Source organism: Methylobacterium sp. 1A (genome assembly GCF_058072805.1).
Genome location: NZ_JBYQVE010000002.1, coordinates 492,814 through 601,570, shown reverse-complemented (window position 1 = coordinate 601,570; position 108,757 = coordinate 492,814). Strand labels below are relative to the sequence as shown.

The following is a 108,757-nucleotide window of genomic DNA, read 5'->3' as shown; positions in this document are numbered from 1 at the left end:
ACCACGCTGTCGGTCGTCCAGAGGTCGAAATGGCCGACCCAGAGCTGCTCGTTGATCAGCGCGATCAGGCGCATCACCTCGGTGCGCTGCCGCTCCGGCACCTTGAGGTCGAAGGCGCAGGCGACGTGGAGCGCCTCGACGTCCTCGATCCACGTGAAGGCGACGTTGTAGTCGGTCCAGCGACCGGGGCTCGTGACCGACATCTCGTCGGTCTCGGCCCGGTCGAAGATCCAGTCGCGCAGGGAGGCCAGCCGCTCGACGACGTCGAGCGGATGCTCATTCCGGTCCGGGTCGTGGAAGTCGACGTTGAGAAGCGGCATGACGATCCAAAAGGACGACCCGGACGAGATCCGGCCCGACGTGGCGGTGACGCGAAACCGGAGCGCGAGAACACTCCGAGAACTGGAACGACCGGCAGATCTAGGCCGGCGGTGACGCGATCGACTGTCGAAGCTCTGCGGACATCGCCCCGCAGCCCCCGAATCACCCTATGCCCGACTATAGACCGGCCGTGACTCGCGACACAAAGTGCAGGTCACATTCAGTGAACAGGAAACCGGATCGTCGACGCCGCTTCCTGTGTAAAAGCCCGCGGCGTTGCCGCGGAGACTCAGACCACCTCGCTCAGGCCCGCGGCGCCCGCTCCGGCGCTCCCGGATCGTGCCTCCAGGGCCGCCACGCGGGCCGTCAGGGCCTCGTTCTGCGCCTGGAGCTGGGTCACGAGGTCGCGGAGCACGTCGAGCTCTTCGCGGGAGGCGATGTCGAGGTCGCGGACGACGCGCTCGAGCTGCGCCCGGACCACGGTCTCGGCCTCGCGGCGGACGCCCTGGGCGGCGCCGGCGGCGTCCGTCATGAGGCGGGCGAGGTCGTCGAACAGTCGATTGGAGGGGGGCATCGGGGTCTCCCGGATCGGCCGGCTGCCGCGGCGGCCGCCTGACGGCGCGATTCGAGACGACGAGATAGGAATCTTCGGAACGGGGAGCAACGCCCGGTTCCGGCCGGGCGAGCGGAGTGGGGCCGGAAGACCCCACTCCGCCGTTCAATCACATGCGGTGCATGCGGCGGTGCATGCGGTGATGCATCATCCGGCGCTCCATGCGGCGGTGCATCATGCGCCGCTCCATGCGGCGGTGCATCATGCGCCGCTCCATGGGAGTCATCCGGACATGCGTCACCGCGTCGGGCGCCGACACGGCGCCGGGCATCGCGGGCGCGGCCGAGGCCGGCTGGACGAGGGCGGCGCCACCGAGCGAGGCCAGCACGGCGAAGGCGAAGGTCAGTTTCCTCACGAGGAGACTCCAGTTCTCTGAAGGCCGGGCTCGGCGCCCGGTTCATCCTCCCGAATGGGAGGTGCGGAGAGTCGTCTCGTGCCGGGGGACGGCACGGCGGGTCTGCGAGGACCCGCCGCCATCAACTTCCGATTTAGAGATTCGTTTCCTCGAACGCCTTCACCCACTCGGCGCAGATGCCGGAGCGGACGATGTCGTTGCGGGTGAACTCCACCACGGGGATCGGCATCATCCGGCTCTTGACCATGTGCATGACGGTGCGCAGGCCCGAGGTCTCGCGGAGGTCCGTCTGCGAGACGTCGCCGTTGATGATGACCTGGCAATCGTCGCCGATCCGGGTCAGGAACATCTTGATCTCGTTGATCGTCGTGTTCTGCGCCTCGTCGAGGATCACGAGGCAGTTCTTGAAGGTTCGGCCGCGCATCACCTCGAAGGGGACGATCTCGATGTCGCCGGTCTTCAGGGCGATCTCGAAGGCGGCGGCGCCCATGCGCTCCTTCATGGCCTCGGTGAGGGGGGCGACCCAGGGGGCGATCTTCTCTTCCAGGGTGCCGGGGAAGTAGCCGAGGGACCGGCCCGAGGGCACGTTCGGGCGGGTGATGACCACCTTGGCGATGCGGCGCTGGCGGAGCTGGTCCGCCGCGCGGGTGCCGGCGATGAAGGTCTTGCCGGTGCCGGCGGGCCCCAGGACGATGACCTGCGGCGAGCGGGCGAGGGCGTCGAGGTACTCGGCTTGGCGTTCGGTGAGCGGCTGGATGGGAGCGAGATTGCGTTCTTCGTCGAAGCGTGTGCGATGAATGCGGGACGTGCGGTCTTCAACCAGTTCAAGTCGTGCGCGGCGTCTCTTCATGGATGTACACTCCAACGGGACTTGCCAACCTGGATCTGTCTCTGAACTGCCGTTTACCTGCTTGCTCCCGGTTCTACTCGCTTGCGGAACTTAATACCGGCCCAAGGCCGAAGGTTCCGCCCCGCGCTCGTCCGCCTGTGGAGAGCGTCACGACGTTCCGTGCGCGGCCGAATACGCGATGCAACTGGCGCACCAGTGCGATTCGCGCCCGACGATTGCGCGCCGGGTGTGACTAAGGGGTGACGGTCGGTGAAGGGGCTTCGAAAAAGCCGCGCGGCTGGCGCGGATGCATCAGGTTCGGGACGGTGGTGTCGCGGTAACGCGGCATCCGGCACGGTCGCGATCCTCCCCGCCCGCGCGGGCGAAGCCGGCCGACCCTGCCGCCCTGACACGTCCGGGCTTGGTCGGCGGGACTAGCTCGATCCGGCCTGGACGAAGCTGTCGAGGACCATCTTCCGGCCGGCCTTGTCGAAGTCAACGGTCAGCTTGTTGCCGTCGACTGCCGCGACCGTTCCGGGGCCGAACTTGGTGTGGAAGACCCGCTGGCCGCCCTGGAAGGCCGAGGGCGCGCCCGTCGACTTAGCGATCAACTCGCCCTCGATCTGGCGGGGACCGCCGGACTGGCCCCCGGACCGGCCGCCCGGGCCCGCCGAGCGGAAGCCGCCTCCGGACCCCGATCCGAACCCGGACCGGCCGCCCGGCGCGGTGTTGGCCTGCGCGCGCTGCCAGCCCGGCGTGCCGTAGCTCGATCCGAACGGCGTCGGGTTGCGGTCGAACCGCGAGGCGCCGGCGGAGAAGTGCGCCGGGGCTTCGACCACGTCGACCGCCGTCTCGGGCAACTCGTCGATGAACCGGGACGGGATGGTCGAGGACCAGAGCCCGTGGATGCGCCGGTTGACCGCGAAGGACAGCTTCGCGCGCTTGCGCGCCCGGGTTAGCCCGACATGGGCGAGGCGCCGCTCCTCCTCCAGGCCGGCCCGGCCGCTCTCGTCGAGCGCCCGCTGGTTCGGGAACAGGCCGTCCTCCCAGCCGGGCAGGAACACGGTGTCGAACTCGAGCCCCTTGGCGGCGTGGAGCGTCATCAGCGAGACCCGCTCGGCGCCCTCGGCCTCCGAGGCCTCCATCACCAGGGAGACGTGCTCCAGGAAGGCCGCGAGGTCGGGGAACTCCTCCATGGAGCGGACGAATTCCTTCAGGTTCTCCAGCCGGCCGGCGGCGTCGGCGGAGCGGTCCTTCTGCCACATCTCGGTGTAGCCGGATTCCTCCAGGATGGTCTGCGCGACCTCGCTGTGCGGCTGCGACTCCGCGAGCCGCGCCCAGCGGGAGAAGCTCTCGGTCAGCGCCCGCAGGGTCGAGCGGACCCGGGGCTTCAGCTCGTCGGTCTCGCACAGGCGCGCGGCGGCGATGCGCAGAGGCAGCCGGTTGGCGCGGCCGTAGGTGTGGAGCTGCTGCAGAGTGGCGTCGCCCAGGCCGCGCTTGGGCGTGTTCACGATCCGCTCGAAGGCGAGGTCGTCGCTGACGTTCACAGTGGCGCGCAGGTAGGCCAGCGCATCGCGGATCTCGGCGCGCTCGTAGAAGCGCGGGCCGCCGATGACCCGGTAGGGCAGCCCGAGCTGGACGAACCGGTCCTCGATCTCGCGCATCTGCGCCGAGATCCGCACCAGCACGGCGATCTCCGACAGGGGATGCTGCTTGGACTGGAGGGACTCGATCGACTCGGCGAGCATCCGCGCCTCCTCTTCCGAATCCCACGCGCCCGTCACGGTGACGCGCTCGCCCGGCTCGTCGTCGGTGCGCAGAGTCTTGCCGAGGCGGCTCTCGTTCCTGGCGATCAGCCCCGAGGCGGCGGCCAGGATGTGGCCCGTGGAGCGGTAGTTGCGCTCCAGCCGCACCACCACCGCGCCCGGGAAATCGTGCTCGAAGCGCAGGATGTTGTCGACCTCGGCGCCGCGCCAGCCGTAGATCGACTGGTCGTCGTCGCCCACGCAGGCGATGTTCTTCCGGGACTGCGCCAGCAGGCGCAGCCACAGGTACTGGGCGACGTTGGTGTCCTGGTACTCGTCGACCAGGATGTAGCGGAACCGGTCCTGGTAATTGGCCAGGACGTCGGGGTTCTCCCGCCAGAGCTTGAGGCAGAGCAGCAGGAGATCGCCGAAATCGACGGCGTTCAGCGTCGCGAGCCGGGCCTGGTAGGCGGTGTAGAGGGCGCCGCCCTTGCCGAACGCGAAGGCCGAGGCCTCGCCCGGGGGCACCTGCTCGGGGCCGAGGCCGCGGTTCTTCCAGCCGTCGATGGCGTGGGATAGGGCCCGGGCCGGCCAGCGCTTCTCGTCGACGTTCTGGTCGGCGATGACCTGCTTCATCAGCCGGAGCTGGTCGTCGGTGCCGAGGATGGTGAAGTCGGATTTCAGCCCGACCAGCTCGGCGTGGCGGCGCAGGATCTTGGTGCCGATGGCGTGGAAGGTGCCGAGCCACGGCATGCCCTCTCCGGCCGGCCCGATCAGCGCGCCGATCCGGTGCTTCATCTCCCGGGCGGCCTTGTTGGTGAAGGTCACCGCCAGGATGTCGAAGGGGCGCGCCCGGTTGGTGGCGATCAGGTGGGCGATGCGGGTGGTCAGCACCCGGGTCTTGCCGGTGCCGGCCCCGGCCAGCACCAGGACCGGGCCCTCCGTGGTCTCGACGGCGCGGCGCTGCTCGGGGTTGAGCCCCTCGAGGTAGCCGGCCGCGTCGCGCCGGAGGGCGCCCATGGCGCGGGCGGCGATGGACGTGGCGGGCGCGCCGTCCCCGGTGGGTTGCGGATGCGGGCGGTTCTGCATCCCGCTTCCCTGGACCAAATCGCGAACGGCGTCGAGGCCGTTCGCGCCGCGGCGGGGGCGCGGAGCCATGAAGCGCGGCTGTCCGCGCCGGGGTGATCCGCGTCCTCCGGGCGCGTCGCGCTCCGCGGCCGGCCGCGCGATCCGGAGGCCGCGGGCCCGGGCTGCCCGAGGAACCTCGCGCGTGCCCCGACCGCCGCTCGGGACCGTGGCATCGCCGCTGGCGCCCCCGGCGGCTTATCGTGCTATGGCCGTGGCGACTGACTCGCGGGGGCACGCGGGGCACGGCGGCCCGGTGAGGTCGCGGCCTCGCGCAGAGATGGTGCGGAACGGGACCATTGCGTGATCTTCTGACCGCGCTGGCGTGCGCCGTCATCCTGGTTCTCGTGGCGGCGCTCGCGGTCCCGCCCTTCGTCGACTGGCAGGCCCATCGCGGGCTCGTCGAGCGGGCGCTCGCCCGGTCCCTGGGCGTTCCGGTCCGGACCGACGGCCGGATCGAGGTCCGCCTGCTGCCGTCGCCGCGGCTGCGAGTCGACCGCCTCCACCTCGGCGCCGATCCGGACCGCCCGAGCCTGGATGCTCGGTTCGTCAAGGCCGAGATCGCCCTGGCGCCGCTCCTCAAGGGCGAGTTCCGCTTCACCGAGACCCGGATCGGCCGGGCCGAGATCAAGCTCCCGGTCGCCGGCCCGGACACGCTGAAGCTGCCGCCCGATTTCGGCGGGGCCCTGCGCGACCGCGACCTCGCCATCGAGAACCTGCACATCCAGCAGTTCCTCGTCACCACGCAGGTCCCCGCCACCGGGCGGACCGACCAGCTCTACGTCCAGGACCTGCGCCTGCAGGCGCCGGCCCTGGTCGGGCCCTGGCGGATCGAGGGGACGAGCGGCGGCGTCCCGTTCCGGGCGGTCAGCGGCACGCCGGGACCGGACGGGCGCCTCGCCGCCAAGATCTCCGGCGGCGGCGACGCGACGCCGCGCTTCGAGGCGGACGCGCGGTTCGGCCTCGTCCCCGCCGAATCCGGTGGCGCCCAGGTCGAGGCCGAGGGCTCCGCCCGCCTCGTCGTCGGGCCGCCGACCCAGGTGGCCGGCGCCTACCTGCCGTTCTCGCTGGCCGGCACCTTCAAGGCCCGGGGCACGCAGGTGCGCTTCGAGGCCGTCGACCTCGCCATCGACCCCGGCGGCCGGGCCCTGCGGCTCGGCGGCACCGGACGGCTCGACCTGCGCCAGTGGCGCGCCGGCCTGACCCTGGACGCCCGCCGCCTCGACCTCGACGCCTTCCTGGCCTCGGCGGAGGGGCAGAACCTGATCGCCCGCGGCCTGCCGCGCTCGACGGGCAGCCTGCCGGCGATGCTCGACCTCGACCTCACGGTGGGCAGCGCCGTGCTGGGCGGCGAGGAATGGTCGAACCTCGCCCTCACCGGCACCCTGGAGCGGGCCGGCGGCCTGTTGCTGCGCCGCTTCGCGGTGACCGGCCCGGCCGAGTCCACCGTCACGGCGAGCGGGCAGGTCGAGACGGCGCCGCTGCGCTTCTCCGGCCCGGTGGCGCTCGCCGCCCCCGACTCGGAGGCGCTCGGCCGCTACCTGCGCCGCCTCGGCGCCGAGGGGCCACTCGTCGCGCTGCTCGACGGGCGGAAGATCGAGGCCGCCGCCGACCTGTCGGCCGCCGGGACCGGCCTATCCCTGCGCAACATGCGCCTCGGCCTCGGGCCGGCGCGGATCACCGGGAACGCCCGCTACACCGCCGCCGAGGGCGCCGAGCGCGGGCGGTTCGAGGCCCAGATCCGCGCCACCGGCCTCGACATCGCCGGCCTGCCGCCCCTCGGGACGACCCTCGGCACCCTGCGCGACACCGACCTCGCCCTGACGCTCGAGGCGAAGGACGTCCGGTTCGGCACCGCGGGCTCCGGCACCGGCACGATCGCGGCGCGGATCCAGTCGGACGGCGCCGGCCTGACGGTCGACAGCCTCGACGTCACCGACCTCGCCGGCGCCAGCGCCCGGCTGTCCGGGCAGATCGGCGCGGACGGGACCGGCCGCGTCTCCGGGCGCCTCAAGGCGCCGGCGGCGGCGCCGCTGCTCGGCCTGCTCGAGCGGGTCTGGGTGGGCGAGATCCGCCTGCTGCCCGCCTTCCTGCGGGACGCGCCCCTCGACCTCGCCGTCACCCTCGACCGGGAGGGCGGCGCGGCCGCGGCCCTGCGGACCCAGGCCCGGGGCAGTGCCGGCGGCGGCACCCTCGACCTGACGCTCGCGAGCCGCGGCACGCGGATCGAGGGCGGCACCGCCACCCTCACGGCGCCGCGGGCGGGGGCGTGGTTCGGCCGCACCGACCTCGCCGGCCTGCAGCAACCTGCCGAGCTGCGCCTGACAGCCGAGCGGCCGGAGGGCCAGACCCTCGCCCTGACGGCGAACGGCACGGTCGCGGGCCTGCGCCTCGCCACGGGCCGCCCGATCCTGGTCGGTCCCGACTTCGTCCCCACCGGCGGCACGCTCCGCGCCGAGACGGCCGATCTGGCGCCGTTCCTGACGCTGGCCGGCGCCGCGACCCTGGCACCGGGGGCGTGGCCGGCCGACCTCACCGTCACGCTGTCGCGGCAGCAGGGCGAGGCCGCTGCCGCGCTCGCCGGCACGGTTGCGGGCGCGGGGGTGAACGGGACGCTGCTGCGGGCGGCAGGCGGTGCCCTGCACGGCCGCCTCGCCCTCGACCGGCTGTCGATCCCGCAGCTCGCGGCCGCCCTGGTGATCCCGCCGGGGGCGAACGGCGCGTTCGGCCCGCCGACCGCCCACCCGGCCCTGTCCCTCGACGCCCGCGTGGCCAGCCTGGATCTCGGCCGCGGCCTCGTCGCCACCGACGCGACCGCTGCCCTCGGCCTCGCCGACGCGGGCCTGACCCTGCGCGACCTGACCGGCAAGCTCGCCGGCGGCCGCCTCGCGGGCTCGGTGACGATCGCCCGGCTCGGGGCCGGCGCCTCGGTCTCGGGCTCGGGCAGCCTCGACGGCGCGGCGCTCCCCACCCTGGCCGGCGGCCCGTTCGGCGGCCGCCTGAGCGCCGACCTGCGCTTCGCCGCCACGGCCGAGACCCTGCCGGGCCTCGCCGACAGCCTCTCGGGCAGCGGCGCGCTCACCCTGACGGACCTGAGCCTGCCCGCGGCCGATCCCGCGGCGCTCGGCCGCGCTCTCGCCCGCGCGGCCGAGATGGACGACCCGCTCCGCGAGGGTCGGCTCCAGGCGCTCGTCACCGAGGAACTCGCCCGGGGCGGCGCGCAGGCGCGCGGATCCGCCCGGGCCGCCGCCACGATCGTGGGGGGCGTGCTGCGGGCCGGGCCGTTCGACCTCGATCTCGGGCCGGCCCGCTGGGTCGGCACCGTCGGCTACGACCTGCGCGCCGGGCGCCTCGACGCCCGCGGCACGCTCGCGGGCGGCCCGGTGCCCCGCGGCTGGAATGCCGGGCCGCCCGCGGTCCAGTTCGGCCTGACCGGACCGCTCGGCGCGCCCGAGCGGGTGCTCGACGTCGGCACCCTGTCGAACGGCCTCGCGGCCTTCGTGCTGCAGCGCGAGCTGGAGACGATCGAGCTGACCGAGGCCGACCAGGTGGAGCGGCAGCGCCGCCGCGCCCGGATCGAGATGGATCGGGCCCGCGCGGCGGCCCTCAAGGCCGCGGCGGACAGGACTGCCGCCGACAAGGCCGCCGAGGAGGCGGCGAGGCGGCCGCGCAACCCGGAGGAGGGTGCTGCCCAGCCACCGGCGCCGGCCGAGGCCCGGCCGTGAGGCCGGCCGCGTCCTGAGGGCGGGGGTGGGGCTGGCCAGCGTGACGGCCTCAGGCGCAGCACCCCGTGGAGCGCCGCGCCCGCACGGGCGGCGGCTCTACGCCTTCCCCACCGCCATCAGCGCGAAGGCGTAGATCAGCGCCACCTCCTCCAGCCGGTCGAACCGGCCGGCGGCGCCGCCGTGGCCGGCCTCCATGTTGATCCGCAGGAGCACCGGCCCGCCGCCCGTCATGGTGGCGCGCAGCCGCGCGACCCACTTGGCCGGCTCCCAGTAGGTCACCCGCGGGTCGGTGAGGCCGCCGAGGGCCAGGATCGCCGGGTAGTCCTTGGCGGCGACGTTGTCGTAGGGCGAGTACGACAGGATCGTCCGGAAGGCGGCCTCGCTCTCGCCCGGGTTGCCCCATTCGGGCCATTCCGGCGGGGTCAGCGGCAGCTCCGCGTCCAGCATGGTGTTGAGCACGTCGACGAAGGGCACGTCGGCGACGATGCCGGCGAACAGTTCCGGGGCGAGGTTGGCCACCGCCCCCATCAGCATCCCGCCCGCCGACCCGCCATGGGCGACGATGCGCTTCTCGGACGTGTAGCGCGCGTCGATCAGAGCGCGGGCGCAGGCGATGAAGTCCGTGAAGGTGTTGGGCTTCTTCTCGCGCTTGCCGTCGAGGTACCAGCGCCAGCCCTTCTCGGTGCCGCCGCGGATATGGGCGATCGCGTAGACGAAGCCGCGGTCGACTAGGCTCAGGAGGTTCGTGCGGAACGCCGCCGGCATCAGCGTGCCGTAGGAGCCGTAGCCGTAGAGCAGCAGCGGCGCGCCGCCGTCGAGGGCGAGGTCCCGGCGGTGCAGCAGCGAGATCGGCACCTGCTCGCCGTCCGGCGCGGTGGCGAAGAGCCGCCGGGTCACGTAGGCGGCCGGGTCGTGGCCGCTCGGCACCGCCTGCCGCTTGCGCAGGAGCCGGGTTCGGGTTGCGCAGTCGTAGTCCCAGGTCTCCGACGGGGTCGTCATCGACGAGTAGACGAAGCGGATCGTGGCCGTGTCGAAGGCGAGCCCGGCCCGCAGTCCGAGGGAGTAGGCCTCCTCGGCGAAGGCGACGACGTGCTCGGTGCCGTCGGCGAGGTCGCGCACCACGATCCGCGGCTTGGCGTTCTCGATCTCCAGCCGGACCAGGTGGCCGGCCAGCAGGTGCAGGTAGCGGATCATCACCCCGGGCCGGTGCGGCACGAGGTCGGTCCAGTTGGCGCGGCCCGGATCGTCGAGCGGCGCGGTGACGATCTTGAAGTCCTCGGCGCCGTCCGCGTTGGTGCGGATGAACAGGCGGTCGCCGCGGTGCTCGACGCCGTAGATCAGCAGCGGCGTGCGCGGCTCGACGAGGCGCAGGGGGGCGTCCTCCGCGTGGCGGTCGAGCAGCCGGACCTCGGAGGTCTCGTGGTCGCTCACCGTCACGTCGAGGAAGGCGCCGGACTGCGTCTTGCCGATGTGGACGAAGTAGCCGGCATCGGCCTCCGTGTAGACGGTCTCGTCCTCGCTCTGCCCCGTGCCGACGCGGTGGCGCATCACCTTGGCGGGGCGGTGGTTGGCGTCCACCGCCACGTACCAGAAGCTCGCGCCGTCCGCGGCCCAGACCGCCTCGCCGGAGGTCGCCTCGACCCGGTCGTCGAGATCGAGGCCGGTGGCGACGTCGCGCACCCGGATCGTGTAGAGTTCCGAGCCCTTGGTGTCGGCGCTCCAGGCGAGCCGGGCGTGGTCGTCGGAATGCACCGCGGCGGCGATCTCGAAGAACGGCAGGCCCTCACCCTCGCGGTCGCCGTCGATGAGGATCGTCTCGTCCGGGTCCAAGCCCGACTCGGGCACGTCGGGTGATGTGGCCGGCCGCCGGCAGATCAGCGGGTGCTGCCCGCCCTCGCGGTGGCGGGTGTAGTAGGCGAAGGGCCCGTCCGGCTCGGGGACGCCGCTCTCGTCCTCCTGGATCCGCCCGCGCATCTCGGCGACGAGCTGCCGCCGGAGCTCCGCGCTCCCGGCGAGCGCCGCCTCGGCGAAGGCGTTCTCGGCGTTCAGGTAGGCGGCGATGTCCTTCGGCAGCGCGGCCGGGTCCTTCAGGACCGTCTGCCAGTTCTCGGCCTTCAGCCACGCGTAGTCGTCGGTGATCTCCTGCCCGTGGACGCTGAAGCGTCGCGGCCGGGCCTCGGCCACCGGCGCGCCGGTCCTGTGAGCGAGCAAGCCGTGGCCGATCTCCGTCATCGTCTCTCCCGTCGGGTCCCGTCGCGCGCGGGTGTCGCGTCCGGGTGAGGGGATGTGTCCCGCCGGGCGCGCGGATGCAAGGCGTCCGGGGGCGCGGCCGGGGCGGGCGGCGCGTATCGCCGGCCGGGACGGCGCGGTCGCGGGACCGGGGCCGATCCGTTGCTTTCCGGCATCGGTGGCGCGGGAAACGGTCCGGCCGACGACGCGATCCGCCGGCGCGGTCCCGCGCCGGGGCCGCGTCGGGAGCCGCGCCGGGGCGGCCCGATCGTGCGGACTCGGCGAAGGCCCCGAACCCGCCAGGGACTTGGCGCAGCGGCCGATTTCGGCCTCAACGCGGCACCGGAACGCCGCGGGTGCGCCACAGATCCTGACAAGTCGAGCCGAGCACAGGCCCGAGAAAATCGCTCTGGGATTATCCGGCTCCGCGATCCGTCCGACATGAAGGGGGACTTGCGGATGGTGGAATGGCCGATTCGATGCATGTTGTGTGTGCTGAGTACCGGAAACATCGTGCGAAGCGGGGGACAACGGGCGTACTGGCGGGTGTTGCGGGGTTGCTGAGTCTGCCGGCGGAGGCGGCGGAACTTCCCGATCGGCAAAAATCGCAGCTCATCGAGCACGTGCGGATCTGCTCGGCCTACGGCCAGGCCTTCTTCTTCATCCCCGGCACCGATACCTGCCTGCGCCTCTCCGGCCGCGCGCGCTACGAGTACGCCTACCAGCCTTCCTACAGCCGTTCGGGGAGCGCGACCGCCACCCCAGGGGATTACAGCGGCTACCAGGGCCGCCTCCGGATCAACCTCGACGCCCGGTCCCAGACGTCCTACGGCACCCTGCGCGCCTTCCTCCGCCTCGACGCCGGGAGCCGGATCGGTTTCGCCACCATGCATGCCGGCGCGCTGAACCGGATCGGCGGCGCCTTCCCGGCCCTGGGCGTCGATCAGTTCGGGCGGGCCCAGCAGCAGTTCAACGTCGACAAGGCTTTCATCCAGTTCGCCGGCATCACCGCCGGCCGCGCCTCCTCGTTCTTCGATTTCTACGCTCACGACTTCGAGTTCATCGTCGCCTCCATCGGCTCGGACAATCCCTCGACCAACCTCGCTGCCTACACGGCGACGCTGGGCAAGGGCCTGTCCGCATCGCTGTCGATGGAGGACCCGGTATTCCGCCGCACGCCGGTCTACGCGTCCCAGAACGCCGCGGCCTCGGCGTTCCCGAATCCCGGCGCGATCCTCTCGCCCGGGAACCCCGTCGCCCCGGTCTTCGTCGGCTACGACGCCGCCGGCCGCCCGACAGGGGTGGGCTTCGTGGACACGGTCCAGCGCAGCCGCATGCCCGACATCGTCGGCGTCCTGCGCTCCGACCAGTCCTGGGGCTCCGCGCAGCTCTCGGGGGCCGTGCACGAGGTCAACCACGGCCTGCTCAGCAGCGTCTCGTTCGCCGGCACCAACTTGGGGGCGCCCGTCTCGTTGGGCAACAACCGCACCCCGGGCGGCGCGGCCTCCGCCCTCGGCTGGGCCGTTCAGGGGGGCGTGAAGATCAACCTGCCAGCGATAGCGACCGGCGACACGCTCTACCTGCAGGGCGCCTACGGGGAGGGCACCGCCCTGTATACCGGCCTGCCGGCCTATAACGGCCCCTGGGCGCAATCGGCCACCGCGGTGCAGGGGGCGGCCTTCTCCCAGTTCTTCAGCGACGGCGTGATCAACCCCTTCACCCAGCGCCTGGAGCTGTCGACGAGCTACTCGTTCACGGCGGCGATGCTGCACTACTGGACGCCCGCGGTCCGCTCCGCCTTCTTCGGCTCCTACGGCGCCCTGAGCTTCGCCCGCGGCGCCCGCGCGGCGCAGGGCGCCTATTTCGGCGTGACCGGGACCGGGCCGGGCACCCCCGGCACGCGGTTCTTCGACCTGAGCCAGGTCCTGCGGGACAGCTACCGCTTCGTGGTCGGTGGCAACCTGATCTGGTCGCCGGTGAAGGAGTTCGATATCGGCGTCGAGGCGATCTACACGCGCTACGGGCCGCAGAGCGGCCGCATCCTCGACCTGGGCCGGTATCCCAACCAGAACGCGGCCTACGTCAACAACCTCGCCAACCCGGTCTCGACCGCCCGCCACGTCGACGTCATCCAGGTTCGCGCGCGCGTGCAGCGGGACTTCTGAGGGCGGCTGCGGATCCGGGGTGATCCAAGAGGGCTGGCGGCGATGCCGGCTCGGCCGGGAGCCGGTTCCGGCCTGGGGCGTTGAACCGCGGGCCGTGGCGTCGACCACGGTCACCGGTTCGATCCCGAGGTGCCGACATGGACGCGATCCCCGATCCGCAGCCGGATCCGCAGGACGATCACCCCGCCGCGGACCTGGAGCGGGTGAACGACATCCTCGCCGCTTGGGCGGCCCGCTCCGCCACCGAGAGCGCCGCGCTGATCGACCGGTTCGAGGCGATGGGCTACGAGGTCCGCGGCAAGTCGGAGGGCGAGATCGCCGACATCCTGCACCGGCCGCCGACGCGCGCGGCCGTCGCTAGATAGCTGTGGGTTGTAGGTAAAAAAGCCTTGACCTTCTGATTTTTCCTGAGAGACTGGAGGCTTCGCACGTCCGTCGTAGCACACACGGAACAAAACATGAACATGCGAGTGAAGGGCGGCCGTTCCGCCTCCGCGGGGACGCGTCACCGCGGCGCCGCTCCGGGGGATCTCCCGGCGGAGGCGGTGCGCCTGCTGGCGCGGCTCGGGGAGCCCGGCGCCTACGCGCGGCCCGACCCCCTGGTCGAGGACGCGCTGGTCGCCCGGCGCGGCGGCGACGGGATCTCGGTGGGGAGCGGCCGCTTCGCGGCCGCCTCCGGGCGCGCCCTGGCGGCGGCCGATCTGGCGACGTGGAACGCGGCCGGCACACGCCTGACGATCAGCGAGGCCGGGCGGGCGCGCCTGCGCCGGGAGGCCCGGCCGGGCGACCTCGCCTTCGCGAACCAGCACCGCGATCTCGCCGTCGTGGAGGGCGGCGCCGGGCCGACCCTGCGCAACGCCGCCGAGAACCCCCTGGCCTGGATGGTGCGCCGGCGCGACCGGGACGGCGCGCCGCTCATCGACGCGGCCGCCTTCGAGGCCGGGGAGCGGCTGCGGCGGGACATGACCACCGCCGCGCTGCTGCCGCGGATGGGCGCGGATCTCGGGGCGCCCCGGATCGACGGCGGCGGCCCGCGCGACCCGGCCTCCGCGGCCGACCACGTGATCGCGGCCCGGCAGCGGGTGCGCGGCGCCCTCGACGCGGTCGGGAGCGACCTCTCGGGCCTGCTGATCGACCTCTGCGGATTCCTGAAGGGCCTGGAGCGGATCGAGGCCGAGCGCCGCTGGCCGGCCCGCTCCGCCAAGGTCGTGGCCCGCATCGCCCTGGGGCGGCTCGCCGAGCATTACGGGCTGGAACGGGAGGCGACCGGTCCGGACCGGGCCCGCCTGCGCCTCTGGCGGGGGTGAGGCCGCTCAGGCCTCGGCGGCGAGCCGGACCGCGTCGCGGTGGATACGCTCCGCCATCGCCCGGACGCCGTTGGAGCGCTTCGACGTGACGTGGGCGCCGAAGCGGAGCTGCCGGAACAGGTCGAGGCCGTCGGTCTCGGCGGCCTCCTGGGGCGTCTTGCCGGTGTAGAGCGCGATCATCAGCGCCACGAAGCCGCGGACGATGAACGAGTCGCTGAAGCCGTGCAGGACGAGGCGCGGCGTGCCGTCCGCCGGCTCCGCCCGCGTGTCGATCCAGACCTGGCTCTCGCAGCCGTGGACGCGGTTCGCCTCGGTCCGCTCCGCCTCGGGCATGGGCGGCAGGGCGCGGCCGAGCTCGATCAGGTATTCGAGCCGCATGTCGTCGTCTTCGACGATCTCGAAATTCTCGATGATGGTGTCGATGGGAGGGAGCATGCTCGGCCGGGTCCGGAAAGGTCTGGGCCGCTATAGGCCGGCCGCGCCGTTGTGGCGACGGGGTCCGGCGCCGCGGGCGCTCATTGCGGGCCGGGGCGCGCCGCCGGCAGGGTCAGCCACAGGGGGGCGCCCGGGCTGGCATCGCCCGCGACGCTGATCTCCGCCTGGGCCGCGTAGGCGGCGATGAGGCGGGGGCCGAGCTTCGGGACGTTCGGTCGGCCCGACTCGGCCGTGTCGCTCACCTTCGAGACGATCGAGAGGCGCAGCGGCGCGGCGGCCTCGATGTCGATGGCGATGGCGCAGGCGACGTGCTCGGCGGTGGCGTCCAGGCACTCGGCCACGATCTCCGCGACGATCATGCCCAGGGCGTTGGCGGTGCGCGGCTCCACGAGACCGTTCCCCGAGCCGCCGACCTGGACGCCGATCCGCCCGGCCCGCCGGAGCTGCCCGAGCCCGGAGGCGAGGCGGTGCAGGTAGTCCTTGAGGTCGATCGACGCGATGTGCGGCGCCTCGTGCAGGTGCTGCTGCACCAGCGCGATCGCCCGGACCCGCTGGCCCAGCGCCTCGAAGCTGCCGCGGCAGGGGTCGGGGGCCGCCCGCCCGTAGAGGCCGATCAGGCTGACCATCACCTGGAGGTTGTTGCGGACCCGGTGGTAGACCTCGGCCAGCAGCGCCTCCTTCTCGGCCAGCGCGTGCTCGATGTGCTCCTCCGCGTGCTTGCGGTCGGTGATGTCGAAGCAGGAGCCGAGATAGCCCTGGAACCGGCCGTCCTCCACGAGGGGGCGGGCGGTGTCGAGCAGCCAGCGGTACTCGCCGTCGTGCCGCCGGAGGCGGAACTCGACGGTGAAGGGTGCCCGCGCCTCGAAGGCCTCGGCGACGATCCGGGCGTGCCGCTCGAAATCCTCGGGATGCAGCCCGCTGCGCCAGCCCAGGCCGAGCTCCGCCTCCAGGGGGCGCCCGGTGAATTCCAGCCAGCACTCGTTGTGGTGGATCGCCTGACCGGCCTCGTCTGAGCGCCACATCATCAGCGGCACCACGTCGGCGAATCGCCTGAAGCTGTCGCTGAGGGCGGCGGCTTCCGCGGTGCCCTGCGCCGGGCCCCGACCAGGATCCCCCGCGGGGCCGTTGCCCAGCGGGTCTTCCGCGCCGGACCCTGGTGGCTCACCGACCATTCTGTACCCGATTCACTCTGACGAACTGCGTGAAAGGCGACGCCTGCGTGCGGATGGCGCCGGTCAACGTGTCGACCGGACGGCCGTTCCGGTCCTGAACCGCGTTCAGATCTGCCATTCACCGGGACATTAGCGGCAATACCTTTCGAGCCCGTTCAGCATCCCGCCGACGTGCGGGGCCGCACCGGGCGCGCGGACGCGGCGGAGAGCCGGTCGGGCGACCCCGGCCGAGGTCCGGCCCGCGCGCAGCCCGTGACCCGCGCACACAACCTGTAGCTGGCTTCTGGATAACCACAGATAGTTCGTGACGCCCCGACCCGGTTGTGTCTCTTGGCAGATGATACAACCTTGAGGGTGCCGTGCTGCCTGTCCCGACCGCGACGAACGCCGCCCGCTGGCCGGTGCTCGCCGGCCTCGTCCTCCTCGGCCTGTCGGGCGGCGCCGTCGCCCGGCCGTTCTCGGAGCCCGACGACCGGAACCTCGACCGCCACGGCCACTACCGCAGCCGGGACGGGTCCGACGTCCACCGGCCGGCCAAGAGCCTCGACGGCAGGAAGCCCGCGGGCGCCACGGCCAAGTGCCGGGACGGCACGTGGAGCTTCAGCCACACCCGTTGAGGCACCTGCTCGGGTCACGGCGGCGTGGCGCACTGGGCGGGCTGAGACCGAACGATGCCTTAAGTCCTATATCAGCCGAGAAATAGGAATTAACGCTTGACACCGGCGCGCTGCCGGGGTATCAACCAGGCACGGTCGAGACGTGTGCGGAGAGACCCCGATGTGGCCACCCCCTCCCAGCAGGGCGGACAGCCGCGCCGAGGCCCTGACGCTCCTGCGCGAGACCGACCTGACGTGCGACGCGATCGCGGCCCGTCTCGGCGTGCACCCGAAGACCGTGCACACCTGGAACGCCCGGGCCGGCTGGCCGAGGCCGCGGCAGCACCGGCCGCGGCTCCTGACGGGGCGCTGGCCGGCGGCGCGCCGGGCCGCCCTGATCCGCCTGCTGTGCACGCCTGGCGCCGATCCCGGCGACGTCACCGAGATCCTCGGTCTCGGCCGGCTCGACCCGGCGATGATGGCCACGGCCTTCGGGGCTGACCTGCCGCCGGCGGTCACCGGGCGCGGCGACCCCGCGGCCGACCCGGCGACCCTGCGGGCGCGTCTGCGCGCCCACATCGCCCGGCAGATCGCCGCCTTCGACGCGGCTCTGAGCGGGGCGGGGGCGGGCGCGAGCGACTCCGCCCGAATCCTGCGCGACCTCGGCGGCCTCAAGCGGCTCCTCGACACGGTGGATGCGGAGGGCGCGCGCGGCGCCGCGGGGGAGGGGGGCGATGGCAACGGACGCGACACCGGACCCGGCACCGAGCCCGACCTGCCCGCGGAGATCGCGCGACGCGTTGCTGGCTTTGTCGGCGGCCGGGCGGCTGCCTGACTTCCTCGAGACGCTGCCGCCGGACCTCCTCCGGGCGCTCGCGGGCGACTGGCTGCACCAGGCCCGGCCGGACCAGCTGCCGCCGCCCGACGCGGCGCCCTGGACCACCTGGGCGGTGATCGGCGGCCGCGGCAGCGGCAAGACCCGCACCGGGGCCGAGTGGGTCGACGCCCTCGCGCGCGGCGACCCGGCCTTCGCGGGCGCGCCGGTCGGGCGGATCGCCCTGGTGGGCGAGACCCATCTCGACGTGCGCGACGTGATGGTCGAGGGGCCCTCCGGCCTCCTCGGCCTGCCGGCGCGGGGACGGGCCCGGCCCACCTGGTCGCCGAGCCGCCGCCGGGTGGAGTGGAGCAACGGCGCCGTCGCGCTCGCCTTCTCGGCGGAGGAGCCCGACGCGCTGCGCGGCCCGCAATTCGGCGCCGCGTGGTGCGACGAGGCCGCCAAGTGGCGCCGGCCCGAGGCGGCCTTCGACATGCTGCAGTTCGGCCTGCGCCTCGGCGCCCGGCCGCGCAACCTCGTGACGACGACGCCCCGGCCGGTGCCGCTGATCCGCCGCCTGCTCGCCGACCCGCGCACGGTGGTGAGCCGTGCCCGGACCCACGACAACGCCGCGCATCTCGCACCCGACTTCCTCCAGCAGGTGGTCGGGCGCTACGCCGGCACGCGGCTCGGCCGGCAGGAACTCGACGGCGAGCTCATCGCCGACCGGGACGACGGCCTGTGGACGCGCGCGGCCCTGGAGGCCGGCCGCCTCGCCGCGGCGCCCGATCTCGGGCGGATCGTCGTGGCGGTGGATCCCCCCGCCGCCTCGGGCGCGCGCTCGGACGCCTGCGGGATCGTGGCGGCCGGGCGCGCGGGCGGGCACGCCTACGTGCTGGCCGACGCGAGCCTCGCCCGCGCCACCCCGCAGGCCTGGGCGGCCGCGGCGCTGGCGCTCTACCACCGGCTCCGGGCCGACGCCCTCGTGGTCGAGGTCAACCAGGGCGGCGAGATGGCCGCCGCCGTGCTGGGCCAGTGCGACCCCGCCGTGCCGGTGACCCGGGTCCACGCCATGCGGGGCAAGTACCTGCGCGCCGAGCCGGTCTCGCTGCTCTACGCCCGCGGGCTGGTCCACCACGTCGGCGCCTTCCCGGCGCTGGAGGACGAGCTGTGCGATTTCGGCCCGGACGGCCTGTCCGGCGGGACCTCGCCCGACCGTCTCGATGCCCTGGTCTGGGCGCTCACGCACCTGATGCTGGAGCCCCGGGCTGCGCCCCGGATCCGGCGGTTGTGACAGCGGTCGCCGGAAACAATTCGGCGCGCTTCGGGTGAAGCGCGCCGGAGTCGGTTCGTGGTCTCTGGAACGAACTGCATGCTGTATACACAATGTCGTGCGCCAAATCTGTAGCGATCAGGCCACGGCACGCGGTCCTGAGCTGGGAATCTCCACCGTAATTCTCCGTATTGCGCGCCGACGGCGGGCGGATTGAGCGGCGCATCTGTCGGGTTGATCCCCGCCGTCCTTCCCGGGCGCCGCGGCCCGGCTGCGATTCCCGAACCGTCGTCGCTGCCCGACCCCGGCACATCGGCGTGCCGGGTTCCTGGGCGTGCCGGGTTCCTGGGCGTGCCGGGCTCTTGGACGCCCGAGCGGTCGCTCAATCGCCGCCGCCACCGCCATCACCGCCGCCGCCGTCGCCGCAGCTGCCGCCGTCGCTGCCGTGGCAGCCGCCATCGCCGAAGATCGCGCCGCCGTCGCCGCCGGAGCCCGAATCGTAGCTGAGGGAGCCGGAGCGGCGGGGCCCCCGGGAGCGCGTCGCGGAGGGCATGAGGCAGCGGAGGAAGGGGACGAGCGCGATGACGAAGATCGCGAGTTCGAGGGCCTGCTTTCTGTCCATCGGAACCTCCATCGGTTCGTCGGTCCGGACAGTCTAGCACAGGTCGGCGCCGGGCCGGTCAGGGCGGCGTGGTCAGGCTCCGAAGGGCGGCCCGGACGTCGGCGAGGGTGCCGACCAGGGCGTAGCAGGCGAAATCGTGCGCGCCGGCGGCGGCGTTCGCCAGCCGGAAGCGGCAGCTCAGGCGGTTCGCCCCGGCCTCGGGCGCGACCGCGAAGCCGGGCCGCGGCGCGTCGGGCTCCTGCTCCGGCGGACCCGGGGCCCAGACCGCGAGGGCGTGCGAGCCCTCCGGCGTCGCCAGGATCACCGGGTCCGGCCGCTCCCCCGCTCCGGGGCCGAGGGGCGCGAGCCCGCCGGTCGACGGGTCGAAGCGCCAGGCCGCGGAGAACTCCGCCGGCACCGCGGCGGCGAGGGGTTCGAGACGCAGCGCCGCCGCGGGCTCGGTCAGGTTGAAGCTCGCCTGCACCTCCACGGCGTTGCCGAGGCCCGGCAGGCCGAGGGCGACCCGCTTGCGCAGGAGCGGGGCCGGGGGCGGGGCCGGGATCGCGGGGCTCGCGGAGGCGGTCGGGCAGTCCGCGGGCGGCTCGTCGGCCGGGTCGGCGGGGCCGTCCCAGGCCATGCGGGTCTCGGTCTCGGCCCAGCTCCGGCCGGCGCGCAGGGCGCGGAGCCGCCGGGCCGCGGGCGCGCCGGACCCGTCCTGCGGGGTGCCGGCCTCGCTCGCCCGGCGGCAGGCGGCGCCGGAGCCGATCTCCGCCCGCGCCTGCAGGGCATCGCCGGGCTCGGTGTCGGCGAGGAAGGTGACGCCGTCCCAGGTCAGCGTGTCCACCGCCCCGGCGACCCGCCGGGACAGGCGCAGGCTGATCTCGGACCGGCCGAAGGGGCGCGCCAGGATCAGGGTCCCGTCGGGCTCCGGCCACAGGGGTGCGGGTGCGGGCGCATCCGCGGCCCGGGCCGGCGCGGCCGGGGGCGCGGCCAGTGGCCCGGACAGGGGCCCGGCCAGAGGCCCGGACAGAGGCCCGGCGACGAGCGCTGGGACCAGAGCCGCGACCCGCGCCGCGACGCGGGTCCCCGCCCGGACCCGTCCCCCGAACCGCGCCTGGGGCCGCGCCTGGGGCCGTGTGGGGATCCGGGGCTGCATCGCGTGACCATAGCTCAGGAACGGACCGGCATGTCGACCCTCCTCGAACGCCTGGCGCGGGTCGCGCGCCGCGCCGCCGGCGGCCCGGCCCTCGCCACCAAGGCCGCCGCGGCCCCGGCCTTCGCCCTCTACGCCGAGGGACGGGCCAGCTGGACGCCCCGCGATCCGGCGGCGCTTGCCCGGGCCGGCTACCAGGCCAACCCGGTCGTCCACCGGGCAGTGCGGCTCGTCGCCGAGAGCGCCGCCGGCCTGCCGCTGATCGCCACCGGCCCCGGCGCCGAGCGCGCGGGCGACCTGCTCGCCCTGCTGGCGCGGCCGAACCCCCGGGAGAGCGGGCCGCACCTCCTGGAAACGCTCTACGCCGACCTCCTCCTCACCGGCACGGCCTACCTGGAGGCGGTGAGCCTCGACGGGCGGGTCGCCGCGCTCCAGGTCCTGCGTCCCGGACGGATGCGGGTGCTGCCGGGCCCGGACGGCTGGCCGGCGGCCTATCTCTACACCGCGGGCGGGCGCAGCCGCCGGTTCGACCTGCCCGAGCCGGGGATCGCCGTGGCGCCGATCCTGGCGCTGACGCTGTTCCACCCGGAGGACGAGGCCGGCGGGCTCGCCCCGATCGCGGCCGCCGCCGCCGCCCTCGACATCCACAACGCCGCGAGCGCCTGGAACAAGGCGCTGCTCGATAACGCCGCCCGGCCGTCCGGCGCCCTGGTCTTCGCCGGGGCGACGTTGTCCGAGCCGCAATTCGACCGGCTGAAGGCGGAGCTGGAGGCGAACTACCAGGGTTCCGCCAATGCCGGCCGGCCGCTGCTGCTGGAGGGCGGCCTCGACTGGAAGCCGCTCGCGCTCTCGCCGCGCGACATGGATTTCGTGGCGGCCAAGGACGCGGCCGCCCGGGAGATCGCCCTGGCCTTCGGCGTGCCGCCGCTGCTGCTCGGCCTCCCCGGCGACAACACCCACGCCAACTACGCCGAGGCCAACCGCGCCCTCTACCGCCAGACCCTGATCCCCCTCGCGGCCCGCACCGCCCGGGCGCTGGCCGGCTGGCTGGAACCCGCCTTCGGGGCGATCGACCTGGAGCCCGACCTCGACCGGATCGAGGCGCTGGCCGGGGAGCGGGAATCCCTGTGGCGCCGGGTCCAGGCCGCGGACTTCCTGTCGGTGGCGGAGAAGCGGGAGGCCGTGGGCTACCCGCCCGCGATGCCGGGGGCGCCGGGCACACCCTGAGGCGCGGGGCGCGCCCTCACTGTCCCATCCGAGGATCCCCCCATGGACGGCCACTTCTCCGGCTATGCCAGCCTGTTCGGCGTGCCCGATCTCGGCCGCGACGTGGTGGTGCCGGGCGCCTTCGCGGCGAGCCTCGCCCGCCGCGGGGCCGCGGGCGTGCGGCTCCTGTTCCAGCACGATCCGGCCGAGCCGATCGGCCGCTGGCTCGCCCTGCGCGAGGACGGCCGCGGCCTGTTCGCGGAGGGCGCGCTCAACCTCGCGGTGCAGCGCGCCCGCGAGGTCGACGCCCTGATGCGCGGCGGCGGCCTCGACGGGCTCTCGATCGGCTTCCGCACGCTGCGCGCCCGGAAGGGCGCCGGCGGCGAGCGCCGGCTCCAGCAGGTCGATCTCTGGGAGATCTCGCTCGTGACCTTCCCGCTGCAGCCGGGGGCCAGGGCGAGCCCCGCGTCGATCCCGGCTCCGGACCCGGAGGCCGACGCGATCCGCGGCCTCGCCGGCCTGATCGCGCCGCCGGGCGCCCTCGGACCCGCCGCGAGACCCGCCGCGAGACCTGCCGCGAGACCTGCCGCTTGGCCGCTGCCGGCCGCGCGGTCCTGACTTCCACCCCCGACGAGGCCCATCATGGACGCCCAGACCCCGCTCGCCGATCCCGCCCCGCTGGGCGGCCTGCCGCCGCTGGAGAACAAGGCCGCCCATTCCGACGGCGGCCCGGTCCGCTCCGCCCTGGACGAGCTCGCCGCCGCCTTCGCGGCCTTCAAGGAGACGAACGACGCGCGGATCGACCGGATCGAGGGCCGCCTCGGCGTCGACGTGCTCACCGAGGAGAAGCTCGCCCGGATCGACGCGGCCCTCGACGCCGCCCGCACCCGGCTCGACCGGATCGCCCTGGAGCGGGCCCGGCCGCCCCTCGGCCAGCCGGACGTCCGGGAGACGGGGGCCGCGCACGAGCACAAGGCCGCCTTCGACCTCTACGTCCGGGCGGGCGAGAGCGCCGGGCTCAAGCGCCTGGAGGCCAAGGCGCTCTCGGCCGGCTCCGGGCCGGACGGCGGCTACCTCGTCCCCGACACGATCGAGCGGACCGTGCTCGCGCGCCTCGGCCAGGTCTCGCCGATCCGGTCGATCGCCAGCGTGCAGCCGATCTCGGGCGCCCAGTACAAGCGCGCCGTCTCGGTGGGCGCGCCGGTCACCGGCTGGGCCGCCGAGACCGCGCCGCGCCCCGAGACCGCCGCGCCGGCCCTGTCGGAGATCGCGTTCCCCGCGATGGAGCTCTACGCGATGCCGGCCGCCACCCAGACGCTCCTCGACGATTCCGTGGTCGATCTCGACGCGTGGCTCTCGGCCGAGGTGGAGACGGCCTTCGCCGAGCAGGAGGGCGTCGCCTTCGTGTCCGGCAACGGCGCGAGCCGCCCGCGGGGCTTCCTGAGCTACGACACGGTCGCCAACGCCGCCTGGGTGCCGGGCAAGATCGGCACGGTCGCCACCGGGACGGCCGGGGCCTTCCCGTCGGCGAGCCCGGGGGACGCGCTGTTCGACCTGATCTACGGGCTGCGGGCGGCCTACCGGCAGAATGCCGGCTTCGTCATGAACCGGCGCACCTAGAGCACGATCCGCAAGTTCAAGGATTCGGAGGGCAACTATCTCTGGCAGCCGCCCCTCGCCGCCGGCCGGTCCGCGACGCTGGTCGGCTTCCCGGTCACCGAGGCCGAGGCGATGCCGGACCTCGCCAAGGACAGCCTGTCGGTGGCCTTCGGCGACTTCCGCCGGGGCTACCTCGTGGTCGACCGGACCGGGATGCGGGTGCTGCGCGACCCGTACTCGGCCAAGCCCTACGTGCTGTTCTACACCACCAAGCGCGTCGGCGGCGGGGTGCAGGATTTCGACGCGCTCAAGCTCCTGAAGTTCTCCTGACGCGCGGCGGCAACCCTAGCTGGGGCAGCCCGCGCGGTCGCCGCAGCCCGCGAGCCGCCCGGCCTGCTGCTTGGCCCGCTCGAGATTGGTGCGGGCGGTGACCAGCCGCTCGCTGGCCTCCCGGCGGATCCGCACCGAGGTGCCGGGCTTCGCCTCGCGGACGTCCACGGCCTCCCAGTAGGCCATCGCGGCCTGCAGCTCGGCCTGCGCCTCCTTGAGGGTCGGAACCGGCGGCTGCGGCATCTCGGGCATCTCGGTGAGGCGGCCCTCCAGCACGGCCCGCGCCACGGCGATCTCGAACCGCCGGTCGACGCCGAACTGCGCCATCCGCTCCAGGTTCGGCTCGATCATCTCGAGGAGCGCCAGGGTCGGGACGACCAGCGCGTGCGCGTCCCCGCCCCAGCCCGGATCGCATTTCTCGCCGTTGACCGCCCAGAAGATCCCGCGCGCGGTGGCGATGCGGCCGTTCCGCACCTCGCGGACGCGCAGGAAGAAGAAGCGCTCGCCGTAGATCGGGTCGAGCGAGCGAATACAGGCCAGACTGCCGGTTATGGCCGCCTGATAATATGTCTCAAGATCGATTTCCACTGACGTCTCACAATTTCAAGGGCTGCATGACGCGGATCCGCTCGGGCGGACGCGCGGAAATCATGGAAACGCTGAAACAGTACGCGGACGACTCGGGCGTGGGACGGGATGAAACGAAGCGCTGCGCATGGGCGGCTCGCCTAGGGCCGATCGGCCGTGCCGGTCGACCCGATGGGGTGAGAGGGGGCCGAGACCCCGGCGCCGCCTCTCGATACCGAGCAGTCCGGGTCCGGTCCCGTCGGCAGACGTCCGTCGCTGCGGGGCCCGCGCACCGCCCGGCGCGGCGCCATCCTGCAGGGCGATCGGATCCGCGTCCGAGCCGGCCCGTGAGGGCTCGACGGCCGAATACCCCTTCGTTTCCGGTAGATCAATACGATCTGTCAGGGAAGTACAGTGTTTCTGATAGAAACATAGTCTGTTAGTACGCTTTCCAGCCGAAACGCTCGTGCTGTGTCTGTTTCCGTCGGACAAACAAGATCATTTTTATGTGGCCGCGCGGCCACCGAATACATCGGCACGGGTGGCCGTTCCGATTTGGGATTGATGGCTGCGGCCATTTGCGGGAACTTATTCGAACAAGAGCTCGAAAGAACCAGAGCTCATCGGCAAGACGAATCAATTCGGCCGAAACAAATAATAGCAGCGCGGCCTGCGTGGCTGAATGCTGTCTCCAATATGGGTCTCGACGTTTTGGGGAAATCGATGAGGATCTTGAAGCACACGCTCCTCTGTTCCGCCGCGGCTCTGTCCGCGGCGAGCGCAGCGCAGGCGGCTGATCTGCCGGTCAAGAAGGCTGTCCCGATCGAGTACGTCCGCGTCTGCGGCGCGTACGGCGCCGGCTTCTTCTACATCCCCGGCACCGACACCTGCCTGCGTCTCTCCGGCCGCGCCCGGTTCGAGGGCGGCTACATGACCAGCTACTCGCGGCAGAACGGCTCGAACGTCGGTGATACGTCGGGCTACCAGGGCCGGATGCGCATCAACCTCGATGCCCGCACCCAGACCGCCTACGGCACCCTGCGCGCCTTCGTGCGCCTCGATGCCGGATCCCGCACCGGCTATTCCGGCGTCGGCCAGTCGGGCACCCAGCAGCGCATCGGCCAGGCCTTCCCGGCTCTCGGCATCGACCAGTTCGGTCGCGCCTCGCAGTTCGTGAACGTCGACAAGGCCTTCATCCAGTTCGCCGGCATGACCGCCGGTCGCGCCTCGTCGTTCTTCGACTTCTACGCCCACGACTTCGAGTTCGCCGGCGCCACGCTCGGCTCCGACATCGCCTCGACCAACCTGCTCGCCTACACGGCCACGCTCGGCAACGGCCTGTCCGCCACGATCTCGGCCGAAGACCCGGTCTTCCGCCGCAGCCCGATCTTCTCGCAGACCAACAATCCGGCCGGCGTGACGAACAACTCCAACATCGTCAATTTCGCTCAGACGAACGCTCCGGCCGAGGTGTTCATCGGCTACACCAACGGCGTGCCGACCCGGTACAGCTTCGTCGACGTGATCCAGCGCTCGCGCATGCCCGACGTCGTCGGCGCCCTGCGCCTCGACCAGGCCTGGGGTTCGGCGCAGCTGTCGGCGGCCGTCCACGAGCTGAACGTCGGCAACGTGGCCAACGGCGCCGGCACCGGCACCGGCTCGAACATCAGCATCCCCCACACCAGCAACTCGTACGGCTGGGCGGTGCAGGGCGGCCTGAAGATCAACACGCCGTTCATCGCGCCGGGCGACGCCCTCTACCTGCAGGGCGCCTACGGCTCCGGCTCGCAGATGTACACCGGCTACTGCGCGTTCAGCGGCTGCTACTCGCAGAACCCGACGACCATCCAGGGCCAGAAGTTCGCGCAGTACTTCAACGACGCCACGGTGAACCCGTTCACGGGCCAGATGGAGCAGTCGACCAGCTTCACCGCGACGGCCTCGTACCTCCACTACTGGACGCCGGAGTGGCGCTCGGCCTTCTTCGGGTCGTACGGTGAGATGAACTACAGCAGCGGCGCCCGTCTGGCCCAGGGCGCGGCCTTCGCGCTGTCCAACCCGGCCGGTGCCAACTCCTTCGGCGTGAACGCCGTCGGCGTGCCGGGCACCCGGTTCTACCAGCTCAGCGAGGCGCTGCGCGACACCTACCAGTTCGTGGCGGGCGGCAGCATCATCTGGTCGCCGGTCAAGGACCTCGATATCGGTGTCGAGGGCTTCTACACCCAGATCGGCGTCAAGAACGGTCGCGTGATCGACCGCGACAAGAGCCCGACGGCCTACGCGAACGTCGCCGGCATCAACAACGGCACCTTCGTGCCGCGGACCACGACGGCGGACAGCGTGTCCACCTTCCGCTTCCGCGTCCAGCGCGACTTCTGATCCCCGATCGGGACCGGTTCGCCCTCCAAAGCTTCCCGGTCCTGATGTCCCCGTGCAAAGGGACCCCACTGAGCCCGGCCTCGCGGCCGGGCATTTTCGTATCCCCGATCGCGTCGAGTCGCGCCCCGCCCGAAGGCGGGGCGCCGCGATCCTCAGCGGCCCGCGTTGCCGTCGCGCAGGGTGCCGGTCGGCTCCTGCACGTGCGCCTCGAGGAACCAGAGGTGCTTGTCGACCGCCCGCGAGATCTCGGTGAACAGGTCGGCCGTGTCGGGGTCGCCCGCCTCGTCGGTCTCGTCGATGTTCTGCCGGACCGCGTTGGCGTAGGCGGCGTAGCTGTCGATCAGCGCGGCGATGTGGTCGGCGATGGCGTAGATGCCGGTCGGGTAGGCCGGCAGCTTGGTGCGCTCGGCGACCGCCTGGGTCGAGCCGAAGGCCGTGGCGCCGAGCTGGACCGCGCGCTCGGCGACGCTGTCGTTCAGCTCATCGAGCTGGGTGCGGAACCCGTCGAGCATCTCGTGGACGCCGATGAACTGCGGCCCCTTGAGGTTCCAGTGGGCCTGCTTGATCGCCAGCGCGAGGTCGATGCCGTCCGCGAGCCGGGCGTTGAGCGCCTCGATCGAGACCTTCTTGGCGTTCGAGTCGGTGTTGTTGCGGGTCTTGTGCGTCCGCGGGGTGTTGCTGGTGCCGGTGTCGGCCATGCTCTCGCTCCGTGAGCCGGGAAGGTTCGGATGCGAAAAGTGCCGATCGGCCCCCGGGTTCCCGCAGGCGCGAAGGATCCGGGGGCGGGCAGCGGCTTTGCGGCGGTCAGGCCGCAGCCCGACTGCGGTGAGGCCCCTCAGCGGCGGCGGCCCGGACGGGCCATCCAGTCGGACCGGTTGCCGCGGGGCAGGGCGTCGCCGACCTGGATGCGCGACAGCTCCGCCGTGCGCGCGGCGATCCAGCCGGCATGCTCGGCCACCGGGGTCACGGCGGTGAAGCCGCCGCAGGCGGTCCGGCGCGCGCCCTGCTGCAGGGCGCCGCTCGACCAGCTCACCACGCCGACGATCCGGTAGCCGCCGGGGCCGCCGGTCAGGATCGGGCCGCCGGAATCGCCCAGGCAGGCGCCGGCGCCCGAGGTCTCGGCCATGCGCCGCCGGTCGGTGACGACGGTCACCCGGTTGGCGACCTGGAGCGAGCCGATCGACACGAGGTGGGCGAGCCGCAGGATGCGCGCCGAGTTCCGCCGGTTCTCGGCCACCACGCCGAAGCCCGCGATGTCCACGGGCTGCCCGTCGGTGATCGAGCCCGCGCCCCGGGGATCGAGGGGCGCGTAGTCGTTGCCGAGCGGGCGCTCGAGCTTGAGCAGTGCCAGGTCGACGCCGGGCTGGTCCTCGGGGGTCGTCCCGGGCACGAAGTCCGGGTGCATGGAGGCGGTGATCACCGCGGTCCGGTGCTGGCGGAAGTTCCGGTCGACGCTGATCACCGTGTAGCCGGCCGGCCGCATCACGCAGTGGGCCGCGCTCAGCACGAGGTCCGGGGCGATCAGGGTGCCCGAGCAGATCTCGCCCTCGGTGCTCTCGATCCGCACCACGAAGCTCCGCGCCCCGTTCGGGTCCCGCGTCGTCGTGCCGTTGATCACCGCCGCGGCGGGCGTGGGCAGCAGGCCGCCGAGGGCGCCGAGCAGCGACAGGCCCAGGAACCCGCCCCACAGGCCGCCGCGCAGGCTGCGCTCGCGGGGGCCGGCCTTTCGGATCGGGCGAGGGGACATCGGGAACTCCGGGCGCGCGCAGGCGCGGGTGGGGGACGCCGGAGGCGGCGCCGAGGGAGCCTGGGGCGAGGGGCCCCAGATCGAGTGAGCCTAGAGCAAGGCAATAGCCCGGCCAAGCTGAGGTTCCCTGCGCACGCGGCGCCGCGCCGCTACTGCGCCCAGCGCGCCGTCCGGTCCCAGCCGTCGAGCACGCGGTCGATCCAGCCCCGCTGCGGCCCCACCAGGACGCCCTGGGTGAGGCCGCCGCAGGCGCCCCCGATCCAGGCCGACAGGGCCAGCACCGCCCCGTCCGGTCCCGCGATCGGGCCGCCGGAATCGCCCTGGCAGGCGCCGCCGCCCGCGCCCTTCAGCCAGACCAGGATGCGGCTCGGCCCGTAGGGCTCGATCACCGGCAGGCCGAGGCTGCGGTAGGTGCCGGTGGAGCGCGGGTCGCCGGGCTTGGCCGCGCCGTAGCCCGACAGGGTCAGGGTCTCGCCCGCCCGCGCCGGGGCGGCGCTCAGGGTCACGGGCGCGAAGCGCGGCGGCAGCGGCGTCTCGGTGCGCAGCAGCGCGAGATCGACGGAGCGCCGCCGGGAAGCGGCCGCGCCGGCGTCGTAGCCCGGATGGACCGCCTGGGCGGTGACGTCGACGAGCACCGGCGCCCCGGCGGCGTCGCGGAAATGGACGCGGTGCTCCTTGGCGTCGGCGAGGCAGTGGCCGGCGGTCAGCACCGTGTCGGGGGCGAGCACCACGCCGGTGCAGACACCGCCCTTCGACGACAGGACCATCACGGCCCCGCCGGCCGGCGCCTCGGTGCCGCCGACGATCGCCCGCGCCGGGACGGCCGCGAGCGCCGGGATCGCCATCAGGATCGCGGTGACGGTCGCTACCCGCGCGGCGCGGACCGCCGGGCGGCACTTCGGGATCGGCATCGGACCACCTGCAGAGAGACGCGCGATGATCCCGTTACGCATCGCCGCCGCCGCCGTCGAGCCGGTGGGCGTGCCCGACCTGCGCGCCTACCTGCGCGTCGACTCCGACGCGGGCGCCGACGAGGACGGCCTGCTCCAGGCCCTGATCGCGGCGGCCCGCGCGAGCCTGGAGATCGAGACCCGGCGGATCCTGGTCCCGGGCCGGTACCGGATCGCCCTGACGGCCTGGCCGCCGGACGGGCAGGTGCCGCTGCCCCTGAGCCCGCTGGTCGCGATCCTCCGCGCCGGCCTCGCGGACCCGTCCGGAGGCGTCACCGACCTCGACGCCGGGCTGGTGCGCCTCGGCCCCGACCCGGACGGGGCGCCGTCGCTGCAGGTGGATCCGGCCGCGCCGGATCCCGCCGGCCGCACCATCCTGATCGAGGTCGCGGCCGGGTACGGCGGCGACGGGCCGCCGCTCCCCGAGCCCCTGCGCCTCGCGATCCTGCGCCTCGCCGCCGCCCGCTACGAGCGTCGCGGCGACGAGCCCGACGCCGCCCGCACCGACGCCGCCGCGCTCGGCGCGCCGTTCCGGCGCCTGCGGCTGTGATCCTCCCACCCGGAGCTTCCCCGATGGCGACCTCGTTCCAACGCCCGCCCCTCGGCGCGCGGCGGCGCCGCTTCGTGCTCGAGCGGCCCCTGGAGGAGCCCGACGGGTTCGGGGGCGTGCTGCGCCGTTACGTGGCCGGCCCGGTCCTGTGGGGCGCGATCGCCCCGGCGGGACTCGCCGACCGAACGGCCGGCGGCCGCACCGACACGCGGCCCGCCTACCGCGTCACCCTGCGGAGCCGGGCCGCGCTCGACCCGACCATGCGGCTCGCCGCCGGGCCGCGCCGCTTCGCGATCCGCGCCGTCGCCGAGCCCGACGCGCGGGGCCGCGACCTGGTCTGCCACGTCGAGGAGCTGCCCGGGGAGGGGCGGTCGTGAGCGATCCGGGCCCGCTCCTGGCGCTCCGCGCCGGCCTGATCGCCCGCTTCGCCGCCGACGCCGCCCTGGCCGCGCTGCTGGGCGGCCGCGTCCGGCTCTACGACGAGCCGCCGCGGGGCACGCTCCCGGTCTACGCGCTGTTCGGCGACGCCGAGATCGCGGACGAATCCGTCGACGGCGCCGAGCGCCATTGGCACAGCCACGCGATCGCGGTGATCGCCCAGGCGGGCTCGGTGCGCACCGCCCTCGACGCCGCTTCGCGCATGGCGGCGCTCCTCCGGGACGCCCCGACGCCCCTCGTCCTGCCGCTGGCCGGCTGCCGGCTCGTGACCCTCCGGGTGCGGGCCGTCCGCGCCCGGCGCGACGCCCGGACCGGCGAGGCCAGGGCGACCCTGACGGTCGAGGCCGTCACCGAGAACCTGTGAGGAGGGTGCCGATGGGCGCGCAGAAGGGCAAGGACCTGCTGATCCGGGCCGGCGACGGTGCGGGCGGCTTCGCGGCGGTGGCGGGCCTGCGCAGCCGCCAGATCACCCTCAACGCCGAGACCGTCGACGTCACCAACGCCGATTCCGCCGGGCGCTGGCGCGAGCTGCTCGCCGGGGCCGGGGTGCGGCGGGCCGCGATCGCCGGCTCGGGCGTGTTCCGCGACCAGGCCTCGGACGCGCGCCTGCGCCTGCTGTTCTTCGGGGGCGCGGTCGAGGTGTTCCAGATCGTGATCCCGGCCTTCGGGATCCTGGAGGGGCCGTTCCAGATCGCGAGCCTGGAGTACCGGGGCGACCATGCCGGTGAGGTCACCTTCGACATGAGCCTCGAATCCGGCGGCGCGCTCGCCTTCGCGGCGGTCTGAGCGCCGTGGCCAACCGGATCCGCGGCGAGGTGCCGCTCACCCTCGGCGGGCGGCGCTACACGCTCTGCCTCACCCTCGGCGCGCTCGCCGAGCTGGAGACCGCGCTCCAGGCCGGCGACCTCGCGGGCCTCGCCGCGCGCTTCGCCGGCGGGCGCGTCTCGGCCCGCGACCTGATCGCCCTCCTGGGCGTCGCCCTGCGGGGCGGCGGCCACGACCTCGACGACGCGGCGGTGGCGCGGCTTCCGCTGGCGGGCGGGCTCGACGCCGTCTCGGCCGCCCTGGGCGACGTCCTGGCGGCGGCCTTCGGGGAAGCGCCGGGCGGGGAGGCGGCGGGTGGGGAGGCGCCGGGCCCGGCAAACCCTCCCTAGGGCCGGACGCGGACAAGCCGCCGCGTCCGGCCCCGGGCCGCTTCCCCTGGGACGACGCCCTCTCCCTCGGCCTCGGCGCGCTGGGTTGGCGGCCCCGCGATTTCTGGTCGGCGACCCCGCGGGAGTTCGCCGCGGCGCTCGGCCGGCGCGCCGGCCCGGAGCCCCTGTCCCGCGCCGCCTTCGCGCGGCTCCTCGCCGCCCATCCCGACCCACCGTGAGGCACCGCCATGGCCGAGACCGACCCGCAGGCCGACCCGCTGTCCGACGACCGGATCCGGCAGCTCGAGACCCTGGACCGGCTGGCGCAGAGCTTCGGCCGCAGCCTCGACACCGCCCTGACCCGCGGGGCCGCGTCCGGCCGCAGCCTCGACGGCGTGCTCGGCACCATCGGGGCGCGCCTCGCCGGCGTGGCGGCGCGGGCTACGGCCGGGCCGATCCAGTCGGGCCTCACGGGCCTGATCGGCGCGATGCTGGGCTCCGGCGCGGAGACGGGCTTCGCCCGCGGGGGCGTGTTCCGGGGCGGCCGCGTCCAGCCCTTCGCCGCCGGCGGCGTCGTGGCCGCGCCGACCTACTTCCCCATGGCGGGCGGCGCCGGCCTCATGGGCGAGGCCGGCCCGGAGGCGATCCTCCCCCTCGGCCGCGGGCCGGACGGTCGCCTCGGCGTGGCCGCGGGCGGCGCCGCGGCGCGGCCGGTCTCCGTGACGGTCAACATCGCGACCCCCGATCCGGGCGCCTTCCGCCGCTCCGAGGCGCAGGTGACCGCGAGCCTCGCCCGGGCGGTGGCGCGCGGCCAGCGGGCGACGTGACGGCGGCCGGCACGGCCGACGCGCGGCGGCCCGTCGAGGGTCACGCCGCCCTGCGCGCCTCCGTCTCCCGCGCCCGGCTGGTGCGGCCGTCGACGCTCACCGGCGCGACGCCCTGGATCGTCACGCGTCGGACCACGCGGGGCGCCTCGCCGTAATCGTCCACCGCCCGGTGGACCGTGGCGCGGTTGTCCCAGATCGCCACGTCGCCCGTCCGCCACGACCAGCGCACCGTGTTCTCGGGCCGGGTCGCGTGGTCGTGGAAGATCGCCAGCAGGTGCTGCGAATCCGCGGTGGTCAGGCCCAGGATCCGCTGGATGAAGTGGCCGACGATCAGCGAGCGCTCCCCGGTCTCCGGGTGGACGTGGACCAGCGGGTGCTCGGTCTCGAACACGGTCCTGGTGAACACCTCGTCGTAGCGCCGCCGCCCGGCCTCCGACACGTTCACCCGGCCGCCGACATAGTCGTAGACGTTCGAGTGCAGCGCCCAGAGCTTGTCGGCGAGGTCGCGCAGGGGCTCGGGCAGGTCCGCGTAGGCCGCCGCCGTGTTGGCCCAGAGCGTGTCGCCGCCGTGGGGCGGCAGCGTCACGGCCCGCAGGATCGAGAGCGCCGGGTAGGCCGGCACGAAGGTCACGTCGGTGTGCCAGGAACTCGCCCGCTCGCCCCGGCTGCCGTCGATGTCGAGGATGCCCGCCGTGCCGGCGAGGGAGGGCACGGTCGGATGCGGGACGAGGTCGCCGAGGCGCCGGCCGAACGCCTCCTGCCCGGCCTCGTCGAGGTCCTGGTCGCGGAAGAACACCACCTTGTGGGTGTTCAGCGCCTGCCGGATCGCCGCGACCGTCCCGTCGTCCAAGTCTCCCGAGAGGGCGACGCCGCGGATCTCCGCGCCGATGCGGCCGGCGACGCGGCGGATGTCGAGGGCGGGGGCGGATGCGTGCAGGGGCTGGGGGATGGCGCTCATCGGAAGGTTTCCCTGGCAGAACGGCGCCGCGTCGTGCGGATCGCGCGGTGAACCGAGATGTGCGGATTGAGAGGACTTCGGAGAACATCCGCTTCGGTGCGGCGATCTTCGATCACCTGCCGTCCCGTGTCGATGAACGGCGCTTTTGATTTTCCGGCGTCTCTCGGAAGACTTTTTTCAGCTGCTCCGATCCGGCAGCGATACCGTTCCCCGGGCGCCGCGCGGGATCTGCGGCCCGGCCTCCGTCCTCGCGGGCGGAGCGAAGCGATCCCGGAGCGCCACGGTCACGGATGTCGCGCTGCCCTGGGTCGCGTCGCTGCGCTCGCGATGACGGTGACGCCCCGGAAGACCGGCGCGGCCCTGTCGCCACCCGAACCGGAGAGGCCCGTCATGGCCGACGACTTCCACGAGGTGCTGTTCCCCCTCGACGTTTCCCTGCGCGCCGGCGGGGGTCCGCAGCGGCTCACCGAGATCGTGACCCTGGCCTCGGGCCGGGAGCACCGGAACGGCCGCTGGGCCGATTCCCGCCGCCGCTACGAGGCCGGCTTCGGGATGCGCGGCCTCGACGCGCTGCACGCCGTGCTGGCCTTCTTCGAGGAGCGGCGCGGGCGGCTCTACGGATTCCGGTTCCGCGACCGGGTCGACGACCGCTCCGGGCCGCCCGGCCGGCCGACCGATCCCCTCGACCAGCCGCTCGGCACCGGCGACGGGGTCACCGCCACCTTTCCGCTGGTGAAGACCTACGGCGTCGGCTTCGCGCCCTACCGCCGCCGGATCGCCAAGCCGGTAGCCGGCAGCGTCCGTGTGGCGGTGGCGGGCCGGGAGGTCGAGTCCGGCGCCTTCGCGTGCGACCCGACGACCGGCCTCGTCACCTTCGCGGCGGGCCGCGTCCCGCCGCCCGGCGCCGCCGTGACGGCGGGCTTCGCCTTCGACGTGCCGGTCCGGTTCGACACCGACGCGCTGACCATCGACCTCGCCGCCTTCACGGCCGGGGAGATCCCGAAGGTGCCGCTCGTCGAGATCGTGCCCTGAGGAGGCGTGACGCCATGCGCGACATCCCGGAGGCCTTCGCGGCCCATCTCGCGGGGGGCGTGACCACCCTGTGCCGCTGCTGGTCCCTGCGGCGGCGGGACGGGGCGACCCTCGGTTTCACCGACCACGATCGCGACCTCACCGTCGCGGGCCTCGTCCACGCCGCCCGGACCGGGCTGGAGGCGGCCGAGGCCAGTGCCGAGCTCGGCTTCGCGGTCTCGGGCGGCGACGTGGCGGGAGCGCTCAGCGGCCTCGGGCTCACCGAGGCCGACATCGCCGGCGGCCTCTACGACGGTGCCGCCGTGGAGACCTGGCTGGTCGACTGGAGCAGCCCCGAGACCCGGCTCCTCCTCGACGTCGCCACGATCGGCGAGGTGCGCCGGGACGGCGACGCCTTCGTGGCGGAGCTGCGCGGCCTCGCGCACCGGCTCGGCGCCGAGCGGGGCCGCACCTACCGGGCGACCTGCGGCGCCGATCTCGGCGATGCCCGATGCCGGGTGGACCGCGCCGCGTGGACGACGGCCGGCCGGGTGAGCGGCGTCCCGGAGCCGGCCACGCTCGCGGCGGCGCTCGCCGGGTCCTTCGCGGACGGCCTGTTCACCGGCGGGCGCCTGACCTGGACGACGGGCGCCAATGCCGGGCTCGCGGCGGACGTGCGCCTCCAGCTCGGGCCGCTGATCGAGCTCTGGACGGTGCCGCCCCGGCCGGTCGCCGCCGGCGACGGGTTCAGCCTGACGGCCGGGTGCGACAAGCGCCTCGCCACCTGCCGCGACCGCTTCGCCAACGCGGTCAATTTCCAGGGCTTCCCGCACATGCCCGGCAACGACTCGGTCATGCGGGCGGTCCCCGGCTCGGACCCCATCCTCGACGGCGGGAGTCTCTACCGATGAGCGCGCTGCGGCGCGAGATCGGCCGAGAGATCGGTGTTGCGGCGCTCGGCGAGGCGCGGCTCTGGCTGGGCACGCCCTACCGCCACCAGGCGTCGCTGCGCGGCGTGGGCTGCGACTGCCTGGGCCTGCTGCGCGGGATCTGGCGCGGGCTCTACGGCGCCGAGCCGGAGGTGCCGCCGCCCTATTCCGGCACCTGGGCGGAATCGGCCGCGCCCGGGACCGACCCGCTCACCGAGGCGGCCGCCCGCCACCTCGTGCCGGTGCCCGGACCCCTGGCGGACCTGGCGCCGCGGCCGGGCGACGTCCTGCTCTTCGCCTTCCGCCGCCACCTGCCGGCCCGCCACTGCGCCATCGCCACCGGCGCCGGCGCGATGATCCACGCCCACGACGGGGCCGCCGTCACCGAGGTCGCGCTCACCGGATGGTGGCGGCGGCACGCGACGGGGGTGTTCCGGTTTCCGGCGCGCTGCGGCGCCTACGAGGAACGCGTCGATACGGTGAGCTTGACGCCGAGCACGTCCATGATCTTGCGGACCGTCTCGTAGCGGAGCTTCGAGCCCGGCGTCAGCGCCTTGTAGAGGCTCTCCCGACCGACACCCGCTTCCCGGGCGATCTGCGCCATGCCGCGTGCCTTCGCGACATCGCCCAGGGCCGCGATGAACAGGTCGGGGTCGGGGTCGTCGAGCGCCGCCGCCAGGTATTCGGCAATCGCCTCCTCACTGTCGAGGAATTCCGAGGCGTCGAACGGTGTGAAACGCATCGGGTGATTCCGTCGAGAGAGGAGGCCATGGATTTGGTCCTCTGAATGTCCCGGGTCTGGCTGGACTTATCGCCGCCGCACAGGAGCAGGTACGTTACCTCGCCGCGTCGGACATAGTACACGCGAAAGCCCGGGCCATACGGGATCCGCATCTCGAACACACCTGCCCCGACCGGTTCGGCATCCCCGAAATTGCCGAGCCCCGCGCTGCGGATACGTGCCGCGATGCGCGCCCTGGCGCGGTGATCCTTCAGGCCCGTGAGCCAAGTCCGGACGGTGTCGGACAGCAGGATCGTCGTCACCGGTCGAACGTATCCGATCGGATACGGACCGGCAACCCGTCCACGCGATACCGCCATCAGATCCGGAGCCCGCCATGGCGACGCTGATCCTGTCCTCGGCCGGCGCGGCGGTCGGCACCGCCCTCGGAGGCCCGATCGGCGGCCTGGTCGGGCGCGCGCTCGGCTCCGTCGCGGGCGCGGCCCTCGGCGGCGCCCTGTCGGGGTCCGGGCGGCACGCGCGCTTCGTCGAGGGGCCGCGGCTCGCCGACGTGGCCGGGGTCACCTCCACCGAGGGCGATCCGATCCCGCGGGTCTACGGGCGGGCGCGGATCGGCGGCACCCTGATCTGGGCGACCCGACCGCTGGAGGTCGCCAACACCACCGTCGCCCGCGCGGCCGCGCCCGCCAAGGGCCTGGGCGGGCTCGCGGGCGGCCCGAGGACCGTCACCACCCGCTACAGCTACTTCGCCAACCTCGCGGTCGGGCTGTGCGAGGGCGAGATCGCCTGCGTCCGCCGGATCTGGGCGGACGGGCGGGAGATCGACCAGGCCGGCCTGACCCTGCGGGTCCATACCGGCGGCCCCGGCCAGGAGCCGGACCCGCTGATCGTCGCCAAGGAGGGCGCGGAGAACGCGCCCGCCTATCGCGGCCTCGCCTACGCGGTGTTCGAGAACCTCGCCCTCGCGGCCTTCGGCAACCGCGTCCCGCAATTCGCCTTCGAGGTGATCCGCCCGGTCAACGGCCTGTTCGACCGCGTGCGCGCCGTCGACCTGATCCCCGGCGCCAGCGAGTTCGGCCTCGATCCGGACCGCGTCACGGTCGATCTCGGGCTCGGCCGCACCGAGGCCGCCAACCGGCACCAGCTCCAGCGCGGCACCGACGTGATCGCCTCCCTCGACGCGCTCCAGGCGCTGTGCCCGAATCTGCGCCGGGTTGCCGTGGTGGCGACGTGGTTCGGCACCGACCTGCGGGCGGGATCCTGCCGGGTCGTGCCCAAGGTCGAGGCCGCCGACAAGCGCGCCCGGCCGGAGGATTGGCGCGTCGCCGGGATCGCCCGCGACCGGGCCGAGACGGTCTCGACCCTGCCGGACGGCAGCCCGGCCTACGGCGGCACGCCGGCGGATGCGGGCCTGACCCGGCTGATCGCCGAGCTGGCGCGCCGGGGGCTGGCGGTGTCGCTCTACCCGTTCGTCATGATGGACGTGCCGGCCGGCAACGCGCTCCCCGATCCGCACGCCCCCGGCGCCGCGCAGCCCGCCTATCCCTGGCGCGGCCGCATCACCTGCGATCCGGCCCCCGGCCTTCCGGGGAGCCCGGACGGGACCGCCGCGGCCGACGCGCAGGTCGCGGCCTTCTTCGCGGGTGGCTACCGCGACGCGGTCCTGCACTACGCCGGCCTCGCGGCCGGCTGGGCGGCCTCGGGCACGCCCCTCGCGGCCTTCGTGATCGGCAGCGAGCTCGTCGGCCTGACCCGGGTGCGCGGCGCGGCCGGCTACCCGGCGGTGCGGGCCCTGCGCGGCCTCGCCGCCGCGCTCCGCGACCGCCTCGGCCCGGCCGTCACCCTGGTCTACGCGGCGGACTGGACCGAGTACGGCGCCCATGTGGGCGACGGCGGCGCCACCGTCCGCTTCCCCCTCGACGACCTGTTCGCCGACCCGCATATCGGCGCCGTCGGGATCGACTGGTACCCGCCCGTCTCCGACTGGCGCGACCACCCGGACCACGCCGACCTCGCGGTGACGGGCGACATCGCCGACCGGGCCTATCTGAAGGCCCGGGGCGCGTCCGGCGAGGCCTTCGACTGGTACTACGCCGACGCGGCCGACCGCGCCGCCCAGGCCCGCCGGCCGATCACCGACGGCGCCGCCGGCAAGCCCTGGATCTACCGGGCCAAGGACCTCGTCGCGTGGTGGTCGAGCCCGCACGTGGAGCGCGACGGCGGCGTCGAGACCCGCACCACCGCCTGGGTGCCGGCCGCCAAGCCGATCTGGCTCACCGAGATCGGCGTTCCGGCGGTGGACAAGGGCACCAACGGCCCCAACGTCTTCCCGGACCCGAAATCGTCCGAGAGCGCCTTCCCGCCGGAATCCCGCGCCCTGCGCGACGAGCTGATCCAGCTCCGCGGGCTGGAGGCCGTGATCGCGCGGTTCGACCCGGCCGTGCCGGGCTTCCGGGAAGCCGACAACCCGGTCTCGCCGGTCTACGGCGGCCGCATGGTCGATCCCGACGGGATCTTCGTCTGGGCCTGGGACGCGCGGCCCTTCCCGGCCTTCCCGACGGTGCGCGGCGTCTGGGCCGACGCCGCCAACTGGCGGGTCGGCCACTGGATCACCGGCCGGATCGAGGGCTGCGACCTCGACCTGCTGGTCCAGCGGATCCTCGCGGATTTCGGGTTCGACGCGCCGGTCTCCGTGGAGGCCGCCGCCTATCTCGACGGCTACGTGATCGACCGGCCGCTCACGGCGCGCGGCGCCCTGGAGACCCTGGCGGAGGTCTACGGCCTCGACGTCTCGGCGGTGGCCGGGACCCTGCGGCTGCGCGGTCCCCGGCGCGACCGGCCCGTGATCCTGGCCGAGACCGACCTCGTCCGGCTGTCGGAGGAGCGGCCAGTCCTGCACCAGGTCCGGGCCGAGGAGAGCGCCCTGCCGCGCTCCGTGGACCTCGGGATCACCGATTCCGAGAGCCCGGATTACCGGCGCGCCGCGGCCTCGGCCGTGCGGCCCGCCGGCCTGCGGCGGCGCGAGACCCGGATCGAGGCGGCGATCGTCACCCGCCGGGAGACCGCCGACGGCTTGGCCGAGGCGCTGCTCGACCGGCTGATCGCGGCCCGCGACACCGCGGTGTTCACGCTGAGCCCGCGCCGGGTCGAGCTGGAGCCCGGCGACCTCCTGGCGGTCCCGGCCGACGTGCCCGGCGGCGCGGTCCTGCGCCGGATCGACCGGATCGACGACGCGCCCACGGGCCGCCGGATCGAGGCGAGCGGCGTGCCGCCCCGGGCGGGGCCCGGGCGCGGGCTGCCCCGCGCGATGGCCCAGGCGGCGGTGGCGCCGCCCGCCTTTCCCGGACCGCCGCTCGCCCTGGCCCTCGACCTGCCGGTCGACCGCGGCGACCCCACGGTCCTTCAGTCCTGCGCGGTGGCGGCCGAGCCCTGGCCCGGCGCGGTCGCGATCTGGCGCGCCGCGGGCGACGGGCCGCTCGCCCTGCACCGCCTCGTCGACTACCCGGCCTGCCTCGGGCGCACCCTGTCGGCGCTGCCGCCCGGCCCGCTCTGGCGGATCCAGCGGGGCGCGCATCTCGACGTCGCCCTGCGGCGCGGCGCTGGCCTCGATCGGGGCGGGCGCGATGCTAGCCGGGGGCAACCTGTTCGCCCTGCTCGGTGCGGACGGGACCGTGGAACTGCTCGGCGCCGCGTCCGCGGTCCTGACCGGGCCCGACACCTACCGGCTGTCCGGCTTCCTGCGCGGGCTCGCGGGCAGCGAGGCGGCGGCGGGGCGGGTCTGCCCGGCGGGGAGCCTGATCGTGCGCCTCGACGACGGCGCCGTGGCGCCCCTGGTCGACCGGCTGGACGAGGTCGGCCGCGCGTTCCGCTACCGGATCGGGCCGGCGGATCGCGACCCGGCCGACCCGGCCTTCGCCGAGATCACCGCCACGGCCGGCGTCGCGGCGCTGACGCCGCTGCGGCCGGTCCACCTGCGGGCGCGGCGCGCGGCGGACGGGGTGCGGCTCTCGTGGATCCGGCGGGCCCGCCGCGACGGCGACGCCTGGGAGCCGGCCGAGATCCCGCTCGACGAGCGAGAGGTCTACGCGGTGACGGTGTTCTCGGCCGCCGGCACGGCCCTGCGCACGCTCCGGGCCGAGGCCCAGCACTGCCTCTACGCGGACGAGGCGGCCGATTTCGGCGACGCCCAGACGCATCTCGACGTCGCGGTGGCGCAGATCGGTCTCGTCGCCGGCCCCGGACCCGCCCGCCGCGCCCGTATCCCCGTCCACTCGGCCTGACCGCTCGACCTGACCGCCCGGGAGCCGCCCCATGTCCGACGCCACGCCCCATCTCGGCTTGCCGCTGATCGCCGCGAGCCAGGCGCAGAAGCACGTGACCCACAACGAGGCGCTCGGCCTGCTCGACGCGCTCGTCCAGCTCGCCTGCCTGGACAAGGATCTCGCCGCACCGCCGCCGGGCCCCGCGGAGGGCGACCGCTACCTCGTGGCCGCCGCCGAGCCCGGGGGCGCCTGGGCGGGGCTCGCGGGCCAGGTGGTGCGCTACGCCGACGGGGTCTGGACCGGCGCCGCACCGCGGGCCGGCTGGCTCGCCTGGCTGATCGACGAGGCCGACCTCTACGTCTTCGACGGCGCGGCCTGGACGAGCCTCCGCCGCGCGCTGACCGCGCTCCAGAGCGTCGGCCGCCTCGGGATCAACACGGCGGCCGACGCCACCAACCGCCTCGCGGTGAAGTCCGATTCCGCGCTCCTGACCTGGGACGACGCCACGCCGGGCACCGGCGACATGCGGGTCTTCGTCAACCGGAAATCCGCCGCCCGCGACGCCGCCCTGGTCTTCGAGACCGGCTACGCGGCGCGGGCGCTGCTGGGCACCCTCGGGAGCGACGACTTCACCCTGAAGGTCTCGCCCGACGGCGCCGCCTTCGCCACGGCGCTCACCGCCTCGGCGCGGACCGGCGGGATCGACTTCGCCTCGGCCGAGACCGCCCTCGCGGCCGCCCCCACCACCGACCTCGGCGCGGCCGGCACCCGGCGGGTGCTCGTCACCGGCGCGGCCCGGATCGCGAGCTTCGGCGCCGCCGCCGACCGGGAGCGGTTCGTGCGCTTCTCGGGCGCCGCGACCCTGGTCCACGATCCCGAAGTGCTGGTGCTGCCGACCCGCGCCGATCTCGTGACGGCCGCCGACGACACCTGCATCGCCACCTCGGACGCGGCGGGCCGCTGGCGCGTGCGCCATTATCAGCGCGCCGACGGGACGCCGCTCGCGACCGGCGCGCAGGTTCTCGGCGCGAACGGGTCGGTGCGGCTCCCGGGCGGCCTGATCGCGCAATGGGGGCTCGTCACCGCCGCCGACGCGGATGTCGCGGTGGCGTTCGGCATCGCCTTCCCCGGGAGCTGCCTCGGCGTCTGGGCGCAGCCGGTCGCCGGCGCCGGCGACGCGCTCCACGCCGCGCAGGTCAGCGACGTGGCGGCCACCGGGTTCACGCTCCGCACCCGCCGCGCGACGGCGGGCGCGGTGGCGGGGGTCGGGTCGGTGCCGACCTACTGGCTGGCGCTGGGCGCGTGAGCGCCGCGGATCCGCAGGCGGCGCCTCGCGGCCGCTCTCAGTCCGGGGCCGCGCCGAGGGCCCGGAGCATCGCCGGCTCCACGGCCGCGTAGCCCGCCCCGTTGAGGTGGATGCCGTCGTCGGTGAAGTCCCGCCGGAGCGCCCCCGCCTCCGTGGCGAGCGGCGGCCCGTAATCGACGAGGCGGGCCGGGCCCGCCGCGCAGTAGGCGCGCAGCCACTCGTTCAGGGCGCGGATCCGCGCCACCGGCCGCAGCTCGGGGCGCCAGCCCCAGAAGTCGCTCGGCATCACGGTGCCGATCGTGAGCGGCAGCCCGGCCGCGAAGGCCATCCGCCCCATGGCCAGGATGTTCCCGGCGATCGCCCGGTCCGGCACCGGGCCGCCGATCTCCGCGATGTCGTTGATCCCGCAGAGCAGATGCACGCCCCGGGCGCCGACCGTGTCCCGCAGGAAGCGCGCCCGGATCTGCACGCTCGTCTCGCCCGGGACGCCCCGGGCCACGAAGCCGTGGCGCGCGAAGGTCTCGGCCCGCACTGCGCCCCAGGCGGCGGTGATCGAGTCGCCGATGAACACGAGCGGCCGGTCCTGTCCGCGTCCCACGCTTCCCCCTCGGCGCCGCCCACGGCGCGGGCCGCCTTAGCCCGGCGCGCCCGGGGAGGCCAGTTTCCGGAGCACGCCCATGCCGCCTCCCGTTCCGGCCGCGCAGGAGCCCTTCGCCGCCGCCTGCCGCCGGCTCGGCCCGCGGCTGATGCGCGATCTCGGCCTGAGCGACGTCCAGGCCGCCGGCCTGCTCGGCAATCTCGGCATGAGACCGGCGGGTTCCGCCATCTCCAGGAGGTCGCCCCCGCAGTGCCGGGCTCCCGCGGCGGCTGGGGGCTCGCCCAGTGGACCGGGCCCCGGCGCGTCGCCATGGAGGCGTGGTGCCGGGCGCGCGGCCGCGATCCCGCCGACCCCGAGGCGGGCTACGGCTACCTCTGCGCCGAGCTGCGCGGTCCCGAGGCGCCGGCCCTCGCGGCCCTGCGGGCCACCACCACCCTCGCTGCCGCCACCGAGGCGGTCTGGCGCCGCTACGAGCGGCCCGGCGTCGTGGCGCCCGCGCGCCGCCTCGCCTGGGCCCGCCGGGCCCTCGCCGCCCTGCGCGACGGTCCCGCCGCGATGCCGGCTCAGCCGCCGGGCCGGCCCTGACCCGTCGTCACCCGATCCCGAGCCGGCCGGGTCCGCCGCGCGCTGAGAAGGAGTACCACGATGATGCACCCGATCCGGGCGGCCGTCGCCCTGGCCGTCACCGGCCTGCCGCTCGCCGCCCTCGCCGGGCCGGCCGGCGGTGCCGCGCCCGCCGTTACTCCCGTCGCCGGCCTGCTGCCGTGGGGCGACTGGCTCTCCGGCCTGCTCCAGCCGGTGACGGCCGCGCTCGTTCCGCTCGCCGCCGCCGCCGTCACCGCCGGCATCGCCCGGGTCGCGCCCTGGGCCGCCTCGGTGCTCACCCGCGACCGGATCGAGGCCGCGATCCGCGCCGGGGCCGAGTTCGGCCAGAACGCCGTGGCCGGGGCCGCCCGGGGCCGGACCGTCAGCGCCGACCTCGGCGCCGCGGTGGTGGCTGCCGGCGCCCGGCACGTGCTCGCCACCGCCCCCGCGCACGTCGTGCGGAAGGCGGGCGGCCCCGAGGGCGTGGCCGCGCGGATCTTCCGGGCGCTGCCCCTCGATCCGCAGGCGAGCGCCGCCAACGTCCTCGCCCCGGCGCTCGCGCAGCTGCGCGGGGCGGACAAGCACCCGGCCTGAGGCCGGGCATCGCCGCTTCGGCGGCGCGGGGGCCGTGAAACAGGGATCGTCACCATGAAGCCCCTCCGCACCGAGGCACGGCAATCCGCGCCCCCCCAGGACGCCGAGGGCGCGGGGGTCGCCCTCGGCGGGCGGCCCCGGACGATCCGCTTCCCGCCCGTCTGGCACGCGTGGTTCGCCCGGCAGTCCGAGCCGCGCCTCGCCGCCCTCGACGAGCTGGTCGACGCGCATCTCGAGCGCCGCGCGCTGCGCCGCTACCTGCGCCGGCTCAAGCACGCGACGGTGCTCGCCTTCGTCGCCGCGGCGGCGGCCGCGCACTGGTTCTCCGACCAGGTCGCGTGGCTCGCCGCGCATATCCCGGCCCTGCGGGCCCTCTGGAAGCTGCTAACGGGAGGGTGAGATGCGCCTGCTCTGGGACAGGGTTCTCGACCGGGCGTGGCTCGGCCTGGCGGCCGCCGCGGCGGTGACGGTCGCCGTCCACGAGGGTGCGGCGGTCGGCCGGCTTGCCTGGACGCTGGGGTCCGGCGGCGCCGCGCAGGCCGCGCCCGCGGGAGCCGGCCGGGCCGGGCCGCCAGCCCGCGCCGCGGCCTGCGGTCCCGCCCCGGCGCCGTTACCGTGAGACCGGCCGCGGCGCCTGTGGGAAGCGGCGCGCGGCGTGGAACCGGGCGCCGCCTCGGCCGTCATGTCCGCACGATGCCGCCCGCCACCGAATCGACCGCGAAGGGACTGTCCGGACCGCCGCCGACGACCGCCGGGGGCGACGCACGGCCACGTATTCAGGACGCATTCAGTGCCCTGGGCTCACATCGTCTGCCAATGCGCTACGCCATCGCCCTCGTCGCCATCAGCCTGACCGCCGCGGCCCTCGCCGCGGGCGGCCTCGGCTCCATGGCCGACGACGGGCCGGCCCCCCAGACGGGCGCGGTGTCGAGCCAGCCGCCGCTGCGGATCGAGAGCTGCCTGTCCCCCGCGGACCTGCGCGAGGAGGTCGGCGAGCGCCGGGTGATCCCGCCGGTCGCGGCGATCCGCGCGGCCCGGACAGTGATCCCCCGCGCCGAGATCCAGCGGGCGAGCCTCTGCCGTCACGCGGACGGCCTCGTCTACATGCTCACCGCCTTGCGCCGCGACGGGCATTTCGTGCACGTGATCGTCGACGCGCGCACCGGCACCGTGGCGGGACAGTATTGAGCGGGCGCGGGGACCGTTTCGGAGGGGAGTGAGCCGTGCGTCTGCTGGTCGTGGAGGATGACAAGGACATCAACCGGCAGGTCGTGGCCGCGCTGGAGGAGGCCGGCTACGTCGCCGACAAGGCCTATGACGGCGAGGAGGGCGGCTATCTCGGCGAGAGCGAGCCCTACGACGCCATCATCCTCGACATGGGCCTGCCCAAGGCCGACGGCGTCACCGTGCTGCAGAAGTGGCGCCGGGCCGGCGTGAAGACCCCGGTGATCATCCTCACGGCCCGGGACCGCTGGTCCGACAAGGTCGACGGCTTCGACGCCGGCGCCGACGACTACGTCACCAAGCCCTTCCACATGGAGGAGCTGATGGCCCGGGTGCGCGCCCTGCTGCGCCGCGCCGCCGGCCACGCCACCAGCCAGATCGCCTGCGGGCCGGTGACCCTCGACACCCGCTCCGGCAAGGTCTTCGTCGACGGCGCCCAGGTGAAGCTGACGAGCCACGAGTACCGGCTGCTCTCCTACCTGATGCACCATACCGGCCGGGTGGTCTCCCGCGCCGAACTGACCGAGCACCTCTACGACCAGGATTTCGACCGCGACTCGAACACGATCGAGGTGTTCGTGGGCCGCCTGCGCAAGAAGCTCGCGGTGGACCTGATCCAGACCGTGCGCGGCCTCGGCTACCTCGTGGACCCCAACCAGCCGCCGGCGCGGATGTGAGCGCGGCCGCGCGTTCCGGCACGCTGCCGGCCGTCTTCATGCGCGGCGGCACCAGCAAGGCGCTGATGCTGCACCGCCGGGACGTGCCGGGGGATCTCGCCGCCTGGGAGCCGGCCTTCCTCTCCACCATGGACAGCCCCGACCCGTTCGGGCGGCAGCTCAACGGCATGGGCGGGGGCGTCTCGTCGGTGTCGAAGATCTGCGTGGTGGAGCGCTCCGCGCGGCCGGACGCCGACATCGACTACACCTTCGTGCAGGTCGTGGTCCGGGACGGCCGCATCGACCTCTCGGGCAATTGCGGCAACATGCTCGCCGCCGTGGGGCCGTTCGCGGTCGACGAGGGGCTCGTCGACGTCCCGGACGGCCCGGTGCGGCTGCGGATCTTCAACACTAACACGCGCAAGCTGATCGTGGCGGGCTTCGCGGCCGCGGGCGGCCGCAGCGTCTACCGCGGCGACCTCGCGATCCCCGGCGTCACCGGCACGGGCGCGCCGATCCAGCTCGACTTCTTGGATCCGGGCGGCGCCACGACCGGCCGGCTGCTCCCGACCGGCGCCGTCCGTCAGTGGCTCGACGTGCCGGGCCTCGGCGCGATCGAGGCCTCGCTGATCGACGCCGCCAATGCCTGCGTGTTCGTCCGCGCCGCCGATCTCGGCCTCGCCGGCACCGAGCTGCCCGCCGCCCTGGAGGCCGTGCCGGGCCTCCTCGACCGGCTGGCGCGGATCCGCCGGGCCGGCTCCGTGGCGATGGGCATCGCGCCCGATCTCGAGGCGGCGGCGCGCGTCGTCCACGTGCCCTTCGTCGGCCTCGTGGCGCCGCCGCAGGATTCCGGCAGCCTCTCCGGCGCCACGATCCGCGCCGCCGAGACCGACCTGACCGCCCGGGTCATCTCGAACGGCGTGCCGCACCAGGCGCTGCCGCTCACCGCCACCCTGTGCCTCGCGGTCGCCGCCCGGCTCGAAGGCAGCCTCGTCCACGAGGCCGCGCGCCCCACCGAAGCGGTCCTGCGGGTCGGCATGCCGTCGGGCATCCTCACCGCCGACGCCGCCGTGACCCGCGGGGCCGACGGCTGGCGGGCCGAGCGCGGCGCCTTCTTCCGCACGGCGCGCCCGCTGATGCGCGGCGCGGTGTTCTACGATGCGCCGCCGCACGTCTGAGCGACCGACGCATCCATGATCGACCTCATCGGCCTCTTCTCCCTGCGCCGCCGCTCCATCGCGGTGCGGCTCGCCGTGTCGGCGTTCCTCTCGAGCTCCGCGATCCTGCTGATCGCGGCCTGGATCCTCACGACCCTCTACCGCGAGAACACCGAGCGCTCCTTCGACAGCCGGCTCCTCGTCTTCGCCAACAATCTCGCCACCGACCTCGTCTCGCCCAACGACCCCGAGAGCCGGACCTTCTCGCTCGGCGACCCGCGCTTCGACCTGCCCCTGTCCGGCTGGTACTGGCAGGTCGGCAAGCCCGACGCGAAGCCGCGCGACGTGCGCACCTCGCGCTCCCTCGTGGGCGTGCCGCTGCCGGCCGCGACCGATTCCGACGGGAAAGTCGGGGTCGGGCAGATCCGCCAGGGCTACGGCAAGGGGCAGGACGGACGCCTCCTGCGCATCATGGAGCGCGACGTCGATCTCGGCGAGGAGGGCCGCTACACGGTCCGGGTCGCGGGCCCCGCCGACGAGATCGTCAACGACGTCGACCGGTTCCGGAACTCGCTGACCATCACCTTCGGCCTGCTCGGCCTGTCGCTTGCGATCACCACGCTGCTGCAGATCCGCTTCGGCCTCGCGCCCCTCAAGAAGATGCGCGCCGCGCTCGGCGCCGTCCGCCGGGGCGAGGCCGACCGCATCACCGGCACCTATCCCCGCGACATCGCGCCGCTCACCGGCGAGGTGAACCTCCTGATCGAGACCAACCGCGAGATCCTGGAGCGCGCCCGCACCCAGGTGGGCAACCTCGCCCACGCCCTGAAGACGCCGCTCTCGATCATCGTCAACGAGGTCGGGGCCTCCGACGCCCCCGAGGAACTCGCGCAGAAGATCCGCGAGCAGGCTGCGGTAATGCGCGATCAGGTCAACTACCACCTCGACCGGGCCCGCGCCGCGGCGCTCGCCGGCACGCTCGGCACCTCCACGGAGGTCGAGCCGGCGCTCGCCGGCCTCGTGCGCACCTTCGGGAAGATCTACCGGGACAAGGACATCGCCTACGACGTCCACGTCCCGCCGGGCCTGCGCTTCCGCGGCGAGCGCCAGGATTTCGAGGAGATGGTCGGCAACCTCGTCGACAACGCGTCCAAGTGGGCCCACGGGCGGGTGGCGATCCGGGCCGAGGCGGTGAGCAAGGACGATTATCCCCACCTCGTCGTCGCCATCGAGGATGACGGTCCGGGCCTGCCGCCGGAGGCCCGGCAGGCCGTGCTCGGCCGGGGGCGCCGCCTCGACGAATCGAAGCCCGGCTCGGGACTCGGCCTGTCGATCGTGGCCGACCTCGCCGCCCTGTACCGGGGGCGCTTCACCCTGGAGCAGGCGGCGCTCGGCGGCCTGCGCGCGGTGCTGGAGGTGCCGGGGGACCTGCCGGTCGGCACGGCCGCCCACTGAGGCCGTCGGACGCGTCCGGGCACGTCCGGGCACGTCCGGCCGCGTCCGGGTACGGGCCGGGAGGCGGCGCGCGGCCTCATGGCTCCCGCCCGGGGCCTTGTCATCGCAACAGAGTTGCGTGACACCGAGCCGCCGCCGGGAGGCGTCGTGGCATCACGCCGCCGGCTCCACAGGGCGTGGGGAGGGGCGGGCCGGTGCGGCCCGTTGGCGATAAGGTCCATGACGGCGATCTGGTTCATCCTGGCGGCCATGACCGCGGCGGCCGTGCTCGGCCTGCTCTGGCCGATGTCGCGGCGCGCCGCCGTGCCGACCGGCGAGGCCGGCGGCAGCGGGCTCGCCACCGAGACGGCGTTCTACGAGGATCAGATCGCCGAGATCGACCGCGACCTCGAGCGCGGCCTGATCGCCCCCGACGAGGCCGAGACCGCCAAGGCCGAGGCGGCGCGCCGCCTGCTCCGGTCGAGCCGCGAGGCGCAGCGCGAGGCCGAGGATGCCGGCATCGCCGAGGCCGCGCGCCCGGCCGAGCCGCGCCTGCGCCGCCGGCGCGCCGCCTCGGCCTTCGCGCTCTCCACCATCCCGCTCGTGGCGCTGATCGCCTACGGGCTCTACGGCTCGCCCGAGGTGCCGGCGCAGACCGAGGCCGACCGGCAGGCCGCCCGCGGCGGCGCCGACGAGCTGATGAAGGCGGTCGGGCAGATCGAGGCGCGCCTCGCCCGGGACCCGAACGATGCCCGCGGCTGGGCCGTGCTCGCCCCGGTCTACATGCGCACCGGCCGATTCGACGATGCCGCCCGCGCCTACGGCCACCTCGCGCGGATCAAGGGCGAGACCGCCGACCTCCTGGCCGACCAAGGCGAGGCCCTCACGGCGGCCGGCGACGGCACCGTCTCGCCCGAGGCCAAGGCGCTGTTCGAGAAGGCGCAGGCCAAGGAGCCGAACGCGCCCAAGCCGCGCTTCTACCTCGCCCGCGCGGCCGAGCAGGCCGGCGACACCGGCGAGGCGATCCGCCAGCTCACCGAGCTCGAGGCCAGCAGCCCGCCGAACGCCCCGTGGCTCGGGATCGTCAAGCAGAGCCTCGCCCGCCTCAAGGGCGAGCCGCCCCCGCCCGCGACGCCCCAGGCCGCCCCCGAGATCCCGGCCGAGCAGCAGGCGGCGATTCGCGGCATGGTCGACGGGCTCGACGCCCGCCTCAAGACCGGCGGCGGCACCCCCGACGAGTGGCTGCGGCTCGTCCGGTCCCGGATGGTCCTCGGCGAGCGCGCGCAGGCGACCGACGCCCTGGCCCGGGCGCGCACGGCCCTCGCGGGCGACCCGCAGGGTCTCGCCCAGGTCGAGCAGGGCGCCCGCGCCGTGGGTCTCGGCGCAGAGGGTGCGGCGCCCGCGCCGGCCGAATCGGGCCGGGCGGGACCGGGCGTCCAGGCCGAGAAGGAGGCCGCGATGGCGGCCATGCGCGCCATGCCGCAGGCGGAGCAGCAGGCGGCGATTCGCGGGATGGTCGAGGGACTCGACCGGCGCCTCGCCGCGCGGGGCGGCACGCCGGACGAGTGGATGCGGCTCGTGCGTTCCTACAGCGCGCTGGGCGAGCGCGACCAGGCGGTGAAGGCCCTCGACCGCGCCCGCATGGCGCTGGCCGCCAACAGCGAGGCGGTGGCGCGGCTCGACGGTCTCGCCCGGGAGCTGGAGCTTCCTGCCAAGCCGAACCCCTGACGCACCGAACCCCTGACGCACCGAACCCCTGACGCGCCCCTTCCCCGGCGCCACGAAATCGCGAGCCCGCCTCCGCGGAGCGGTCCGTACGACAATCGGTCCCGACGCCCGCCCTTGACCCGCGGGCGCCTGGAGCCGACACCCTCAAGACTAGAATGAGAACGGTTCCGGTCGAGGCGGGTCTCCGCGCGCCGGACCGCGGGGTGGAAGTATCGTGACGCGTAAGAAACGCCGCCTGATCCTGATCGCCGCCTGCGGCAGCGTCCTGGCGCTCGCCGTGGGGCTGATGCTGTACGCCATGAGCGGCTCGATCGTGTTCTTCCGCTCGCCCACCGACATCGCCAAGCAGGCCATCGCCCCGGGCACGCGGCTGCGGCTCGGCGGGCTGGTGAAGGACGGCTCGCTCAGGCGCGGCCCCGACCAGACGGTCGATTTCGCCGTCACCGACACGAACGAGACCGTCGAGGTCCACTACAAGGGCCTGCTGCCGGACCTGTTCCGGGAAGGGCAGGGCGTGGTCGCCGAGGGCGTGCTGGAGCCGGGCGGGCAGTTCCGCGCCGACACGGTGCTGGCCAAGCACGACGAATCCTACATGCCCCGCGAGGTGGCCGACGCGCTGAAGGCGCAGGGGCGCTGGCAGGAGGGCGGCCCGAACAAGGGCGGCCCGGCGCCGAAGCCCGCTACCGCGGCGGCGGACAGCACCCTCGGTCCCCGCAGCGAGCGGTGAGGGAACCCGCATGATCGTCGAGACCGGCCACTTCGCCCTCGCGCTCGCGCTGGCGATCTCCCTCGTCCAGGTGGTGATGCCGATCTGGGCCGCCCGCTCGGGCGATCCGGCCCTGCGCCAGACCGCCTCGCAGGCGGCGCTCGGCGCCTTCGCCTGCGTGCTCTTCGCCTTCGCGGCGCTCACCTACGCGCACGTCACCTCGGACTTCTCGGTCCAGAACGTCGTCGAGAACTCGCACACGCAGAAGCCGCTGATCTACAAGATCTCCGGCGTCTGGGGGAACCACGAGGGCTCGATGCTCCTCTGGGTCCTGATCCTCACCCTGTTCGGCGCCTGCGTGGCGGCGGCCAAGAACTCGGTGCCGCCGCGGCTGCGGGCCAACACCCTGGCCGTGCAGGGGCTGATCACCTTCGTGTTCGTGCTGTTCATCATCACGACCTCGAACCCGTTCACCCGGGTGATCCCGGCCCCGCTCGAGGGCAACGATCTCAACCCGCTGCTGCAGGATCCGGGTCTCGCGGTCCACCCGCCACTGCTCTACGTCGGCTATGTCGGCTTCTCGATCAGCTTCGCCTTCGCGGTGGCCGCGCTGATCGACGGGCGGATCGACGCCGTCTGGGCGCGGGCGGTGCGGCCCTGGACCCTCGCCGCGTGGTGCTTCCTGACGCTCGGGATCGCGATGGGCTCCTACTGGGCCTACTACGAGCTCGGCTGGGGCGGCTGGTGGTTCTGGGACCCGGTCGAGAACGCCTCCCTGATGCCGTGGATCGCCGGCACGGCGCTGCTGCACTCCACCGTGGTGATGGAGAAGCGCGACGCCCTGAAGGTCTGGACGGTGCTGCTCGCCATCCTGACCTTCTCGCTCTCGCTGATCGGCACCTTCCTGGTCCGCTCGGGCGTGATCACCTCGGTGCATTCCTTCGCCACCGACCCGACCCGCGGCGTCTTCATCCTGGCGATCCTGATCCTGTTCATCGGCGGCTCGCTGACGCTGTTCGCGTGGCGGGCGCCGCTGCTGCGGCAGGGGGGACTGTTCGCGCCGATCTCCCGCGAGGGCTCGCTCGTCCTCAACAACCTGTTCCTGGTGGCGGCCTGCGCCACCGTGCTGGTCGGCACGCTCTACCCGCTGGTGCTCGAGATGCTGACGGGCGAGAAGATCACGGTCGGTCCGCCCTTCTTCAATTCCACCTTCGTGCCGCTGGCGATCCCACTGCTGCTGATCGTGCCCATGGGGCAGGCGCTGGCCTGGAAGCGCGGCGACGTGCTCGCCGCCGCCCAGCGCCTGTTCGCCGCGCTGGCGGTCGCCCTGGTGGTCGGCTTCGCGGTGCTGGCGCTGACCTGGGGCGGGCCGGTGCTGGCGCCGGTCGGGATCGGCCTCGGCGCCTACCTGCTGATCGGGTCCGCCCTGGAGATCGTCACCCGCGCCCGCGGCTACGGGGCGAGCCGCGCCCGGTCCCTCGGACAGATCGGCCGCCGCGCCGTCGGTCTGCCGCGCTCGGCCTGGGGCACCGCCATCGCCCATGCCGGGGTCGGCGTGGTGGTGCTGGGCATCGCCGCGCAGGGCTGGGCCACCGAGGGGCTGGCGACCCTCAAGCCCGGGGAGAGCCTGGCGACGGGGCCCTACGTGGCGACCCTGGACCGGGTCGCGCCGCGCAAGGGACCGAACTACGAGGAGGCCGCCGCCTACCTGACGATCCGCACCCGCGGGGGCGACGAGGTCGGGAAGGTCGAGACCGGCAAGCGCTTCTACCCGAGCCGCAAGATGGCCGTGACGGAATCGGGGCTGCTGACCAACGGTGTCAGCCAGGTCTACGCGAGCCTCGGGGAGATCGGGCAGGACGGCGGCGTCGGCCTGCGCCTCTACTACAAGCCGCTGGTCCTGCTGATCTGGCTCGGGGCGGTGGTGATGGCGCTGGGCGGCGGCCTGTCGCTCACGGACCGGCGGATGCGCGTGGGCGTCCCCGCCAAGGCGAAGGCGCGGCCGCTCCCGGTCGCGGTGCCGGCCGAGTGATGGCGCGCCGTTCGCTCCGCCCGGCGCTGGCCGCGCTCGCCCTGCTGGCGTCTCTGCCGGCCCTGGCGGTGCAGCCCGACGAGGTGCTGAAGGATCCCGCGCTGGAACACCGCGCCCGGGAGATCTCGGCCGAACTGCGCTGTCTCGTCTGCCAGAACCAGTCGATCGACGATTCCGACGCGCCGCTCGCCAAGGACCTGCGCCTGATCGTCCGCGAGCGGCTGGAGAAGGGCGACAGCGACACGGCGGTGCTCGACTACGTCGTGGCCCGCTACGGCGAGTTCGTGCTGCTGCGCCCGGTCTTCGCGCTGCACACCCTGCTGCTGTGGCTGACCCCGGTGCTCGCGGTGCTGCTCGGCGGGCTCGGAATCTGGCGCCTCGCCCGCCGCCGCCCGCCCGCGCCGGCCCGGAACCTGTCGGCCGCCGAGCAGGCGGAGGTCGCGGCGCTGCTGCGACGGGAGTAGAATCGCCGCCGGAAGCGATTCGCCCGCCCCGTTCGGCACGAGTCTTGGATCGGGCCTCGCAGACCGCACGATCGGCGACGCGCCCGGGGCAGGACGATGACGGCCGCTACGCTCACCATCTCGAGCCGCAACTACTCCTCGTGGTCCCTGCGGGGCTGGCTGATCTGCCGGATGGCCGGGCTCGACTTCCGGACGGAGGTCCTGTCCGGCACCGACGCCACCACCCGGGCGGAACTGCTGCACCTGTCGCCCTCGTTCCTGGTGCCCCGCCTGCGCCACGGCGACGTGGTCGTCTGGGACACGCTGGCGATCGCCGAGTATCTCGCCGAGACCTTCCCGGAGGCCGGCTTCCTGCCCGGCAACGTGGCGGAGCGCGCCCATTGCCGGTCGATCTCGGGGGAGATGCATTCCGGCTTCGTCAATCTGCGCTCGGCGCTGCCGATGAACCTGCGCGCCTTCCACCCCGATTTCCGCGTGTTCAACGGTGCCAAGGCCGATATCGAGCGCATCGTCACGATCTTCGACGATTGCCTGGACCGCTACGAGGGGCCGTACCTGTTCGGCGCGCGGCCGTGCCTCGCCGACGCGATGTTCGCCCCGGTCTGCACCCGCTTCCGCACCTACGACGTCGCGCTGCCGCCCCGCGCCGCCGCCTACCGCGACACGATCCTGCACTGGCCGCTGATGGTCGAGTGGGCGGAAGCCGCCGCCGATGAGCCGGACGAGATCGAGGAACTCGAGATGGAGTTCTGACGCGGCCGAGGCTGCCGTCTTGGAGCCCGCCACCGTCCTTGCGGGCGGAGCGAAGCAATTCAGTCGCGCCACGCTTGCCGAGGTCGCGCTGCCCTGGATTGCTTCGCTCCGCCCGCAAGGACGGAGGGCTCTGAGCGGACGTTCCGGACCCGACGTGGCGGAATGCAATTTCTTGCAGGGCACAAATTTATGTTGCGACGCACGCGACAAATCCTGACTGCCGATCGGATTTGAAAAATCGCGCTGCGGCAACAGGTTAACGAACTGGCTCCGCTCCTCAGGCCTGCGCGTTACAGCTCGACAAACGTCCTTTGTCGCCCGACCGGACAGCGCGATTGATGCCATTCGGCATTTCTGTTCCTCTTCGCATTAGAACAGGAACAGACTGGGCTGGAAACCATGGCGCGTCACGAGCCCTGGAGCGCGGAGCGCGCATCCGGGATCATCGCCGAGCACACCCACCTCGAAGGGGCCACGCTGCCGATCCTGCACGCGCTGCAGGAGACGTTCGGCTACGTCGATTCCGGCGCCGTGCCGCTGATCGCGGACGCGCTGAACCTGTCGCGCGCCGAGGTGCACGGCTGCATCACCTTCTACCACGACTTCCGCGCCCACCCGGCCGGCCGCCACGAGGTGAAGCTGTGCCGCGCCGAGGCCTGCCAGGCGGTGGGTTCCGACAAGCTCCACCGCGAGATCCTCGGCCGCCTCGGATGCGGCTGGCACGAGACCACCGCCGACGGCAGCGCCACGGTCGAGCCGGTCTACTGCCTGGGCCTCTGCGCCAACGGTCCCGCCGCGCTGGTCGACGGTGAGCCGGTCGCGCACCTGACCGCCGACGCCCTCGAAGCCGCCCTGACGGAGGTGCGCCAGTGAGCGTCACCCTCTACGTTCCGCGCGACGCCGTCGCGCTCGGCCTCGGCGCCAACAAGGTCGCCCGCGCCCTCTTCGCCGGCGCCGAGCGCCGCGGCCTCGACGTCACCATCGTCCGCACCGGCTCCCGCGGCCTGTTCTGGCTGGAGCCGATGGTCGAGGTCGGCACGCCCGAGGGGCGCGTCGCCTACGGTCCGGTGACGGTCAAGGACGTCGACGCCCTGCTGGACGCCGGCCTGACCACGGGCGGCGACCACGCCCTCCGCCTCGGCGACCCGGAGACGATCCCCTACCTCGCCCGGCAGCAGCGCCTGACCTTCCACCGCTGCGGCGTGATCGACCCGGTCTCCGTGGACGATTACCGGGCCCATGGCGGATATCGCGGCCTCGAGGCTGCCCTGAAGCTCGATGCCGAGGGCGTCGTGGCGGCGGTGCGCGATTCCGGCCTGCGCGGCCGGGGCGGTGCCGGCTTCCCGGCCGGCATCAAGTGGAACACCGTGATGCTCGCCAGGGCGGACCAGAAATACGTGGTCTGCAACGCCGACGAGGGCGATTCCGGCACCTTCGCCGACCGGATGATGATGGAGGGCGACCCCTTCAACCTCATCGAGGGCATGACCATCGCGGGCGTCGCGACCGGCGCCACCCGCGGCTACATCTACCTGCGCTCCGAGTACCCGCAGGCCTTCGCCACCCTCAAGGAGGCGATCGCCAACGGCGTTAAGGCCGGCGTGCTGGGCGAGAACGTCCTGGGCTCGGGCAAGAGCTTCCACCTGGAAGTGCGCCTCGGCGCCGGCGCCTACATCTGCGGCGAGGAGACCTCGCTGCTGGAGAGCCTGGAGGGCAAGCGCGGCATCGTGCGGGCCAAGCCGCCGATCCCGGCGCTCAAGGGCTTCCTCGGCAAGCCGACGCTGGTCAACAACGTCATGACGTTCACGGCCGTGCCGTGGATCCTGGAGAACGGCGCCAGGGCCTACGCCGATTACGGCATGGGCCGCTCGCTCGGCACCCTGCCGATCCAGCTCGCCGGGAACATCAAGCACGGCGGCCTGATCGAGGTGGCCTTCGGCATGACCCTCCGGCAGGTCATCGAGGATTTCGGCGGCGGCACCCGCTCAGGGAGGCCGGTCCGGGCCGTGCAGGTCGGCGGGCCGCTCGGGGCCTACTTCCCCGACCATCTCCTCGACACGCCCCTCGATTACGAGGCGATGGCGGCCAAGAAGGGCCTCGTCGGCCACGGCGGCATCGTGGTGTTCGACGACACCGTCGACATGGCCGCCCAGGCCCGCTTCGCCTTCGAGTTCTGCGCCACAGAGTCGTGCGGCAAGTGCACCCCCTGCCGCATCGGCGCGACCCGCGGCGTCGAGACCATGGACAAGGTGATCGCCGGCATCCGGCCGGACGCGAACCTGAAGCTGGTCGAGGACCTCTGCGAGGTCATGACCGACGGGTCGCTCTGCGCCATGGGCGGGCTGACGCCCATGCCGGTGATGAGCGCGATCACCCATTTCCCCGAGGATTTCAGGCGCGCCGGCGATCTGCCGGCCGCGGCCGAGTGAGGAGACGTCGATGGGCCTGATCAAGGAGATCGACTACGGCACGCCGATCCGGGTTGCGGAGCAGACTGTCACCCTGACGATCGACGGCATGTCGGTGACGGTGCCGGCCGGCACCTCGGTGATGGCGGCGGCGATGCAGGCCGGGACGCAGATCCCGAAGCTCTGCGCCACCGACTCGCTGGAGCCCTTCGGCTCCTGCCGCCTCTGCCTCGTGGAGATCGAGGGGCGGCGCGGCACGCCCGCCTCGTGCACGACCCCGGCCGAGAACGGCATGGTGGTGCACACGCAGAACGAGAAGCTCGCCAAGCTCCGCAAGGGCGTGATGGAGCTCTACATCTCCGATCACCCCCTCGACTGCCTGACCTGCGCGGCGAACGGCGATTGCGAGCTGCAGACCCAGGCGGGCGTCGTCGGCCTGCGCGACGTGCGCTACGGCTACGAGGGCGACAACCACGTCCGGCCGAGCTCGGAGAAGTACCTGCCGAAGGACGAGTCGAACCCGTACTTCACCTACGACCCGTCGAAGTGCATCGTCTGCAACCGCTGCGTCCGCGCCTGCGAGGAGGTGCAGGGCACCTTCGCGCTGACCATCGCGGGCCGCGGCTTCGACAGCCGCGTGGCGGCCGGCCCGACCAATTTCTTCGAGTCCGAGTGCGTGTCCTGCGGCGCCTGCGTGCAGGCCTGCCCGACCGCGACCCTTCAGGAGAAGTCGATCCACGAGTTCGGCCAGCCCGAGCACGCGGAGGTGACGACCTGCGCGTATTGCGGCGTCGGCTGCTCGTTCAAGGCCGAGATGCAGGGCGAGCGCGTCGTCCGCATGGTCCCCTACAAGGGCGGCAAGGCCAACGAGGGCCATTCCTGCGTGAAGGGCCGCTTCGCCTACGGCTACGCCACCCACAAGGACCGCATCACCAAGCCGATGATCCGCGAGAAGATCACGGATCCGTGGCGCGAGGTCTCGTGGGAGGAGGCGATCGACCGCGCGGCCTCCGAGTTCAAGCGGATCCAGGCCAAGTACGGCAAGGATTCGGTCGGCGGCATCACGTCGTCGCGCTGCACCAACGAGGAAGCCTACCTCGTCCAGAAGCTCGTGCGCGCCGCCTTCGGCAACAACAACGTCGATACCTGCGCCCGCGTCTGCCACTCGCCGACCGGCTACGGCCTGATGTCGACGCTCGGCACCTCGGCCGGCACCCAGGACTTCAAGTCGGTCGAGCATTCCGACGTGATCCTGGTGATCGGCGCCAACCCGACCGACGGCCACCCGGTCTTCGGCTCGCGGATGAAGAAGCGCCTGCGCCAGGGCGCCAAGCTGATCGTCGCCGATCCCCGCAAGATCGACCTGGTGAAGTCGGCCCACATCAAGGCCGACTATCACCTGCCGCTGAAGCCCGGCTCCAACGTCGCCTTCATCAACTCGTTGGCGCACGTGATCGTCACCGAGGGGCTGATCGACGAGGCCTATGTCCGCGAGCGCTGCGATCTGGCCGAGTTCGAGTCCTGGGCCCGGTTCATCGCCGACGAGCGCCACTCCCCGGAGGCGCAGCAGCCCTTCACCGGCCTCGACCCGGCGGATGTCCGCGGCGCGGCCCGGCTCTACGCCAAGGGCGGCGCGGCCGGCATCTACTATGGCCTCGGCGTCACCGAGCACAGCCAGGGCTCGACCATGGTGATGGGCATGGCCAACATCGCCATGGCCACCGGCAACATCGGCAAGCTCGGCGCCGGCGTGAACCCGCTGCGCGGCCAGAACAACGTCCAGGGCTCCTGCGACATGGGCTCGTTCCCGCACGAGCTCACCGGCTACCGCCACGTCTCGGACGACGCCACCCGCGAGAGCTTCGAGGCGATCTGGGGGGCCAAGCTCGACAACGCCCCGGGCCTGCGCATCACCAACATGCTCGACGAGGCCGTCGAGGGCACGTTCAAGGGCATGTACATCCAGGGCGAGGATATCGCGCAGTCCGACCCCGACACGCACCACGTGACCTCGGGCCTGATGGCGATGGAGTGCATCGTCGTCCAGGACCTGTTCCTGAACGAGACCGCCAAGTACGCCCACGTCTTCCTGCCGGGCGCCTCGTTCCTGGAGAAGGACGGGACCTTCACCAACGCCGAGCGCCGCATCTCGCGGGTCCGCAAGGTCATGGCCCCGATGGGCGGCTACGGCGACTGGGAGGGCACGGTGCTGCTCGCCAACGCGCTCGGTTACCCGATGAACTACAGCCACCCGTCCGAGATCATGGACGAGATCGCCCGGCTCACGCCGAGCTTCACCGGCGTCTCCTACGCCAAGCTCGACGAGCTCGGCTCGGTGCAGTGGCCCTGCAACGAGAAGGCGCCGCTCGGCACGCCGATGATGCACGTGGACCGCTTCGTCCGCGGCAAGGGCCGGTTCATGATCACCGAGTTCGTGGCCACCGAGGAGCGGACGGGGGCGAAGTTCCCGCTGATCCTCACCACGGGCCGGATCCTGTCCCAGTACAATGTCGGCGCGCAGACGCGGCGCACCGAGAACTCGCGCTGGCACGAGGAGGACGTGCTGGAGATCCACCCGTTCGACGCGGAGCTGCGCGGCATCGTCGACGGCGACCTCGTCGCCCTGGAGAGCCGCTCGGGCGACATCGCCCTGAAGGCCAAGATCTCGGAGCGGATGCAGCCCGGCGTGGTCTACACGACCTTCCACCACGCCAAGACCGGCGCCAACGTGATCACCACCGACTACTCCGATTGGGCGACCAACTGCCCCGAGTACAAGGTGACGGCGGTGCAGGTCCGGCGGACCAACCGGCCCTCCGACTGGCAGGCGAAGTTCTACGAGGAGGACTTCTCCCTGACTCGGATCGCCCAGACCCTGGACGCGGCGGAGTAAGCGTACCCGATGAGCGCCGTGACACAGGCGGACAAGCTCGTCCGCATGGCCAACCAGATCGCCACTTTCTTCCGGTCCTACCCGGAGGAGGAGGCGGTCGCCGGTATCCAGAAGCACATCAAGGCGTTCTGGACGCCCAAGATGATCGCCCATCTCGAGGCCGCCCTGCCGGAGCAGGGCGACCGGGTCGACAGCTACGTGCGGCGGGCGTTGCAGGGCGCGGAGCCGGCGGCCGACAGCCCGGTGCGTCCGGCCACCCGGGATCCGCAGCTCGCGGGTGCGGGCGCCAGCGACGCGGGCTGACCGCTCGGCGCCGGTCCGGGGCTTCGGGCCCGGACCCTGCTCGAGCTGACCTGCGCAGGATCACGCGAAGCACCCCCTCTCCCGACCGGGCGAGGGGGTGCTTCGCGTCCGTGCCGATCGTGCGGGGAACGGGGCTGCGCCGGCTGAGGGGCGCCTTGGCCCCGGCTGGCCGCGCCTTCGCCCCGGCTGGCCCGGCGACGTCCGCCGCCGGGCCCGGGGACTTCAGTTCTTCAGGGCGACCGTGAAGTCGGCCTCGGTCTTGCCGCGGATCTCGTCCTCGGTGACGCCGTCGGCGAGCTCGATCAGCTTCATGCCGCCGTCGCCCTTCTTGTCGATCTCGAACACGCCGAGATCGGTGATCACCAGGTCGACCACCCGGGTTCCGGTGAGCGGCAGGTCGCAGGCCTTGAGCAGCTTCGGGCTCTCGGTGCCGTCCTTGTTCTTGGCGACGTGCTCCATCACCACGACCACGCGCTTCACGCCCGCCACGAGGTCCATGGCGCCGCCCATCCCCTTCACCATCTTGCCGGGGATCATCCAGTTGGCGAGGTCGCCGTTGCCCGCCACCTGCATGGCGCCGAGGATCGACAGGTTGATGTGCCCGCCGCGGATCATCCCGAAGGAATCGGCGGACGAGAAGTAGCTCGTCGTCGGCAGCGCGGTGATCGTCTGCTTGCCGGCGTTGATCAGGTCCGGGTCCTCCTCGCCCTCGTACGGGAAGGGGCCCATGCCGAGCATGCCGTTCTCCGACTGGAGCTGCACCGACATGCCCTCGGGAATGTAGTTCGACACCAGCGTCGGGATGCCGATGCCGAGGTTCACGTAGAAGCCGTCCTCCAGCTCCTTGGCGGCGCGCGCCGCCATCTGCTCGCGGGTCCAGGCCATCGTTCTCGCTCCCTTCCCGTCCGATCAGTGCGTGCCGCCGCCGGCCGCCGCGGCCGGGGTGCTGTCGTCGCGCTTGCGCGTGGTGCGCTGCTCGATGCGCTTGTCGCGCTGCCCGACGTCGATGATCCGCTTCACGAAGATGCCGGGCGTGTGGATCGTGTCCGGATCGATCGCGCCGGGCTTCACGAGGTGCTCGACCTGCGCCACCGTCATCTTGGCGGCGGTCGCCATCATCGGGTTGAAGTTGCGCGCGGTCATCCGGTAGCGGAGGTTCCCCTCGGTGTCGCCCGTATGGGCGTGGACCAGGGCGAGGTCGGCGAACAGGCCGCGCTCCATGACGTACTGCTCGCCGTCGAACTCGCGGACTTCCTTGCCCTCGGCGACCTTGGTGCCGACGCCGGTCTTGGTGAAGAAGGCCGGGATGCCGGCGCCGCCGGCGCGGATCCGCTCGGCCAGCGTGCCCTGCGGGTTGAACTCGATCTCCAGCTCGCCGCCGAGATACTGGCGGGCGAACTCCTTGTTCTCGCCGACATAGGACGAGATCATCTTGCGGACCTGGCGGGTGTCCAGGAGCTTGCCGAGGCCGACCCCGTCGATACCGGCGTTGTTGGAGACGACCGTGAGGCCCTTGACGCCCGAGAGGCGCACCGCCTCGATCAGCTCGTCGGGGATACCGCAGAGGCCGAAGCCGCCGCACATCACCATCATGTCGTCGTGCAGGAGGCCGGCCAGGGCCGCGGCGGCATCCGTGTAGACCTTCTTCATCGAACCGTCCTTTTCCCGCCGGACCCGACCGGCCGAAACCTTGGGAAGCGCGTGTCCTCGCGCCTGCTCTCCCCGATTCCGCGCGCGAAATCCAGTGGTGCGCCGCACCGGCGCGCGCGGTCTCGGGCGATCCGTAACCGGCACTGCGCTGGGGAGGGCAGGGCGGCCCTGCGCGGGCGCGGCAGACAAAGCCGGCCGAGGACGCTAAGTTGCCCATTCGACGTGCAGACCCTGCCGGGCCGCGGCAGCCCGAGGGGCCGGCGCGGCGCCCGGCTTCCGGCCACAGCCGCCGCCCCTTCGGAGCATGATGTCGCTGCGCCGCCCGATCCTCGTCCTCGCACTCGGGAGCCTGATCGCTGCCGGCCTCGGCCTGCGCGACTGGCCCCTGGAGGATGGCCGGGTCACGGCGTTCGCCCGCCGCGCCTTCGACGCGTACGGCCTCCGGCTGACACTGCACGGGCCCGCGCACCTCGCGGTTCTGCCCTGGCCGCGCCTGACCCTCGACCGCGTCCGGCTCGCCGCGGGTTCCAACGGCCCAATTTTGGCGGATGACGGCCGCCTGATCATCGATCTCGACCCGCTGAGCCTCGTCGGCGAGCGCGCGGACGTGAGCGGGCTCCGCCTGGAGGGCGCGCGGCTGTCGGACGACCCCGCGGGTTGGGAAGCTCCCCTCGCGCGCCTCGCCGAGCAGGCCCGGTCCGGCGAGACGGCCCGGCCGCGCCGGATCGTTGTGCGCGACGCGCGCCTCGCCGCCGGCGACACGGCCCGGGACATCGACCTCGACATCGCGTGGCCGCTCTGGGGCAAGGCCGCCGAGGGCCGCGCCAGCCTCATCTGGCGCGGCGTGCCGACCCGGATCGCCCTCAGCCACCTGCGTCCGGCCGAGATGGCCCAGCGCCGCGGGAGCCCGTTCACCGCGGAGATCACGTGGCCGGACGGCCGCCTCGCGGCGGACGGAACGGTGGCGCCGCCGACGGAGGGGAGCGCGCTGCCCGTCATGTCCGGGCAGGTCCGGTTCGAGACGCGATCCCTGCCGGAGAGCTTGGCCTGGATCGGCCGCGATATGCCGCTGGCGCCGCTCGCCGGCGCCTTCTCGGTCGACGGCCGGTTCGAGACGGGCGAGCGGTCCGTCTCGTGGCCGAGCCTGCGCATCGGCCTAGGTCAGAACGTGCTCGAGGGGGCCGGCGCCGTCGCGTTCGGGCCCGGCAAGGCGCCGCGCCTCTCGGTGCAGGCGACCCTGGCGGCCGAGACGCTCGATCTCACGCCTCTCGTCGCGGATCTGTCGCGGCTCCTCGACCCCGCGCCCGCGTCGATCGCCCTGGCGCCCTTCACGCGCGGCGACCTCGACCTTCGCCTGTCGGCGGCCGAGGGGCGCGCCGGCGCCGTCCGGGTGCAGGATCTGGCGGCGAGTGTCCTGGTGCGGGAGGCCGCCCTGGAGGTCGCGGTGAACCGGGCCCGGATCCAGGACGGCACGTTCAAGGGGCGCGTCAACCTGACGAGCGGGTCCGATCCGGCCGCGACCGAACTGCGCACGCAGGGAAGCCTCGACCGCGTCGACCTCGGCGCGCTGCTCGGCGAGATCGGCGCGGCCCGCTGGGTGGTGGGGCCCGTGCAGGGGCATTTCGCCCTCGAATCCAGGGCCCGGGACACGGTCGGATTGCTGGCGCACCTGAATGGCCGGGCCACGCTCGCCATGGACGGTGGTGCCATCGCGGGCCTCGACCTCGCCGACGTCATCCACCGCAACGGCGCGGTGGCGTCCGGCGCCCTGGCGCGCCGCAACGGCCGGACGGCCTTCGAACGGGCCGTGGTGACGCTGCGCATCGCCGACGGCGTGGGCGAGATCGCCGAGTCGGGTCTCCTGGGGCCGAGCGTCGGGGCGACCCTGCACGGCCAAGTCTCGCTGCCGGAGCGTCGGCTCGATGCCAAGGGCGACCTCGTCCTGCGTCCGCCCGGCGATTCCTCCCGCGGGATCCTGTTCGCGGTGACGGGCCCCTGGAGCGCCCTGACGGCTCAGACGGTCGCGCACAGCGAGATCCCCGACCCGGTCGGCCGGTACGGGGGCGCGATGCTCCCCGACCCGCTCAAACTGCCCGCCACGCTCGGCCTGCCCGGCAACGCCCGCGCGTACGCGCCGTGACCGCGGCGCCATGGCGCCGGCTCCGGCCAAGCTCTAAGATCGGGCCTCGAACGCCTTCATGATCCCCATGCGCCGCCTGCTCATCGAGGAACCCGTGACCCGCGCGGGGCCGCTGGCCCGGCGGCTCGCCGTGTTCTCCGTCATCGCCACCGGGATCGCCCTGGTCCTCGTCCGGGATCCGCGCTCCGACACGGACGCCGCCCTCGTGGCGCTCGTGGCCGGGCTCGGCGTCGCGCTGCTGGCGGCCGCGGCCGCGATCTTCGCCTTCGTGCGGGTCTGGCGCGAGGGCGCCCGCGGTCTCGGGGCCGCCCTCGCCGGATTGATCCTGGCGCTGGCGGTTCTCGGCTACCCCGCCTTCCTGGGCCTGCGCGGCCTGCGTCTTCCCGCCCTCTCGGACATCACCACCGACATCGACAATCCGCCGGCCTTCTCGCGCTCGCGGGCGGCCTTCGCGGCCCGCGGCGGACGCTATCCGGCGGACCCGAGCCCGGCTGCGCGCGAGAGCCAGCGCGGCGCCTACCCGCAGATCGCGCCGCTGACCCTCGATATCGGCGCCGACGAGGCCTTCGAACTCGCCCGGCAGGCCGCCCTGAAGCGGCACTGGCAGATCGTCGAGGCGATCCGGCCGGGCGGCCGGACCGGGAACGGCCGGATCGAGGCCGTGGCGCGGGGGCTGATCCTCAACCTGCCGGACGATGTCACCGTGCGCATCCGCCCCCGCGCCGACGGGGCGCGGATCGACGTGCGCTCGGCCTCGCGGCTCGGCGGCCGCGATTTCGGCAGCAATGCCGACCGGATCCGGGCCTATCTCGACGACGTCGCCAACCTCGCTCTCGCGGTGAAGTGAGCCGCCGCGCCTCTCAGGCCGGCGCGTAGGTGCCGTCGAGGCGGGGGGCGCCGTCGCAGGACGCGAGCCCGCGTCCGACCAGATCCTCCAGGTGGGCGAAGACCGACAGCGCCGCCGCGCCGCGGAGCCGGGGGTCGAGCCCCTGGTAGATCGCAGCGACGATGTCGGCGATCCGCCCGTCGCCGGCGGCCAGCCGCGCGCGGATCGCCGCCTCGCGCTGGCGGCGATGCCCGGCGAGCCCGCGGAGGAACCGGGCGGTCTCGCGCACCGGTCCGCCATGGCCCGGCCAGTAGACCGTCTCGTCGCGCCCGCGCAGCTTGTCGAGGGAGTCCATGTAGGCCCGCATCGCGCCGTCGGGCGGCGCCACAATCGTGGTCGACCACGCCATGACGTGGTCGCCCGAGAACAGCGCCCGCGCCTCTGGCAGCGCGAAGGCGAGATGGTTCATCGTGTGCCCGGGGGTCTCGACGGCCACGAGGGTCCAGCCCGGGCCGGACACGGCGTCGCCCTCCACCATGATCCGTTCCGGCGCGTGCGCCCGGTCGGCGCTCGCGTCGAGCATCGGGGTCTCCGCTTCCGACAGGGCCCGCGCGGCCCTGTGCGGCGCGCATCCGACGATCGGCGCGTCGGTGCGCGCGGCAAGCAGCCTTGCTCCGGGCGAGTGATCCCGATGGGTGTGGGTGACCACGATGGCCTCGACCCGCTCGGTGCCGAGATCCCGAAGCAGCGCCTCGACATGGGCCGGATCGTCCGGGCCCGGATCGATCACCGCGACGCGCTCCTGGCCCACCACGTAGGTGCAGGTGCCGCTCGCCGTGAACGGGCCTCCGTTCGGCGCGACCCGCCGGCGGATCAGCGGCGCGACCCGGTCCAGCCGGCCGGCCGGAGGCATCGACGGATCGAAGGTCAGGGTGGTCTCGTCGGTGTCCGCCATCGCGATCCCGTGCGATCGATACGACGGTTCCTTGGACGGTTCGCGGCCGCGTGGCAATCGCCGTCGAGGCCTAGAGGATGGGAGGCCGCGGTGCGAGGCATTCTGGGATGGCGGCAGGACCTGCCCGCTGTCCTGCCGGTGATCCTGACGCAGGGGTGATGCCGTCCGGCGCCTGTGGAGGGACGCGGAAGGAGTCGCGTCCGCTCCGGGGTCGCGCGCGTCCCGCGATCAGTCCTGCCGGCGCGGTTGCCGTGCGCGCACGCGGACCGGTACGGGCGCCGGTGCCGGCATGAGACCGAGCGCGGCCGCGCGCAGGGCGTCGCCGGCCTTGTCGACGATCTCGGTCACCCGCGCCGCCATCGCGGCGGCCTTCGATCGAACGGCACTCTTGGCAGATTGCAGCATCGCAAATCCCGGATCGAGCCTTAAGACCTATCTTCGAACGCTAGCGCCCCTGTCTCGTTCCGTCACCCCATGTCGCGGCCGGCGCTCGCGCCCGCGGGGACTCACAGGACTTCGCGATGGGGGCGGAACCGGAGCGAAACCTTGGCGTTTTCGTGTTCAGAACGACGCGGCCCGCCCGCGTTGGTACTTTCTAAGGATACGAACCATGCTCGGTTGGGCCGTAACTTTTCTCGTCGTCGCTCTCGTGGCCGCTCTGCTTGGGTTCGGCGGCATCGCCGGCACCGCCATGGAGGCGGCCAAGCTGGTCTTCTTCGTAGCGATCGTCCTGTTCGCCATCTCGGCCGTCGTCGGCCTGATGCGGGGCCGTTCGCCGACACTTTGACCGAGGGCCGGAGCGGCCGGCCCCGTTCAGCGGGCCGGCGCACGGACCCACGGAAGAGCCGTCGCCGCAGGGCGGCGGCTTTTCCATCGCGGCGCTGCCATCGCGCCGTTGCAGGGGTAGATTGTCCCGTTCACGGGACGAGCGGTTTCAGGCCTTGCGGTCGGCGCTGTCGAGCTTGGCGATCAATTCGGCGAAGCGATCGGGTACGGGCTGCTGCGTGACCGTGTCGTACATCGCGCGCAGCTGCGCGGCGATGCGGTTCCGGGTCTGGTCGCTGAGGCCGCCCTTGCTCTTGGAGCGGTCGGACGGGTCGGAGGCGGCCGTACCGCCGGAGCTGTTCTCGGACTCCGACAAGCGATCCGAAGCGGTCTCGACGTGCGGATCGCGCGCGCGAAGACCGGCCTCCTTTCCCTGGTCCACCATCAACACGCCCCTTGTTGCCGAAGTCGGCCCGGCCGCATTGTGCTGCGGCTCGACATACGCCATGGCTGCGCCGGCAACGCCTGCGCGCCGGCATCGGTTCCGCTGGGGGGTGGAACGGAGTGCGGGCCTCCGCGTTGGGCGGTAGGCTGCGCAGGACAGAAAGCCGGCCCCGGCAGGCCCTCGGTGACGGATCGAGGCGTTCGCGGCCGGGCAACACGGCGAGGCACAGGGGATCGAATGTCGACATCGCAACTCGTGGTACAGCACCTGCCGTACCTGCGCCGCTACGCGCGCGCGCTCACGGGTAGCCAAGTGGCGGGTGACGCGTACGTCGCCGCCACCCTGGAGACCCTCGTCAACGAGCCGGACACGCTCGGTCGCAGCACCAACATCAAGGCCGACCTGTTCCGCGTCTTCACGCGGATCTGGAACTCGCTCTCGGTCAACGGCCGCAGCGAGCAGGTCCAGCACGACCTGCCGGCGGAGGTCCGCCTCGGCCAGATCACCCCGCTGCCGCGCCAGGCCTTCCTGCTCTCCTGCCTCGAGGGCTTCTCCGAGGAGGACGCGGCGATCATTCTGGGCGTCGACGTGTCCGAGGTTCGCGACCTCGTGGACGAGGCCGGTCGGGAGCTCGCCGCCGACATGGCGACCGAGATCCTCATCATCGAGGACGAGCCCCTGATCGCGATGGATCTGGAGGCGCTGGTCGAGGGTCTCGGCCACAACGTCATCGGCGTCGCCCGCACCCGCACCGAGGCGATCAAGATCGCCGGCGAGGGCAAGCGCCCCGGCCTGATCCTGGCCGACATCCAGCTCGCCGACGGCTCCTCCGGCCTCGACGCCGTGAACGACCTCCTGAAATCCTTCGAGGTGCCGGTGATCTTCATCACCGCCTATCCCGAGCGCTTCCTCACCGGTGAGCGGCCCGAGCCGGCGTTCCTGATCGCCAAGCCGTTCCAGCCCGCCAACGTCTCGGCGGTGATCAGCCAGGCGCTGTTCTTCCAGCAGACCGCCCGTCGGCGGGAAGCCAAGACGGCCTGAGCTGACGGCCTGAGATCCGGCCTGAGGTCAGGCTTGGCGGTTCGCCCCCGGGAGTGACCCGGGGCGTCCGCGACCGAGAGTGGCGACAACGAAAAAGCCCCGGCTCACGCCGGGGCTTTTTTTGTTGTCGGTCCGCACGCCCTCGTCGGACGCCGCGCACAAAAAAACGGGCCGGAGAGAGCTCCAGCCCGTCGCGAAGGTTCCGGCCGATGCACAAGGGGAATGCGGGGAGGACCAGGTGGCCGGGTGCACAGAGAACGGGTGCCGGCGCGGGAGGTTCCAGAATGGGCGCTTTTTCGTGAGGCGTGCTTTTTCTGCCACGAACCGTGGCTGTGGATAGCGGGCGTGCGCCGCCGCACCAACAGCCGAGCTGCGTTCGAATACTCAGGATTCGTAGACGCGAGACAGTCTAGGAACCTGCGATTGCAGGGCGCGTTGTACGAACATCCTGTCAAGCTCTCGCAATGAGGTCGAGGCGATGCTGCGGTCTGGTTTCATCCTGGGCGTGAGTGCTCCTGCGGCTCTTCTCACCGTTCTGGTCCAGCCGGTGGTTCGCGACACGGCGGATCGGTGGACGATGCCGGTCCCGACCGCGCAGACCATTTCGGCGCCGCTGCCCGGGATGCGCCCCGTGTCGCTGTCGATCAGCCCGACGCGGGTGGCGGGGGTGCAGCGCCTCGACAGCCGGAACGCCCCGGTGGCCGGCGAGGCGCAGGATCTGGAGATCAAGCCGATCCTGCGGCAGCCGCCACGGCGCATGCGCGAAGGGTGCGAGGCGGCGCTGAGCTCCCTGGTCGGTCCCGAGGCGCGCCGCATGACCCCCGGCCGCTGCATTTCCTGATCGGCGCCGACAGGTCTGGAAATCAGAAGGCCCCGCCGTCTCGGCGGGGCCTTTATGCTGTGTGGATCGGCCCTAGATCGCGATCCGCAGCCTAAACTTGAAACGAAAACGGCGCCCGTCCCGAGGGACGCGGCGCCGCTACGCGGTACGAAACGGCAGCGGCCTCACTCAGCCCGGCCGGTCCCCGTGGACTGACCGCCCTTGCGGCCGGCGGACGAGGCGAGCTCACGGTCCTGCGAGAAGGAGCGCTTCTCGGCCGGAACGCTGCGGCCGCCCTTGCTGGCGATCTCGCGCTGCCGCTCCAGGTCCATCGAGGCAAAGCCTCGCTTCGAGGTCGAATTTCCGGACGCCATCAGTTCCTCCTCAGGCTTCGCTTCACCCCGCAACAACCTTCAGCAATAACCAAGGTTCCTGTCCCGAGACCTGCTCAAGCTTCCGACAGCTAAGCTTGGCAGCAACCCCGACTTGTGTGCCGCGTTGGTCGACATTCGACCTTGGTTGAAGTCCGCGTCGGGTCCGACAGGCCCGGAGGCCCGGCGACTCGTCCCGGGCGGACGGCGCGGCCTCACGGCACGAGAGAAGGGTTTTCGCGCATGACGAACCGCAACATGGTCAAGGATGCCGCTCCGGGGGCACAGGCCACGCAGCCCAACACGCCGCCGCTGCCGCCGATGCCGGCGCCGGAAGATTCCGCCACCCCGACCACCCGCGAGGAGCCGACGGATTCGCCGCACCTGAATGCCAGTCTCAAGCGCGACGCGCCCCCTCCCGGGGGACAGGGGCTCTCGACGAAGCGCTGAGCCGGGCGAGGGCGTTCTCAGGTCCGGCGCCGGTGCGCGAGGCGCGTCAGGCCCGCGACGAGAAGGGCGATCGCCAGGATCGTGACGATCCCGGCCACCGTCAGGATCCGCTGGATGAGGGGCGTGTAGACGCCGCGCGCGGCATCGTAGCCGTAGCAGAGCAGGGTGAGCCGGTCGGCGATGCTGCCGACCCGGCCCTCGCCGGCTTCCGTCAGGGCGAGGCGCAGGTCGCGCCCGGTCAGCGCCAGGGGCGACAGCACACGGGCTACCCGGCCGTCGGCGGTGAGGAGAAGCGCCGCCGCGGGATGCGCGAAGCTGTCGGTCCCGGCATCGTAGACAGCTTCATAGCCCAGCGCGCCGGTGAGGCGCGCGAGCGCGGCGTCCGACACGATGAGCGCCCGGGGCCGGACGGATCCCGCCCGATTCCCGAGCGTCTCCGCCAGCATGCGCCGGGCGGCCGCGGCGTCGTCGCGGGGATCGATCCCGACCAGCACGAGGGCGTAGTCGTCGATCGGCAGGCCGGTGGCCGCCAGCGCGTCCACCGACAGGGACAGCATGGGGTCGCAGACGTTCCCGCAGGTGTAATCCACCGGCAGCAGAAGGGCCGCGCGGCCGCCCAGGGCCTGCCCGAGGGTGGTCGGCCGGTCGGTGCGCGCGTCGGTGGCGGCGAGGTCGAGCGGGGCCCGGGCACCCGGGGGCGGCGCGACCGCGACGCGGGCGAGGTCGGCCTTGACGAGGCGGGCCGCTGCCGGCTCCGGCGACAGGACGAGGCACAGTGCCAGGAGGGCGCCGAGACCACACCGACAGGTTGCGTAAGGCGCGGGGCTGGACAAGTGCCTGACGAACCGCATGGATAAGCGGGCCCGTCCGGCCCCGCCGTCCTGGGCGTGAGACCCGTCGCGGAGCCCCCGAATGACCCTCGACACCGAGGTTTCCTCCCTGAAGCAGGTGCCGCTGTTCCGCGAGGTGGAACCGGCGCGCCTGAAGCTCCTGGCCTTCACCAGCGAGCGGGTGCATTTCGAGCCGGGGCAACGCTTCTTCGCCCGCGGCGACGTCGCGGATGCGGCCTACGTGATCCTCTCGGGTACGGCGGACGTCAGCATCGACGGTCCCGCCGGCCCGGTGCGGCTGGCGCTGCTCGGCCAGGACGCCCTCGTCGGTGAGATGGGCATCCTGGCCGAGCAGCCCCGCTCCGCCACCGTGACGGCGCAATCCGCGGTGACCGCCCTGCGTATCGACCGCGGGGTGTTCCTGGAACTGCTGGCCCAGTTTCCACAGATCAGCATCGCCCTGATGCGCGTGCTGGCGCTGCGGCTGGAGCAGACCAACCAGGCGCTGGCGGAGAGCCGGGGCTGATCATCCCGCGTAGGTGATGAATTCCAGGAGCGAGCCGTCGGGATCCCGGAAGTAGACGCTGATCCCCGCGCCCGCGGCGCCGTGCCGCTCCACCGGGCCGAGTTCCACCGGGACCCCGGCGGCCTCGAGATGCGCGATGGCGGTCTCGATCGCGCCCGACCAGCGGAAGCACAGGTCGCTGTTGCCCGGCTGGACGGGTTTCGCCGCGACCGGTACCGGCTCGACGCCCGGCCCGTGGCAATTGAGCTGGACGCCGCCGAACCGGTAGGCGAAGCCGGGACCGCGCTCGAGGATCTCGGCACCCACCACGTCGCGGTAGAAGGCGTTCGAGCGTGCCCAGTCGCTCACGTGGATCACGCAGTGATCGAGGTGTATCGCCGGGCTGAGCGGGACATCGGGAGCGACCGTCGCCTCGGTGGGAAGAGTTTCGGTCTCGGCCATCGTTCACCTCCGCTCCGGGCGCAGTAGAGCACCGCTGCGATTCAGAATTAGGGCACAACCGTGGCCGTGGGAGCGGCCCGCGCGCGGCCGGCTGCGGCGCAAAAGCTACATCGTCACAGGCGCAGAGGCGGTAGGCATGGCGCGACGACCGTATCCCGCACGACAGGACCTATGATCGCCACGCTTCCCTCGGCCTGGAGCCGCCTGCGCCGGATCGTTCTCTCGCGAATCCTCCTCGCCGTCGTGGCGATCGCGCCCGTCGCGGCCTGCCAGACCCGTCCGGTCCAGGTCGCCCAGGACGACGAGGCGGCGTGGTACGTCGGCAGCAAGCCCGACAAGCCCTTCGACATTCCGCTGGTCGACACCCAGCGCCTCGATCCGAAGTACCGCCGCCAGCAGGTGAGCTACAACGGCCCCGAGCAGCCGGGGACAATCGTGGTCGACATCGACAAGCGGCAGCTCGTCCTGGTCCAGGCCGACGGCACGGCGATGCAGTACGGTGTCGGCGTCGGCAAGGCCGGCTTCTCCTGGAAGGGCGAGGCTCGGGTCGGGCGCAAGGGCGTCTGGCCGGACTGGAGCCCGACCGTCACGATGGTCTCGCTGCATCCCGACCTGCCGCGCACCCGCAAGGGCGGCCTCGACAATCCCCTCGGGGCGCGCGCCCTCTACCTCTACCAGGGCAACCGCGACATCCTGTTCCGCATCCACGGCACCAACGAGCCCTGGAGCATCGGCGAGCAGATGTCGTCAGGCTGCGTTCGGATGCTGAACGAGGATATCGCCGACCTGTATGAGCGCGTGCCGGTGGGCACCCGCGTGCTCATCAAGCGCAACGGCAAGTACCGGACCTGAGCGGGCGTGGCGCGGATTCCTGACCGGTCAGCCGGCCGGCGTCCCCGCGGCGGACGCGTCGCGGACCTCGCCGGAGACCCGCTTTGCGAGCCGGTCCAGAGCCGCTCGATCCAGATCGCCCCGATCCGGGCCGCCGGGGGCCGCGGCCGGCTCGCCCGGTCGACCGTCCGGCCCCATGCCGTCGCTGGCCAGCACCGCGGCGGTGGTCAGGCCCGGACTGGTCCGGCCCGTCGGCCGCTCCGGGCCGATCGAGAGGCCGGCCCAGACGAGGAGAGCCGCGCACAGGGCCAGGCTGGCCAGCAGGGTCTTGAGAAAGGTCATGTTTCATAACGAGCGGCTCCGGGCCGTCGTTCCGTTGCCAAGCTTCGCTCCGACGGGCGGAACGCTTTGGCAACCACGGCGGTCGAAACTCGGCATCGCGCTCTCGAGGCCGATTCGGTCGCCCGGCAAATTCGCCACATTGGCCGGGCACCGTCGCGGCCTCGACGCCCCCGTCACCAGCTGACTCGCCACGCGCGTGGACATTCCCGCTATGATCAGACCGATGCTCGCCCTGCTCCTCCTCTGCGGCCCCGCGGCCGCGGCCGGGACGGTCAGCGGCCCCGCGACCGTGATCGACGGTGACACGATCGAGGTGCAGGGCACGCGTATCAACCTCTACGGTATCGACGCTCCCGAGACCGCGCAGCGCTGCGAGACCGCCAATGGCCAGGAGTATCGCTGCGGCAGCAAGGCCGCGCAGGCCCTGCGCGCGCGGATCGGCGGCGGCGCGGTCACGTGCGAGCGGCGGGAGGGCGGCGTGCCCGGTCGCGTCACCGGGATCTGCCACGTCCACGGCGAGGACCTGTCCGCCTGGATGGTGGGGCAGGGCCTGGCGCTGGCCAACCGTCAAGTGACGGCGCCCTATATCCGCCAGGAGGGCCACGCCTGGGCGACCCGCCGCGGCATCTGGGCCGGCACCTTCGAGAAGCCGGCCGACTGGCGCCAGGACCGGCGCCGAGTCGAGGCCGCGGCCGGCACGAGCGCGGCCGACTAGTCGCTCCGGCGGCTCAGGCCGTCGCGTCCTGTCCCTCGGTGAATTCCCGCCAGAGAAGGACCAGGGCGGCCATCACGGCCGGCCCGAGGAACAGGCCGAGGAGCCCGAAGGTCTCGACGCCGCCGAGGATGCCGAGGAGCACCCACAGGAAGGGCAGCTTGGTCGTGCCGCCGATCAGCGCCGGGCGGATGAAGTGGTCGGCCACAAAGGTCACGACGAGGCCCGCCGCCGCCACCACGAGAGCCGCCGTCACCGACCCGGCCGCCACCAGGAGGAGCGCCGCGATCGCGATGGCCACGGCGGCGCCGAACGGGATCATCGCCGCCACCGCCGTGAAGGCGCCGAGCAGGACCGGGTGGGGCACGCCCGCGAAGTGGTAGACGATCCCGAGCACGAAGCCCTCGCCGAGGCCGACCAGCACCAGCCCGTCGACCGTGCCGTGCACGGAGGCCACCATCTGGCGGGCGACGCGCTCGCCGCGCGGCCCGAACAGCCGGTGGCAGGCGGTGAGCGACTGGTTCCGCACCGTCCGCCAGTCGCGGAACAGGAAGAACAGCGCCACGAGGCTGAAGCCGAACAGGACGATGCGGTGCAGCACCTCGCGGCCGACATTGCGGGAGGCCCCGAGCACCGAGTGGTTCTCGAACCGGCGCAGCAGGTCGGAGCCCGCCTGCGCGTGGCCGAGATTGTCGTTCCACCACGCGGTCGCCTGCGCGGCGCCGTAGGGCAGGTGCTGCAGGAATTCCGGCGCCGGCACCCCGTTCGCCTCGGCGTTCCGAACGAACTCGGCCACGTCGTGGGCCTCGCGGGCGGCCTGGATGCCGAGGATCGCGAGCGGCGCCAGGAAGACCAGCGCCACGGCCGCGGTCATCAGCGTGGGCAGGAGGATGTTGTGCTTGCCCGGCGGGAAACGGTGCTCGAGCCGCTGGTAGACAGGCCAGAGGGCGATCGCCAGGACCACCGCCCAGGCGAGCGCCGGCAGGAACTCGTGCAGGATCCAGAGGCCGAGCGCCGTCAGGGTCAGGACCAGCAGGACCCGGGCCGCTCCCTGGGAGCGCGCGCGCTCCTGCGGCGGCAGGGGCGGCGTCTCGACGCGCGCCGGCGGGGCGGCGGGCTTGGTGATCGGTGGCATCCGTCTGGTCTCCTGAGGACGCGCCTCGTCTCGCCGTCAAGCTAGGGCCGGCGCGTCCGGAGCGTACGCGCGTCCCCGCACCCGGCGGCGCACGCCTGTGGACAGGCGCTGAAACGCCGGGGAAGCGCCGCGGTTGCCGCTTCTGACACCCTCGTGTAGAGGTCGCCGCCATTCGACCGGGCCGCGTTCCAGGCCCCGTCCACGCGTCGGGCGGCCGCCCGGGCGGCGAGGGGGCTCCCGCACGACCGATCCGGAACTCGAACAGCCCGCGAGAAGACATGTCCGACGAGCCCGCCCACGGCAGCGCCACCTTCGAGCGCGTGGCCGACATCATTGCCGAGACCGCCGACATCCCGCGGGACAAGATCACGCCCGAGAGTCACGCCATCGACGACCTCGGCATCGACAGCCTCGCCTTCCTCGACATCGCCTTCGCGGTCGACAAGGCCTTCGGGATCAAGCTGCCACTCGAGCGGTGGACCCAGGAGGTCAACGAGGGCAAGGTCCCGGCCGAGGAGTACTTCGTCCTCAAGAACCTGTGCGCGCGCATCGACGGCCTCGTGGCCGAGAAGGCCGCCAAGGTCTGAACCGAGGCCGATCCGACCCGTCATGCGCCTCGAATACTTCGAGATGATCGACTCCGTGCGGCTCCTCGACAGGGCCGCCGGCCGCATCGAGGCGCTCGCCCGGGTGCCGATGGCGAGCCCGGTCTTCGAGGGCCACTTCCCCGGCCACCCCCTCGTGCCGGGGGTCCTCCTGACCGAGACGATGGCCCAGGCCTCCGGGTATCTCGTGCTCGCCCATCTCGACTTCGCCCGGATGCCGTTCCTCACCGGGGTCGACAAGGCGCGCTTCCGGTCCTTCGTCGGGCCCGGCGCGGACCTCCTCGTCACGGCCACCCTCGAGCACGACGGCTCGGGCTACGCGGTGACCAGGGCGGCGATCAGCCACGACGGCAAGGCGCTGTGCGACGCGGAACTCCGCTTCCGCACCATGCCGTTCCCGGACGGACTCGACGCGCCGATGCGCGAGCGCGCGCGGACCATCGGCCTGTTCCCCGATCCGGCTCCGGCCGAACGCGAGCCATGAGCCAGCCATGAGCCAGCCATGAGCCGCCCCGTCGTCGTCACCGGTCTCGGCCTCGTCTCCTGCGCGGGCGAGGGCGTCGACGCCCACCTGGCCGCCCTCGCCGGGGAGGCGGCCCCGCGCACCGACAGCGAGACCTTCGCGCCCTATCCGGTCCATCCGGCCCCGGCGATCGTCTGGGACGGCCAGATCCCCAAGCGCAGCGACCAGCGCCAGATGGAGGCGTGGCAGCGGCTCGGCGTCTACGCCGCCGGCCTCGCCCTCGACGCGGCGGGCGTGAAGGACGACGCCGCCTTCAAGCAGGCGCTCCACCTCGTCGTGGCCGCGGGCGGCGGCGAGCGCGACTACGCGGCGGACGGAGCGATCCTGACCGGCCTGCGCGACGCCGCCGATCCGGGCGCCTACCTGAACGAGCGGCTCCAGAACGATCTCCGCCCGACCCTGTTCCTCGCCCAGCTCTCGAACCTGCTCGCCGGCAACATCGCCATCGTGCACGGGGTGACGGGCGCCTCGCGCACGTTCATGGGTGAGGAATCCGCCGGGGTCGACGCCCTGCGGATCGCCCAGGCACGGGTGGCGTCGGGCCAGATCGACGCGATCCTGGTCGGCGGCTCCTACAGCGCCGAGCGGCCGGACGTTCTGGTGATCCACGAGATGGGCGGCTACCTCGCCCGCGACGCCTACCGCCCGGTCTTCGCGCGGGGCGAGTCCGGTGGCGGGGCGGGCGGGTTCATCCTCGGGAGTTGCGCGGCCTTCCTGATGCTCGAATCCGCCGCCCACGCCGCGGCGCGCGGCGCCCGCGCCCTGGCCCGGCTGGAGCCGGTGGCGAGCGATCGGACCCGGCGCGCGCCGGGCAGTGTCGCCGGCAGCCTCGTGACGCTCTGGCGACAGGCCGGCCTCTCGGCTCCCGACACCGTCCTGTCCGGCGCTACCGGCGTGGCCCCGATCACCGCGGAGGAGCGCGGCGCGCTGGCGCGGCTCGCACCGGGCGCGCGCCTGCGCGCCCTCGGGGACGTGATCGGGCACGGACTCGAAGTGGCGGCGCCGTTCGGGGCGGCCCTTGCCGCCGCCCTCGTCGCCGCCGGCGGTGCGCGCGAGGTCGCCGTGACGGCCGTCGGCCACCGGCGCGGCGAAGGGATCCTGCGCCTCGTCCCGGCCTGAGCGAACCCGCGTCACGGGGCGCATGTCGGCCGCGTCCGATCGTCCGGTCGGCAGCACAGCTTTCGCGCGGACGCGCCGTATTGAAATCCCTTATCCCGTTGTTCAAGCGACCGTTCCGGCGCCGCTCAACCGGAATTTCCGGAAAGAGTTTCCCGCATCGCTCCGGCGCTGGCCGAGGGAAATATTTCTCTGCGCTTGCCAAAGAACCGCCGGCGGTCTACTTCTACCGCATCGGCACGTGTCCGGATATCTTGGACCGTTACGCCTTCGCAGGGCGGTTCTGACTTTCCTATCGCTATCGGTCGATGCCGGCGCCCCCTCGTTCGGGCGGGTGCCATCTCTCACTATGCCTGCGAAGATCAAGGACTTCCATGAGCACCGGAACCGTCAAGTGGTTCAACGAGACCAAGGGCTACGGCTTCATCCAGCCGGATGACGGCGGCAAGGACGTGTTCGTCCACATCTCGGCCGTTGAGCGCGCCGGCCTGCGCGGCCTGAACGAGGGCCAGAAGGTCACGTACGAGCTGGAGACCGACCGTCGCAGCGGCAAGCAGTCCGCCGGTCAGCTCCAGACGGCCTGATCGCCGTCCTCAGCGTTTCTCCGGAAGCCGCTCCTCTGGGAGCGGCTTCTTCGTATCTGCCATCGTGTTTCTAACCCCCCTCTGCGGGTGACGGCCTTCGCCGCACCCGATCCAGGAGTGTCTGTGAGCTTTTTGAACAAGCAGGGTGTCGCCGATCGCCTCGAGACCGCCGCCAAGGCGCGCTCCGAGATGCTGGCCCGGTTCCGGGCCCGCCCGTCCGCCGACGACCCGGCCGTCCTCGCCCGCCAATCCGCCCGCCGCGCTGTGGTCGATGCCCGCGAAGTCCGCGCTGCCGAGCGCGCCGCCCAGCGTCAGGCCGAGATCGAGCGCGCCGCCGCCCTCGCCGAGGCGGAACGCCTCGCCGAGATCGAGCGCAAGCACGCCGAGCAGCTGGCCGCCCAGGAGCGCGCCAAGGCCTTGCAGGCCGAGCAGAAGGCCCAGCGCGACGCGCGCTATCTCGCCCGCAAGGCGAAGGCTCAGAAGAAGCGCTGAGGCGCGTTCCGCAGCGATGCCCGTCCAGGAGCTCGGCATGTCCCACAAGTTCAAGGTCGGCGAGCGCGTCTGCCGGTCCCGCCTGGGCATCCCGGGCGAGACGGGCGAGGCCGAGGTGTTCGAGATCCTGCGGCTGATGCCGGCGGATCAGACCGGCGAGCCGAGCTATCGGATCCGGACGAAGACCGGCGAGCGGGCGATCCGCGAGGGTGACCTCGTCGCGGCCCCGCAGGCCTGATCCGGGCGCCTCAGAGCGTCCGGAACATCACCAGCGCGTCGACCGGCCCGAGCGTCGGGTGCCGGAAGGCGCCCGGCAGCCGGCCGACCACGTCGAAGCCGAAGCTCTCCCAGAGCCGGACGGCCCGGGCGTTGGTGCTCACCACGAAGTTGAACTGCATCGCCACGAAGCCCCGCGCCCGCGCCCGGTCGAGGGCGTGCGCGCACATGGCCCGCGCGACCCCGCGGCCGAGGGCGGCCGCTCCCGTCATGAAGCCGCAATTGGCGACATGGGCGCCCCCGCCAGCCTGGTTCGCGCGCAGGTAGTACGTGCCGAGCACCGTCCCTGCCTCCTCGGCCACGAAGGTTTCGCGGTCAGGGCCGGTCCAGTACGCGAGAGCCTCGGCCTCGCCGAGGTCGCGGTCCAGCGCGTAGGTCTCACCGGCCCGGACGGTCGGCACGATGATGCCGGTGATGGCCGCGTGGTCGGCCGCCTGCGCGGCCCGGATGTGCAGACTCACCCGAATTGCTCCCGCAGGATGCGCTCGTCGAGGCTGTGGCCGGGATCGTGCAGCAGCACGAGCTCGGTGGCGCGGTCGAGGGAGGTCTCCACCGTGCAGACCCGGCGGAACTCCGTGTGGTCGGCCACCGCCGCGACCGGGCGGTGGGGGGCGTCGAGGACGTCGATCCGGATCCGGGCGTAGTCCGGCAGAAGTGCGCCGCGCCAGCGCCGGGGGCGGAAGGCCGAGATCGGTGTCAGCGCCAGAAGCTTGGCGTCGAGCGGTAGGATCGGTCCCCCGACCGACAGGTTGTAGGCCGTGGAGCCCGCCGCGGTGGCGACGAGCACGCCGTCGGCGATCAGCAGGTCGAGCCGGACATTGCCGTCGACGGCGATCTTCAGCTTGGCGGTCTGGTGGGTCTGGCGCAGCAGGTAGACCTCGTTGATCGCCCGCGCCCGGTGGGATCGGCCCTCCGTGTCGAGCACGTCCATCACGAGCGGGTGGATGACGCTGCGCTGGGCGTTCTCCAGATGCTCCAAGAGGTCGTCGTCGCGGAACTCGTTCATCAGGAAGCCGACCGTGCCGCGGTTCATCCCGTAGATCGGCTTCGGGTGGTCCATGAAGCGGTGCAGCACCTGGAGCATCAGGCCGTCACCGCCCAGGGCCACGACGACGTCGGCCTCCTCGGGCGGGACGTGGTCGTAGCGCCGCATCAGGGCGGCCGCGGCCTCGCGGGCGTAGCCGGTCGGGCTCGCCACGAAGGCGATCTTCTGGAAACGCGGCATGGATCAGGCGCAGCCGCGCAGGCGCGTCGGGATCGCCTCAGGGTTCACGTCACGGCTCCAGTCTGACGAGCGAACCGCCCGGTTGACGTCCTTGCCCGGCATGCGCCTCACTCCGCGAGCACACGCGCAATTGGAGGCATAGCATGGAGCGTCCGCTCCTCGTCTACACCACCTTTCCCGACCTCGCCTCGGCGCTGAACATCGGCGAGGCGCTGGTCCGCGAGCGACTCATCGCCTGCATCAACGTGCTACCGGGCATGCAGTCCGTCTACAGCTGGAAGGGTGCGGTGGAGCGCGGTGCCGAGGTCGCAGCCATCCTCAAGAGCCGCGAAGGTCTGGCCGACGCGCTGGCGGTCGCGCTGAAGGCCCGCCACCCCTACGACACGCCGATCATCCTGCATCTGCCGGTCGCCGGGGCGGACGCCGACACGGCCGCCTGGATCCTGGCGGAGACGCAGCCCGGTAAGTCGTTCGAGAACGGGACCCAGGCGGACTGATCCGGCAGACTGCGCCGCGCTGCTTCCCACCCTGACCCTTCCGGCCGGTTCCGGCAGTGTGCCGGACAGGGTCCAGACGGCTGTGGACAAGCGCGCTTTGCCGTCGGTGCGGGCGCCACAATGGCTCGTCGGACACTGGTGCCATTGGCGTAGTCGTGGAGTCGAATTAAAAAGACATAAATATACGAATCTATGCTAAAAATATCCGATCTTGAATTATGGAACGAGAATTTATACTGACTGATTGGAGTATAGGATTGAATTCATCTGGTGTGCTTGGCTAGAAAACCTCCGTGCGTACACCGCACGCGATGCGACGCGGAGGAAAATCATGGGACGTTTCAGGAATGCAGGACGGTTGGGGTTGGTCCTGCTCGCCGCAGTCGCGGGCGCCGTGCATGCGCAAGCGGCCGGGGCGCCGAAGAGCGAGCCGCTGATGACCGTCGCGCCGGCGCCGTCCGGTCCCGCCGGCCTCGCATCGGCCGATCCGCCCGCCTTGCGGTACGGTGTCCTCTATGCCGACGACAAGGGCCACAGCCATGTCCAGTATTGCGACCTGAAGAACTTCATCTTCAAGAGCTACGCGCCTCCGGCAGCGCCGCAATATGTCGGCTTTCCGCCGGGTGAGGTGACGTCGATCAAGTACGCGGTCCTGCCGGTCGGCTATGTCGGCACGTGGCACACGGCGCCGGGTCCCCAATGGGTGATCACCCTGTCGGGCCGCTGGTCCGTGGAGGCTACGGACGGGTCGGTGCTGGAGCAGGGCCCCGGCGAGGTGGAATTCAACGCCGATATGGGATCGACACCGCAGGGGCCTGAGGGCCATGTCGGACACCTGACCCGGCAGGTCGGCGACGTGCCGAACGTGCAGCTCATCGTCTCGCTGAAGCCGCAGGCCGGAAAGGCCCGCTCCACCGATCCGTGCCAGCCGTCCCAGCCCTGAAGCGCGGTGCGGGCCGGCGACACTCGTTCCGCCGGCCCGCGCGGGTCAGCCGCCGCTCACCGGATAGCTGCGGCCCTTCCAGGTCGCCGCGCCGGCCCGTTCGCGGCGCAGGAGCACGTTCCACTGGATCGCCAGGGCCACCGCGACCGCCGCGGGGTGGAGCGGGATCGTCGCCCACGGGGCCCGGACCGCGACGGTGACGGCCGTTCGGGTCGCCAGGGACAGGCCGAGGGCCAGCACGGCCGGGGTCAGGGCGGAGGCCGGCAGCAGCCCGAGCAGCCCGGCCAGGACGAGGAGCGGCGGCAGGATCTGACCGCAGCCGAGGAGCAAGGTCCAGATCGGAAGGGCGCGGGGCGTGGCCATGCCCTCGTGGGCGTTCTTGGAGAAGCCGGCCCAGGCCTGGGCGAAGCCGTTGTACATCCGGCAGGTGGCCAGCGCGGCGGCGGCCACGAGATCCGTCCGGTAGCCCGCGGCCCGGAACAAGCGGGGCAGGCGGACTCCGTCGTGCAGGGAGGTGCGGATCGCGCCGTGGCCACCGGTGGCCGCGTAGGCCCCCCGATCCATCAGGATCAGTTGACCGCAGGCCGCGCCGAGCGACGGGTCGGACAGGCGGCGCATCAGCGGCACGGGCAGGAAGCCGAGGAGCAGGAAGTCGATCATCGGCACCGTCAGCATCTCACCCACCGTGTCGGTCCGCTGCCGGGGCACGCCGCTGACGAGGGCCGCGCCGGTGCGGCGAGCCTGCGCCGCGAGGGCGGCGGCTGCCCCGGCCTCGAGGCGCACATCGGCGTCGATGAACAGCAGGTGGTCGCCGCGGGCGAGCCCGGCCATGTGGCTGCAGGCGTGGTTCTTGCCCGTCCATCCGTCGGGCAGGGCCGGCACCGGGACGAGACGCAGGCGCGGGTCGCCGACGGCGCGCACGATCTCGGCGGTCGCGTCGGTGGAATGGTCGTCGCCGACGATCACCTCCACCGGGACCGCGGCGCTGGCGAGCGCCGCCCGCACGGTGGCGTCGATGTTGCCGGCCTCGTTGCGCGCCGGGATCAGGATCGAGACGAGACCGGCCCCGGTCTCCACCGCGGGTTGGCGCAGGACCGCGAGATTCACCGCCGCCAGGATGGCCGGCAGGAGGGCGGTGGCGAGGCAGAGGTACGCCAGGGCCGTGAGGATCGAGTCGGTCATCGTCTGCGCCGGCAGGGGTGCGCGCCACGATAGGGGATCGGGCGGGATCTGGCGCGCGCGGGCGGTCTCATCCGGCGCGATCCTGACCGCCCGCGGCGCGGTGCGCCGGATCGAACCGGCGGCCGGAGAGGCGGGCCGACAGGCGCCGCCACAGGTCGTAGAGGCCGCCGACGCCCTTCCGGCCGGAAACCAGCGTGCGGAAGCGTCCGGGCTCCCGGCTGATCACGTCGGCGCTCAGGCGGTCGAGGGTTCGGGTCAGTTCGGATTCCAGGCGCGCGAGGCGCTGATCGCGCGGGAGCGCGGCGAGTTCGGATCCGGCGATCCCCGGCCCGAAGGCCGTGAAGGCTCCCGCGCCGCGCTCGTCCCAGAAGGTGTACTCGACGGCGAGCGGGACGAAGAGCGCGTCGGGGGCGATCTCGGCGAGCCGCGCGACGCCGGGACGCAGGGCCAGCGGCCGCGCGCGGGCATCGGCGAAGCGGCCCTGCGCGGTGATCCAGAGCATGCCGTCGGGGGCTCCGAGGATCGACCGTGCGGCTGCCAGGAACTGTGCCGCCCCGCGCGGGCTGTCGAGGTCGACGCCGAAGGCCCCGATCCGCTCGAAGATGCGGTAGCGCGCCAGCATCGCGGCGTCGAACGGCGCGCGGCTCGCCCGCTCCGGATAGAGCCGGCCGCCCAGCACGATGATCAGCGCGGCGTCCCACCAGGCCGGATGGTTGCAGTAGACCACGATCGCGCCGGGATGGTTCGCGTCAGGCGGCGTGCTCCAGAGGGGCAGCCGCAGGGCGTCGAGGTGGCGGTGCAGGTATCGCTCGAACCACGCCACCATAAAGGCGCGGATCCGGGGCGAGACCGAGGGCAGGGGGGCGCCGTGCGCGCCTCTCGCGCCCCCCGTACCGGGGGGCGGAGATGGCGGCGTCGCGGTCACGCCGAGGCGCGCAGGGCGCCGCGCGCGTCCTGGTCATGCGCGTCGGCGGCGATCCAGCCCGACATCATCACCATCGGCATGCCGGGCCCCGGATGGGCGGCGCCGCCCGCGAGGTAGAGGCCGCGCACCTGCCGCGACCGGTTGCCGGGCTTGAACGCCCCCATGACGCGCCCGTGGGAGGCGAGGCCGTAGATCGCGCCGTTCAGGACCTTGTAGCGCTCGTGGATGTCTTGCGGCGTGAGGTGGCGCTCGACGACGATACGCTCTTCGAGATCCGGCATGCCGGCGGTGCGCTTGAGCTTGTCGAGGATCGTGCGGCGGTAGTTCTGGAACAGCGGCCCGTCCGGACGCCAGTCGTGGTGCGGCCGCAGATACGGCGTGTGCACGAGGACGTAGAGCGCCTCGCCGCCCTCGGGCGCCACGCTCGGATCGGTGGAGGAGGGAGCTGCCAGATAGGCGGTGGGGTCCGGGGCCGGCTCGCCCTTGTTGTAGATGTAGTCGAACTCCTCCTCCGGGTCGCGGGAGAAGACGAAGTCGTGGTGGTTGAGGTGCTCGTAGCGCTTGTTCAGGCCGAGATAGAGCACCACGCCCGAGCAGGCCGGTTCGGGATTCTTCTTGGCGTAGGCCTTGGCGGCCTCGCCGCCCACGAGCTCCCGGTAGGTGCGGACCGAGTCCATGTTGGAGATCACGGCGTCGTAGGGCGTGACCCCCGCGGCCGTCCGCACGCCCCGGACCGCGCCGTTGGCGGTCTCGATCCCGGTCACCTCGGTGTCGGTCTTGCACGTGGCGCCGAGTTCCTGGGCGAGCTTCGCCAGCCCCTCGGCGACGGCGCGGGTGCCGCCCATCGGGTACCAGACGCCGTCGGCCGTCTGCATGTGGGCGATGGCGCAGAGCACCGCCGGCGCGCCGTAGGGCGAGGAGCCGACATACTGCACGAAGTGGTCGAGCATCTGCGCGAGCCGCGCGTCCTTGACCTTGCCGCGGATCGTCGAGGCCACCGAGGCGTGCATGCGCAGCGACAGTACGTCGCGCAGCGTGCCCGGGTTCATGTTGGCGCGGATGTTGATCGTGTCGAACAGGTCCTCGACCGGCTTCCAGAAGAAGAATTTCTCGGACACGCCGTGAAGATGCTCGGAGATGGTGATGAACTTCTTGTAGCCCTCGCCGGTGCCGGGGGCGAAGCGCTCCATGTCGCCGGCCATCCGCTCGACGTCCTGCATCAGGTCGATATGCGTGCCGTCGTCGAAGAAGCAGCGCCACTGCGGGTCCAGGCGGCGCAGGTCCATGTAGTCGTGGACCGAGCGGCCGGACTCCGCGAAGATCCGCTCCAGCACCCGGGGCACGGTCAGGATCGTCGGCCCCATGTCGAAGCGGAAGCCGCCCTCGTGGAGCACCGCCGCCTTTCCGCCGAGCCAGCCGTTCTTGTCGTAGACCGTCACGCGGTGGCCCCGCGCGGCCGCTACGCACGCGGCGGCGAGTCCGCCGAGCCCGCTGCCGATGACGGCGACCGTGGAATCCTGGCTCATCCTGCTGGCTGGCTCCCCGGGCCGAGGAAGGCGTGGCCCGCAGAGCGAAGCTAGACCTGGGGCCGGGCGGGTCAACGCGCCACCCGGTCGCGGTCGCCTAGTGGCGGCGCTCGCCTGTGGACAGGCGCGCCAGGAAGTTCCCGATCTCACGCCGGCGGAGCCCGGCCTCCAGCACCTCGGGCCCGACGCCGTGACGCCAGGCCAGGCGGCGCGCGGTCTCCGGGTCGTGGCCCTGGAGCGTCGCGACTTCGTCGGCATAGGCGGCCACGGCCCGCGAGTTCTCGGCGAGTCCCGCCTCGACGATGGCGGTGTCGCAGAGGCGCAGCATCGCGGCCAGCTCGTCGAGGTCGAGCTCGGGATGATACTGCGTCCCCCAGAACCAGCCGCGATCCCGGCGGATCTCGAGGGCCTGGATGCCGAGAACGCGGTTGCCGGCGAGCACGCGGGCGCCCGGGGGCGGCTCTAGGACGGCGTCGGAGTGGATCGCCGGGGCATCCCAGGTCGCCGGCCGTCCGGCGAGCAGAGGGTGAGTCCGGCCCTCCTCGGTCGGGGTGATCGCCCGGGCGAAGCCGTATTCCGGCCCGCGGGGGTTCTCGGCGGCGCGCCCACCCGCCACCGTGGCGGCGACCTGCACGCCCCAGCACGAGCCGAAGACCGCGCGCCCGGCCTCGAAGGCCGCGCGCATCAGGTCGAGCTGCCGGTTCACGGCCGGCGTGCCCTCCGAGACCTTGAGGGTCGAGCCGGTGAAGATCAGGCCATCGAACTCCGCGAGACCCGCCGGCAGGGCCGCGTCGGCGTCGGCGGCGTTGACGTGCCGGCAGACGGAGCCCGGCGCGAGGTCCCGCACCACCGCCGCGTAGGACTCGGCCGAGGTTCGTCCGGTGGCCGCGACGTGGCGGTCGCGGGCGGCGCGATCGTTGCCGTCGGCGATGAGCAGGCGGAGCATGCGGGATACCGGGGAGCGCGGCCGTAGCGGAGGCGCCTCTATGTCGGTGCGCACCGCGTCGCAGGAACGGCGCGGATCGTCGCGGGAGGCGGGCGCTGAAATCGGGCCCGACTCCTCCAAACGGGTGATGCGCCCCGCGAGGCCGGGTTTACCCCTGCCGTCTCGGACTCCGAGGAACGATCAGCGCGGAGGACAGGATGCCAGATCTCGCCGAGGTGGAGCTCTACTGCGCGGAAGCCCGGGATATCCTCGCTCACGCGGAGAACATCGTTGCCGACCTGGACCGGAGAGGTGCCTGCGAGGGGCACTGCCTGATGGCGAACCAGGGCCTCGCGGCGCTGCGGAACCTCGACCGCATCATCGATCGGCACCGCAGGCGGCTGGCGTTCCTGGCCCTGCCCAACGCGGTCGGCCCGTCCCCACCTCCGTCCCCTCCGCGGAAGCGGAACTGGCTGCTCTTCCTCCGGCGGCGCGGCGGGTACGCGGGCCATGGCATCGAGGCGCATTCCTAAGGCTTCCCCGGAGGATCGGGCGAGCCACGCGAGGCGCGCAGATCCCCGCCTGCCGGTGACGCGACGGTGCGACGGCCTGTCGAGAACCCTGCTGGTCGGGGTCGTGCTGCTCGGCCTGGGGTTGGCCATCCCGGCCACCGCCCGGCGATCACCCCCGCCGTTGCACCAGGCGGCCGAGATCGAGGCCCTGGTCAACAGGGCGGCCGACATGCTGGAGGCCGAGGGCGCGCGGGCGTTCGACGCGTTCCGGCGCAAGGGGAGCACCTGGCGATACGGGGACGTCTACCTGTTCGTCGTCGACCTGCGGGGGATCGTCCTCTTCAACGCCGCCCATCCGAACCGCGAGGGCCACGACCTGCTCCACGAGCGCGACGCCGACGGGAAGCAGTTCCACCACGATTTCATCGACGCCGTCACGCGGTTCGGGTCCGGATGGGTCGACTACATGTTCCCGAAGCCCGGCCAGTCGGCGCCGAGCGTGAAATGGAGCTACGTCTGCGCGACGCGCGTGGCCGGCGTGGAGGCGCTGGTCGGTGCCGGCGTCTACGTGGAGTAGGGCCGTCCGGGTCGGGACGCCGGGACCTAGGCCGTCCGCCGCGCCGCCAGCGCGAGGGCGAACGCGAGACCGGCCAGGGTCAGCGCCGCCAGGACGCCCAGGGCCGGGGCCGCGGCGGAGAAGCCCTCGCCCAGGGCGCTCTGGTAGGCCTCGATCGCCCAGGCGTTCGGGGTGAGCCATCCGGCCTGCTGCAGCCAGGGCGGCATCAGGAACCGCGGGACCATCGAGCCTCCGACCGCCGAGAGCAGCAGCACCCCGAAGGTCGAGGCGAGATGCGCCTGCTGGCGCGAGGCCGCGAGCGCGCAGGCCGCGAGCGCCAGACCGGCCGCCATCGCGGAGACCAGCAGGCAGGCGGCCAGGAAGGCCGGCCAGTGCGGACCGATCTCGACGCCGTAGAGAAGCGCGGCGGCCAGGAAGATCAGTCCGGCCTGGACGAGCCCCTGCAGCGTCAGGAAGGCGAACTTTCCGAGCACCACGACGGGCAATCCACCCGGCCCGGCCATCAGCCGCTCGGTGAGGCCCGTCTCGCGCTCCTCGACCAGGGACATGGCGCCCTGCATGGCGGCGAAGAGCAGGAACACCGCGGTGATCGCGCCGGCGTAGTAGCTCACCCGGGCATTGGCGGTCCCGGACGCGGTGCTGCGGCGCTCCACCAGGGAGGCGAAGCTGAACGGTTCCTTCTTGGCACGCTGCTCGGCGAAGGCCTCGTCGAGGAACCGGCGCTCGTCTGGACCGATCTTGCCCGTGCGCTCGACGTCGGCGACGACCCGCGACAGGACCACGTCGGGCAGCGCCTCGTTCAGGACCCGCTGGAGCTGGCCGAGGGCGATCGGTGTCGCCAGCGCCTTGGCGGGGTTCTCGACCAGCACCACCGGCTGGTCCGCGGAACCGGGCGCGGCCTCAGCAGGGGCGGCGATCAGGTCTCCGCGCAGGACCAGCGCCACATCGACCTCGCCGGCCCGCACCGCCTGCGCCACGGCGTCGATGTCGGTCGCGGGCAGCCGCGTCACCCGGAGCGAGGGATCGGCCGCGAGCGCGTCGGCGAGGCGCTGTGTCGCCGCGGTGTGGACGAGGTCGGCCAAGCCGAGATGGATGCGGATCCGGTCGCCGATCGCACCGGAGAAGATCGCCGCGAAGATCGAGAAGATCACGGTCGGCAGCACGAAAGCCATCACCAGCGCGGCCCGGTCGCGCAGGAGGGTCAGGAGCATCACCCGGAAGGCGGCAGCGATCATCCGGCGGCCCCGACCCGGAGCGGGGTGGCTTCGGGATCCGTCAGTTCCCGCGGGCGGAGGGCGTCGAGATAGAGCGTCTCCAGCCGCGGCGCCCGCACCCGGATCTCGGCCACCGGCACGTTCTGGGCGCGTAGGGCGCCGAGCAGTGCCGCGCCGTCGAGGCCGGCCCGTTCGACCGACCGCCAGACGAGGCCGCCAGCCTCGGCGGGCACGAAGCCGGCCCGGCGCAGCGCGCCCTCGGCCTGTCCCGTCACCGGGCCGGTGAGGCTCAGCTCCCGCTCGGGCGCGCCCGTGCGCAACTGCGCGAGCAGGTCGGCGAGATGGCCGGCACGCACGACCCGGCCCTGGGCCAGGAACGCGACCCGGGAGGCGAGGCGTTCCGCCTCGGCGAAATCGTGGGTGGCAATCAGGATCGCGGTGCCGGCGGCCTTCAGGCGGTCGAGCACCACGTGGATCGCGGCCCGCGCGGCGAGGTCGACGCCGCTGGTCGGCTCGTCGAGGAGCACCAGCCGGGGCCGGTTCATCAGGCTCGCGGCGATGTTCACCCGGCGCCGGTACCCGCCCGACAGGACGCCGACCGGGCGCCGAGCCACGTCGCCGATGTCGGCCATGGCCAGGGCGGCCTCCACGGCCGCCTTCCGGTCGCGGCGGGAAACCCCCGCCAGCTGCCCGAACACGCCGAGATTTTCCGACACCGTCAGCCGCGGGTAGAGGGCGATCTCCTGCGGCACCCATCCGATGGCGCGTCGGGCCTGTCCCGCGCGGTACGGGTCCGCTCCGGCCACGCGCACCGATCCCGCACTCGGGGCGAGGCGCCCCGCCACGAGGCGCATCAGCGAGGACTTGCCGGCCCCGTTCGGTCCGAGCAGCGCCAGGGTGTCGCCAGTGCCGAGGTCGAGATCGACCTGATCCAGCACCCGTCGGCCGCGGAGGTCGAGGCCGACGCCCGCGAGCCGGACGAGGGGGGCGTCCATCGGTTCACCGACCCGGCAGGGCACGGCCGAGGCGCACCCGTACGGCGGCGCCGGGCTCCCGGAGGGCGAAGGCCGCCTCGGCGAAGTCGGGTCGCGCCCGCCGCCCGACGGCCCCCGAGAAGCCGTAGGGCTCGAGTGGCAGGCCGAGGCCGGTGCGGTCGAGGCGCCCGTTGCCGTTGGCGTCCTGGTAGGCCGCCACCGCGTAGGTTCCCGGCGGGACATCCCGGAAGGTGAACCGCGCCCGGTCAGCGGTGGCCGGCGCGTCGTCCCCCCGGAGACACGACGTCTCCGAGAGACCGCCCTGACAGAGCGCGACGCGCACCTGGCCGCCCCCGGGCTCGATGCCGTCGACCTCGACCTGCACCGCGGCGGCCCAGGCGGGCAGGGTCGCGGCGCAGAACCAGGCCGCCACGGCAACCGTCACGCGTCCTCTCGGCCTCCGGAGAAGGCTCCGGTCGGTCGCCGCGCTCACGAGGCCTCGCTGGAGGTGGCCAGCGGGGCGGTGTCGGGGATGCCGGCCGCGGCGGCGGCGCGGGCACCGGCAAGCTCCTCGATCAGCAGCCGGGCCGAGATGCGGGCTCCCTCGTAGATCACCGGCAGGCCGGAGCCCGGATGGGTGCCGCCACCGACGATGTAGAGCCCCGGTCCGAAACGATTGTGCGGCCGGAAATACAGCATCTGCATCAGGTCGTGGGCGAGGTTGAAGGTGGCGCCTTCGTGGACGGCGAAATCCTCTTCCCACTGGGTCGGGTCGATGATCCGCTCGTAGCGGATGCGGGACTCGAGATCGTCGATTCCGAGGAGCTTCAGCCGTTCCAGGACCAGGGCGCGGTAGATCTCCCGCATCGCCGCCCAGTCGATCCCCGCCTTCAGGTTGGGCACCGGCACAAGCACGTAGAGGGCCGTGTGTCCGGGCGGCGCCATGCCGCCATCCGTGTAGCCCGCGTGCTGCACGTACAGGGACGGCTGCATCGGCAGCGTGCCCTCCGTGATCTCGCGGATGTTCTTCTCGTAGCCGTCGGCCAAGAGGATCGTGTGATGCCCGAGGCTGTCGGGCATTTTCCCCTCGAGGCCGAGATACAGCATGAAGGTCGAGCAGGAGAGCCGAGCCTTCCGGATCTTGGCGTCGCGCCAGCGCGGCCGGTGCCGCTCCGGGACGAGGGCGCGCACGACCTTCGCGAAGTCACCGTTGATCAGCACCGCGTCGGCGTTGAAGGTCTCGCCGTCCGCCACCAAGCCGGTGGCGCGCTTGCCGTCGAACAGCACCTCCTCGACGTTGCTGTTGAGCCGGAGGTCCACGCCCATGCGGCCGGCCAAGCCCGCCATCGCCTCGGAGACGGCGCCGCAGCCGCCTACCGGGTGATAGACCCCGTGCTCGTATTCGAGGAACGACAGGATGGTGAACAGGCTCGGGCACCGGAACGGCGACATGCCGAGATACTTGGTCTGGAACGAGAAGGCGAGGCGCACCCGCGGGTCGGCGAAGTGGCGCTTGAGGTCTCGGTCCACGCTCCGGCCCGGATGCAGGTAGGGCAGGGCGGCCAGCATGGCCGGGCTCGCCATGCTGCGCAGGGTGTGGAAGGCCTGTTCGAGGACCGGCTTGAAGTAGTTCAGCTTGGTCCGGTTCTCGGAGAAGAAGGCCTTGACGTTCTTGGCGTCGTCCGGCGCCAGGCGGGCGATCTCGCGCTCCAGGCGCTCGACGTCGCCGGTCGCGCGGATCGTTCCCGAGATCCCCTCCGCGCCCTCGAATACGAGGTGGTACTGCGGGTCGAGCCGCTCGAGCTTGACGTGGTCTTCCAGCCGCTCGCCGCAGCTCGCGAAAATATCCGCAAGAATCTGTGGATAGAGGAAGAACGTCGGGCCGATATCGAACCGGTAACCGCCGGGAGCCTCGACGGTCTTCGTCCGACCCCCGACCTGCGGGTCCTTCTCGAAGATGGTGACGTGGATCCCGGCCCGCGCGAGCAGCAGGGCGGCGGCCAGTCCGCCCGGTCCGGCCCCGACCACGGCCACCCGGCGTCCGGTCAGCGCCCGCAACCCATCCCCAGACTGAAGCAACGTCCCCGACTCCTCACAGAATCCCGATACCCCGTGCAGCCAAGCTAGCTTCGCATCATCGCGCGGCAATTGCAGCCGTTTGTCGCGCGCACAACGGTGTATACGATCATACCGTGGATACACATCCGCAAGGTTTCTCGAGGCGAGCCGCGTCGCGGACCGCCCGTTGCCTCGCCGGCGGCCTCGCCAGCGCCGGATCGCGCGTCGGGCCGTCCTCGGTGGAGCGGGCGCGTCAGCGCTGGCCCAGACGCTCGTACCAGGCGTGGGCCTGGGCGGGCGTCTGCTCGAACGTCCGGGTGCCGTGAGGCCTCCGCGTCTGGCGCCATTCCCGCGGCGTCACCCCGAATCGAGCGCGGAAGGCGCGGCTCAGGTGTGCGGGATCCTTGAAGCCGTGCTCGCTCGCCAGGCGCGCGAGCGACCGCGTCTCGAGCGGATCCTCCAGGGCGATCCGGATCGCCTCCAACCGCTTCTCCCAGACGCGGTGCATGACGCCGCCGACGTTCTGGAAGGCGCGGTACAGCACGGTCCGCGAGACGCCCACCCCGTCGGCGAGGCGGTCCGGCGATAGGTCGGGCGAGGCCAGGTGGAGATCCATCAGGCGCTCGACGAGGGCGACGAAGCCGGCATCCAATTCCGGGCCCTGCAGCACGTCCGAGGCCGCGGACGGATCGAACAGGCGGCGGACGAAACCGGTCAACTCACCCGCGATCGCCGGCTCGTCGTCGGCGGTGGCCGTCGGCAGCCGGCGGTACAGGGCGTGCAGCCGGGCGACGAGCAGACGGTTCCGCTCCCTGTCGAGGAAGATCGGGATCCGCTCGACCGCGCAGTCAGCCAGCAGGCGTCGCGGGATGGTCAGCCCGATCGCGCTGGAGCTCACCCCGCGGGCATCGAGTTCCCGGCCCATATTGGCGGCCATGATCCGGTTGCGCTGCTGCACCACCGGGCTGCCCGCGACGTCCCCGGACAGGCCACCCGACACGTAGAGCATGAACGTGAAGTGATCCGGCGTCGCCGCGGCGTGGCGGCGATCGCGGACCATGTGCTGGGCCGAGAAGACCATCCGGCTGGCGAGGATATCCCCCAGGACCGTGCAGGACAGGTTCCCGCGCGGCACCGGAGCCCCTTTGATCTGCTCGATCCGAACGATGGGTGCCATCAGATCGCGCCAGGCCGCGAAGGCCTGCGCGGGGTCGAGGTGATCGGTGTTGAAGTGAAGCGTCGGGAGACTCGACATGCGATCCGGCGCGGCGTCGTGACGGTCTTGAGATCTCAGCTTGCGCACACCCGCGCCTGGCGTCGAGATGTCCATGTGTTGCAGGCGGACGATTGTGCGCCGGCCCTATTCTGCGGCGTCCGCGCGGAGAATACTGAGTTCAGGAAACGGCCGGCCCGGGCGAAGGGAGCTGTCGTTGCGGCGCGTTCACAGCCTGCCGAGGCGCCCCTGGCCGCGCGCGATGGTGTAGAGGGCGACGCCCGCCGCGGTGGCGACGTTGAGCGAGTCGAAGCCGGCGGCCATCGGGATCCGGATCGGACGCGCCCGGGCCAGCGTCGCCGCATCGAGGCCGGGTCCCTCGGTGCCGAGGATCAGGAGCGCGCGCGCCGGGACGTCGAGCGTGTCCAGAGTCTCGGTCGCCCCCGGGCTGAAGGCCAGCGGCTGGAGATCGAGGGTTTCGGCGAGCCGCAGCCAGTCCTGCCCTTCCGGCAGCCGCGCGAAGGGCTGGATCAGGGCGGCCCCTGCGGAGACGCGGATGCTCTTGCGGTAGAGCGGGTCGCAGCTCGCCCCGTCGAGGAGCACGGCGTCGGCCCCGAAGGCCGCCGCGTTGCGGAAGGCGGCGCCGACATTGTCGTGATTGGTCAGGCCCGCGAGGCCGACCACGAGGGCGGGGGCGGGCGGCGGCGGTACGAGGTCGGCCGCGCCGGGCTCCGGCCCGCGCAGGCCGACCGCGAGGACCCCGCGGTGGATCGGGAAGCCCGTCACGGCGCTCATCACCGCCTTCGAGGCGCCGAACACGGGCGGCGGCTCCGCGGCGGCGGCGACGTCGGCGGCGAGTCCGGGCCAGCGCTCAGGCGCGAGGAGGATCGATTCGGCGCGGAAGCGGCTGCGGCGCCCGAGGAGCAGCCGCAGGGTCACCTCGCCCTCGACGATGAAGCGCCCGGCGCGGCCCACGAGGTCGCGCTCGCGCATCCGGGTGTAGGGCTCGAGGCGGGGATCGTCCGGGTCGGCGAGGAGCTCCGGGACCGGAGTCACCTCAGCCCTGGGACCGGTCGGAGCGGTTCGCCAGCGGGTCGGCCTCAGCCTTGGTCGGCACCTTCACCAGGGCCTCGCCGTCGAGGACTGTCTCACCGCCCACCGAGCACTTGCAGGCGAGGCGCGCGCGCCGCCGCTCAGGCATGAGTTCGGCCACCGTCACGGTGACGTCGACGACGTCGCCGATCCGCACCGGGGCGCGGAAGTTCAGGGTCTGGGAGATGTAGACGGCGCCGGGCCCCGGCAGGCGGGTGCCGAGCACCGCCGAGATCAGCCCGGCCGTGTAGAGGCCGTGGGCGATGCGTGTGCCGAACGGCGTGCGCGCGGCGAAGTGCTCGGACAGGTGGATCGGGTTGCGGTCGCCGGTGATCTCGGCGAAGCCCACCACGTCCGAGGAGGCGATGGTCTTCGAGAGGGTCTCCGACAGGCCGACCTCGAGATCCTCGAAATAGAGCACGCGCAGTTCGGGCAGCATGACGCGGCAGACCTCCGGTTCCGGCCGGTCATTCGTCTTGTGCAGCCGGCTCCGGCAACGGCGTCGCACGATCCCGGCGGCGAATCCACCCGGACAAAGGCGTAACGGCCTCGAACTTTCTTGAGCCGGGGACAGGCTTTTCTCAACAGCGGCTCGACAGCGCCGCGCGCGTCGGCGAAGAGGCGTCCCGTGATCGCCGATGATGCGCCCCGGCCCGCGCCGCCCGCCCTCCGCCCGGTCGTCGCCCGCGTGGCGGCGCTCAACCTCGGCTATTTCGGCATCGAGATCGCGGTGGCACTCGCCATCGGCTCGGTGGCGCTGATCGCCGACAGCCTCGATTTCCTCGAGGACGCGGCGATCAACCTGCTGATCTTCGCGGGTCTCGGCTGGAGCGCGCGCAACCGCGCCCGCCTCGGGACCGCCATGGCGGGGATCCTGCTCCTGCCGGCGCTGGCGGGGGCTTGGGCGGCCTACGGCAAGATCGCCGACTTCACCGCCCCCGCGGCACTGCCCCTGACCCTCGCGGGGCTCGGGGCGCTCGCCGTGAACCTCACCTGCGCGCTCATGCTCGCCCGGCACCGCTCCGGCTCGGGCAGCCTGACCCGGGCGGCCTACCTCTCGGCGCGCAACGACGCCGTCGCCAACCTGGCGATCATCGCCGCCGGCCTGGTGACGGCCCTCCACCCGTCTCCCTGGCCCGACCTCGTCGTGGCGGCCGGGATCGCGATCCTCAACGCCGACTCGGCCGCCGACATCCTCAAGGCAGCCGCGGCCGAGCGCAGAGCCGCGCGGTAGCGGCCATCGGGCGGCCCCCAAGCGGCGACACGGCAGCGACCATCATGCGCATCTTCCCCATCTCGGACCTGCACCTGGAGCGGCGTCCCCTCGACCGGATCGCGCCGCCCGCGGAGCCGTTCGACCTGCTCGCCTGCCCGGGCGACCTCCACGAGGGACATCCCGAGCGGGGGCTCGCGGCGCTGCTGCACCTCGCGCAGGGACGGCCGATCGTGCTGGTGCCGGGCAACCACGAGCGCTACGCGCCGACCGGGGACCGGCGGACCGCGCCGGAGCTGATCGCCGCCCTCGAGGCCGAGGTCGGTCGCCTCAACGGGCTCGGCGCGCGGATCCATCTGCTCCAGCACGCGCGGAGCTGCGTCATCGACGGTGTCCGCTTCGTCGGCACCACCCTGTGGAGCGACTGGACCCTCGCGGGGCGCTGGCTCGCACCGGACGCGCCGAACCGGCCCGACGATCCGGTGGCCTACGCGGCGTCGCGCATGACCGACCCGGTGACGGGCTCGCGGGAGTATCTCGGATCGATCCGCAAGGCCGACGGCAGCCCCTGGCAGCCGGCGGACGCGATGGCGGAACACCGGATCGAGCGGGCGGCCCTGCACGCGGCGCTCCGGACCCCGCACGACGGACCGACCGTGGTGGTGACCCATCACCCGGCGAGCCCGCTCGCGGCCGACCGCTTCCGGGACGCGCCCGGCGTCCCCTGGTGGGTGCCGGCCTTCTACGCCAGCACGGCCCTCGACGACCTCGCGGAGGCCGAGCGGCCGGAGCTGTGGATCTCCGGGCATTTCCACGCCGGCCACGACCTGCGGATCGGCCGTTGCCGCTGGATCTCGAACCCGGTGGAGGGCACGACCTACCGCGGCGACTTCGTCGTCGAAGTCGAGGAGCGGTGATTTAGTCCCCTCGCCAAGAGAACGGTCTGTCGACGCCGTGCGATCGCGCACGGCTTGGCCGTAACGGCGGGATGCTGTCGGAGTGAACGCCCGTCAAACCCTGATCGGCCCCGAATGACGGGGCTCAGGTTCGGGGTTTTCATGGCCGGATTTAGCCTGACGTCACGTTGGGTCGCGGCGGCGGCTCTTGCCGTCTCGGCCCCGATCGCCGCTGCGTCGACGGCCACGACCGCGCGGGCGGCGTCCGCGGCGCAGCCGGGACAGACAGTCGGCCTGCCGGTGGGCGACCAGCTGCCGGTCGGCCTGTATTTCGTGAACCTGTCGAGCTTCGGCGTGCGCGGCACGCTCCCGCGCGACTCGTCGACCAACGTCAACCTGCCGACCTTCGCGTGGGCGACGCCCTGGGATGTTGCCGGTGCGCGCCTGCAGTTCTTCTTCACCCAGCCGGTCGCGGCGGCGAGCAGCCAGGGCGCGCCCTATCAGAGCGGCGTCGGGCAGCAGCTGCTGGCGGCCCAGCTCGCCTGGGACCTCGGCGGCGACGTCGGCTTCAGCTACCTGTTCGGCGGCTACCTGCCGATCCAGACGCGGTTCCTGACGCAGTCGGCCTCGCTGACCCACCGCTTCGCGCTGAGCTACACCGGCCAGGGCTGGAACCTCACGGCGAATCTGCTCTACGGCGTCTTCCTCGACACGCGCTCGCCCAGCGGCACCCTCTACCCGGACTACATGAACCTCGACCTGACCATGACGAAGAAATTCGGCTCCTGGCAGATCGGCGCGGTGGCCTTCGGGTCGACGGACCTTCCTACCGGCGTGGCGTGCTACCGTCCGCAGGGCCAGATCGCGGTGGGCGGTCTCGTCGGCTACAATTTCGGGCCCGTGAACCTGCAGGCCTACCTCACGCACGACGTGGTCGAGCGCAATTACGGCGGCCGCGAGGTCCGCGGCTGGCTGCGCGCGATCGTGCCGCTGTATCAGGACAAGAACGAGGTCGAGCCGGGCCGCACTCTCGTGACGCGGCGGCAGGCCGAGTAGCCGAGCCGGCTGAAACTGTCCGGGCCGGTGTCATCCCTGGCATAGGCCGCGGGGCCGGGCGGGGGGCCGTACGAACGGGGCCTCCGAGATCGTCGCATCTCGGAGGCCTCTTCGTGCGTCCAGGACGGCGCCGCCGATCCGGCGCGGATTCGCGCCCCGACTGACGGGGCGCGGCGGAAGCCTCAGCCGTGCACCAGCACGTTGCGGAACTGCCAGGGATCGCTGGTGTCGATGTCCTCCGGGAACAGGCCCGGGCGGTCGGTGAGCGGCGTCCAGTCCGTGTACACGCCCACGACTGGGCCGAGATACGGGGTCTGGACCTCCAGGCAGCGGCGGAAGTCCATCTCGTCGGCCTCGACGATGCCGGCCTCCGGATTCTCCAGGGCCCAGACCATGCCGGCGAGCACCGCCGAGGTCACCTGCAGGCCGGTGGCGTTCTGGTACGGGGCAACCCGGCGGGTCTCCTCGATGGAGAGCTGCGAGCCGTACCAGTAGGCGTTCTTCGCGTGGCCGTAGACGAGCACGCCGAGCTCGTCGATGCCGTCGACGATCTCGGTCTCGTCGAGGATGTGGTGCTGCTCCTGCACCTGCGCCGCCTTGCCGAACATCTCGTGGAGCGACAGCACGGCGTCGTCGGCCGGGTGGTAGGCGTAGTGGCAGGTCGGCCGGAAGACCGGCTTATCGCCCTCGCGCACCGTGTAGTAGTCGGAGATGGAGATCGCCTCGTTGTGGGTGACGAGGAAGCCGAACTGCGACCCGGCGGTCGGCACCCAGGTGCGCACCCGCGTGTCGGCGCCCGGCTGCAGCAGGTAGATCGCGCAGCGCGACCCCTTCTCCTGCTCGCGGGCGTTGGCGGGCTTCCAGGTCTCGTGCGTCCCCCAGCCCAGCTCGGCCGGCTGGTTGCCCTCGGAGACGAAGCCCTCGACCGACCACGTGTTCACGAAGACGCCCCGCGGCTTCGGATTCTTGGCGCGCTGCGTGTCCCGCTCGGCGATGTGGACGCCCTTCACGCCCAGATCCTTCATCAGGGCGGCCCACTCGGCCTTGGTCTTCGGCTCGGGCCGCTGCAGGCCGGTATCCTGGGCGATGTTCAGGAGCGCCTGCTTGACGAACCACGAGACCATGCCGGGATTGGCGCCGCAGCACGACACGGCCGTGGTGCCACCGGGCTTCTGCGCGCGGGCGTCAAGGATGTTCTCGCGGAGCGCGTAGTTGGTGCGGTCGCCCTGGCTCTTGGTCTTGTCGAAGTAGAAGCCCGGCCAGGGCTCGGCCACGGTGTCGATGTAGAGGGCGCCGAGTTCGCGGCAGAGCTCCATGATGGCGCGCGAGGAGGTGTCGACCGACAGGTTGACGCAGAAGCCCTGGCCGCCGCCCTCGGTGAGGAGCGGGGTGAGCACGTCGCGGTAGTTCTCCGGCGTCAGGGCCACCTTCTCGAAGCGCAGTCCGTGCTTCTCGGCGAGCGGCCGGTGCGTGTCGACCGGGTCGATCACGGTGAAGCGGGCGCGGTCGTACTCGAAATGGCGCTCGATGAGCGGCAGGGTGCCCCGGCCGATCGAGCCGAAGCCGATCATCACGATGGGGCCGGTGATGCGGCCATGGATCGGGTGATGGGTCGGCTGGTCGGTCATGCGGGATATCCTCGTCTGGCGGACGCCGGGCGCGTCCGCTCATCTGCTCGCGGGCGGGTTATGGCGCGCGTGTGACAGTGCGGCGACAGGCCCGCGCCGCCGGAGCGGTGCCGGTGCGGTCCAGGGCCCGAGTCGCCGGAAACGCGCTCAATGGCGGCTTGCCCGTCGCCGGTCAACCGCGCCCGCGGAACCCTTCGTTAACGTCCCTTACCCGAAAGTCGCGCGGAGTATGAACTCAGCGCATGCGTCCCCCATCATCTGTCCAGTGGCAAGCTCGGGACGCGGGCCTCATATTGCGATGCAGCAAGGTCGCGCAGAGGGCCGCAGAAACTCGGGGAGCTTGGAAACGCCCGGGACCTCGCACCTGGAGTCCGTCATGCTCGCGCTCATCACCGCCCGGATCCCCGGCCCTGCCGTCGAGACCGCCGATCGCGATCCCGGCTTCCTGACCCTCGTCTTCGCGGTCGCCCGCACGCTGCGCGTCGGCGCGGAGAGTGCCTTCGCCCGCCGCTGCGCGCTCGCGCGCTCGATCGGTGGCCCGAATCCTCTCTGAGACGCGCGCAACCCACCGGCGCCGCCTCCGGCGATTGCGTCGCCCCGGCTTGGGCATTAGGCGGCACTGCCGCCCAATGGCTCTCCGGGGGATCGTGATTCCATGTCGACATTTCGTGCGCTTCTGCGTCTCAGCCTGATCGCGACGTCGCTTGCGGCGGTCCCGAACCTGGCGGCGCGCGCGCAGGATGCCGAACCCGACGCCGCTCCGGCCGCCGAGGCGCCCGCGAAGCCGAAGCCCAAGCCGCGGCCGAAGCCGGCTCCCCACAAGGCGGCCAAGCCCGCCGAGGCGGCGAAGCCCGAGGAGGCCGCCACGCCGGCGGCCGCTGCGGCGCGCGCCGTGTGGCCCGCCGGCGCCAGCACCGTCAGCGAGAGCTACGGCGACTGGACGATGACCTGCACGCGCCCGAGCGACAAGGTCACCTGCATCGTGGCCCAGTCCCAGGGCGATTCGCGGACCGGCCGGCGCAAGTTCGGCTTCGAACTGCAGACGCCCGCGAACGGCCGGGCCGAGGGGATCGTGCTGATGCCCTTCGGGCTCGCCATCGAGCCGGGCGTGACCTTCAAGCTCGACGAGCAGACCCTCGGCAAGGGCGCCCCCTACACGACCTGCAGCGCCGAGGGCTGCATCGTGGCGATCAGCTTCCCGACGCTCGCCCTCGACGGCATGCGCACCGCCAAGGCCCTCACCGTGACCGGCGAGAAGGCGGGCGGGACCGAGCCGGCCACCGTCACGGTGCCCCTGACGGGCTTCTCGCAGGCCTTCGATCGCGCCGTCGCCCTCGGCGGCTGAGCCGCGCGGCGGCCCGCGGCCTTTTCCGGTTACGGTTAAGCCAGCGTTAGCCGCGGTCGAGCAGGATCCCGCCGAGAAGTGGCGCCGCGCGCCGCGGTCCCTCGGGTGCCGCGCGCCGGGTTCGGATCGGCGAGGCGATGGGATCGGTGGGCGGGCGACCCCGGAACGGTCGAGGACGCGGCGCGCGGGTGCTGACCGCGGCGCTGGCGCTGCTCGCCCTTCTGGCAGGGATCGCGCCCGCGCTGGCCGCGCGGCTCGTCAGCACCAAGGGCAGCGAGGTCGGCACCGGGGCCGGCGGCTACGGCCGGATCGTGCTCACCTTCGACAAGCCGGTCGCGGTCAAGGCGAAGCTCGCCGGCGGCGTCCTGCTCCTGAGCTACGGCGAGCGGGTGGCGCCCGGGCCCGAGCACCTCGGGGACGAGATGCCGGCCTTCATCGCCAGCGTCCGCCGCGACCCTGACGGCATGGGGCTCCGCCTCGCCCTGCAGCGCCCTTACCGGGCCAATGTCCAGTCGGCCGGCGAGCGCGTGTTCGTGGACCTGCTTCCGGAGGGTTGGTCCGGTCTCATGCCGCCCCTGCCGGCCGAGGTGATTGCCGACCTCGCCCGCCGGGCCCGGGCGGCCGAGGAAGCGCTCAGGGCGCGCACGCCGGAGCCGGTGCGCCGGGCGCTGTCGCTCGAGCTCGCGCTGCTTCCGACCCTGACGCGGCTGTCGCTGCGCCTCCCCGCGGAGGCCGTCTCCACGGTGACCGCCGAGGGACCCGTGACGCGCGTGCGGGTGATCGGCGCCTGGACGATCGATCCGAGCGGCACCCGCGGCCGTCCGCGCCCCGGAATCGCCAAGCTGGCGACAGAGACCGACGCGAACTCGGCGAGTCTCCTGATCACGCCCGAGGACGGGTTCAGGATCAGCACCGAGCGCGAGGACGGCGCCATGTACGTGGACGTGGTCCGCCCCAAGCCTATGGAGCCGGCCGCGACCGCCGTCGACGTGCCGGGTCCCGCCGCCGCGAAGCAGGCGCCGCCGCTGCCGGTCGCGTCGCGCCCGGCCCAGGCCAGTGCGCCAGTCACTGTGCCAGTCACGGCGCCCGTCGCTGCGCCAGTCACTGCGCCGGCGGTCGCGCCGCGCGCCCCCGAGCCGCCGCCGACGCGCCGGGCCGGCGGAGGCTTGCTCTTCCCGTTTCAGACCCTCCCGCCGGCGGTCCTGTTCGAGCGCGGCGGGATCGCGACGCTGGCCTTCGAGACCAGCGAGCCGGTGGTCGTCCCGCCGTCGAGCCAGGGCCTCGCGCCGATGGGCGCACCCGCCCGGACGGGGCCGCTCACGGTCGTGCGGTTCCCGGTTCCACCGGGTCGGCTCGTCGATCTCAACGCCGTCACCACCGGGACCGGCGTGGCCTGGGAACTCTCGGCGGGCAGTGCACTCAGTCCGAGCGACACGATCGATCCCGTCCGCAAGCCCGATCCGTCCGGCCGCATCGCCGTCACCCTGACGCTGCCGCATCCCGGATCGGCGACGTGGCTCGCCCTCGACGATGAGCGGATCGCGGTGGTCACGTCGGCCGCGCAGCGCCCCGTCGGCAATCCGAAGAACCGTCGCTTCGTCGATTTCGAGATCCTGCCGAGCCGGCACGGCCTCGCGGTCCTCGCCGGCGCCGACGATCTGGCGGTGCGGCCCGAACTCGACGGCGTCTCGATCGGCCGCGAGGGCGGGCTCGCCGCGTCTATGGCGGCGCGCAAGCCGGACGTGGCGCTCGTCGACGCGGGGGCCCTCGCGATCGCGAAGGAGCCCTGGGAACGCGCCAGGATGGGGAATGTCCGCGCGACCCTGCGCGGCCTCTTCGACGCGGCCGTCGCGGCGACGCCGACCGAGCGCGGGCCGGCCCGCCTGGCGCTGGCCCGCGCGGATCTCGCCAACGGCCTCGATTACGAAGGCCTCACCGCGCTGGAGATCGCGGCCGCCGACGATCCGCTGCTGGCGATCCAGCGCGACACCGCCGTCCTGCGGGGCATCGCCCTGGTGCGGATCGGCCGGAGCGCGGAGGCGCTGAAGGCCCTCAGCGTCCCGCTCCTGAGCGACGATCGCGAGGCCGCCCTGTGGCGCGCGATGGCCTCGGCCGGGGCCGGCGACTGGAAGACGGCGGAAACGGGCTTCCTCAAGGTGCTGCCGCTGGCCGACGGCTATCCCGCGGACGTCGCGCAGATGATCCGGGCCCGGGCCGCCGAATCGGCGATCGAGAACGGCGATGCCGAGACCGCTGCCGCGCGCGCCGAGGCGGAGCGCGACCTGCCGCCCTGGATCCGCGACCGGCTGGCGATGGTCCGCGCCCGCGTGGCCGAGGCGACCGGCCAGACCGAGGCGGCCCTGGACGCCTACGCGCGCCTCGACAACTCGGCCGTCCGCCCGGTCGCGGTCGAGGCCGCGCTCAGGGGCGCGCTCCTGGCGCAGGCCTCCGGCAAGCTCGCGCCCGACGCCGCCATCGAGCGGCTGGAGCGGCTCGCCCTGACCTGGCACGGCGGCCCGGTCGAGGACGGCATCACCGCCGGTCTCGCCCGCCTCTATCTCGCCGCCGGCCGGTGGCGCGACGCTTTCACAGTGGTGCGCCGGGCCAACGTCTTCGCGCCGAACGCCCCCGCGACCGCGGCCCTGGCGCGGGACGCGCAGATGGCCTTCGAGAACCTCTACCTCACCGACAAGGGCGACAAGCTCTCCGGGATCGAGGCCGTGTCGCTCTTCTTCGATTTCCGTGAGCTGAGCCCGATCGGGCGGCGCGGCGACGAGGTGGTGCGCCGTCTGGCCGACCGCCTCGTGACCCTCGACCTCCTCGATTCGGCTGCCGACCTGCTGCAGTACCAGATCGACAACCGCCTCACCGGCCCGGCGCGATCCGCGGTGGCGGCGCGCCTCGCGACGGTCCGGCTGATGGACGACAAGCCGATGGAGGCCCTGAAGGTCCTCGACGCCACCGAGCTGCCCGAGCTTCCGGGCGAACTCAAGCGCGCCCGCGGGCTGGTCCGCGCCAGGGCCCTGTCGGACCTGACCCGCACCGACCTCGCGCTGGAAACGATCGAGGACGAGAGCGGTCCGGATATCGAGCGTCTGCGCGCCGACATTTACTGGGGCGCGCGCCGCTGGCGCGAGGCCGGGGAGGCCCACGAGGCCCTGCTGGGCGATACGTGGCAGTCCGGCCAGCCGCTGGACGATCAGGCACGCGCCGACATCGTGCGCGCCGCGATCGCCTACGATCTCGCGCACGAGGCCGTGGGCCTGGAGCGGCTGAAGGCGAAATTCTCTGAGGGGATGGCGGCGAGCCCGGACGCCCGCACCTTCGCGCTCCTGACCGGCACCGACCCGACCCGGGCACCGGGCTTCCGGGACATCGCGGCGCGCGCCACGAAGGTCCAGACGCTGTCGGCCTTCCTCGCCGAGTATCGCAAGCGCTATCCGGATGCCGCCGCGCCCGCGCGCGGTCGACCCGAGGCGCCGGGTGCGGGCGGCGAGGCGCCCGCGGCCGGTGCCCAGGGCGGACAGCAGCAGAGCAGCGCCGGGACACCCGGTGCGCCGCCCGGGTGAGCGCGGCGGTCGTCGTCGATCGTCCGTTCGAGCCGCCCTCGGCCGCGGAGGGCCGAGCGGCGCCGCCGTCAGCCGCCGTAGCTCTGGACCAGGGAGCCGGCCACCAGGGTCCAGCCGTCGACCAGCACGAAGAAGATCAGCTTGAACGGCAGCGCGACCGTGGCCGGCGGGACCATCATCATGCCGACGGCCATCAGCACCGAGGCGACCACGAGGTCGATGATCAGGAACGGGATGAACAGCAGGAAGCCGATCTCGAAGGCGCGGCGCAGCTCCGAGATCATGAAGGCCGGCGTGACGATCTCCAGGCCGACATCCTCGGGACCCTTCGGCGTGGGCACCTTGGCGAGGTCGAGGAACAGCTTCAGGTCCTTCTCGCGGACGTTGCGCAGCATGAAGGTCTTGAACGGCGCCGAGGCGCGCTCGAATGCCTGCGCCTGCGTGATCCGGCCGGCGATCAGCGGCTCGATACCGGCGCTGTAGGCGGCGCGGCCGGTCGGGGCCATCACGAAGGCGGTCAGGAACAGCGCGAGGCTGACGAGCACCGCTGTCGGCGGCGCCGTCTGGGTGCCCAGCGCCGACCGCAGGATCGACAGCACGACGACGATGCGGGTGAAGGCCGTGGCCATCACCAGCACCGAGGGGGCTACCGCCAGGACGGTGATCAGCGCCACGAGCTGGAGGGCGCGCTCGGTGGTGCCGCCGGCACCGAGATCGAGGGTGACGCTCTGCGCGAGGGCCGGACCGGCGGCGAGCACTCCGCCGGCCAGCGCGACCAGTGCGGCGAGCGCGACCGGCGGCAGGCGCAGCTTCGGGACCTGGCGCATCGGGCGTGTCGGCACGGGAAGGTCTCGGGTCACGGACGGTCGCAGGTGGGTGTGGCCGGGCGAACGCCGGCGCGGCGGGCCTCGAGATTCTGCCAGACGAGGAGGGCCGGCAGGCCAAGCACCACGTCGGGCACGCGGCGCGCGAGCGACAGGGCGAGGGCGGTCCCCGCGTCGATGCCGAACAGGCCGCAGACCAGCACCAGTCCGCCCTCCTGGACGCCGAGCCCGCTCGGGACCACGAAGGCGGCGGCCTTGATCGCCTGGCTCAGCGCCTCGATCACCAGAATGTCGGCCCAGCCGACATGGTCCACGCCGATGCAGGCGAGGACGACCGCGACCTCGACCGTGCCGAGCAGCCAGGCCAGGGCGTGGAGCGCGAACGACTGAGCGAGGTGGCCCCGGCGGCTCGGAGCCCAGACCGTGTCCAGGGCGCCCTGGATCCGGCGGTTCGGCTCGGGGCGCGCCTCGGCGTCGCGCACGAAGCGCCGGCCGAGGGCGGCGAGGCGATCCTCGAGCACCCGCACGATGCCGGTCCGCTGGAAGGCGAAGAAGGCCGCCACCGCCAGCCCGGCCACGACGAGCGTCCGCAGCGTCCAGCTGGCGAGGGCGGCCGCCTCGGCGCCCTCGACCCGGCTCAGGAGGCCGGCGCCGAGGCCCGCGAACAGGGCGAGCGTTCCCACCTGAAACAGCATGTCGGCCAGCACGGAGGCGGCCGCCAGGGAGCCGGCGACGCCCCAGAACGTGAGAAGGCGGGCGCCCAGCACGTCGCCGCCCACCGAGGCCACGGGCAGCAGCACGTTGATGCCTTCCCGGACGAAGCGCAGGATCATGCAGGCCGAAGCCGTCGCGGGCGCCAGCCCGTCGAGAATGCGCGCCCAGGCGAGGCCGCAGAGCAGGATCACCACGATCCGCACCAGCGTCACGCCGGCGAAGCCCGCCACGCCGATCCGTCCGAAGGCCGCGGCCACCGCGGCGAGATCGTTGGTCGCCACGAGCCAGACGGCGAGGCCGAGGCCGATCAGGGTGCCGAACAGCGGCAGGCGACGCAGCACGGCGTGGGCCGCCCGCCGCTTCCGGGAAACAGGGTCGCCGGTCACGGTGTGCGGGCCTCGCGTCGAGAGGCGGGCAAGAGCGCGCTCCAAGTTGTGCCGGTCAGCGGACCGGCGGCGATTCGTCGGGTGGTATCGCCGCTAGAGCGGTATTGGGGCCGAATTCGGGGACCCTGCGACGTGGCAGGACGGGATTGAGCACCGCGGCGAGCGCCTCGGCGGGCCCGGCGGCGGGATCGAGCAGGACGACCCGGCCCTCGGCCAGGCTCGCGCCGGTCGCGACCGCCACGGCGCGCTTCGGACAGGGGCCGAGGCAGCCCGATTCCACGATGCACAACTTCCGCCGGCGTCCGCCGCCGTCGCGGGCGGCCCGCTTCCCGGCCTTCTTCAGCAGCGCGCGGAGGTCCCGCCCGCGCAGGCCCTGCCGCTTCGCGCATTTCGAGCAGACGACGACGATCTCGGAGAGTTTGGTCTTGGCCGTGCGGCCGGTCGGGCAGCCATCAGGGGAGCCATCCGGGGCCGCGGCACGCGGTTCTGTCATCATTCAGAGACTGTAGGACGCGATACCGGCCCCGGGCTACGGCGCCCGTCGCCGCGGTGCAGCAGCCGGGCGGCGGGCGGGCTGGGCGCCATAAAAAGGGCCTAAAAGAACGGGATTCCGGTAACCGCGCACGGGCCGCCCCTCGGCCGGCGCCGCGGCAGCGGAACCGGCGCAGACCCAGGAACAAAGAGCGGATGAGCTTCGACGACGTCAAGGACGACACGCGCGAAGGCGAGATCGTGACGTTCGCCGCTCCGACCATGACGGAGCTGCGGCGCAGCGCGGAGACGATCCGGCCGGTGCCGGAGAAGCGGACCGCCCGGGCCCTCGTGGCGACCGTGCGGCAGCGCCTCGACTGGAGCCGTCTGCCGGGCCTGCGTCCCCGCGAGGAGGACACCTCAACCTACGGCGCGCGGATCATCCGCCGCGTCGGCCTGTTCGTGCTCCTGCCGACCCTGGTGGTCGGCCTGTACCTGTTCGCGTTCGCGTCCAATCAGTACGTTGCGGAAGCCCAGTTCGCGGTCCGCGGCAACGTCGAGCCGATGGAGAACATCTCGCTCGGCCAGTACACGAACCTCATCCAGAAGCACAACAGCCAGGACAGCTTCATCGTCCGCGACTACATCAACAGCCAGACGCTGGTCGAGGCGCTGGAGAAGAGTATCGGCATCTCCAAGATGTTCTCGCGGTCCGAGGCGGATTTCTGGGCCCGCTTCGACCCCAGTGATCCGATCGAGGACCTGACCAAATACTGGCGCAAGCACGTCGAGGCGCATATCGACTCGATCTCGGGCGTGATCCGCCTGTCCGTGCGCGCCTTCACGCCGGAGGACGCCCTGACCATCGCCCAGGCGGTGGTGTCGCGCTCCGAGGCGCTGATCAACGACATCTCCAAGCGCGCCCAGGCCGACATGGTCGCCCAGGCCGAGGCCGACGCGAAGGTCGCCCAGGACCGGCTGCGCAAGGCGCACGTGGCGCTGCAGGCATTCCGCAATCAGTGGGGTGTGATCGATCCGATCAAGACCGCCGAGGGCACGCTGACCACGCTGACCCTGCTGCGGAAGGACAAGCTCAAGGCCGAGAACGACCTGCAGGTCCTGCGCGGCTCCAGCCTCGACGAGCGCTCGCGCTCGATCCAGACGCTGGTGGCCAACATCGCGGCCATCGACCAGCAGATGAAGTCGCTCCAGGACGAGCTGACGAGCGCCAACGCCGCCGCCGGCGGCCAGAACATGACCGAGGCGCTGCTCCAGTACGAGGGCCTGCTGGTCGAGCGGACCATCGCCGAGAAGCTGGAGGAATCGGCCCACAGCCTGCTCGACCGGGCGCGCATCTCGGCGAGCAAGCAGCACATCTTCCTGGCCACGTTCGTCCCGCCGGTCCTGCCGACCGACAGCCTCTATCCCGAGCGGGGCCACTCCCTCCTGGTGTCGTTCTTCTGCTTCCTGGTGATCTGGAGCTCGTCCGCGCTGCTGATCGCCGGCATCCGCGACCAGAGGATGTAGCGGCATCCGCGGCTCCCGGGATCTGGATCCCGGGCCGCGCGATCTGTAGAGGGAGGCGGCCCGGCCAACCGGGCGCACCTGGATGAGCGAAGTCTAACGGTCCATGTCGGATTTCTCCGATCTCGTCGCGAAGGCGATCCAGCCGTCGATGACCCGTGAGGAGCGCGAGGCGGTCTACACGGTCGTGCGGCAGGCCGTGCTCCGGCTGCAGGAGCGGGAGGCGTTCCCGCCGGACGACCCGCGGGTCGCCCTCCAGCGCCACCTCGTCGAGGAGACGATCCGCGACGTCGAGGGCGACGTCGCCCGCTACGAATCCCTGCGCAAGCTCGACGCGGCTTTCGCGGCCCAGGCCGAAGCCCACAAGGCGGCCCAGAGCGGGCGGCGCTAGGGCGTCACCGCCGGTCCGCCCCCGTCACGGCACGGGTACGCCCGGCCCTTCACATCCGTGACGTTCGCCGTCGTCCGGCGCGTCCGCGCCGGGGCCGCTCCGTGGATGCGCGTCAGCCGCAGGCGACGCTCGCCCGGACGCTGCCGGGCTCGGCCACGTCCAGGCCCGCCGACACGTACTCGTTGAGCTTGTTGCGCAGGGTCCGGATCGAGATGCCGAGGATCTTGGCCGCGTGGGTCCGGTTACCGAGGCAGTGGTCCAGCGTGTCGAGGATCAGGTCGCACTCGACCTGCGCCACGGTCCGGCCCACCAGCCCGCGGGTGGCGGCCTCGGCGACCTGGGCGGCGCGCGCGGCCGGCCCCTCGACCGCGAAGGTCTCGCCCTCGGGCGACAGGATCGCCTCCGGGCCGATCGCGTCGCCCGAGGCGAGCAGCACCGCCCGGTGCAGGGTGTTCTCCAACTCGCGCACGTTGCCGCGCCACGGGTTCCGCAGCACGAGCGCCCGGGCCTCCGCGGAGAGCGGGCGGACCGGCATCCCGTTCACCGCGGCGTATTTCCGGGCGAAGTGGGTGGCGAGTTCGAGGATGTCGGCCGGGCGCTCGCGCAGCGGCGGGAGCCGCAGGCCGACGACGTTGAGCCGGTAGAGCAGGTCCTCCCGGAACGTGCCCTTGCGGACCTCCTCGGCGAGGTTGCGGTTCGAGGTGGCGAGCACGCGGATGTCGACCCGCACCGGGGCGGTCCCGCCGACCCGGTCAATGACCCGCTCCTGCAGGGCGCGCAGCAGCTTCGCCTGCAGGCGCACGTCCATCTCGGAGATCTCGTCGAGGAGCAGCGTGCCGCCATTGGCCTCCTCGAACCGGCCGATGCGCCGGGCGACCGCGCCGGTGAACGCGCCCTTCTCGTGGCCGAACAGCTCGGATTCGAGCAGGGCCTCGGGGATCGCCGCGCAGTTCACCGAGACGAAGGGCTTGCCCGCCCGGTTGGACTTCTGGTGGACGTGCCGGGCCAGCACCTCCTTGCCGGTGCCGCTCTCCCCGGTGATCAGCACCGAGGCCTCGGAGCGGGCGACCTGCTCGGCGAGCTTGACCACCCGCTCCATGGACGGGTCGCGCCAGACGAAGGCGGCGCGGTCGGTGGCAACCGCCTCCAGCACCGCCGCGATCATCTCGGGATCGGGCGGGAGCGGGATGTACTCCTTGGCGCCCGCCCGGATCGCCGCCACGGCGGCCGAGGCGTCCGCCGAGACGCCGCAGGCGACCACCGGCGTGCGGATCCGCTCTCCCTCCAGCGCGGTGACGAGGTCGCGGATCGGCAGACCCACGTCGATCATGATGAGATCGGCGCCCCGCGCGCGCAGGACGGTGAGGCCCTGCGGCACGGCGTCGGCCTGCGTGACGGCGGCGCCGCGCTGCATCGCGATCTTCGAGGCGGTGATCAGCTCGCCGTTGAGCCGCCCGATCATCAGGAGCCGCATAGTTCGTCCCTCTCAAAACCCGCGCGCGGACAGCACACCGGCGTCCGCGGCTGAAAATCACTCACCCTTGACGATCTCGGTCATCGTCACGCCGAGCCGGTCCTCGACGAGGACGACCTCGCCGCGGGCGACCAGCCGGTTGTTGACGAACACGTCGATCGCCTCGCCGACCTTCCGGTCGAGTTCGAGCACCGCCCCGGGCGCCAGCCGCAGCAGGTCGCCGATCGGCATCCGGGCCGAGCCCAGGACCGCCGAGACCATGACGGGCACGTCGAAGAGCTGCTCCAGGTCGGCGGCGGTCTTCGGGGTGGTGGGCGCGTCGCGGATCGAGCCCGCGGCGTAGTCGGTGTCGTGCTCGCCGAGCTGGGGCAGGCTGAAATCGTCGGACATCAGGATCTCCTCACAGGCTCGTCGGCAGGCCGAGGGCGTCCAGCACCGCCGCCTCGATGCGGGCGCGCTCGCGGACGATGCCGCCGTCCGCCCACTCGATGCGGGCGTCGCCCGCCGCCATGTCGGGGTCGCCCAGCACCACGAGCCGGCCCTCGTAGCCGCGCTCGCGCGCGAGGCGCTTCACCAGGGTCTCGGCCTCCTCGACTAGGCCGTCGTGCACCCGCACCACTAAGTGCGGCACGCCGCGCAGGTGCTGGAGCGCCGTCCGGGCCGCCTCGCCGATGCCGGCGAGCGGGGCGGCGTCGAGGGCGTCGCCCGCGACCTTGCGGGCGATCAGCATCGCCACCTCGACCGCCTGCGCCTCGCGCTCGGCGTCGCGCGCGTCGGCCTGGGCGATCAGGCCCGCGGCGGCGAGCGCCAGGCGGGTCATGGCGTCGGCGAGCCGGCCCTGGACCTGCGCCTCGGCCTGGACCCGGCCCTCCTGCATGCCGCGGGCATGGGCCTCGGCCTCGGAGCGGGCCGCGGTCTCGGCGGCGCGCAGGGCCTCGGCGCTGGGGCGGCCGCTGCGGAAGTCGGTCTCGAACAGGAACGGCTTCGCGCTCCGGGCGGATTGGGCGCTCAATAGACCAGCTCCTCCTCGGCGCTATTCTTGGCGATCATGATCTCGCCCTTCTCGGCGAGGTCCTTGGCGATCTCGGTCATCTTGGCCTGCGCCTCATCCACCTCCTTGAGGCGGACCGGCCCGAGCGAGGCCATCTCGTCCGTGAGGTTCTTGGCCGCGCGGGTCGACATCTGCCTCAGGAAGAAGCCGCGGGTCGGCTCGTTGGCGCCCTTGAGCGCGCGGCACAGGGTCTCGTTGTCGATGCTGCGCAGCAAGGTCTGGACGCTGCCCGGATCGAGTTTCAGCAGGTCCTCGAAGGTGAACATCAGCTCGCGGATCCGCTTGGCCGAGCCGCGGTTCGCCTGGTCGAGCGCGGCGAGGAAGCGGCCCTCCGTCTGCCGGTCGAAGGCGTTGAATACGTCGGCCATCATCTCGTGGGCGTCGCGGCGCTGGGTCTGGGCGATGGTCGACACGAACTCGACCCGCAGCGTCTCCTCGATGTGGCGCAGCGCCTCCTTCTGCACCGTCTCCATGCGCAGCATCCGGTTGAGGACGTCGATGGCGAAGTCCTCCGGCAGGATGGTGAGCACCTTCGCGGCGTAGTCGGCG

Annotated in this window: 112 protein-coding genes and 4 pseudogenes (2 of these 116 running past the window's edge); 67 read left to right on the top strand and 49 right to left on the bottom strand. The window is 72.9% G+C overall.

The window, feature by feature from the left end; all coding sequences use genetic code 11:
- The 5 genes from ACX9MN_RS23085 to ACX9MN_RS23065 form a co-directional block, all read right to left on the bottom strand.
- On the bottom strand, positions 1-320 hold the 5' portion of the coding sequence (locus ACX9MN_RS23085) for a type III secretion system chaperone family protein (RefSeq protein ID WP_020090942.1). The gene continues 190 nt to the left of window position 1, outside the view; 320 of the gene's 510 nt are visible here — the first part of the coding sequence; its start codon is at positions 318-320; its stop codon lies beyond the left edge, outside the window.
- Positions 321-610: 290 nt separating this feature from the next.
- Entirely contained in the window at positions 611-895 is a 285-nt protein-coding gene (locus ACX9MN_RS23080) for an accessory factor UbiK family protein (protein WP_020090941.1), read from the bottom strand.
- 148 nt (positions 896-1,043) lie between these two features.
- The gene (locus ACX9MN_RS23075; protein ID WP_020090940.1) at positions 1,044-1,289 is read right to left on the bottom strand and encodes a hypothetical protein; all 246 of its coding nucleotides are present in this window, start codon (positions 1,287-1,289) and stop codon (positions 1,044-1,046) included.
- 133 nt (positions 1,290-1,422) lie between these two features.
- A complete protein-coding gene (locus ACX9MN_RS23070; RefSeq protein ID WP_012321860.1) occupies positions 1,423-2,139 on the bottom strand; it encodes a PhoH family protein in 717 nt (238 codons plus the stop codon).
- 413 nt (positions 2,140-2,552) lie between these two features.
- Positions 2,553-4,952, bottom strand: a complete 2,400-nt coding sequence (locus ACX9MN_RS23065; RefSeq protein WP_489725555.1) for an ATP-dependent helicase — start codon at positions 4,950-4,952, stop codon at positions 2,553-2,555.
- A 335-nt stretch (positions 4,953-5,287) separates the two neighbouring features.
- Between ACX9MN_RS23065 and ACX9MN_RS23060 the strand changes: the two genes are divergently transcribed.
- Complete coding sequence (locus ACX9MN_RS23060; protein ID WP_489725554.1) at positions 5,288-8,713, top strand: AsmA family protein; 3,426 nt, start codon at positions 5,288-5,290, stop codon at positions 8,711-8,713.
- A 96-nt stretch (positions 8,714-8,809) separates the two neighbouring features.
- Here ACX9MN_RS23060 and ACX9MN_RS23055 read toward each other — a convergent pair whose 3' ends face one another.
- The gene (locus tag ACX9MN_RS23055; protein ID WP_489725553.1) at positions 8,810-10,945 is read right to left on the bottom strand and encodes a S9 family peptidase; all 2,136 of its coding nucleotides are present in this window, start codon (positions 10,943-10,945) and stop codon (positions 8,810-8,812) included.
- Positions 10,946-11,409: 464 nt separating this feature from the next.
- Between ACX9MN_RS23055 and ACX9MN_RS23050 the strand changes: the two genes are divergently transcribed.
- From ACX9MN_RS23050 to ACX9MN_RS23040, 3 genes are all read left to right on the top strand, one after another.
- Positions 11,410-13,107, top strand: a complete 1,698-nt coding sequence (locus ACX9MN_RS23050) for a porin (protein WP_489725552.1) — start codon at positions 11,410-11,412, stop codon at positions 13,105-13,107.
- 137 nt (positions 13,108-13,244) lie between these two features.
- Positions 13,245-13,472 carry a hypothetical protein gene (locus tag ACX9MN_RS23045; protein ID WP_020090935.1) on the top strand — a complete coding sequence of 76 codons (228 nt, stop codon included), beginning with the start codon at positions 13,245-13,247 and terminating at the stop codon, positions 13,470-13,472.
- A gap of 99 nt (positions 13,473-13,571) precedes the next feature.
- Positions 13,572-14,414: a DUF6456 domain-containing protein gene (locus ACX9MN_RS23040; protein WP_489726348.1), complete on the top strand. Its 843-nt coding sequence runs from the start codon at positions 13,572-13,574 to the stop codon at positions 14,412-14,414.
- Positions 14,415-14,420: 6 nt separating this feature from the next.
- On the opposite strand, the gene ACX9MN_RS23035 is transcribed toward ACX9MN_RS23040, so the two are convergent.
- Positions 14,421-14,849 (bottom strand): SufE family protein, encoded by a 429-nt coding sequence (locus ACX9MN_RS23035; RefSeq protein ID WP_489725551.1) that lies wholly within the window; start codon positions 14,847-14,849, stop codon positions 14,421-14,423.
- 80 nt (positions 14,850-14,929) lie between these two features.
- Positions 14,930-16,021 carry a sensor histidine kinase gene (locus ACX9MN_RS23030; protein WP_181049136.1) on the bottom strand — a complete coding sequence of 364 codons (1,092 nt, stop codon included), beginning with the start codon at positions 16,019-16,021 and terminating at the stop codon, positions 14,930-14,932.
- A gap of 359 nt (positions 16,022-16,380) precedes the next feature.
- Between ACX9MN_RS23030 and ACX9MN_RS23025 the strand changes: the two genes are divergently transcribed.
- From ACX9MN_RS23025 to ACX9MN_RS23015, 3 genes are all read left to right on the top strand, one after another.
- Positions 16,381-16,638 (top strand): DUF3761 domain-containing protein, encoded by a 258-nt coding sequence (locus ACX9MN_RS23025; protein WP_489725550.1) that lies wholly within the window; start codon positions 16,381-16,383, stop codon positions 16,636-16,638.
- Between the two features lie 160 nt (positions 16,639-16,798).
- Positions 16,799-17,452: a helix-turn-helix domain-containing protein gene (locus ACX9MN_RS23020; RefSeq protein ID WP_489725549.1), complete on the top strand. Its 654-nt coding sequence runs from the start codon at positions 16,799-16,801 to the stop codon at positions 17,450-17,452.
- A complete protein-coding gene (locus ACX9MN_RS23015) occupies positions 17,427-18,725 on the top strand; it encodes a DNA-packaging protein (RefSeq protein WP_489726347.1) in 1,299 nt (432 codons plus the stop codon). Before ACX9MN_RS23020 ends, ACX9MN_RS23015 begins: the two co-directional genes overlap by 26 nt.
- 361 nt (positions 18,726-19,086) lie before the next feature.
- Here the strand turns inward: ACX9MN_RS23015 and ACX9MN_RS23010 are convergent, their stop codons facing one another.
- Both ACX9MN_RS23010 and ACX9MN_RS23005 read right to left on the bottom strand, forming a co-directional pair.
- A complete protein-coding gene (locus tag ACX9MN_RS23010; protein ID WP_244540751.1) occupies positions 19,087-19,326 on the bottom strand; it encodes a hypothetical protein in 240 nt (79 codons plus the stop codon).
- 58 nt (positions 19,327-19,384) lie between these two features.
- Positions 19,385-20,461, bottom strand: a complete 1,077-nt coding sequence (locus ACX9MN_RS23005; protein WP_489725548.1) for a hypothetical protein — start codon at positions 20,459-20,461, stop codon at positions 19,385-19,387.
- 30 nt (positions 20,462-20,491) lie between these two features.
- Here ACX9MN_RS23005 and ACX9MN_RS23000 point away from each other — a divergent pair, with 30 nt between their 5' ends.
- The 3 genes and pseudogenes from ACX9MN_RS23000 (at position 20,492) to ACX9MN_RS22990 (ending at position 23,593) form a co-directional block, all read left to right on the top strand.
- A complete protein-coding gene (locus ACX9MN_RS23000; protein WP_091926456.1) occupies positions 20,492-21,685 on the top strand; it encodes a phage portal protein in 1,194 nt (397 codons plus the stop codon).
- Between the two features lie 42 nt (positions 21,686-21,727).
- On the top strand, positions 21,728-22,282 hold the full coding sequence (locus tag ACX9MN_RS22995; protein WP_489725547.1) for an HK97 family phage prohead protease: 555 nt from the start codon (positions 21,728-21,730) through the stop codon (positions 22,280-22,282).
- 24 nt (positions 22,283-22,306) lie between these two features.
- Positions 22,307-23,593: pseudogene (locus tag ACX9MN_RS22990) on the top strand (phage major capsid protein).
- Between the two features lie 15 nt (positions 23,594-23,608).
- On the opposite strand, the gene ACX9MN_RS22985 reads toward ACX9MN_RS22990, so the two are convergent.
- A complete protein-coding gene (locus ACX9MN_RS22985; protein ID WP_489725546.1) occupies positions 23,609-24,181 on the bottom strand; it encodes a hypothetical protein in 573 nt (190 codons plus the stop codon).
- A 702-nt stretch (positions 24,182-24,883) separates the two neighbouring features.
- Here ACX9MN_RS22985 and ACX9MN_RS22980 point away from each other — a divergent pair.
- Entirely contained in the window at positions 24,884-26,539 is a 1,656-nt protein-coding gene (locus ACX9MN_RS22980) for a porin (RefSeq protein ID WP_489725545.1), read from the top strand.
- A 152-nt stretch (positions 26,540-26,691) separates the two neighbouring features.
- On the opposite strand, the gene dps is transcribed toward ACX9MN_RS22980, so the two are convergent.
- The 3 genes from dps to ACX9MN_RS22965 form a co-directional block, all read right to left on the bottom strand.
- Positions 26,692-27,237 carry a DNA starvation/stationary phase protection protein Dps gene (gene dps / locus ACX9MN_RS22975; protein ID WP_012321876.1) on the bottom strand — a complete coding sequence of 182 codons (546 nt, stop codon included), beginning with the start codon at positions 27,235-27,237 and terminating at the stop codon, positions 26,692-26,694.
- Between the two features lie 137 nt (positions 27,238-27,374).
- A complete protein-coding gene (locus tag ACX9MN_RS22970) occupies positions 27,375-28,286 on the bottom strand; it encodes a S1 family peptidase (RefSeq protein ID WP_489725544.1) in 912 nt (303 codons plus the stop codon).
- A gap of 149 nt (positions 28,287-28,435) precedes the next feature.
- Positions 28,436-29,197 carry a S1 family peptidase gene (locus ACX9MN_RS22965; protein ID WP_489725543.1) on the bottom strand — a complete coding sequence of 254 codons (762 nt, stop codon included), beginning with the start codon at positions 29,195-29,197 and terminating at the stop codon, positions 28,436-28,438.
- 25 nt (positions 29,198-29,222) lie between these two features.
- On the opposite strand from ACX9MN_RS22965, the gene ACX9MN_RS22960 reads away from it, so the two are divergent.
- The 7 genes and pseudogenes from ACX9MN_RS22960 to ACX9MN_RS22930 all read left to right on the top strand — a co-directional run bounded on the left by ACX9MN_RS22960 (position 29,223) and on the right by ACX9MN_RS22930 (position 32,184).
- The gene (locus ACX9MN_RS22960) at positions 29,223-29,786 is read left to right on the top strand and encodes a head-tail connector protein (RefSeq protein ID WP_020090920.1); all 564 of its coding nucleotides are present in this window, start codon (positions 29,223-29,225) and stop codon (positions 29,784-29,786) included.
- Positions 29,787-29,809: 23 nt separating this feature from the next.
- Complete coding sequence (locus tag ACX9MN_RS22955) at positions 29,810-30,163, top strand: head-tail adaptor protein (RefSeq protein ID WP_489725542.1); 354 nt, start codon at positions 29,810-29,812, stop codon at positions 30,161-30,163.
- Positions 30,160-30,588 (top strand): tail completion protein gp17, encoded by a 429-nt coding sequence (gene gp17 / locus ACX9MN_RS22950; protein ID WP_091676189.1) that lies wholly within the window; start codon positions 30,160-30,162, stop codon positions 30,586-30,588. Before ACX9MN_RS22955 ends, gp17 begins: the two co-directional genes overlap by 4 nt.
- An 11-nt stretch (positions 30,589-30,599) precedes the next feature.
- Positions 30,600-31,010 (top strand): phage major tail protein, TP901-1 family, encoded by a 411-nt coding sequence (locus tag ACX9MN_RS22945; RefSeq protein ID WP_489725541.1) that lies wholly within the window; start codon positions 30,600-30,602, stop codon positions 31,008-31,010.
- Positions 31,011-31,015: 5 nt separating this feature from the next.
- On the top strand, positions 31,016-31,378 hold the full coding sequence (locus ACX9MN_RS22940) for a gene transfer agent family protein (protein ID WP_091977854.1): 363 nt from the start codon (positions 31,016-31,018) through the stop codon (positions 31,376-31,378).
- Between the two features lie 53 nt (positions 31,379-31,431).
- A pseudogene (locus tag ACX9MN_RS22935) lies at positions 31,432-31,596 on the top strand (phage tail assembly chaperone); the annotation flags it as partial.
- A 9-nt stretch (positions 31,597-31,605) separates the two neighbouring features.
- Positions 31,606-32,184 (top strand): phage tail tape measure protein, encoded by a 579-nt coding sequence (locus tag ACX9MN_RS22930; RefSeq protein ID WP_489725540.1) that lies wholly within the window; start codon positions 31,606-31,608, stop codon positions 32,182-32,184.
- Between the two features lie 40 nt (positions 32,185-32,224).
- Here the strand turns inward: ACX9MN_RS22930 and ACX9MN_RS22925 are convergent, their stop codons facing one another.
- Entirely contained in the window at positions 32,225-33,142 is a 918-nt protein-coding gene (locus tag ACX9MN_RS22925) for a TauD/TfdA dioxygenase family protein (RefSeq protein ID WP_091926465.1), read from the bottom strand.
- A 390-nt stretch (positions 33,143-33,532) separates the two neighbouring features.
- On the opposite strand from ACX9MN_RS22925, the gene ACX9MN_RS22920 reads away from it, so the two are divergent.
- From ACX9MN_RS22920 to ACX9MN_RS22910, 3 genes are read left to right on the top strand one after another with little or no spacing between them, the layout of a single operon-like run.
- Positions 33,533-34,174: a phage distal tail protein, Rcc01695 family gene (locus ACX9MN_RS22920; RefSeq protein WP_489725539.1), complete on the top strand. Its 642-nt coding sequence runs from the start codon at positions 33,533-33,535 to the stop codon at positions 34,172-34,174.
- A 14-nt stretch (positions 34,175-34,188) separates the two neighbouring features.
- On the top strand, positions 34,189-35,064 hold the full coding sequence (locus ACX9MN_RS22915; RefSeq protein ID WP_489725538.1) for a DUF2163 domain-containing protein: 876 nt from the start codon (positions 34,189-34,191) through the stop codon (positions 35,062-35,064).
- A complete protein-coding gene (locus ACX9MN_RS22910; protein ID WP_489725537.1) occupies positions 35,061-35,609 on the top strand; it encodes a C40 family peptidase in 549 nt (182 codons plus the stop codon). The genes ACX9MN_RS22915 and ACX9MN_RS22910 overlap by 4 nt, the downstream gene beginning before the upstream one ends.
- Here the strand turns inward: ACX9MN_RS22910 and ACX9MN_RS22905 are convergent.
- Positions 35,540-35,824, bottom strand: a complete 285-nt coding sequence (locus ACX9MN_RS22905; protein WP_489725536.1) for an addiction module antidote protein — start codon at positions 35,822-35,824, stop codon at positions 35,540-35,542. The two genes, ACX9MN_RS22910 and ACX9MN_RS22905, sit on opposite strands and share 70 nt — an antisense overlap.
- 8 nt (positions 35,825-35,832) lie before the next feature.
- Positions 35,833-36,126, bottom strand: a pseudogene (locus tag ACX9MN_RS22900) (type II toxin-antitoxin system RelE/ParE family toxin); the annotation flags it as partial.
- Positions 36,127-36,200: 74 nt separating this feature from the next.
- Between ACX9MN_RS22900 and ACX9MN_RS22895 the strand changes: the two are divergent.
- Positions 36,201-40,104 (top strand): annotated as a pseudogene (locus ACX9MN_RS22895) (baseplate multidomain protein megatron).
- Positions 40,105-40,135: 31 nt separating this feature from the next.
- Positions 40,136-41,392, top strand: coding sequence for a DUF2793 domain-containing protein (locus tag ACX9MN_RS22890; protein WP_489725535.1), 1,257 nt, complete (start codon positions 40,136-40,138; stop codon positions 41,390-41,392).
- 37 nt (positions 41,393-41,429) lie between these two features.
- On the opposite strand, the gene ACX9MN_RS22885 is transcribed toward ACX9MN_RS22890, so the two are convergent.
- The gene (locus tag ACX9MN_RS22885; protein ID WP_489725534.1) at positions 41,430-41,990 is read right to left on the bottom strand and encodes a GDSL-type esterase/lipase family protein; all 561 of its coding nucleotides are present in this window, start codon (positions 41,988-41,990) and stop codon (positions 41,430-41,432) included.
- A 249-nt stretch (positions 41,991-42,239) separates the two neighbouring features.
- On the opposite strand from ACX9MN_RS22885, the gene ACX9MN_RS22880 reads away from it, so the two are divergent.
- From ACX9MN_RS22880 to ACX9MN_RS22800, 17 genes are all read left to right on the top strand, one after another.
- Positions 42,240-42,575: a phage tail tip lysozyme gene (locus tag ACX9MN_RS22880; RefSeq protein WP_489725533.1), complete on the top strand. Its 336-nt coding sequence runs from the start codon at positions 42,240-42,242 to the stop codon at positions 42,573-42,575.
- 60 nt (positions 42,576-42,635) lie between these two features.
- Positions 42,636-43,169 carry a hypothetical protein gene (locus ACX9MN_RS22875; protein ID WP_049961863.1) on the top strand — a complete coding sequence of 178 codons (534 nt, stop codon included), beginning with the start codon at positions 42,636-42,638 and terminating at the stop codon, positions 43,167-43,169.
- Positions 43,170-43,223: 54 nt separating this feature from the next.
- On the top strand, positions 43,224-43,568 hold the full coding sequence (locus ACX9MN_RS22870; RefSeq protein ID WP_091979245.1) for a hypothetical protein: 345 nt from the start codon (positions 43,224-43,226) through the stop codon (positions 43,566-43,568).
- A 1-nt stretch (position 43,569) separates the two neighbouring features.
- Positions 43,570-43,788 carry a hypothetical protein gene (locus tag ACX9MN_RS22865; RefSeq protein WP_489725532.1) on the top strand — a complete coding sequence of 73 codons (219 nt, stop codon included), beginning with the start codon at positions 43,570-43,572 and terminating at the stop codon, positions 43,786-43,788.
- Between the two features lie 197 nt (positions 43,789-43,985).
- Entirely contained in the window at positions 43,986-44,357 is a 372-nt protein-coding gene (locus ACX9MN_RS22860) for a PepSY domain-containing protein (protein WP_020090901.1), read from the top strand.
- Positions 44,358-44,392: 35 nt separating this feature from the next.
- Positions 44,393-45,070 (top strand): response regulator transcription factor, encoded by a 678-nt coding sequence (locus tag ACX9MN_RS22855; protein ID WP_012321897.1) that lies wholly within the window; start codon positions 44,393-44,395, stop codon positions 45,068-45,070.
- Positions 45,067-46,227 carry a 2-methylaconitate cis-trans isomerase PrpF family protein gene (locus ACX9MN_RS22850; protein ID WP_234081930.1) on the top strand — a complete coding sequence of 387 codons (1,161 nt, stop codon included), beginning with the start codon at positions 45,067-45,069 and terminating at the stop codon, positions 46,225-46,227. Before ACX9MN_RS22855 ends, ACX9MN_RS22850 begins: the two co-directional genes overlap by 4 nt.
- A 15-nt stretch (positions 46,228-46,242) precedes the next feature.
- Positions 46,243-47,661 (top strand): ATP-binding protein, encoded by a 1,419-nt coding sequence (locus ACX9MN_RS22845; RefSeq protein WP_020090899.1) that lies wholly within the window; start codon positions 46,243-46,245, stop codon positions 47,659-47,661.
- 219 nt (positions 47,662-47,880) lie between these two features.
- Complete coding sequence (ccmI, locus tag ACX9MN_RS22840) at positions 47,881-49,368, top strand: c-type cytochrome biogenesis protein CcmI (protein ID WP_489725531.1); 1,488 nt, start codon at positions 47,881-47,883, stop codon at positions 49,366-49,368.
- Between the two features lie 214 nt (positions 49,369-49,582).
- Positions 49,583-50,095 carry a cytochrome c maturation protein CcmE gene (gene ccmE / locus ACX9MN_RS22835; RefSeq protein ID WP_020090897.1) on the top strand — a complete coding sequence of 171 codons (513 nt, stop codon included), beginning with the start codon at positions 49,583-49,585 and terminating at the stop codon, positions 50,093-50,095.
- A gap of 10 nt (positions 50,096-50,105) precedes the next feature.
- Positions 50,106-52,106, top strand: a complete 2,001-nt coding sequence (locus ACX9MN_RS22830) for a heme lyase CcmF/NrfE family subunit (protein WP_020090896.1) — start codon at positions 50,106-50,108, stop codon at positions 52,104-52,106.
- Entirely contained in the window at positions 52,106-52,570 is a 465-nt protein-coding gene (locus ACX9MN_RS22825; RefSeq protein WP_020090895.1) for a cytochrome c-type biogenesis protein, read from the top strand. The genes ACX9MN_RS22830 and ACX9MN_RS22825 overlap by 1 nt, the downstream gene beginning before the upstream one ends.
- A gap of 96 nt (positions 52,571-52,666) precedes the next feature.
- Positions 52,667-53,323, top strand: coding sequence for a glutathione S-transferase family protein (locus ACX9MN_RS22820; protein WP_020090894.1), 657 nt, complete (start codon positions 52,667-52,669; stop codon positions 53,321-53,323).
- A 399-nt stretch (positions 53,324-53,722) separates the two neighbouring features.
- Entirely contained in the window at positions 53,723-54,196 is a 474-nt protein-coding gene (locus ACX9MN_RS22815; protein WP_331293125.1) for a formate dehydrogenase subunit gamma, read from the top strand.
- Positions 54,193-55,752 carry a formate dehydrogenase beta subunit gene (locus ACX9MN_RS22810; RefSeq protein ID WP_489725530.1) on the top strand — a complete coding sequence of 520 codons (1,560 nt, stop codon included), beginning with the start codon at positions 54,193-54,195 and terminating at the stop codon, positions 55,750-55,752. The genes ACX9MN_RS22815 and ACX9MN_RS22810 overlap by 4 nt, the downstream gene beginning before the upstream one ends.
- A gap of 10 nt (positions 55,753-55,762) precedes the next feature.
- On the top strand, positions 55,763-58,624 hold the full coding sequence (gene fdhF / locus ACX9MN_RS22805) for a formate dehydrogenase subunit alpha (protein ID WP_489725529.1): 2,862 nt from the start codon (positions 55,763-55,765) through the stop codon (positions 58,622-58,624).
- 9 nt (positions 58,625-58,633) lie between these two features.
- A complete protein-coding gene (locus ACX9MN_RS22800) occupies positions 58,634-58,927 on the top strand; it encodes a formate dehydrogenase subunit delta (RefSeq protein ID WP_331293128.1) in 294 nt (97 codons plus the stop codon).
- A gap of 222 nt (positions 58,928-59,149) precedes the next feature.
- Here ACX9MN_RS22800 and ACX9MN_RS22795 read toward each other — a convergent pair whose 3' ends face one another.
- Positions 59,150-59,812: a 3-oxoacid CoA-transferase subunit B gene (locus ACX9MN_RS22795; RefSeq protein WP_149308859.1), complete on the bottom strand. Its 663-nt coding sequence runs from the start codon at positions 59,810-59,812 to the stop codon at positions 59,150-59,152.
- 24 nt (positions 59,813-59,836) lie between these two features.
- Positions 59,837-60,577, bottom strand: a complete 741-nt coding sequence (locus tag ACX9MN_RS22790; protein ID WP_331293130.1) for a CoA transferase subunit A — start codon at positions 60,575-60,577, stop codon at positions 59,837-59,839.
- Positions 60,578-60,884: 307 nt separating this feature from the next.
- Between ACX9MN_RS22790 and ACX9MN_RS22785 the strand changes: the two genes are divergently transcribed.
- A complete protein-coding gene (locus ACX9MN_RS22785) occupies positions 60,885-62,717 on the top strand; it encodes an AsmA family protein (RefSeq protein ID WP_489725528.1) in 1,833 nt (610 codons plus the stop codon).
- Positions 62,718-62,784: 67 nt separating this feature from the next.
- Positions 62,785-63,564, top strand: coding sequence for a DUF1499 domain-containing protein (locus ACX9MN_RS22780; RefSeq protein ID WP_056527687.1), 780 nt, complete (start codon positions 62,785-62,787; stop codon positions 63,562-63,564).
- A 13-nt stretch (positions 63,565-63,577) separates the two neighbouring features.
- Here ACX9MN_RS22780 and ACX9MN_RS22775 read toward each other — a convergent pair whose 3' ends face one another.
- Together ACX9MN_RS22775 and ACX9MN_RS22770 are read right to left on the bottom strand one after the other, a co-directional pair.
- A complete protein-coding gene (locus tag ACX9MN_RS22775) occupies positions 63,578-64,456 on the bottom strand; it encodes an MBL fold metallo-hydrolase (RefSeq protein ID WP_489726346.1) in 879 nt (292 codons plus the stop codon).
- Between the two features lie 270 nt (positions 64,457-64,726).
- The gene (locus ACX9MN_RS22770) at positions 64,727-64,903 is read right to left on the bottom strand and encodes a hypothetical protein (RefSeq protein ID WP_489725527.1); all 177 of its coding nucleotides are present in this window, start codon (positions 64,901-64,903) and stop codon (positions 64,727-64,729) included.
- A gap of 205 nt (positions 64,904-65,108) precedes the next feature.
- Between ACX9MN_RS22770 and ACX9MN_RS22765 the strand changes: the two genes are divergently transcribed.
- Positions 65,109-65,285, top strand: a complete 177-nt coding sequence (locus ACX9MN_RS22765; protein ID WP_007568853.1) for a DUF1328 domain-containing protein — start codon at positions 65,109-65,111, stop codon at positions 65,283-65,285.
- 147 nt (positions 65,286-65,432) lie between these two features.
- Here the strand turns inward: ACX9MN_RS22765 and ACX9MN_RS22760 are convergent, their stop codons facing one another.
- On the bottom strand, positions 65,433-65,771 hold the full coding sequence (locus ACX9MN_RS22760) for a NepR family anti-sigma factor (protein WP_489725526.1): 339 nt from the start codon (positions 65,769-65,771) through the stop codon (positions 65,433-65,435).
- Between the two features lie 174 nt (positions 65,772-65,945).
- Between ACX9MN_RS22760 and ACX9MN_RS22755 the strand changes: the two genes are divergently transcribed.
- Together ACX9MN_RS22755 and ACX9MN_RS22750 are read left to right on the top strand one after the other, a co-directional pair.
- Positions 65,946-66,749 (top strand): response regulator, encoded by an 804-nt coding sequence (locus tag ACX9MN_RS22755; RefSeq protein WP_012321915.1) that lies wholly within the window; start codon positions 65,946-65,948, stop codon positions 66,747-66,749.
- A gap of 577 nt (positions 66,750-67,326) precedes the next feature.
- Positions 67,327-67,590 carry a hypothetical protein gene (locus ACX9MN_RS22750; RefSeq protein WP_020090882.1) on the top strand — a complete coding sequence of 88 codons (264 nt, stop codon included), beginning with the start codon at positions 67,327-67,329 and terminating at the stop codon, positions 67,588-67,590.
- A 164-nt stretch (positions 67,591-67,754) separates the two neighbouring features.
- On the opposite strand, the gene ACX9MN_RS22745 is transcribed toward ACX9MN_RS22750, so the two are convergent.
- Positions 67,755-67,943 carry a con-10 family general stress protein gene (locus tag ACX9MN_RS22745; RefSeq protein WP_010683678.1) on the bottom strand — a complete coding sequence of 63 codons (189 nt, stop codon included), beginning with the start codon at positions 67,941-67,943 and terminating at the stop codon, positions 67,755-67,757.
- A 240-nt stretch (positions 67,944-68,183) separates the two neighbouring features.
- On the opposite strand from ACX9MN_RS22745, the gene ACX9MN_RS22740 reads away from it, so the two are divergent.
- Positions 68,184-68,390, top strand: coding sequence for a hypothetical protein (locus tag ACX9MN_RS22740; RefSeq protein WP_020090880.1), 207 nt, complete (start codon positions 68,184-68,186; stop codon positions 68,388-68,390).
- Between the two features lie 17 nt (positions 68,391-68,407).
- Here the strand turns inward: ACX9MN_RS22740 and ACX9MN_RS22735 are convergent, their stop codons facing one another.
- On the bottom strand, positions 68,408-69,223 hold the full coding sequence (locus tag ACX9MN_RS22735; RefSeq protein ID WP_489725525.1) for a thioredoxin domain-containing protein: 816 nt from the start codon (positions 69,221-69,223) through the stop codon (positions 68,408-68,410).
- Between the two features lie 79 nt (positions 69,224-69,302).
- Here ACX9MN_RS22735 and ACX9MN_RS22730 point away from each other — a divergent pair, with 79 nt between their 5' ends.
- Positions 69,303-69,746, top strand: a complete 444-nt coding sequence (locus ACX9MN_RS22730) for a cyclic nucleotide-binding domain-containing protein (RefSeq protein ID WP_020090878.1) — start codon at positions 69,303-69,305, stop codon at positions 69,744-69,746.
- On the opposite strand, the gene ACX9MN_RS22725 is transcribed toward ACX9MN_RS22730, so the two are convergent.
- Positions 69,747-70,187 carry a VOC family protein gene (locus tag ACX9MN_RS22725; RefSeq protein WP_020090877.1) on the bottom strand — a complete coding sequence of 147 codons (441 nt, stop codon included), beginning with the start codon at positions 70,185-70,187 and terminating at the stop codon, positions 69,747-69,749.
- 171 nt (positions 70,188-70,358) lie between these two features.
- On the opposite strand from ACX9MN_RS22725, the gene ACX9MN_RS22720 reads away from it, so the two are divergent.
- The gene (locus tag ACX9MN_RS22720; RefSeq protein WP_091676243.1) at positions 70,359-71,039 is read left to right on the top strand and encodes a L,D-transpeptidase; all 681 of its coding nucleotides are present in this window, start codon (positions 70,359-70,361) and stop codon (positions 71,037-71,039) included.
- 27 nt (positions 71,040-71,066) lie between these two features.
- Here the strand turns inward: ACX9MN_RS22720 and ACX9MN_RS22715 are convergent, their stop codons facing one another.
- Positions 71,067-71,360 carry a hypothetical protein gene (locus ACX9MN_RS22715; RefSeq protein ID WP_489725524.1) on the bottom strand — a complete coding sequence of 98 codons (294 nt, stop codon included), beginning with the start codon at positions 71,358-71,360 and terminating at the stop codon, positions 71,067-71,069.
- 223 nt (positions 71,361-71,583) lie between these two features.
- On the opposite strand from ACX9MN_RS22715, the gene ACX9MN_RS22710 reads away from it, so the two are divergent.
- Positions 71,584-72,075, top strand: a complete 492-nt coding sequence (locus tag ACX9MN_RS22710) for a thermonuclease family protein (RefSeq protein WP_020090874.1) — start codon at positions 71,584-71,586, stop codon at positions 72,073-72,075.
- 13 nt (positions 72,076-72,088) lie between these two features.
- Here the strand turns inward: ACX9MN_RS22710 and ACX9MN_RS22705 are convergent, their stop codons facing one another.
- Positions 72,089-73,207 (bottom strand): AI-2E family transporter, encoded by a 1,119-nt coding sequence (locus tag ACX9MN_RS22705; protein ID WP_489725523.1) that lies wholly within the window; start codon positions 73,205-73,207, stop codon positions 72,089-72,091.
- Positions 73,208-73,485: 278 nt separating this feature from the next.
- Between ACX9MN_RS22705 and ACX9MN_RS22700 the strand changes: the two genes are divergently transcribed.
- The 6 genes from ACX9MN_RS22700 (at position 73,486) to ACX9MN_RS22675 (ending at position 76,765) form a co-directional block, all read left to right on the top strand.
- Positions 73,486-73,794 (top strand): acyl carrier protein, encoded by a 309-nt coding sequence (locus ACX9MN_RS22700; RefSeq protein ID WP_010683687.1) that lies wholly within the window; start codon positions 73,486-73,488, stop codon positions 73,792-73,794.
- A gap of 22 nt (positions 73,795-73,816) precedes the next feature.
- Positions 73,817-74,296: a 3-hydroxyacyl-ACP dehydratase FabZ family protein gene (locus ACX9MN_RS22695; protein WP_091979267.1), complete on the top strand. Its 480-nt coding sequence runs from the start codon at positions 73,817-73,819 to the stop codon at positions 74,294-74,296.
- Positions 74,297-74,314: 18 nt separating this feature from the next.
- Entirely contained in the window at positions 74,315-75,454 is a 1,140-nt protein-coding gene (locus tag ACX9MN_RS22690; protein ID WP_489725522.1) for a beta-ketoacyl-ACP synthase, read from the top strand.
- 371 nt (positions 75,455-75,825) lie between these two features.
- On the top strand, positions 75,826-76,035 hold the full coding sequence (locus tag ACX9MN_RS22685; protein ID WP_020090869.1) for a cold-shock protein: 210 nt from the start codon (positions 75,826-75,828) through the stop codon (positions 76,033-76,035).
- 123 nt (positions 76,036-76,158) lie between these two features.
- A complete protein-coding gene (locus ACX9MN_RS22680) occupies positions 76,159-76,527 on the top strand; it encodes a DUF6481 family protein (RefSeq protein ID WP_026604575.1) in 369 nt (122 codons plus the stop codon).
- Between the two features lie 37 nt (positions 76,528-76,564).
- Positions 76,565-76,765, top strand: a complete 201-nt coding sequence (locus tag ACX9MN_RS22675; RefSeq protein WP_026604574.1) for a hypothetical protein — start codon at positions 76,565-76,567, stop codon at positions 76,763-76,765.
- A 10-nt stretch (positions 76,766-76,775) separates the two neighbouring features.
- Here ACX9MN_RS22675 and ACX9MN_RS22670 read toward each other — a convergent pair whose 3' ends face one another.
- Both ACX9MN_RS22670 and ACX9MN_RS22665 read right to left on the bottom strand, forming a co-directional pair.
- Positions 76,776-77,258, bottom strand: a complete 483-nt coding sequence (locus ACX9MN_RS22670; RefSeq protein ID WP_489726345.1) for a GNAT family N-acetyltransferase — start codon at positions 77,256-77,258, stop codon at positions 76,776-76,778.
- Positions 77,259-77,260: 2 nt separating this feature from the next.
- Entirely contained in the window at positions 77,261-78,028 is a 768-nt protein-coding gene (locus tag ACX9MN_RS22665) for an NAD kinase (RefSeq protein ID WP_020090865.1), read from the bottom strand.
- A 143-nt stretch (positions 78,029-78,171) separates the two neighbouring features.
- Between ACX9MN_RS22665 and cutA the strand changes: the two genes are divergently transcribed.
- Together cutA and ACX9MN_RS22655 are read left to right on the top strand one after the other, a co-directional pair.
- On the top strand, positions 78,172-78,525 hold the full coding sequence (gene cutA, locus ACX9MN_RS22660) for a divalent-cation tolerance protein CutA (protein ID WP_100250544.1): 354 nt from the start codon (positions 78,172-78,174) through the stop codon (positions 78,523-78,525).
- A gap of 436 nt (positions 78,526-78,961) precedes the next feature.
- Positions 78,962-79,468 carry a cupin domain-containing protein gene (locus ACX9MN_RS22655; protein WP_170862894.1) on the top strand — a complete coding sequence of 169 codons (507 nt, stop codon included), beginning with the start codon at positions 78,962-78,964 and terminating at the stop codon, positions 79,466-79,468.
- Positions 79,469-79,513: 45 nt separating this feature from the next.
- On the opposite strand, the gene ACX9MN_RS22650 is transcribed toward ACX9MN_RS22655, so the two are convergent.
- From ACX9MN_RS22650 to ACX9MN_RS22635, 4 genes are all read right to left on the bottom strand, one after another.
- Positions 79,514-80,650: a glycosyltransferase family 2 protein gene (locus ACX9MN_RS22650; RefSeq protein WP_100250546.1), complete on the bottom strand. Its 1,137-nt coding sequence runs from the start codon at positions 80,648-80,650 to the stop codon at positions 79,514-79,516.
- Between the two features lie 67 nt (positions 80,651-80,717).
- A complete protein-coding gene (locus tag ACX9MN_RS22645; RefSeq protein WP_489725521.1) occupies positions 80,718-81,476 on the bottom strand; it encodes a lysophospholipid acyltransferase family protein in 759 nt (252 codons plus the stop codon).
- Between the two features lie 95 nt (positions 81,477-81,571).
- The gene (locus ACX9MN_RS22640) at positions 81,572-83,101 is read right to left on the bottom strand and encodes a phytoene desaturase family protein (RefSeq protein ID WP_020090860.1); all 1,530 of its coding nucleotides are present in this window, start codon (positions 83,099-83,101) and stop codon (positions 81,572-81,574) included.
- 97 nt (positions 83,102-83,198) lie between these two features.
- Complete coding sequence (locus tag ACX9MN_RS22635) at positions 83,199-84,047, bottom strand: type 1 glutamine amidotransferase (protein WP_331300279.1); 849 nt, start codon at positions 84,045-84,047, stop codon at positions 83,199-83,201.
- A gap of 197 nt (positions 84,048-84,244) precedes the next feature.
- Between ACX9MN_RS22635 and ACX9MN_RS22630 the strand changes: the two genes are divergently transcribed.
- Both ACX9MN_RS22630 and ACX9MN_RS22625 read left to right on the top strand, forming a co-directional pair.
- Positions 84,245-84,559, top strand: a complete 315-nt coding sequence (locus ACX9MN_RS22630; RefSeq protein ID WP_489725520.1) for a hypothetical protein — start codon at positions 84,245-84,247, stop codon at positions 84,557-84,559.
- Between the two features lie 55 nt (positions 84,560-84,614).
- Positions 84,615-85,115, top strand: a complete 501-nt coding sequence (locus tag ACX9MN_RS22625; RefSeq protein ID WP_489725519.1) for a cache domain-containing protein — start codon at positions 84,615-84,617, stop codon at positions 85,113-85,115.
- Between the two features lie 26 nt (positions 85,116-85,141).
- On the opposite strand, the gene ACX9MN_RS22620 is transcribed toward ACX9MN_RS22625, so the two are convergent.
- From ACX9MN_RS22620 to croR, 7 genes are all read right to left on the bottom strand, one after another.
- Positions 85,142-86,350 (bottom strand): ABC transporter permease, encoded by a 1,209-nt coding sequence (locus ACX9MN_RS22620; protein ID WP_091926493.1) that lies wholly within the window; start codon positions 86,348-86,350, stop codon positions 85,142-85,144.
- Complete coding sequence (locus tag ACX9MN_RS22615) at positions 86,347-87,324, bottom strand: ABC transporter ATP-binding protein (RefSeq protein WP_489725518.1); 978 nt, start codon at positions 87,322-87,324, stop codon at positions 86,347-86,349. The genes ACX9MN_RS22620 and ACX9MN_RS22615 overlap by 4 nt, the downstream gene beginning before the upstream one ends.
- Positions 87,325-87,328: 4 nt before the next feature.
- Positions 87,329-87,748 carry a DUF2141 domain-containing protein gene (locus ACX9MN_RS22610; protein WP_100250552.1) on the bottom strand — a complete coding sequence of 140 codons (420 nt, stop codon included), beginning with the start codon at positions 87,746-87,748 and terminating at the stop codon, positions 87,329-87,331.
- 44 nt (positions 87,749-87,792) lie between these two features.
- Positions 87,793-89,382, bottom strand: a complete 1,590-nt coding sequence (crtI, locus tag ACX9MN_RS22605) for a phytoene desaturase family protein (RefSeq protein WP_489725517.1) — start codon at positions 89,380-89,382, stop codon at positions 87,793-87,795.
- 232 nt (positions 89,383-89,614) lie between these two features.
- On the bottom strand, positions 89,615-90,616 hold the full coding sequence (locus tag ACX9MN_RS22600) for a helix-turn-helix domain-containing protein (RefSeq protein WP_489725516.1): 1,002 nt from the start codon (positions 90,614-90,616) through the stop codon (positions 89,615-89,617).
- A gap of 186 nt (positions 90,617-90,802) precedes the next feature.
- Positions 90,803-91,630, bottom strand: a complete 828-nt coding sequence (locus tag ACX9MN_RS22595; protein WP_489725515.1) for a TrmH family RNA methyltransferase — start codon at positions 91,628-91,630, stop codon at positions 90,803-90,805.
- Position 91,631: 1 nt separating this feature from the next.
- Positions 91,632-92,105 (bottom strand): 3-hydroxybutyryl-CoA dehydratase, encoded by a 474-nt coding sequence (croR, locus tag ACX9MN_RS22590; RefSeq protein ID WP_020090850.1) that lies wholly within the window; start codon positions 92,103-92,105, stop codon positions 91,632-91,634.
- 189 nt (positions 92,106-92,294) lie between these two features.
- Between croR and ACX9MN_RS22585 the strand changes: the two genes are divergently transcribed.
- From ACX9MN_RS22585 to ACX9MN_RS22575, 3 genes are all read left to right on the top strand, one after another.
- The gene (locus ACX9MN_RS22585; RefSeq protein ID WP_091676268.1) at positions 92,295-92,900 is read left to right on the top strand and encodes a cation efflux transmembrane domain-containing protein; all 606 of its coding nucleotides are present in this window, start codon (positions 92,295-92,297) and stop codon (positions 92,898-92,900) included.
- A 44-nt stretch (positions 92,901-92,944) separates the two neighbouring features.
- Positions 92,945-93,796, top strand: coding sequence for a metallophosphoesterase (locus tag ACX9MN_RS22580; protein WP_489725514.1), 852 nt, complete (start codon positions 92,945-92,947; stop codon positions 93,794-93,796).
- A 141-nt stretch (positions 93,797-93,937) separates the two neighbouring features.
- Positions 93,938-94,831, top strand: a complete 894-nt coding sequence (locus tag ACX9MN_RS22575; protein WP_489725513.1) for a transporter — start codon at positions 93,938-93,940, stop codon at positions 94,829-94,831.
- A 182-nt stretch (positions 94,832-95,013) separates the two neighbouring features.
- On the opposite strand, the gene ACX9MN_RS22570 is transcribed toward ACX9MN_RS22575, so the two are convergent.
- Entirely contained in the window at positions 95,014-96,459 is a 1,446-nt protein-coding gene (locus ACX9MN_RS22570) for a homospermidine synthase (RefSeq protein ID WP_427507275.1), read from the bottom strand.
- Between the two features lie 376 nt (positions 96,460-96,835).
- On the opposite strand from ACX9MN_RS22570, the gene ACX9MN_RS22565 reads away from it, so the two are divergent.
- The 3 genes from ACX9MN_RS22565 to ACX9MN_RS22555 all read left to right on the top strand — a co-directional run bounded on the left by ACX9MN_RS22565 (position 96,836) and on the right by ACX9MN_RS22555 (position 101,373).
- Positions 96,836-97,012: a hypothetical protein gene (locus ACX9MN_RS22565; protein ID WP_020090845.1), complete on the top strand. Its 177-nt coding sequence runs from the start codon at positions 96,836-96,838 to the stop codon at positions 97,010-97,012.
- 102 nt (positions 97,013-97,114) lie between these two features.
- Entirely contained in the window at positions 97,115-97,804 is a 690-nt protein-coding gene (locus ACX9MN_RS22560; RefSeq protein ID WP_489725512.1) for an invasion associated locus B family protein, read from the top strand.
- A 137-nt stretch (positions 97,805-97,941) separates the two neighbouring features.
- A complete protein-coding gene (locus ACX9MN_RS22555; RefSeq protein WP_489725511.1) occupies positions 97,942-101,373 on the top strand; it encodes a hypothetical protein in 3,432 nt (1,143 codons plus the stop codon).
- Between the two features lie 68 nt (positions 101,374-101,441).
- Here ACX9MN_RS22555 and fliP read toward each other — a convergent pair whose 3' ends face one another.
- The 3 genes from fliP to ACX9MN_RS22540 are packed head-to-tail and all read right to left on the bottom strand — an operon-like array spanning position 101,442 to position 103,793.
- Positions 101,442-102,200, bottom strand: coding sequence for a flagellar type III secretion system pore protein FliP (gene fliP / locus ACX9MN_RS22550; protein WP_091979301.1), 759 nt, complete (start codon positions 102,198-102,200; stop codon positions 101,442-101,444).
- 29 nt (positions 102,201-102,229) lie between these two features.
- Complete coding sequence (locus ACX9MN_RS22545) at positions 102,230-103,297, bottom strand: lysylphosphatidylglycerol synthase domain-containing protein (protein ID WP_489725510.1); 1,068 nt, start codon at positions 103,295-103,297, stop codon at positions 102,230-102,232.
- 55 nt (positions 103,298-103,352) lie between these two features.
- Positions 103,353-103,793: a hypothetical protein gene (locus tag ACX9MN_RS22540; RefSeq protein ID WP_331299004.1), complete on the bottom strand. Its 441-nt coding sequence runs from the start codon at positions 103,791-103,793 to the stop codon at positions 103,353-103,355.
- A gap of 191 nt (positions 103,794-103,984) precedes the next feature.
- Between ACX9MN_RS22540 and ACX9MN_RS22535 the strand changes: the two genes are divergently transcribed.
- Both ACX9MN_RS22535 and ACX9MN_RS22530 read left to right on the top strand, forming a co-directional pair.
- Complete coding sequence (locus tag ACX9MN_RS22535; protein WP_020090838.1) at positions 103,985-105,295, top strand: KpsE/RkpR family capsule polysaccharide export protein; 1,311 nt, start codon at positions 103,985-103,987, stop codon at positions 105,293-105,295.
- Between the two features lie 103 nt (positions 105,296-105,398).
- Positions 105,399-105,683 carry a hypothetical protein gene (locus tag ACX9MN_RS22530; RefSeq protein ID WP_020090837.1) on the top strand — a complete coding sequence of 95 codons (285 nt, stop codon included), beginning with the start codon at positions 105,399-105,401 and terminating at the stop codon, positions 105,681-105,683.
- 112 nt (positions 105,684-105,795) lie between these two features.
- On the opposite strand, the gene flbD is transcribed toward ACX9MN_RS22530, so the two are convergent.
- The 4 genes in view from flbD to fliG are tightly spaced (at most 57 nt apart) and all read right to left on the bottom strand, a layout consistent with a single transcriptional unit that may run on beyond the window.
- A complete protein-coding gene (flbD, locus tag ACX9MN_RS22525; RefSeq protein WP_020090836.1) occupies positions 105,796-107,157 on the bottom strand; it encodes a sigma-54-dependent transcriptional regulator FlbD in 1,362 nt (453 codons plus the stop codon).
- Between the two features lie 57 nt (positions 107,158-107,214).
- A complete protein-coding gene (gene fliN / locus ACX9MN_RS22520; RefSeq protein WP_012321962.1) occupies positions 107,215-107,547 on the bottom strand; it encodes a flagellar motor switch protein FliN in 333 nt (110 codons plus the stop codon).
- Between the two features lie 10 nt (positions 107,548-107,557).
- Positions 107,558-108,169 carry a FliH/SctL family protein gene (locus ACX9MN_RS22515; protein WP_482958905.1) on the bottom strand — a complete coding sequence of 204 codons (612 nt, stop codon included), beginning with the start codon at positions 108,167-108,169 and terminating at the stop codon, positions 107,558-107,560.
- On the bottom strand, positions 108,166-108,757 hold the 3' portion of the coding sequence (gene fliG / locus ACX9MN_RS22510) for a flagellar motor switch protein FliG (RefSeq protein WP_020090834.1). 467 nt of this gene lie beyond the right edge of the window; only the last 592 of its 1,059 coding nucleotides appear in the window; its start codon lies beyond the right edge, outside the window; the stop codon is at positions 108,166-108,168. Before fliG ends, ACX9MN_RS22515 begins: the two co-directional genes overlap by 4 nt.

Excerpts from the sequence above, each read along its gene's own strand:
- ACX9MN_RS23080 (WP_020090941.1), bottom strand. The coding sequence starts at position 895 with ATGCCCCCCTCCAATCGACTGTTCGACGACCTCGCCCGCCTCATGACG.
- ACX9MN_RS23070 (WP_012321860.1), bottom strand. The coding sequence starts at position 2,139 with ATGAAGAGACGCCGCGCACGACTTGAACTGGTTGAAGACCGCACGTCC.
- ACX9MN_RS23065 (WP_489725555.1), bottom strand. The coding sequence starts at position 4,952 with ATGCAGAACCGCCCGCATCCGCAACCCACCGGGGACGGCGCGCCCGCC.
- ACX9MN_RS23055 (WP_489725553.1), bottom strand. The coding sequence starts at position 10,945 with ATGACGGAGATCGGCCACGGCTTGCTCGCTCACAGGACCGGCGCGCCG.
- ACX9MN_RS23050 (WP_489725552.1), top strand. The coding sequence starts at position 11,410 with ATGGCCGATTCGATGCATGTTGTGTGTGCTGAGTACCGGAAACATCGT.
- ACX9MN_RS23045 (WP_020090935.1), top strand. The coding sequence starts at position 13,245 with ATGGACGCGATCCCCGATCCGCAGCCGGATCCGCAGGACGATCACCCC.
- ACX9MN_RS23040 (WP_489726348.1), top strand. The coding sequence starts at position 13,572 with ATGCGAGTGAAGGGCGGCCGTTCCGCCTCCGCGGGGACGCGTCACCGC.
- ACX9MN_RS23035 (WP_489725551.1), bottom strand. The coding sequence starts at position 14,849 with ATGCTCCCTCCCATCGACACCATCATCGAGAATTTCGAGATCGTCGAA.
- ACX9MN_RS23030 (WP_181049136.1), bottom strand. The coding sequence starts at position 16,021 with ATGGTCGGTGAGCCACCAGGGTCCGGCGCGGAAGACCCGCTGGGCAAC.
- ACX9MN_RS23020 (WP_489725549.1), top strand. The coding sequence starts at position 16,799 with ATGTGGCCACCCCCTCCCAGCAGGGCGGACAGCCGCGCCGAGGCCCTG.
- ACX9MN_RS23010 (WP_244540751.1), bottom strand. The coding sequence starts at position 19,326 with ATGGACAGAAAGCAGGCCCTCGAACTCGCGATCTTCGTCATCGCGCTC.
- ACX9MN_RS23005 (WP_489725548.1), bottom strand. The coding sequence starts at position 20,461 with ATGCAGCCCCGGATCCCCACACGGCCCCAGGCGCGGCCCCAGGCGCGG.
- ACX9MN_RS23000 (WP_091926456.1), top strand. The coding sequence starts at position 20,492 with ATGTCGACCCTCCTCGAACGCCTGGCGCGGGTCGCGCGCCGCGCCGCC.
- ACX9MN_RS22995 (WP_489725547.1), top strand. The coding sequence starts at position 21,728 with ATGGACGGCCACTTCTCCGGCTATGCCAGCCTGTTCGGCGTGCCCGAT.
- ACX9MN_RS22980 (WP_489725545.1), top strand. The coding sequence starts at position 24,884 with ATGAGGATCTTGAAGCACACGCTCCTCTGTTCCGCCGCGGCTCTGTCC.
- dps (WP_012321876.1), bottom strand. The coding sequence starts at position 27,237 with ATGGCCGACACCGGCACCAGCAACACCCCGCGGACGCACAAGACCCGC.
- ACX9MN_RS22970 (WP_489725544.1), bottom strand. The coding sequence starts at position 28,286 with ATGTCCCCTCGCCCGATCCGAAAGGCCGGCCCCCGCGAGCGCAGCCTG.
- ACX9MN_RS22965 (WP_489725543.1), bottom strand. The coding sequence starts at position 29,197 with ATGCCGATCCCGAAGTGCCGCCCGGCGGTCCGCGCCGCGCGGGTAGCG.
- ACX9MN_RS22960 (WP_020090920.1), top strand. The coding sequence starts at position 29,223 with ATGATCCCGTTACGCATCGCCGCCGCCGCCGTCGAGCCGGTGGGCGTG.
- ACX9MN_RS22955 (WP_489725542.1), top strand. The coding sequence starts at position 29,810 with ATGGCGACCTCGTTCCAACGCCCGCCCCTCGGCGCGCGGCGGCGCCGC.
- ACX9MN_RS22945 (WP_489725541.1), top strand. The coding sequence starts at position 30,600 with ATGGGCGCGCAGAAGGGCAAGGACCTGCTGATCCGGGCCGGCGACGGT.
- ACX9MN_RS22930 (WP_489725540.1), top strand. The coding sequence starts at position 31,606 with ATGGCCGAGACCGACCCGCAGGCCGACCCGCTGTCCGACGACCGGATC.
- ACX9MN_RS22925 (WP_091926465.1), bottom strand. The coding sequence starts at position 33,142 with ATGAGCGCCATCCCCCAGCCCCTGCACGCATCCGCCCCCGCCCTCGAC.
- ACX9MN_RS22920 (WP_489725539.1), top strand. The coding sequence starts at position 33,533 with ATGGCCGACGACTTCCACGAGGTGCTGTTCCCCCTCGACGTTTCCCTG.
- ACX9MN_RS22915 (WP_489725538.1), top strand. The coding sequence starts at position 34,189 with ATGCGCGACATCCCGGAGGCCTTCGCGGCCCATCTCGCGGGGGGCGTG.
- ACX9MN_RS22910 (WP_489725537.1), top strand. The coding sequence starts at position 35,061 with ATGAGCGCGCTGCGGCGCGAGATCGGCCGAGAGATCGGTGTTGCGGCG.
- ACX9MN_RS22905 (WP_489725536.1), bottom strand. The coding sequence starts at position 35,824 with ATGCGTTTCACACCGTTCGACGCCTCGGAATTCCTCGACAGTGAGGAG.
- ACX9MN_RS22890 (WP_489725535.1), top strand. The coding sequence starts at position 40,136 with ATGTCCGACGCCACGCCCCATCTCGGCTTGCCGCTGATCGCCGCGAGC.
- ACX9MN_RS22875 (WP_049961863.1), top strand. The coding sequence starts at position 42,636 with ATGATGCACCCGATCCGGGCGGCCGTCGCCCTGGCCGTCACCGGCCTG.
- ACX9MN_RS22870 (WP_091979245.1), top strand. The coding sequence starts at position 43,224 with ATGAAGCCCCTCCGCACCGAGGCACGGCAATCCGCGCCCCCCCAGGAC.
- ACX9MN_RS22865 (WP_489725532.1), top strand. The coding sequence starts at position 43,570 with ATGCGCCTGCTCTGGGACAGGGTTCTCGACCGGGCGTGGCTCGGCCTG.
- ACX9MN_RS22860 (WP_020090901.1), top strand. The coding sequence starts at position 43,986 with ATGCGCTACGCCATCGCCCTCGTCGCCATCAGCCTGACCGCCGCGGCC.
- ACX9MN_RS22845 (WP_020090899.1), top strand. The coding sequence starts at position 46,243 with ATGATCGACCTCATCGGCCTCTTCTCCCTGCGCCGCCGCTCCATCGCG.
- ccmI (WP_489725531.1), top strand. The coding sequence starts at position 47,881 with ATGACGGCGATCTGGTTCATCCTGGCGGCCATGACCGCGGCGGCCGTG.
- ACX9MN_RS22830 (WP_020090896.1), top strand. The coding sequence starts at position 50,106 with ATGATCGTCGAGACCGGCCACTTCGCCCTCGCGCTCGCGCTGGCGATC.
- ACX9MN_RS22825 (WP_020090895.1), top strand. The coding sequence starts at position 52,106 with ATGGCGCGCCGTTCGCTCCGCCCGGCGCTGGCCGCGCTCGCCCTGCTG.
- ACX9MN_RS22820 (WP_020090894.1), top strand. The coding sequence starts at position 52,667 with ATGACGGCCGCTACGCTCACCATCTCGAGCCGCAACTACTCCTCGTGG.
- ACX9MN_RS22815 (WP_331293125.1), top strand. The coding sequence starts at position 53,723 with ATGGCGCGTCACGAGCCCTGGAGCGCGGAGCGCGCATCCGGGATCATC.
- fdhF (WP_489725529.1), top strand. The coding sequence starts at position 55,763 with ATGGGCCTGATCAAGGAGATCGACTACGGCACGCCGATCCGGGTTGCG.
- ACX9MN_RS22800 (WP_331293128.1), top strand. The coding sequence starts at position 58,634 with ATGAGCGCCGTGACACAGGCGGACAAGCTCGTCCGCATGGCCAACCAG.
- ACX9MN_RS22795 (WP_149308859.1), bottom strand. The coding sequence starts at position 59,812 with ATGGCCTGGACCCGCGAGCAGATGGCGGCGCGCGCCGCCAAGGAGCTG.
- ACX9MN_RS22790 (WP_331293130.1), bottom strand. The coding sequence starts at position 60,577 with ATGAAGAAGGTCTACACGGATGCCGCCGCGGCCCTGGCCGGCCTCCTG.
- ACX9MN_RS22785 (WP_489725528.1), top strand. The coding sequence starts at position 60,885 with ATGTCGCTGCGCCGCCCGATCCTCGTCCTCGCACTCGGGAGCCTGATC.
- ACX9MN_RS22780 (WP_056527687.1), top strand. The coding sequence starts at position 62,785 with ATGCGCCGCCTGCTCATCGAGGAACCCGTGACCCGCGCGGGGCCGCTG.
- ACX9MN_RS22775 (WP_489726346.1), bottom strand. The coding sequence starts at position 64,456 with ATGCCTCCGGCCGGCCGGCTGGACCGGGTCGCGCCGCTGATCCGCCGG.
- ACX9MN_RS22770 (WP_489725527.1), bottom strand. The coding sequence starts at position 64,903 with ATGCTGCAATCTGCCAAGAGTGCCGTTCGATCGAAGGCCGCCGCGATG.
- ACX9MN_RS22765 (WP_007568853.1), top strand. The coding sequence starts at position 65,109 with ATGCTCGGTTGGGCCGTAACTTTTCTCGTCGTCGCTCTCGTGGCCGCT.
- ACX9MN_RS22760 (WP_489725526.1), bottom strand. The coding sequence starts at position 65,771 with ATGGCGTATGTCGAGCCGCAGCACAATGCGGCCGGGCCGACTTCGGCA.
- ACX9MN_RS22755 (WP_012321915.1), top strand. The coding sequence starts at position 65,946 with ATGTCGACATCGCAACTCGTGGTACAGCACCTGCCGTACCTGCGCCGC.
- ACX9MN_RS22750 (WP_020090882.1), top strand. The coding sequence starts at position 67,327 with ATGCCGGTCCCGACCGCGCAGACCATTTCGGCGCCGCTGCCCGGGATG.
- ACX9MN_RS22745 (WP_010683678.1), bottom strand. The coding sequence starts at position 67,943 with ATGGCGTCCGGAAATTCGACCTCGAAGCGAGGCTTTGCCTCGATGGAC.
- ACX9MN_RS22740 (WP_020090880.1), top strand. The coding sequence starts at position 68,184 with ATGACGAACCGCAACATGGTCAAGGATGCCGCTCCGGGGGCACAGGCC.
- ACX9MN_RS22730 (WP_020090878.1), top strand. The coding sequence starts at position 69,303 with ATGACCCTCGACACCGAGGTTTCCTCCCTGAAGCAGGTGCCGCTGTTC.
- ACX9MN_RS22725 (WP_020090877.1), bottom strand. The coding sequence starts at position 70,187 with ATGGCCGAGACCGAAACTCTTCCCACCGAGGCGACGGTCGCTCCCGAT.
- ACX9MN_RS22720 (WP_091676243.1), top strand. The coding sequence starts at position 70,359 with ATGATCGCCACGCTTCCCTCGGCCTGGAGCCGCCTGCGCCGGATCGTT.
- ACX9MN_RS22715 (WP_489725524.1), bottom strand. The coding sequence starts at position 71,360 with ATGACCTTTCTCAAGACCCTGCTGGCCAGCCTGGCCCTGTGCGCGGCT.
- ACX9MN_RS22710 (WP_020090874.1), top strand. The coding sequence starts at position 71,584 with ATGCTCGCCCTGCTCCTCCTCTGCGGCCCCGCGGCCGCGGCCGGGACG.
- ACX9MN_RS22705 (WP_489725523.1), bottom strand. The coding sequence starts at position 73,207 with ATGCCACCGATCACCAAGCCCGCCGCCCCGCCGGCGCGCGTCGAGACG.
- ACX9MN_RS22700 (WP_010683687.1), top strand. The coding sequence starts at position 73,486 with ATGTCCGACGAGCCCGCCCACGGCAGCGCCACCTTCGAGCGCGTGGCC.
- ACX9MN_RS22695 (WP_091979267.1), top strand. The coding sequence starts at position 73,817 with ATGCGCCTCGAATACTTCGAGATGATCGACTCCGTGCGGCTCCTCGAC.
- ACX9MN_RS22690 (WP_489725522.1), top strand. The coding sequence starts at position 74,315 with ATGAGCCGCCCCGTCGTCGTCACCGGTCTCGGCCTCGTCTCCTGCGCG.
- ACX9MN_RS22685 (WP_020090869.1), top strand. The coding sequence starts at position 75,826 with ATGAGCACCGGAACCGTCAAGTGGTTCAACGAGACCAAGGGCTACGGC.
- ACX9MN_RS22675 (WP_026604574.1), top strand. The coding sequence starts at position 76,565 with ATGTCCCACAAGTTCAAGGTCGGCGAGCGCGTCTGCCGGTCCCGCCTG.
- ACX9MN_RS22665 (WP_020090865.1), bottom strand. The coding sequence starts at position 78,028 with ATGCCGCGTTTCCAGAAGATCGCCTTCGTGGCGAGCCCGACCGGCTAC.
- cutA (WP_100250544.1), top strand. The coding sequence starts at position 78,172 with ATGGAGCGTCCGCTCCTCGTCTACACCACCTTTCCCGACCTCGCCTCG.
- ACX9MN_RS22655 (WP_170862894.1), top strand. The coding sequence starts at position 78,962 with ATGACCGTCGCGCCGGCGCCGTCCGGTCCCGCCGGCCTCGCATCGGCC.
- ACX9MN_RS22650 (WP_100250546.1), bottom strand. The coding sequence starts at position 80,650 with ATGACCGACTCGATCCTCACGGCCCTGGCGTACCTCTGCCTCGCCACC.
- ACX9MN_RS22645 (WP_489725521.1), bottom strand. The coding sequence starts at position 81,476 with ATGGTGGCGTGGTTCGAGCGATACCTGCACCGCCACCTCGACGCCCTG.
- ACX9MN_RS22640 (WP_020090860.1), bottom strand. The coding sequence starts at position 83,101 with ATGAGCCAGGATTCCACGGTCGCCGTCATCGGCAGCGGGCTCGGCGGA.
- ACX9MN_RS22635 (WP_331300279.1), bottom strand. The coding sequence starts at position 84,047 with ATGCTCCGCCTGCTCATCGCCGACGGCAACGATCGCGCCGCCCGCGAC.
- ACX9MN_RS22630 (WP_489725520.1), top strand. The coding sequence starts at position 84,245 with ATGCCAGATCTCGCCGAGGTGGAGCTCTACTGCGCGGAAGCCCGGGAT.
- ACX9MN_RS22620 (WP_091926493.1), bottom strand. The coding sequence starts at position 86,350 with ATGATCGCTGCCGCCTTCCGGGTGATGCTCCTGACCCTCCTGCGCGAC.
- ACX9MN_RS22615 (WP_489725518.1), bottom strand. The coding sequence starts at position 87,324 with ATGGACGCCCCCCTCGTCCGGCTCGCGGGCGTCGGCCTCGACCTCCGC.
- ACX9MN_RS22600 (WP_489725516.1), bottom strand. The coding sequence starts at position 90,616 with ATGTCGAGTCTCCCGACGCTTCACTTCAACACCGATCACCTCGACCCC.
- croR (WP_020090850.1), bottom strand. The coding sequence starts at position 92,105 with ATGCTGCCCGAACTGCGCGTGCTCTATTTCGAGGATCTCGAGGTCGGC.
- ACX9MN_RS22580 (WP_489725514.1), top strand. The coding sequence starts at position 92,945 with ATGCGCATCTTCCCCATCTCGGACCTGCACCTGGAGCGGCGTCCCCTC.
- ACX9MN_RS22575 (WP_489725513.1), top strand. The coding sequence starts at position 93,938 with ATGGCCGGATTTAGCCTGACGTCACGTTGGGTCGCGGCGGCGGCTCTT.
- ACX9MN_RS22570 (WP_427507275.1), bottom strand. The coding sequence starts at position 96,459 with ATGACCGACCAGCCGACCCATCACCCGATCCATGGCCGCATCACCGGC.
- ACX9MN_RS22565 (WP_020090845.1), top strand. The coding sequence starts at position 96,836 with ATGCTCGCGCTCATCACCGCCCGGATCCCCGGCCCTGCCGTCGAGACC.
- ACX9MN_RS22560 (WP_489725512.1), top strand. The coding sequence starts at position 97,115 with ATGTCGACATTTCGTGCGCTTCTGCGTCTCAGCCTGATCGCGACGTCG.
- ACX9MN_RS22555 (WP_489725511.1), top strand. The coding sequence starts at position 97,942 with ATGGGATCGGTGGGCGGGCGACCCCGGAACGGTCGAGGACGCGGCGCG.
- fliP (WP_091979301.1), bottom strand. The coding sequence starts at position 102,200 with ATGCGCCAGGTCCCGAAGCTGCGCCTGCCGCCGGTCGCGCTCGCCGCA.
- ACX9MN_RS22540 (WP_331299004.1), bottom strand. The coding sequence starts at position 103,793 with ATGATGACAGAACCGCGTGCCGCGGCCCCGGATGGCTCCCCTGATGGC.
- ACX9MN_RS22535 (WP_020090838.1), top strand. The coding sequence starts at position 103,985 with ATGAGCTTCGACGACGTCAAGGACGACACGCGCGAAGGCGAGATCGTG.
- ACX9MN_RS22530 (WP_020090837.1), top strand. The coding sequence starts at position 105,399 with ATGTCGGATTTCTCCGATCTCGTCGCGAAGGCGATCCAGCCGTCGATG.
- flbD (WP_020090836.1), bottom strand. The coding sequence starts at position 107,157 with ATGCGGCTCCTGATGATCGGGCGGCTCAACGGCGAGCTGATCACCGCC.
- fliN (WP_012321962.1), bottom strand. The coding sequence starts at position 107,547 with ATGTCCGACGATTTCAGCCTGCCCCAGCTCGGCGAGCACGACACCGAC.